This is a genomic window from Paraburkholderia sp. HP33-1 (assembly GCF_021390595.1).
GTDB lineage: Bacteria > Pseudomonadota > Gammaproteobacteria > Burkholderiales > Burkholderiaceae > Paraburkholderia.
The window spans coordinates 1-114958 of the sequence record NZ_JAJEJR010000001.1 but is presented as its reverse complement, the minus strand read 5'-3'; the positions used below and the strand labels follow the sequence as shown (position 1 = coordinate 114958).

Annotated in this window: 102 protein-coding genes, 2 tRNA genes and 1 pseudogene (1 of these 105 cut by a window edge); 50 read left to right on the top strand and 55 right to left on the bottom strand. The window is 62.4% G+C overall.

What is annotated here, in order from left to right; translation table 11 throughout:
* The 5 genes from L0U81_RS00520 to L0U81_RS00500 form a co-directional block, all read left to right on the top strand.
* Nucleotides 1-281 carry the final stretch of an efflux RND transporter permease subunit gene (locus tag L0U81_RS00520; protein ID WP_233799658.1) on the top strand. Its footprint begins 2902 nt before the window's first position, so only the last 281 of its 3183 coding nucleotides appear in the window; its start codon lies beyond the left edge, outside the window; it ends in the stop codon at nt 279-281.
* A 67-nt stretch (nt 282-348) separates the two neighbouring features.
* On the top strand, nt 349-1623 hold the full coding sequence (locus L0U81_RS00515) for an efflux RND transporter periplasmic adaptor subunit (protein ID WP_233799657.1): 1275 nt from the start codon (nt 349-351) through the stop codon (nt 1621-1623).
* 8 nt (nt 1624-1631) lie between these two features.
* A complete protein-coding gene (locus L0U81_RS00510; RefSeq protein ID WP_233804158.1) occupies nt 1632-3137 on the top strand; it encodes an efflux transporter outer membrane subunit in 1506 nt (501 codons plus the stop codon).
* Between the two features lie 39 nt (nt 3138-3176).
* Nucleotides 3177-4448 carry an MFS transporter gene (locus tag L0U81_RS00505; protein WP_442793374.1) on the top strand — a complete coding sequence of 424 codons (1272 nt, stop codon included), beginning with the start codon at nt 3177-3179 and terminating at the stop codon, nt 4446-4448.
* Nucleotides 4449-4773: 325 nt separating this feature from the next.
* Nucleotides 4774-4956: a hypothetical protein gene (locus tag L0U81_RS00500; protein ID WP_008923386.1), complete on the top strand. Its 183-nt coding sequence runs from the start codon at nt 4774-4776 to the stop codon at nt 4954-4956.
* A 79-nt stretch (nt 4957-5035) separates the two neighbouring features.
* Here L0U81_RS00500 and mgrA read toward each other — a convergent pair whose 3' ends face one another.
* Nucleotides 5036-6079 (bottom strand): L-glyceraldehyde 3-phosphate reductase, encoded by a 1044-nt coding sequence (gene mgrA, locus L0U81_RS00495; protein ID WP_233799655.1) that lies wholly within the window; start codon nt 6077-6079, stop codon nt 5036-5038.
* Between the two features lie 216 nt (nt 6080-6295).
* On the opposite strand from mgrA, the gene L0U81_RS00490 reads away from it, so the two are divergent.
* A complete protein-coding gene (locus tag L0U81_RS00490) occupies nt 6296-6502 on the top strand; it encodes a DUF3185 family protein (protein ID WP_233799654.1) in 207 nt (68 codons plus the stop codon).
* Between the two features lie 31 nt (nt 6503-6533).
* Here L0U81_RS00490 and L0U81_RS00485 read toward each other — a convergent pair whose 3' ends face one another.
* Nucleotides 6534-7295: a phytanoyl-CoA dioxygenase family protein gene (locus L0U81_RS00485; protein WP_233799653.1), complete on the bottom strand. Its 762-nt coding sequence runs from the start codon at nt 7293-7295 to the stop codon at nt 6534-6536.
* A 537-nt stretch (nt 7296-7832) separates the two neighbouring features.
* On the opposite strand from L0U81_RS00485, the gene L0U81_RS00480 reads away from it, so the two are divergent.
* On the top strand, nt 7833-8195 hold the full coding sequence (locus L0U81_RS00480; RefSeq protein ID WP_233799652.1) for a hypothetical protein: 363 nt from the start codon (nt 7833-7835) through the stop codon (nt 8193-8195).
* 207 nt (nt 8196-8402) lie between these two features.
* On the opposite strand, the gene metK is transcribed toward L0U81_RS00480, so the two are convergent.
* On the bottom strand, nt 8403-9593 hold the full coding sequence (metK, locus tag L0U81_RS00475) for a methionine adenosyltransferase (protein WP_233799651.1): 1191 nt from the start codon (nt 9591-9593) through the stop codon (nt 8403-8405).
* Nucleotides 9594-9878: 285 nt separating this feature from the next.
* Between metK and L0U81_RS00470 the strand changes: the two genes are divergently transcribed.
* The 9 genes from L0U81_RS00470 (at nt 9879) to hslU (ending at nt 19470) form a co-directional block, all read left to right on the top strand.
* Nucleotides 9879-10763, top strand: a complete 885-nt coding sequence (locus L0U81_RS00470) for a lipid A biosynthesis lauroyl acyltransferase (RefSeq protein WP_233799650.1) — start codon at nt 9879-9881, stop codon at nt 10761-10763.
* A 145-nt stretch (nt 10764-10908) separates the two neighbouring features.
* On the top strand, nt 10909-11832 hold the full coding sequence (gene dapF / locus L0U81_RS00465; RefSeq protein WP_233799649.1) for a diaminopimelate epimerase: 924 nt from the start codon (nt 10909-10911) through the stop codon (nt 11830-11832).
* A 57-nt stretch (nt 11833-11889) separates the two neighbouring features.
* Complete coding sequence (locus L0U81_RS00460; RefSeq protein ID WP_233799648.1) at nt 11890-12636, top strand: DUF484 family protein; 747 nt, start codon at nt 11890-11892, stop codon at nt 12634-12636.
* 28 nt (nt 12637-12664) lie between these two features.
* Complete coding sequence (gene xerC, locus L0U81_RS00455) at nt 12665-13588, top strand: tyrosine recombinase XerC (RefSeq protein ID WP_233799647.1); 924 nt, start codon at nt 12665-12667, stop codon at nt 13586-13588.
* A gap of 61 nt (nt 13589-13649) precedes the next feature.
* Nucleotides 13650-14852, top strand: a complete 1203-nt coding sequence (locus L0U81_RS00450) for a class I SAM-dependent rRNA methyltransferase (protein WP_233799646.1) — start codon at nt 13650-13652, stop codon at nt 14850-14852.
* 212 nt (nt 14853-15064) lie between these two features.
* Complete coding sequence (locus L0U81_RS00445; RefSeq protein ID WP_233799645.1) at nt 15065-16174, top strand: CobW family GTP-binding protein; 1110 nt, start codon at nt 15065-15067, stop codon at nt 16172-16174.
* 644 nt (nt 16175-16818) lie between these two features.
* Nucleotides 16819-17238: an RNA polymerase-binding protein DksA gene (dksA, locus tag L0U81_RS00440; protein WP_008923580.1), complete on the top strand. Its 420-nt coding sequence runs from the start codon at nt 16819-16821 to the stop codon at nt 17236-17238.
* Nucleotides 17239-17576: 338 nt separating this feature from the next.
* Nucleotides 17577-18113: an ATP-dependent protease subunit HslV gene (hslV, locus tag L0U81_RS00435; RefSeq protein ID WP_233799644.1), complete on the top strand. Its 537-nt coding sequence runs from the start codon at nt 17577-17579 to the stop codon at nt 18111-18113.
* 10 nt (nt 18114-18123) lie between these two features.
* On the top strand, nt 18124-19470 hold the full coding sequence (hslU, locus tag L0U81_RS00430) for an ATP-dependent protease ATPase subunit HslU (RefSeq protein WP_233799643.1): 1347 nt from the start codon (nt 18124-18126) through the stop codon (nt 19468-19470).
* Between the two features lie 125 nt (nt 19471-19595).
* Here the strand turns inward: hslU and L0U81_RS00425 are convergent, their stop codons facing one another.
* Both L0U81_RS00425 and L0U81_RS00420 read right to left on the bottom strand, forming a co-directional pair.
* On the bottom strand, nt 19596-20138 hold the full coding sequence (locus L0U81_RS00425; RefSeq protein WP_008923577.1) for a response regulator transcription factor: 543 nt from the start codon (nt 20136-20138) through the stop codon (nt 19596-19598).
* The gene (locus L0U81_RS00420) at nt 20135-21445 is read right to left on the bottom strand and encodes an ATP-binding protein (protein ID WP_233799642.1); all 1311 of its coding nucleotides are present in this window, start codon (nt 21443-21445) and stop codon (nt 20135-20137) included. The genes L0U81_RS00425 and L0U81_RS00420 overlap by 4 nt, the downstream gene beginning before the upstream one ends.
* A 143-nt stretch (nt 21446-21588) precedes the next feature.
* On the opposite strand from L0U81_RS00420, the gene L0U81_RS00415 reads away from it, so the two are divergent.
* Nucleotides 21589-21789 (top strand): hypothetical protein, encoded by a 201-nt coding sequence (locus L0U81_RS00415; protein ID WP_233799641.1) that lies wholly within the window; start codon nt 21589-21591, stop codon nt 21787-21789.
* A 35-nt stretch (nt 21790-21824) separates the two neighbouring features.
* Here the strand turns inward: L0U81_RS00415 and L0U81_RS00410 are convergent, their stop codons facing one another.
* Nucleotides 21825-22049, bottom strand: a complete 225-nt coding sequence (locus tag L0U81_RS00410) for a cysteine-rich CWC family protein (RefSeq protein WP_233799640.1) — start codon at nt 22047-22049, stop codon at nt 21825-21827.
* Between the two features lie 266 nt (nt 22050-22315).
* Here L0U81_RS00410 and argB point away from each other — a divergent pair, with 266 nt between their 5' ends.
* The 7 genes from argB (at nt 22316) to L0U81_RS00375 (ending at nt 29535) form a co-directional block, all read left to right on the top strand.
* On the top strand, nt 22316-23215 hold the full coding sequence (gene argB / locus L0U81_RS00405) for an acetylglutamate kinase (protein WP_008923575.1): 900 nt from the start codon (nt 22316-22318) through the stop codon (nt 23213-23215).
* A 65-nt stretch (nt 23216-23280) separates the two neighbouring features.
* Nucleotides 23281-24048 (top strand): pyrimidine 5'-nucleotidase, encoded by a 768-nt coding sequence (locus tag L0U81_RS00400; protein WP_233799639.1) that lies wholly within the window; start codon nt 23281-23283, stop codon nt 24046-24048.
* 41 nt (nt 24049-24089) lie between these two features.
* Nucleotides 24090-24800 carry a nucleoid occlusion factor SlmA gene (gene slmA, locus L0U81_RS00395; RefSeq protein ID WP_233799638.1) on the top strand — a complete coding sequence of 237 codons (711 nt, stop codon included), beginning with the start codon at nt 24090-24092 and terminating at the stop codon, nt 24798-24800.
* A gap of 319 nt (nt 24801-25119) precedes the next feature.
* Entirely contained in the window at nt 25120-26265 is a 1146-nt protein-coding gene (gene metX / locus L0U81_RS00390; RefSeq protein WP_233799637.1) for a homoserine O-succinyltransferase MetX, read from the top strand.
* Nucleotides 26262-26870, top strand: a complete 609-nt coding sequence (gene metW / locus L0U81_RS00385) for a methionine biosynthesis protein MetW (protein WP_233799636.1) — start codon at nt 26262-26264, stop codon at nt 26868-26870. The genes metX and metW overlap by 4 nt, the downstream gene beginning before the upstream one ends.
* A 14-nt stretch (nt 26871-26884) precedes the next feature.
* Complete coding sequence (locus tag L0U81_RS00380) at nt 26885-28279, top strand: AmpG family muropeptide MFS transporter (protein WP_233799635.1); 1395 nt, start codon at nt 26885-26887, stop codon at nt 28277-28279.
* Nucleotides 28261-29535 (top strand): M48 family metallopeptidase, encoded by a 1275-nt coding sequence (locus L0U81_RS00375; RefSeq protein ID WP_442793373.1) that lies wholly within the window; start codon nt 28261-28263, stop codon nt 29533-29535. Before L0U81_RS00380 ends, L0U81_RS00375 begins: the two co-directional genes overlap by 19 nt.
* A 59-nt stretch (nt 29536-29594) precedes the next feature.
* Here L0U81_RS00375 and L0U81_RS00370 read toward each other — a convergent pair whose 3' ends face one another.
* From L0U81_RS00370 to gatC, 5 genes are all read right to left on the bottom strand, one after another.
* Nucleotides 29595-30374, bottom strand: a complete 780-nt coding sequence (locus L0U81_RS00370) for an exodeoxyribonuclease III (protein WP_233799633.1) — start codon at nt 30372-30374, stop codon at nt 29595-29597.
* A gap of 52 nt (nt 30375-30426) precedes the next feature.
* Nucleotides 30427-31266 carry a PPK2 family polyphosphate kinase gene (locus L0U81_RS00365; protein WP_233799632.1) on the bottom strand — a complete coding sequence of 280 codons (840 nt, stop codon included), beginning with the start codon at nt 31264-31266 and terminating at the stop codon, nt 30427-30429.
* 143 nt (nt 31267-31409) lie between these two features.
* The gene (gene gatB, locus L0U81_RS00360) at nt 31410-32885 is read right to left on the bottom strand and encodes an Asp-tRNA(Asn)/Glu-tRNA(Gln) amidotransferase subunit GatB (RefSeq protein WP_233799631.1); all 1476 of its coding nucleotides are present in this window, start codon (nt 32883-32885) and stop codon (nt 31410-31412) included.
* A 5-nt stretch (nt 32886-32890) separates the two neighbouring features.
* Complete coding sequence (gene gatA / locus L0U81_RS00355; RefSeq protein ID WP_233799630.1) at nt 32891-34378, bottom strand: Asp-tRNA(Asn)/Glu-tRNA(Gln) amidotransferase subunit GatA; 1488 nt, start codon at nt 34376-34378, stop codon at nt 32891-32893.
* Nucleotides 34379-34536: 158 nt separating this feature from the next.
* Nucleotides 34537-34836: an Asp-tRNA(Asn)/Glu-tRNA(Gln) amidotransferase subunit GatC gene (gene gatC / locus L0U81_RS00350; protein WP_233799629.1), complete on the bottom strand. Its 300-nt coding sequence runs from the start codon at nt 34834-34836 to the stop codon at nt 34537-34539.
* Between the two features lie 374 nt (nt 34837-35210).
* Between gatC and L0U81_RS00345 the strand changes: the two genes are divergently transcribed.
* From L0U81_RS00345 to rodA, 5 genes are all read left to right on the top strand, one after another.
* Nucleotides 35211-36254 carry a rod shape-determining protein gene (locus tag L0U81_RS00345; protein ID WP_004189550.1) on the top strand — a complete coding sequence of 348 codons (1044 nt, stop codon included), beginning with the start codon at nt 35211-35213 and terminating at the stop codon, nt 36252-36254.
* Between the two features lie 154 nt (nt 36255-36408).
* On the top strand, nt 36409-37530 hold the full coding sequence (gene mreC / locus L0U81_RS00340; protein ID WP_233799628.1) for a rod shape-determining protein MreC: 1122 nt from the start codon (nt 36409-36411) through the stop codon (nt 37528-37530).
* Complete coding sequence (mreD, locus tag L0U81_RS00335; RefSeq protein ID WP_233799627.1) at nt 37527-38039, top strand: rod shape-determining protein MreD; 513 nt, start codon at nt 37527-37529, stop codon at nt 38037-38039. Before mreC ends, mreD begins: the two co-directional genes overlap by 4 nt.
* Before the next feature lie 81 nt (nt 38040-38120).
* Entirely contained in the window at nt 38121-40502 is a 2382-nt protein-coding gene (gene mrdA, locus L0U81_RS00330; RefSeq protein ID WP_233799626.1) for a penicillin-binding protein 2, read from the top strand.
* Nucleotides 40503-40512: 10 nt separating this feature from the next.
* The gene (rodA, locus tag L0U81_RS00325) at nt 40513-41661 is read left to right on the top strand and encodes a rod shape-determining protein RodA (protein WP_233799625.1); all 1149 of its coding nucleotides are present in this window, start codon (nt 40513-40515) and stop codon (nt 41659-41661) included.
* 66 nt (nt 41662-41727) lie between these two features.
* Here the strand turns inward: rodA and L0U81_RS00320 are convergent, their stop codons facing one another.
* The 14 genes from L0U81_RS00320 to def all read right to left on the bottom strand — a co-directional run bounded on the left by L0U81_RS00320 (nt 41728) and on the right by def (nt 54386).
* Entirely contained in the window at nt 41728-42462 is a 735-nt protein-coding gene (locus tag L0U81_RS00320) for a tetratricopeptide repeat protein (protein ID WP_233799624.1), read from the bottom strand.
* Nucleotides 42459-43241, bottom strand: coding sequence for an HpcH/HpaI aldolase family protein (locus L0U81_RS00315; protein ID WP_233799623.1), 783 nt, complete (start codon nt 43239-43241; stop codon nt 42459-42461). The genes L0U81_RS00320 and L0U81_RS00315 overlap by 4 nt, the downstream gene beginning before the upstream one ends.
* A gap of 203 nt (nt 43242-43444) precedes the next feature.
* On the bottom strand, nt 43445-43891 hold the full coding sequence (gene queD / locus L0U81_RS00310; RefSeq protein ID WP_233799622.1) for a 6-carboxytetrahydropterin synthase QueD: 447 nt from the start codon (nt 43889-43891) through the stop codon (nt 43445-43447).
* Between the two features lie 6 nt (nt 43892-43897).
* Nucleotides 43898-44530 carry a 7-carboxy-7-deazaguanine synthase gene (queE, locus tag L0U81_RS00305; protein WP_233799621.1) on the bottom strand — a complete coding sequence of 211 codons (633 nt, stop codon included), beginning with the start codon at nt 44528-44530 and terminating at the stop codon, nt 43898-43900.
* A gap of 54 nt (nt 44531-44584) precedes the next feature.
* Entirely contained in the window at nt 44585-45316 is a 732-nt protein-coding gene (gene queC / locus L0U81_RS00300) for a 7-cyano-7-deazaguanine synthase QueC (protein ID WP_233799620.1), read from the bottom strand.
* Nucleotides 45317-45713: 397 nt separating this feature from the next.
* Nucleotides 45714-45789, bottom strand: a tRNA-Phe gene (locus tag L0U81_RS00295).
* Nucleotides 45790-45883: 94 nt separating this feature from the next.
* Nucleotides 45884-46573 carry a response regulator transcription factor EsaR gene (gene esaR / locus L0U81_RS00290; protein ID WP_233799619.1) on the bottom strand — a complete coding sequence of 230 codons (690 nt, stop codon included), beginning with the start codon at nt 46571-46573 and terminating at the stop codon, nt 45884-45886.
* Nucleotides 46574-48973 (bottom strand): sensor histidine kinase, encoded by a 2400-nt coding sequence (locus L0U81_RS00285; RefSeq protein ID WP_233799618.1) that lies wholly within the window; start codon nt 48971-48973, stop codon nt 46574-46576.
* On the bottom strand, nt 48963-49562 hold the full coding sequence (locus L0U81_RS00280) for a DUF4390 domain-containing protein (protein WP_233799617.1): 600 nt from the start codon (nt 49560-49562) through the stop codon (nt 48963-48965). The genes L0U81_RS00285 and L0U81_RS00280 overlap by 11 nt, the downstream gene beginning before the upstream one ends.
* Nucleotides 49559-50998, bottom strand: coding sequence for a 16S rRNA (cytosine(967)-C(5))-methyltransferase RsmB (rsmB, locus tag L0U81_RS00275; RefSeq protein ID WP_233799616.1), 1440 nt, complete (start codon nt 50996-50998; stop codon nt 49559-49561). Before rsmB ends, L0U81_RS00280 begins: the two co-directional genes overlap by 4 nt.
* Before the next feature lie 197 nt (nt 50999-51195).
* Entirely contained in the window at nt 51196-52053 is an 858-nt protein-coding gene (gene htpX, locus L0U81_RS00270) for a zinc metalloprotease HtpX (RefSeq protein ID WP_233799615.1), read from the bottom strand.
* A gap of 105 nt (nt 52054-52158) precedes the next feature.
* The gene (locus L0U81_RS00265) at nt 52159-52800 is read right to left on the bottom strand and encodes a LysE family translocator (protein ID WP_233799614.1); all 642 of its coding nucleotides are present in this window, start codon (nt 52798-52800) and stop codon (nt 52159-52161) included.
* A gap of 56 nt (nt 52801-52856) precedes the next feature.
* On the bottom strand, nt 52857-53852 hold the full coding sequence (gene fmt / locus L0U81_RS00260; RefSeq protein WP_233799613.1) for a methionyl-tRNA formyltransferase: 996 nt from the start codon (nt 53850-53852) through the stop codon (nt 52857-52859).
* 30 nt (nt 53853-53882) lie between these two features.
* Nucleotides 53883-54386 (bottom strand): peptide deformylase, encoded by a 504-nt coding sequence (def, locus tag L0U81_RS00255; RefSeq protein WP_233799612.1) that lies wholly within the window; start codon nt 54384-54386, stop codon nt 53883-53885.
* A gap of 263 nt (nt 54387-54649) precedes the next feature.
* Here def and dprA point away from each other — a divergent pair, with 263 nt between their 5' ends.
* The 3 genes from dprA (at nt 54650) to L0U81_RS00240 (ending at nt 59345) form a co-directional block, all read left to right on the top strand.
* Nucleotides 54650-55879: a DNA-processing protein DprA gene (gene dprA / locus L0U81_RS00250; protein WP_233799611.1), complete on the top strand. Its 1230-nt coding sequence runs from the start codon at nt 54650-54652 to the stop codon at nt 55877-55879.
* 101 nt (nt 55880-55980) lie between these two features.
* The gene (locus tag L0U81_RS00245) at nt 55981-56358 is read left to right on the top strand and encodes a thioredoxin family protein (RefSeq protein ID WP_013088044.1); all 378 of its coding nucleotides are present in this window, start codon (nt 55981-55983) and stop codon (nt 56356-56358) included.
* A 311-nt stretch (nt 56359-56669) separates the two neighbouring features.
* On the top strand, nt 56670-59345 hold the full coding sequence (locus L0U81_RS00240; protein WP_233799610.1) for a DNA topoisomerase III: 2676 nt from the start codon (nt 56670-56672) through the stop codon (nt 59343-59345).
* 187 nt (nt 59346-59532) lie between these two features.
* Here L0U81_RS00240 and L0U81_RS00235 read toward each other — a convergent pair whose 3' ends face one another.
* Complete coding sequence (locus L0U81_RS00235) at nt 59533-60636, bottom strand: LysR family transcriptional regulator (RefSeq protein ID WP_233799609.1); 1104 nt, start codon at nt 60634-60636, stop codon at nt 59533-59535.
* A gap of 341 nt (nt 60637-60977) precedes the next feature.
* Nucleotides 60978-62834, bottom strand: a complete 1857-nt coding sequence (locus L0U81_RS00230) for a phosphoenolpyruvate carboxykinase (GTP) (protein WP_233799608.1) — start codon at nt 62832-62834, stop codon at nt 60978-60980.
* Between the two features lie 384 nt (nt 62835-63218).
* On the opposite strand from L0U81_RS00230, the gene L0U81_RS00225 reads away from it, so the two are divergent.
* Nucleotides 63219-64232 carry a D-2-hydroxyacid dehydrogenase family protein gene (locus tag L0U81_RS00225; RefSeq protein WP_233799607.1) on the top strand — a complete coding sequence of 338 codons (1014 nt, stop codon included), beginning with the start codon at nt 63219-63221 and terminating at the stop codon, nt 64230-64232.
* A gap of 52 nt (nt 64233-64284) precedes the next feature.
* On the opposite strand, the gene L0U81_RS00220 is transcribed toward L0U81_RS00225, so the two are convergent.
* Nucleotides 64285-65163 carry a patatin-like phospholipase family protein gene (locus L0U81_RS00220; RefSeq protein WP_233799606.1) on the bottom strand — a complete coding sequence of 293 codons (879 nt, stop codon included), beginning with the start codon at nt 65161-65163 and terminating at the stop codon, nt 64285-64287.
* Between the two features lie 75 nt (nt 65164-65238).
* A pseudogene (locus tag L0U81_RS00215) lies at nt 65239-65625 on the bottom strand (PaaI family thioesterase).
* A gap of 204 nt (nt 65626-65829) precedes the next feature.
* On the opposite strand from L0U81_RS00215, the gene L0U81_RS00210 reads away from it, so the two are divergent.
* Nucleotides 65830-65905, top strand: a tRNA-Lys gene (locus L0U81_RS00210).
* 25 nt (nt 65906-65930) lie between these two features.
* Here the strand turns inward: L0U81_RS00210 and L0U81_RS00205 are convergent.
* The 4 genes from L0U81_RS00205 to L0U81_RS00190 all read right to left on the bottom strand — a co-directional run bounded on the left by L0U81_RS00205 (nt 65931) and on the right by L0U81_RS00190 (nt 69605).
* Nucleotides 65931-66998, bottom strand: coding sequence for a tyrosine-type recombinase/integrase (locus tag L0U81_RS00205; protein WP_233799605.1), 1068 nt, complete (start codon nt 66996-66998; stop codon nt 65931-65933).
* 198 nt (nt 66999-67196) lie between these two features.
* Nucleotides 67197-67991: a hypothetical protein gene (locus L0U81_RS00200; protein ID WP_233799604.1), complete on the bottom strand. Its 795-nt coding sequence runs from the start codon at nt 67989-67991 to the stop codon at nt 67197-67199.
* Between the two features lie 5 nt (nt 67992-67996).
* Nucleotides 67997-69004 (bottom strand): hypothetical protein, encoded by a 1008-nt coding sequence (locus L0U81_RS00195; protein WP_233799603.1) that lies wholly within the window; start codon nt 69002-69004, stop codon nt 67997-67999.
* A gap of 331 nt (nt 69005-69335) precedes the next feature.
* Entirely contained in the window at nt 69336-69605 is a 270-nt protein-coding gene (locus tag L0U81_RS00190) for a hypothetical protein (RefSeq protein ID WP_233799602.1), read from the bottom strand.
* 91 nt (nt 69606-69696) lie between these two features.
* On the opposite strand from L0U81_RS00190, the gene L0U81_RS00185 reads away from it, so the two are divergent.
* From L0U81_RS00185 to L0U81_RS00175, 3 genes are all read left to right on the top strand, one after another.
* Entirely contained in the window at nt 69697-70830 is a 1134-nt protein-coding gene (locus tag L0U81_RS00185) for a hypothetical protein (protein ID WP_233799601.1), read from the top strand.
* A 16-nt stretch (nt 70831-70846) separates the two neighbouring features.
* On the top strand, nt 70847-71143 hold the full coding sequence (locus L0U81_RS00180) for a hypothetical protein (RefSeq protein ID WP_233799600.1): 297 nt from the start codon (nt 70847-70849) through the stop codon (nt 71141-71143).
* Nucleotides 71144-71564: 421 nt separating this feature from the next.
* Entirely contained in the window at nt 71565-72362 is a 798-nt protein-coding gene (locus tag L0U81_RS00175; protein ID WP_233799599.1) for a hypothetical protein, read from the top strand.
* Between the two features lie 23 nt (nt 72363-72385).
* Here the strand turns inward: L0U81_RS00175 and L0U81_RS00170 are convergent, their stop codons facing one another.
* Nucleotides 72386-72523, bottom strand: a complete 138-nt coding sequence (locus tag L0U81_RS00170) for a hypothetical protein (protein ID WP_233799598.1) — start codon at nt 72521-72523, stop codon at nt 72386-72388.
* A gap of 119 nt (nt 72524-72642) precedes the next feature.
* Here L0U81_RS00170 and L0U81_RS00165 point away from each other — a divergent pair, with 119 nt between their 5' ends.
* Nucleotides 72643-73005, top strand: coding sequence for a DUF7673 family protein (locus L0U81_RS00165; protein WP_233799597.1), 363 nt, complete (start codon nt 72643-72645; stop codon nt 73003-73005).
* Between the two features lie 59 nt (nt 73006-73064).
* Here L0U81_RS00165 and L0U81_RS00160 read toward each other — a convergent pair whose 3' ends face one another.
* Nucleotides 73065-73304: a type II toxin-antitoxin system CcdA family antitoxin gene (locus tag L0U81_RS00160; RefSeq protein WP_233799596.1), complete on the bottom strand. Its 240-nt coding sequence runs from the start codon at nt 73302-73304 to the stop codon at nt 73065-73067.
* 124 nt (nt 73305-73428) lie between these two features.
* Entirely contained in the window at nt 73429-74199 is a 771-nt protein-coding gene (locus L0U81_RS00155) for a hypothetical protein (RefSeq protein WP_233799595.1), read from the bottom strand.
* A 381-nt stretch (nt 74200-74580) separates the two neighbouring features.
* Between L0U81_RS00155 and L0U81_RS00150 the strand changes: the two genes are divergently transcribed.
* The 5 genes from L0U81_RS00150 to L0U81_RS00135 all read left to right on the top strand — a co-directional run bounded on the left by L0U81_RS00150 (nt 74581) and on the right by L0U81_RS00135 (nt 77565).
* Nucleotides 74581-75048 (top strand): hypothetical protein, encoded by a 468-nt coding sequence (locus tag L0U81_RS00150; protein WP_233799594.1) that lies wholly within the window; start codon nt 74581-74583, stop codon nt 75046-75048.
* Nucleotides 75049-75105: 57 nt separating this feature from the next.
* A complete protein-coding gene (locus L0U81_RS00145; RefSeq protein WP_233799593.1) occupies nt 75106-75285 on the top strand; it encodes a hypothetical protein in 180 nt (59 codons plus the stop codon).
* Between the two features lie 59 nt (nt 75286-75344).
* On the top strand, nt 75345-75470 hold the full coding sequence (locus L0U81_RS33470; protein ID WP_267956367.1) for a hypothetical protein: 126 nt from the start codon (nt 75345-75347) through the stop codon (nt 75468-75470).
* Between the two features lie 198 nt (nt 75471-75668).
* Complete coding sequence (locus tag L0U81_RS00140) at nt 75669-75980, top strand: helix-turn-helix domain-containing protein (protein WP_233799592.1); 312 nt, start codon at nt 75669-75671, stop codon at nt 75978-75980.
* A gap of 1204 nt (nt 75981-77184) precedes the next feature.
* The gene (locus tag L0U81_RS00135) at nt 77185-77565 is read left to right on the top strand and encodes a hypothetical protein (RefSeq protein ID WP_233799591.1); all 381 of its coding nucleotides are present in this window, start codon (nt 77185-77187) and stop codon (nt 77563-77565) included.
* A gap of 130 nt (nt 77566-77695) precedes the next feature.
* On the opposite strand, the gene L0U81_RS00130 is transcribed toward L0U81_RS00135, so the two are convergent.
* From L0U81_RS00130 to L0U81_RS00120, 3 genes are all read right to left on the bottom strand, one after another.
* Nucleotides 77696-80395, bottom strand: coding sequence for a S8 family peptidase (locus L0U81_RS00130; RefSeq protein WP_233799590.1), 2700 nt, complete (start codon nt 80393-80395; stop codon nt 77696-77698).
* Nucleotides 80396-80398: 3 nt separating this feature from the next.
* Nucleotides 80399-81406, bottom strand: a complete 1008-nt coding sequence (locus tag L0U81_RS00125) for an AAA family ATPase (protein WP_233799589.1) — start codon at nt 81404-81406, stop codon at nt 80399-80401.
* A 121-nt stretch (nt 81407-81527) separates the two neighbouring features.
* Nucleotides 81528-81842 (bottom strand): helix-turn-helix domain-containing protein, encoded by a 315-nt coding sequence (locus L0U81_RS00120; protein WP_233799588.1) that lies wholly within the window; start codon nt 81840-81842, stop codon nt 81528-81530.
* Nucleotides 81843-82171: 329 nt separating this feature from the next.
* Here L0U81_RS00120 and L0U81_RS00115 point away from each other — a divergent pair, with 329 nt between their 5' ends.
* From L0U81_RS00115 to L0U81_RS00100, 4 genes are all read left to right on the top strand, one after another.
* The gene (locus tag L0U81_RS00115; protein WP_233799587.1) at nt 82172-84961 is read left to right on the top strand and encodes a class I SAM-dependent DNA methyltransferase; all 2790 of its coding nucleotides are present in this window, start codon (nt 82172-82174) and stop codon (nt 84959-84961) included.
* Nucleotides 84958-87072, top strand: a complete 2115-nt coding sequence (locus L0U81_RS00110; protein ID WP_233799586.1) for a DEAD/DEAH box helicase — start codon at nt 84958-84960, stop codon at nt 87070-87072. The genes L0U81_RS00115 and L0U81_RS00110 overlap by 4 nt, the downstream gene beginning before the upstream one ends.
* 25 nt (nt 87073-87097) lie before the next feature.
* A complete protein-coding gene (locus L0U81_RS00105; protein ID WP_267956863.1) occupies nt 87098-88297 on the top strand; it encodes a GIY-YIG nuclease family protein in 1200 nt (399 codons plus the stop codon).
* 103 nt (nt 88298-88400) lie between these two features.
* Nucleotides 88401-88907, top strand: coding sequence for a hypothetical protein (locus tag L0U81_RS00100; protein WP_233799584.1), 507 nt, complete (start codon nt 88401-88403; stop codon nt 88905-88907).
* A 969-nt stretch (nt 88908-89876) separates the two neighbouring features.
* On the opposite strand, the gene L0U81_RS00095 is transcribed toward L0U81_RS00100, so the two are convergent.
* The 4 genes from L0U81_RS00095 to L0U81_RS00080 form a co-directional block, all read right to left on the bottom strand.
* Complete coding sequence (locus L0U81_RS00095; protein ID WP_233799583.1) at nt 89877-90263, bottom strand: DUF2917 domain-containing protein; 387 nt, start codon at nt 90261-90263, stop codon at nt 89877-89879.
* Nucleotides 90264-90776: 513 nt separating this feature from the next.
* Nucleotides 90777-91898, bottom strand: a complete 1122-nt coding sequence (locus L0U81_RS00090; protein WP_233799582.1) for a Ca2+-dependent phosphoinositide-specific phospholipase C — start codon at nt 91896-91898, stop codon at nt 90777-90779.
* A gap of 4 nt (nt 91899-91902) precedes the next feature.
* Entirely contained in the window at nt 91903-93858 is a 1956-nt protein-coding gene (locus L0U81_RS00085; protein WP_233799581.1) for an acid phosphatase, read from the bottom strand.
* A 162-nt stretch (nt 93859-94020) separates the two neighbouring features.
* Nucleotides 94021-95538 carry a sensor domain-containing diguanylate cyclase gene (locus L0U81_RS00080; protein WP_233799580.1) on the bottom strand — a complete coding sequence of 506 codons (1518 nt, stop codon included), beginning with the start codon at nt 95536-95538 and terminating at the stop codon, nt 94021-94023.
* Between the two features lie 652 nt (nt 95539-96190).
* Here L0U81_RS00080 and L0U81_RS00075 point away from each other — a divergent pair.
* Nucleotides 96191-96778, top strand: coding sequence for a LysE family translocator (locus L0U81_RS00075; protein WP_233799579.1), 588 nt, complete (start codon nt 96191-96193; stop codon nt 96776-96778).
* A gap of 12 nt (nt 96779-96790) precedes the next feature.
* On the opposite strand, the gene L0U81_RS00070 is transcribed toward L0U81_RS00075, so the two are convergent.
* The 6 genes from L0U81_RS00070 to cadR form a co-directional block, all read right to left on the bottom strand.
* Entirely contained in the window at nt 96791-97660 is an 870-nt protein-coding gene (locus tag L0U81_RS00070) for a helix-turn-helix transcriptional regulator (protein ID WP_233799578.1), read from the bottom strand.
* Between the two features lie 125 nt (nt 97661-97785).
* Complete coding sequence (locus tag L0U81_RS00065; RefSeq protein ID WP_233799577.1) at nt 97786-98580, bottom strand: ABC transporter substrate-binding protein; 795 nt, start codon at nt 98578-98580, stop codon at nt 97786-97788.
* 65 nt (nt 98581-98645) lie between these two features.
* Nucleotides 98646-99800, bottom strand: coding sequence for a pyridoxal phosphate-dependent aminotransferase (locus L0U81_RS00060; protein ID WP_233799576.1), 1155 nt, complete (start codon nt 99798-99800; stop codon nt 98646-98648).
* A 340-nt stretch (nt 99801-100140) separates the two neighbouring features.
* Nucleotides 100141-101544 (bottom strand): ATP-dependent RNA helicase DbpA, encoded by a 1404-nt coding sequence (gene dbpA / locus L0U81_RS00055; protein WP_233799575.1) that lies wholly within the window; start codon nt 101542-101544, stop codon nt 100141-100143.
* A gap of 23 nt (nt 101545-101567) precedes the next feature.
* Entirely contained in the window at nt 101568-101768 is a 201-nt protein-coding gene (locus L0U81_RS00050) for a hypothetical protein (RefSeq protein ID WP_008918000.1), read from the bottom strand.
* Between the two features lie 122 nt (nt 101769-101890).
* Nucleotides 101891-102322 (bottom strand): Cd(II)/Pb(II)-responsive transcriptional regulator, encoded by a 432-nt coding sequence (cadR, locus tag L0U81_RS00045; protein ID WP_090802273.1) that lies wholly within the window; start codon nt 102320-102322, stop codon nt 101891-101893.
* An 81-nt stretch (nt 102323-102403) separates the two neighbouring features.
* Here cadR and L0U81_RS00040 point away from each other — a divergent pair, with 81 nt between their 5' ends.
* Nucleotides 102404-104794: a heavy metal translocating P-type ATPase gene (locus L0U81_RS00040; RefSeq protein ID WP_233799574.1), complete on the top strand. Its 2391-nt coding sequence runs from the start codon at nt 102404-102406 to the stop codon at nt 104792-104794.
* Nucleotides 104795-104817: 23 nt separating this feature from the next.
* Here the strand turns inward: L0U81_RS00040 and eutC are convergent, their stop codons facing one another.
* On the bottom strand, nt 104818-105609 hold the full coding sequence (gene eutC / locus L0U81_RS00035) for an ethanolamine ammonia-lyase subunit EutC (RefSeq protein ID WP_233799573.1): 792 nt from the start codon (nt 105607-105609) through the stop codon (nt 104818-104820).
* Entirely contained in the window at nt 105606-107000 is a 1395-nt protein-coding gene (locus L0U81_RS00030; RefSeq protein WP_233799572.1) for an ethanolamine ammonia-lyase subunit EutB, read from the bottom strand. Before L0U81_RS00030 ends, eutC begins: the two co-directional genes overlap by 4 nt.
* Before the next feature lie 260 nt (nt 107001-107260).
* Here L0U81_RS00030 and L0U81_RS00025 point away from each other — a divergent pair, with 260 nt between their 5' ends.
* Nucleotides 107261-108142, top strand: a complete 882-nt coding sequence (locus tag L0U81_RS00025) for an AraC family transcriptional regulator (protein ID WP_233799571.1) — start codon at nt 107261-107263, stop codon at nt 108140-108142.
* Between the two features lie 427 nt (nt 108143-108569).
* Here the strand turns inward: L0U81_RS00025 and L0U81_RS00020 are convergent, their stop codons facing one another.
* The 4 genes from L0U81_RS00020 to dnaA all read right to left on the bottom strand — a co-directional run.
* A complete protein-coding gene (locus tag L0U81_RS00020; RefSeq protein WP_233799570.1) occupies nt 108570-109820 on the bottom strand; it encodes an IS256 family transposase in 1251 nt (416 codons plus the stop codon).
* Between the two features lie 237 nt (nt 109821-110057).
* Entirely contained in the window at nt 110058-112529 is a 2472-nt protein-coding gene (gene gyrB / locus L0U81_RS00015) for a DNA topoisomerase (ATP-hydrolyzing) subunit B (protein WP_233799569.1), read from the bottom strand.
* 114 nt (nt 112530-112643) lie between these two features.
* Entirely contained in the window at nt 112644-113747 is a 1104-nt protein-coding gene (gene dnaN / locus L0U81_RS00010; RefSeq protein ID WP_233799568.1) for a DNA polymerase III subunit beta, read from the bottom strand.
* A 275-nt stretch (nt 113748-114022) separates the two neighbouring features.
* Nucleotides 114023-114958 (bottom strand): chromosomal replication initiator protein DnaA (gene dnaA / locus L0U81_RS00005; RefSeq protein WP_233799567.1); only part of this gene is annotated, 936 nt, incomplete at its 5' end.

The window sequence follows — 114958 nt, the reverse complement described above, 5'->3', positions numbered from 1 at the left end:
TGCACGGCGATGCGACGCGCGCGGCGATCGAAGCGGGCTTCACGCGTTTCCGCCCGGTGCTGATGACCGCGCTCGCGATGGTGATCGGCATGGTGCCGATGGCGGTCGGTCTCGGCGAAGGCGGCGAACAGAATGCGCCACTCGGGCGCGCGGTGATCGGCGGACTCGCGCTCGGCACGGTGGCCACGCTGATCTTCGTGCCGGTCGTGTTCTCGATGATCTATCGACGGCTGGCGGCGCGGCATCAGCACGCCGCGGAACATGTGGTGCAGAAGCCATGAACATGAAGCACGCGACGACCATGAAAGCCGGCACCCGCACACCGCGATGCCACAGAGGGGAAGTTTGATGGAAGCACAACGTCCAGACGGCTCGGGTGGCCATACCGCGCATGACGCGAAGAAAGCCCGGCGCGCGCGCCTGATCATGAGCGTTGCCGCCGGCGCGGCGCTCGGGCTCGCAGCGCAGGGCATCTGGTCGCGCCACGATGCACATGCGGCGCTCGAGCGCGACGCCGAGCACGCGAGCCAGATGAGCGTCGAAGTCGTCCAGCCGCAGAAGTCGTCGGCTGGGCTCGATCTCGTCTTGCCGGGCAACGTACAGGCTTTTCTCGACACGCCAATCTACGCGCGCACCAACGGCTATCTGAAGAAGTGGTACGCCGATATCGGCGCGCGCGTGAAGAGCGGTCAGTTGCTCGCGGAAATCGACACGCCCGAAGTCGACGACCAGTTGCGCGCCGCCCGCGCCGATCTCGCGAACGCCGAAGCGAATTACGCGCTCGCAAAGAGCACCGCCGATCGCTGGACCGAGATGCTCAGGAGCAGGTCGGTGTCGAAGCAGGAGACCGACGAAAAAGTCGGCGACATGCTCGCGAAGAAAGCCACGCTTGACGCCGCGCGCTTCAACGTCGCGCGCCTCGAAAAAACGCAGTCGTTCCAGAAGGTCTATGCGCCGTTCGACGGCACCGTGACCGCGCGCAACGTCGACGTCGGCGCGCTGATCGACGCGGGCAGCTCGGGCGGCCCCGCGAAGGAACTGTTTCATCTCGTGCAGGCGGACCGGCTGCGCGTCTACGTGAACGTGCCGCAGGCGTATGCGCAGCAGGTTCGCGCGCAGCAGAGCGCGTATCTGACGCTGACCGAGACGCCGTCGCGGCACTATCCGGGCACGGTCGCGCGCACCGCGGGCGCGGTCGATGCGCAGCAGCGCACGATGCTGGTCGAGGTCGACGTCGACAATCGCAGTGGTGAGCTGTTGCCGGGCGCGTACGCGCAAGTGCATTTCGCGCTCGGCGCGGGCACGGCGTCGTTCACGCTGCCGGGCAACACGCTGCTGTTCCGCCCCGACGGCGTCAAGGTTGCGACCGTCGATACGCAGCACAAGGTGAAGCTGCTGCCGGTGTCGCTCGGTACGGACTTCGGCACGCGCGTCGCGATCGTGTCGGGTTTGCAGGGCAACGAGCAGGTGATTCTGAATCCGCAGGATTCGATCGTCGATGGCGCGCCGGTGCGGATCGTGCCGCGTCAGGCGGAAAGCGGTGGAGGTTCGGAAGGCGCGACCGGTGCGGCGGCTGGCGCGCCGGCGGCGGAAGGCGGCGGGCGGCCGGCCGCGAGGACGTGATCATGAAGATGCCGATTTTGCGTCGCGTGGTGGCGTCCGCGGCTCTGTTTGCGCCTGCGTCAGCGTGTGTTTGCGTTCGTGCATCGGCAGTCGCGCTGGCCGTCGCCGGCGCGCTCGCTGCCTGCACCGTCGGCCCCGACTACGTGAAGCCCGCCGCCGTCACGCCCGCGACCTGGCGCGAACTCGAAGGCACCGGCTGGAAGCCCGCCCAACCGGCCGACATGCTCACGCGCGGCGCGTGGTGGCGCATCTACGGCGACCCGTCGCTCGATGCGCTCGAACAGCAGGTCGCGAGCGCAAACCAGGACGTGCAGGCCGCCGAAGCGCGCTTTCGCGCGGCGCGCGCGAGCGTCGCGCAATATCGCTCGGAATTCTTCCCGGTGGTCAGCGCGGGCGCCCAGTACACGCGCACGCGGACCTCGGAGAACGTGCTGCATAAATCGACCGCCGGTCTCACGCTGAACGACTATCTGGTGCAGGTCGACGCGTCGTGGGAGCCGGATCTGTGGGGCCGCGTGTCGCGCAGCGTCGAAGGTGCGAAGGCCAGCGCGCAGGCGAGCGCCGCCGACGTCGACGCCGCGCTGCTGTCGATGCAGGCGGAACTCGCCACCGACTACTTCGAGCTGCGCGGACTCGATCAGGAACGCCAACTACTCGACGACACGATCAAGGCCTACCAGGAAGCGCTCGAACTGACGCAACATCGCTACGCGGGCGGCATCGCGACCGATGCCGATGTCGCGCAGGCGCAGACGCAGCTCAAGACCACCCAGGCGCAGGCGCTCGATCTCGGCGTACAGCGCGCGCAGCTCGAGCATGCGATCGCGATCCTGATCGGCCAGCCGCCCTCGACCTTCACGCTGCCGGTCGCGCCGCTCGTCGCGGTGCCGGTGGTCGCGGCGACCGGCGTGCCGTCGGGATTGCTTGAACGGCGTCCCGATATCGCGGCGGCGGAGCGGCACGTCGCCGCGATGAACGCGCAGATCGGTGTGGCCACCGCGGCGTTTTTCCCGAACCTCGTGCTAGCCGTGACGGGCGGGCTCGAAGCGACCAACTACAGCCAGTGGCTGCTCGCACCGAGCCGCTTGTGGTCGCTCGGGCCGACACTCGCGGGCACGCTGCTCGACTTCGGCGGCCGCGCGGCCGTCAAGGAACAGGCGCGCGCGCACTACGACGAAAGCGTCGCGCAATATCGGCAGACCGTGCTGAACGCGTTCGGCCAGGTCGAGGACAATCTCGCCGCGCTGCGCGTGCTCGAGCAGGAAGCCGCCGCGCAGGACGACGCGGTCGCGGCCGCGCGGCGCGCGCTCGCGGTCGTGTCGGACCGCTACAGGAACGGCGCGATCACCTATCTGGACGTGGTCGTCGCGCAGACGACCACGCTCACCAACGAGCGCAACGCGGTCTCGATTGCGCGCCGCCGGATGGCCGCGAGCGTCGCGCTCGTGAAGGCACTCGGCGGCGGCTGGGACACGGCGACGGCGGCCTCAACCCAATTTTCAGCGTATCCTTAACTCCTTTGCGCGTTTCCGTTTGACCCAAGGAGTTCTGTTTTGACCCTGCCGCCGCAATCCCAGCGGACTGCATCTGCCGTTCCCTCCCCTTGCGCAGCCCCGGCTGCTCCCGCCACCGTCGTGTCGGACATCCCTTATCTCGAACGCGGCTCGCGCGCGTACTGGCGCGCAAGCCTTGCGCTGCTATTCGCCGGCTACGCGACGTTCTCGCTGCTCTACTGCGTGCAGCCGCTGCTGCCGTCGTTTTCCGAAGCGTTCAACGTGACGCCGGCGCAAAGCAGTCTGTCGCTGTCGCTATCGACCGCGGCGCTCGCACTCGCGATTTTCGTCGCCGGTTTCGTTTCCGAGGGCTGGAGCCGGCACAAGCTGATGACGCTGTCGCTGACGGTGTCGGCAGTGCTGACGTTGGGCGTAGCGGTCGCGCCGCACTGGCATCAGCTGCTCGTGCTGCGCACGCTCGAAGGACTCGCGCTCGGTGGGGTGCCGGCCGTCGCGATGGCCTATCTCGCCGAGGAAGTGCATCCCGACGGTCTCGGCCTCGCGATGGGCCTGTACGTCGGCGGCACGGCGATCGGCGGCATGGCCGGGCGGGTGATCACCGGCGTGGTCGCGGACCTGTTTTCATGGCGCGTCGCGATCGGCACGATCGGCGTGCTCGGCCTGCTGTCGATGCTCGCGTTCCGCTCGCTGCTGCCGCCTTCGCGCCATTTCGTACCGCGCCGCGGGCTCGGCTTCGCGCATCACCGCACGCTGCTGCTGCGGCAGTTCACGCGACCGGGCCTGCCGCTGCTGTTCCTGCTCGGCTTCGTGCTGATGGGCAGCTTCGTCACGCTGTACAACTACATCGGCTACCGGCTGCTCGCGCCGCCGTATCGGCTGAATCAGACTGAGATCGGCGCGATCTTCATCGTCTATCTGACCGGCGTGGTCGCATCGCCGTGGTCCGGGCGCATGGCCGATACGTTCGGCCGCGCGCGCGTGCTGAGCGCGAGCCTGCTGCTGATGGTGTTCGGCCTAGCGCTGACGATGCTGCATCCGCTCGCGGCGATCGCAACGGGCATCGCCTGCGTGACGTTCGGATTCTTCGCCGGCCATTCGGTCGCGAGCGGCTGGGTGGGTCGTCTGGCGAAAGACGCGAAGGGCCAGGCCGCGGCGCTGTATCTGCTTGCGTACTACATCGGCTCGAGTCTGGTCGGCTCGTATGGCGGCCATGTATGGGCCAGTCATGGATGGAACGGGGTCGTCGGGCTGATCGGCGCGTTGCTCTTGATCGGATTGATCGCGGCGACACGGATGCGCGGACGCGAGTAGCCTGGCGGATCGGTCGCGCTGCGCGGTTCAAGGACCGCGAGCCGCACGCAATCACCCACCCCGCATGGATCGGCGGTAAAACGAAAGACGCGCGTAAGCGAGCGTTTGATCTTTTTCGCCGCGAATGTTGCGCCGCGCCAATCGTCGAATGCCCTGCCGTGCCGGGGTTCAGCAGCTTGCGAATGAGCGCCGGCGCACAATGTCGTGCCCCCGCGCCGCTCGATCTGTCTCCTATACTCGATTCGTGCGCGGGCGCTGCGTGATTTCGCAGCCGCGGCCCGTGCCGAAACGACACAGCACCCATCCTGAATGGGAGGAGACGAAGATGACCTACTTTACGATCGGCGATTTCATCCTGGTCATTCCGATGGCGTTGGCGGGCGCGCTATTTGTCGGCGCACTACCCTGCAAGACCGAGTTGCGACACAACGCGCTGCGTGTGCTGGGCGCGCTGATCGGGGTGATGTGCGCGGTGGCGCTGGTCGAAGGTCTGCCCGCGCTCGTGTAGCGGCGCTGCGAAGGACCATAAAAAAGCCGCACGCTGAGCGTGCGGCTTCGTCTTTCCTGCTTCTCTCCGCTCAGCGCGATCAGATCTCCTGATCCGTCGACGGCTTTTCCCACAGGTTGATCCCGCCTTCGGTCGCATAGCGATCGATTTCGGCGAGTTCGTCTGCCGAGAAAGCGAGGTTCTTCAGCGCGCCGACGTTCTCGCGCACCTGTTCCGCACGGCTCGCGCCGATCAGCACCGACGTCACGCGCTGATCGCGCAACGCCCACGCGAGCGCCATCTGCGCGAGGCTCTGACCGCGTCGCTGCGCGATGTCGTTGAGCTTCCTCACGTGCTCGATGTTCTGCGGGCTCAGGTGCTCGTCTTTCAACGAACCGCCGCCCGGCTTGTTGACGCGCGCATCGGCCGGCACGCCGTTCAGGTACTTGCCGGTCAACAGCCCCTGCGCGAGCGGCGTGAACGCGATTGCACCAGCGCCGACCTCGCCAAGCGTATCGAGCAGGTCGTGTTCGATCCAGCGGTTCAGCATGTTGTACGACGGCTGATGGATCAGCAGCGGCACCTTGTATTCGGCAAGCAGCTTCGTCATTTCGAGCGTCTTTGCGGACGAGTACGACGAGATGCCGATATACAGCGCCTTGCCCTGCTGCACCGCGCTGGCCAATGCGCCCGCGGTTTCCTCGAGCGGCGTATGCGCGTCGAAGCGATGCGAATAGAAGATGTCGACGTATTCGAGGCCCATGCGCTTCAGGCTCTGATCAAGACTCGCGAGCACGTATTTACGCGAGCCGCCGCCCTGGCCGTACGGACCCGGCCACATGTCCCAACCGGCCTTCGACGAAATCAGCAGCTCGTCGCGATACGGTTTGAAATCGTCCTTGAACAGACGCCCGAAATTGGTTTCCGCGCTGCCGTACGGCGGGCCGTAGTTGTTCGCGAGATCGAAGTGCGTGATGCCGAGGTCGAAGGCCGTGCGCAGGATGTCGCGCTGCGTCGAGATCGGCGTGGTGTCGCCGAAGTTATGCCACAGGCCGAGCGACAGCGCCGGCAGTTTGAGACCCGACTTGCCGCAGACGCGGTATTGCATATCCGAATAGCGCTCTGAAGCTGCTTCGTAAGCCATTGCTAGTGTCCTTGTCGATGAGATCGCCCGGTGAATGCGGACGAGAGGATTCGCGCGGTGCGGGAGGCGTGCTGCTCAGGAGATTTGTTGTTGTGGTGCGGCCAGACCGCTATGTTAGCCAATCGACGCGGCGCTTGCAGGCATCCACTATGCGGGATGGACGAGCGCGCACGGCTCACCTACACTCTGGCCGGATCAGATTGATGGGAGGGACGGATGACGAAAGCGATTTCGATCGCGCTGATTGTCGGCGGTATCGTGCTGCTGTATTTCGGCGGGCAGGCGTTCAATTCGGTGAGCAGCGACGTGTCGCGCTTCTTGACCGGTTCGCCGACCAACAAGGCCATCGTGCTGATCGTCGCGGGCGTGGTGGCAACGCTCGCCGGGCTGACGGGAGTCGCGTTGTCGGGGCGCAAGCGCTAAGCATTCGCGCAAGGCCCGCGACGAAACGAACCTAGAACGCGATTTCGGGCTTCGCGGCCGAGCGCGTACCGGGCAGCGGCACATTACTCACGCCGTGATAGGTGAACACCAGCGAGAACTTCACTTCGTCGCTGAGATTCTTGCCGGCCGAGTGCAGCGTGTTGCAGTGGAAGAACACCACGTCGCCGGTCTTCAGCTCGGGCGACACCGCGGTACGGATCGCGGCCTGGTTCTCCGCGACATCCGTGCGGAAAAATTTCGCTTCATCGAAACGGTCGGACGTGAATGCCGCGCCGTGCGATTGCGGCAGGAACCACAACGCGCCGTTATCGACGGTTTCCGGGCCGACCGCGAGCCACACCGACACCAGATCGTCGCGCTCGAACGACCAGTAGCGCACGTCACGATGCCAGCCGGTCAGGCTGCCGTACGCGGGGTGCTTGGTCATCATGCAGTTGTGATGCGCGCGCGACAGACGCGGCTCCTCGCCGAAATACAACTCCATCCAGCCGCGGATTTCCGGCGCGGTCGCCCATTGCGCGAATGCCGGGTGACGGCCGTACGCGTCGAGCAGGCGCCGCACCGTATGTCCGCCCGGCGCATCTTTCGATGACGGCGCCCCCGGATACTGCAGATCCGCTTCGAATTCGATTGGCGCCGCCGCTTCCTGCAGTTGCCGCTCCGCGATCCGCTTCAGCTCGTCGCAACGCTCGGGCGACACGAGTCCTGGTACGACGACAAAACCCTGCTCCCGCAACGCCTGGATCTGCTCTTTCTTCGAATGGAGTGACATGGTGTTCCGTTACCGTCGACTAACTGATGTTCGATTGTAAAACGGGCGCGATCGGGGCGCCTTGTTTCACGGCAAGTGGCCCGTGCGTGTTGCGCCGCGGCGATGCACCGGCCTCAGGCGTGCGACGCGCCCACACCGCACATTCGCTGGGCAAACACGCACGGAAATCGCCCGTAAAGGGTGGGATCACGCTGGCCTCTGCGACCATTCCGTCCATGGAAAATCCGGCCTCGCAGGGTAATAACCGACTTTCTGACGTCACGTTTCCCATGTAGCCTGCACACATGTTGATCGTCGCTTACGCACTTTTCTGCTGTTCGCGGGCCGTGAGAGCCCATACCGCCGGTTTCTCCACGTTGCATCTTCGTTACGCTGTGCGCCATTTTTCGCGTCGCGGTCTGCCGCGCCTCGATCCGCACCTAACTTCCGGCTTTCAGGCCGTTCATCGCAACCCCGTCATTGGCACATATGGTGCTGTTTGTCCGTGCACACCCGGTGCACGCGCCGACGTGCGGTACATTGCCTAATTGTGAAGCCATGCATACTCTCTTGAGCACCCGTCTTACCCGTGCCGCGCTGAAAGCGGCGCGGCCCGCGCGCCGTCATATGATGCGGGCACTGCGTCACCATGCCGCGCGCACCCGCGCGCTCGGCGAGCAGTGGCGTGACGCGAAGGCCGTCGACGGCATCCGCACCTGGTTCAATACGTTCTTCTCGGCACTGCGTCAGCAGAGCGGCACGCGCCGTCTGTCGCTGCGTACGCTGCTGCGCAAACCGACGCCGTTGCGCCTCACGGTCGCGAAACGCGAACCGGTGGTGCGCACGCCTGCGAGCCGTCGGCCGCGTCGGCTGTCGACGAGCAGCAGCGGGTGGTTCGCGTTTGCATTTGCGAGCCGATGAAATGGCTGAACCAACGAGCGACGCGTTGAGCGGCTAGACCGCTGACCGGCTGCTTATTCACCGCAAAACTTCGAGCGCGGAGATAAGCATCACATCAGGCGTCTTGATAACCGCGCACCGACATCGTTGCGCTTTCGACAGACAAAGAAAAACCCCGCCCGGCTCACGCCGGCGGGGTTTTTCGCTATCAGACAGCGATCGGCTCGCTTATTCGGCCAGCGCCGCGACCGGCTCGGTGCCTGCTGCTTCGGCGAGTGCGAGCGCCTTGTCGGTGGCTTCCCACGTGAATTCCGGCTCTTCGCGGCCGAAGTGACCGTAGGCCGCGCTCTTCTCGTAGATCGGGCGCAACAGGTCGAGCATCTGGATGATGCCCTTCGGACGCAGGTCGAAATGCTGACGCACCAGTTCCGTGATCGTTGCATCCGACACGCGGCCCGTGCCGAACGTGTTGACCATCACCGAAGTCGGCTGGGCGACGCCGATCGCGTACGACACCTGGATCAGGCAGCGCGAAGCAAGGCCCGCGGCCACGATGTTCTTCGCGACGTAACGGCCAGCGTAAGCTGCCGAGCGGTCGACCTTCGACGGATCCTTGCCCGAGAATGCGCCGCCGCCGTGCGGCGCCGCGCCGCCATACGTATCGACGATGATCTTGCGGCCCGTCAGACCGCAATCGCCCTGCGGACCGCCGATCACGAAGCGACCGGTCGGGTTCACGAGGAACTTGATGTCGCCCTTGATCAGCTCGGCCGGCAGCGTCGGCTTGATCACTTCCTCGATCACCGCTTCGCGCAGCGTAGCGAGATCGATGTCCGGCGAATGCTGGGTGGACAGCACGACCGTGTCGATCGAATGCGGCTTGCCGTCGACGTAGCGCACGGTGACCTGCGACTTCGCATCGGGACGCAGCCAGGGCAGACGGCCGTCGCGGCGCAGATTCGCCTGACGCTCGACGAGACGGTGTGACAGGTGGATCGGCAGCGGCATCAGTTCCGGCGTTTCTTCGCACGCGTAACCGAACATCAGGCCCTGGTCGCCCGCGCCTTGATCGAGGTTGTTGTCGTGTGCGCGGTCCACGCCCTGGGCGATGTCCGGCGACTGCTTGTCGTACGCGACGAGCACCGCGCAGCCGCGGTAGTCGATGCCGTAGTCGGTGTTGTCGTAGCCGATGCGCTTGATCGTATTGCGCGCGATCTGGATGTAGTCAACGTTTGCGGTCGTGGTAATTTCACCGGCCAGCACGACGAGACCCGTGTTGCACAGCGTTTCGGCCGCGACACGTGAGTACTTGTCTTGCGCGAGGATGGCGTCGAGGATCGCGTCCGAGATCTGGTCCGCGACTTTGTCGGGATGGCCTTCGGAAACGGATTCGGAAGTGAAGAGATAGTCGTTTGCCACGTTGCAGACTCCTTTTAGTGGTTACGGTTGCGTTCCACGTAGCCGACTTCGGGAGTCTGAAGCGGCGACGCTTTAGCGGATTACATTACCGATGGACGCAAAACCCATGGCAAACCATGGACCGCACCCGCCGGCTTCGCCCCGCAAGTTGTCTATTAACTCGGCGAAGCCTTTATTATAGCGACTTCCCTTGAATGTCACAGAGTGTCCACGCGTGCGGTATCACGTCAATTTTTCCGCTCCCGCCAATTCCACCCCATGCAGCGCCGCGAGCCCGGAGGCCGCATGCTGAGCCGCTACGGCGCGAAGCTCGCGATCGGGCTGCTCAAACTCTTTGCCTTGTTGCCCTATGGTTTCGTCGCCCGTCTCGGTGATGGCCTCGGCTGGCTGCTCTACCAGATCCCGAGCCGCCGCAAGCGCATCGTTCACACGAATCTGAAGCTGTGCTTCCCCGACTGGAGCGACGAGCGCCGCGAGGACGTCGCGCAGAAGCATTTCCGTCACGCGATCCGCAGCTATCTCGAGCGCAGCGTCCAGTGGTTCGGCTCGGCAAAGAAGCTCGAAAAGCTGATCCAGCTCGACAGCGCGATCGACCTGACGGACCCGAACCTGCCGCCCACATTGTTTCTCGGCTTGCATTTCGTGGGCATCGAGGCCGGGTCGATCTTTCTGAACTATTCACTCAAGCGCCAGTGCGGCTCGCTCTATCAGCCCATGTCGAATCAGGAACTCGAGGCGGTCGCGAAAGCGGCGCGCGCGCGTTTCGGCGCGGACATGGCGAGCCGCGCGGACAGCGCGCGCGTCGTGCTGCGCTGGCTGCGCGACCGCAAACCGGTGATGCTCGGCGCGGACATGGACTACGGCGCACGCAATTCGACGTTCGTGCCGTTCTTCGGCGTGCCGACCTGCACGCTGACCGCGGTCGGCCGTCTCGCGAAGGTCGGGCATGCGCAGGTCGTGCCGTTCATCGGCGAAGTGCTGCCGAATTACAAGGGCTACCGGCTCAAGGTCTTCAAGCCCTGGGACCACTACCCGACCGGCGACGATGACTCCGACGCACGACGCATGAATGAGTTTCTCGAAGAGCAGATTCCGCTGATGCCCGAGCAGTATTACTGGGTGCACAAGCGTTTCAAGACACGGCCGCCCGGTGTGCCGGGGGTGTATTGACGATCAGGCCGATGTGCCAACGTGTATCATCTCCAATTGGCCCAGAGAGGCTCGAACGGGTGACTAACCCGACGGCCAGCGATGCCGGGATTCCGGCTTCGCCCGCACTCGCGAAGCCCTACGCAGCAACGGATACTCGGAAAACGTGAAGCTCAAGTTCACCAAAATGCACGGCGCGGGCAACGACTTCATCGTGCTCGACGGCTATACCCAACCGGTCAATCTGACCACGGCGCAGGTGCGCGCGCTCGCGAACCGTCATTTCGGCGTCGGCGCCGACCAGTTGCTGCTGGTCGAAAAGCCGACCGTCGAAGGCGTCGATTTCAGATATCGCATCTTCAATTGCGACGGCGGCGAGGTCGAGCACTGCGGCAACGGCGCGCGCTGCTTCGTCAAGTTCGTGCGCGAGCGCGGTCTCACCGACCAGCGCAGCGTACGCGTGCAGGTACAGAAAGGCACGATCACGCTGACCATGCAAGACAACGGCGAAGTGATCGTCGACATGGGCACGCCGGTGTTCGACCCCGAGCTTGTGCCGTTCGCGACCAAGGGCCTGCAAGGCCGCCGCGAAGGCGCGGACACGCTCTGGCCGCTCGACGTGAATGGCACGACGCGCTGGATGTCGGTGGTGTCGATGGGCAATCCGCATGCGGTGCAGGTCGTCGACGATGCCGAGGCATTCCCGGTGCTCGTCGAAGGTCCGGCGATCGAGCGGCACACGCGCTTCCCGCAGCGGGTCAACGCAGGCTTCATGCAGATCGTCAGCCGCAACGAAATCAGGCTGCGCGTCTACGAACGCGGCGCGGGCGAAACGCTCGCATGCGGCACCGGCGCGTGCGCCGCGGTCGCGGCCGGCATCCGGCGCGGACTGCTCGATGCGCCGGTGCTCGTGCACACGCATGGCGGCGATCTGACGATCACGTGGGACATCGCGCAGCCAGGCACGCCGCTGCTGATGGCCGGCCCCGCGGCCACCGTTTTCGAAGGTGAGATCGAGTTGGCCGATCAAGCGTCAAACGTCTCCCAGCACAATCCGTCCAACCCGGTCGCCGTTGCGCCCTCCGTCTAACTCACTGGCCGACACGCTGCCGCAAGACGGCCATCCCGTAGTCCTCTAGCCGAAACTATGAACGATCGCGAAGTCGCCGAATACCTCCTCGCCAATCCCGAATTCTTCGTCGAACACGCGGAAACGCTCGCGACGATCCGGCTCGCGAACCCGCACGGCAAAGCCGCGGTGTCGCTGCAGGAGCGGCAGATGGAGATGCTGCGCGACAAGAACAAGCAACTCGAGCGGCGCCTCGCCGAGCTGCTGCGCTACGGTCACGAGAACGACAGCATCGCGTCGAAATTCAACCGCTGGACCATCCGCGTGATCGGCGAGCGCGATCCATACGCGCTGCCACGCACGATCGCCGGCGGTCTGCGCGACATCTTCGACGTGCCGCAAGCGGCGTTGCGCGTGTGGGACCTCGCCGAGCCGTATGCGCAAGCCGACTTCGCGCGTCACGTCGGCGAAGAAGTGCGTATTTTCGCGGGCAGCCTGAGCACGCCGTACTGTGGGGCGAACACCGGTTTCGAGGCCGCGCAGTGGCTCGCGCAAGCGGCAGGCGCGTCCAACGCCACGACGACTGTGGCAACAGGTGCGGCCGACGACCACGGCACTGCGTCGAGCGAGACGGTGCAGACCACCGAATCGATCGCGCTGCTGGCGCTGCGCGACCCGGAAGGCGCCGCAGACGCGCCCACGTTCGGCCTGCTCGTGATGGGCTCGTCCGACCCGCGACGCTTCCACGAAGGCATGGCCACCGATTTCCTCACGCAGATCGGCGCGCTCGCGAGCGCCGCGCTGAGCCGGCTGCTGCCGCGCTGAGCCGCGCCGCGTAACGCCACCGCTCACCGTGACCGCCGCCGACCCGATCGCCGCCTATCTGTCGCATCTCGAACACGAGCGGCGGCTCTCGGCGCATACGCTGCGCGGCTACACGCATGAGCTGGACGAACTGAAGCAGCTCGCCAAAGGTCGACCGCTCGAAAGCCTCACCGCCGTCGACATCCGCGGCGCCGTCGCCCGCGCACATGCGGGCGGCCTCACCGCGCGGTCGATCGGCCATCGGTTGTCGGCATGGCGCGCGTTTTATCGCTGGCTCGCCGGCCGCGTCGAGCTGCCGGCCAATCCGGTCGCCGCGGTGCGTGCGCCGAAGCAGGCGAAAACGCTGCCGAAGGCGCTCTCCGTCGACGACGCCGCGCGCCTGATGGACAATCCGGCCACCGACTCCCCCGAAGGCCTGCGCGACCACGCGATGCTCGAGCTGTTCTATTCGTCGGGCCTGCGGCTCGCCGAGCTGGTCGGCCTCGACGTGCGTTTCGCCGACGCCGACGGCTACCGCTCCGCCGGCTGGCTCAAGCTCGATGCCGGCGAAGTCGAAGTGCTCGGCAAAGGCAACCGGCGTCGCGTCGTGCCGGTGGGCAGCAAGGCGGTCGCGGCGCTGAACGCGTGGCTCGCGGTGCGCGACCGGATGGTCCGCCACGATCCGCATCCGCTCTTCCTGTCGACGCGCGGCAACCGGCTGTCGCCGAACGTCGTGCGCGAGCGCGTCAAGCGCGCGGCGCTCGCCGCCGGTATTCCGGCCAACGTGCATCCGCACGTGCTGCGCCATTCATTCGCGACGCACGTGCTGCAGTCGAGCGGCGATCTGCGCGCCGTGCAGGAGCTGCTCGGCCACGCGAGCATCACCGCGACGCAGGTTTATACGGGGCTTGATTTCCAGCACCTCGCCCACGTCTACGACAGCGCGCATCCGCGCGCGAAAAAACGCAACTGATCACGCGACCGACGCCGCGCGCCGCGGCGCGCCGTCTTCGCTCGCACTTTACCGATACCTGATGAATACCGTTACGCTCAAACCGTCGAAAGAAAAATCGCTGCTGCGCCGCCATCCGTGGGTCTATGCAAATGCGATCGAGCACGTCGACGGCCGCCCCGCGCCCGGCGCGACCGTGCTCGTGCGCGCGCACGACGGCCGCTTTCTCGCGCGCGCCGCCTACAGCCCGCACTCGCAGATCCGCGCGCGCGTATGGAGCTTCGACGAAGCCGAACCGATCGATCACGCGTTCTTCAAGCGGCGCGTGCAGCGCGCGTACGCGCATCGTCAGGCGATGGTGCGCGACACCGGCGCGGTGCGGCTGATCTTCGGCGAGGCGGACGGTCTGCCCGGCCTGATCGTCGATCACTACGTCGCCGAGGACGCGGGCCAGCGCAGCCAGCTCGTCTGCCAGTTCATGGCGGCCGGCGTCGAAGCGTGGAAGGATGCGATCGTCGCGGCGCTGGTCGGCGCGACCGGTTGCCCGAACGTCTACGAGCGCTCGGACGTGTCGATCCGTCAGAAGGAAGGGCTCGAGCAGATCACCGGTGTGCTCGCGGGCGAGCCGCCGTCGGAGCAGCTGATCGCGAGCGAAAACGGCGTGCGCTATCACGTCGACGTGCGCAACGGCCACAAGACCGGCTTTTATGTCGACCAGCGCGATAACCGCCTGCTCGTGCAGCAGTTCTCGCAGGATCGCGACGTGCTGAACTGCTTCTGCTATACCGGCGGCTTTTCGCTCGCGGCGCTCAAGGGCGGCGCGAAGCGCGTGGTGTCGGTCGATTCGTCGGGTGAAGCGCTCGCGCTCGCGCAGCAGAACGTCGCGGCCAACGGCTTCGATGCCGAGCGCGCGACCTGGCTCGACGCCGACGCGTTCAGGACGCTGCGGCGCCTCTACGACGAAGGCGAGCGCTTCGACCTGATCGTGCTCGATCCGCCGAAATTCGCGCCGTCGCGCGAGCACGTGGATCGCGCGTCGCGGGCGTACAAGGACATCAACCTGACGGGCCTGAAGCTGCTGCGTCCGGGCGGTTTGCTGTTCACCTACTCGTGCTCGGGCGCGATCGATCCCGAGCTGTTCCAGAAGATCGTGTCCGGCGCGGCCGCCGACGCGCGCGTCGACGCACGCATCCTGAAGCGCCTTGGCGCGGGCGTCGATCACCCGCTGCTCACTGCGTTCCCCGAAGGCGAGTATCTGAAGGGACTGCTGTTGCAAATCGCCTGATCGCCCCTACTTTGGGGGTGATTGCGCGTGCCGGCGGCGGCCGCGGCCGGCCTCGGCGCACGCGGCCGCCCCAGCACCCGCCTGGCAAATATGTTTCAATGACCGGCTAGACGAGGCCGCGCCATCCGGCTGCGGCGGCCGGCCCAACGCATCTTGCTAGCCTTGCGCTAGCGTTCGATCACGCACCGTTTCACGACTTACAGGCGACCCATATGATTCCAGTCACCATCCTGACCGGCTTTCTCGGCAGCGGCAAAACCACCCTGCTCAAGCGCATCCTGAACGAAAAGCACGGCATGAAGATCGCCGTCATCGAGAACGAGTTCGGCGAAGAGAACATCGACAACGAGATCCTCGTTCAGGACACGACCGAGCAGATCATCCAGATGAGCAACGGCTGCATCTGCTGCACGATTCGCGGCGACCTGTCGCGCGTGCTCGGCGATCTGGCCGCGAAGAAGCAGGCGGGCGAAGTGGACTTCGACCGCGTCGTGATCGAAACCACCGGCCTCGCCAATCCGGGCCCGGTCGCGCAGACCTTCTTCATGGACGACCAGATCGCGAGCGAATTCCTGCTCGACGCGATCATCACGCTGGTCGACGCGAAGCACGCGAACCGTCAGCTCGACGAGCATGAAGTGGTGCAGCGCCAGGTCGGTTTCGCGGACCGCCTGTTCATCACGAAGGCCGATCTCGTCGACGAGCCGCACGTGGCGGATCTGCGCCACCGTCTGCTGCACATGAACCCGAAGGCGGCGATCAAGGTCGTCAATTTCGGCGAAGCGAACATCAAGGAAATCTTCGATCTGCGCGGCTTCAACCTGAACTCGAAGCTCGAAATCGATCCGGACTTCCTCGCCGAAGACGAACACGCGCACAGCCATGCGCATGCGCACGACGAGCACGGCCATGCGCACGGCGACCATGACCATGATCACGAGAACTGCGATCACGAGCATGGCCATTGCAACCACGACGGCCACGATCATGGGCATCACCACCATGCGCATCACGATGACAAGATCAAGTCGTTCGTGTATCGCAGCGATCGTCCGTTTGATCCGAACAAGCTCGAAGACTTCCTCGGCGGCATTCTGCAGATCTACGGCGAGCATCTGCTGCGCTACAAGGGCGTGCTGTATATGAAGGGCGTCGATCGCAAGGTCGTGTTCCAGGGCGTGCATCAGATGATGGGCAGCGACCTCGCCGCGAAATGGCAACCGGCCGAGAAGAAGACCAACAAGATGGTGTTCATCGGCATCGAACTGCCGCGCGACCTGATCACCGACGGTCTCGACGCCTGCCTCGCCTGCCTCGCCTGAGTCGGCATGCGGCGCGCATCGCGGCATGCGCCATGCTACTGCTAGCGCGCCGTGACGCCCGCCGCCGATGGCGCGGGCGTGAATCATCTGCTGAAACTTCGACGCCGCGGCCGACAGGCCGTCTGAAAGCAGACTATATGAAAAGCGCGTGAAAACCCTGCTGTATTAAAGCGTGCACGACCATCGCTTTTTAGCTTTGTGCGCGTTATATTTTCGGGATATCGCTGCGCCGCAGGCAGATTTTCAGCAGTTCCTGTGCCGGATTGTGATTCAGTTACAATACGTGCCCACTGGAGAATGACAACGAATTGCCCGGTCGCGCGTATCCTGCGACGGGCCTGAAACGGCGCCGGAAAATCTTGTCCGGAGACACGCCGAAAATGCCGGCGGCCATGGCCTGAAAGGGCACGCGCTTGCCGGCAAGCGATGCCTCAGGAGCATTTGAGAATCGGTTTCCAGAGGAGTTCGGCCCCGCAGCGGCGTAGCCAGCAACGCCCGGCGTGTGGGCGCCAGGCGCTTCGGCGTCACGACAGCCTAACGTTCGTGGCCACCCTGCGCTGCGCGTCCGCGCGACGCGTTTGCGGGCAATACGAAAGTGCGGGCACTATGTAAGAGTTTTGCCTCACATTGAAGAAGTAAGCCAGATGACGACGAAACGACTCTTGACCGAAGCCGAAATCCTGAAGATGAGCGACAAGGATTACATGAATGAGGATCAGCTCGCCTTCTTCAAGAACAGGCTCGAACAGTTGCAGGCGGACATTCTCCGCAATGCCGGCCAGACGACCGAGAACCTGCGCGAAACGGTCATCGTGCCGGACCCGGCCGATCGCGCCACGATCGAGGAAGAGCATGCGCTCGAACTGCGCACGCGCGACCGCGAGCGCAAGCTGCTGAAGAAGGTGCAGCAATCGATCGCGCGAATCGAGGCGGGCGACTACGGCTGGTGCGAGGAAACCGGCGAGCCGATCGGCATTCCGCGACTGCTCGCGCGGCCCACGGCCACGCTGTCGCTCGAAGCCCAGGAGCGCCGCGAACTGCGCCAGAAGCTGTTCGGCGACTGATGACCTGCGGCGCGGCTTCGGCTTAGCGCCCTAAAACGCTGCTTCGTCGAGAGGCGCACGGTGAACCGTGCGCCTTTTCTTTTTGCGCGACATCCGCGCAAGCTCCGCCGTTCCTCCCGCCCCGCCTTCCCTTCCCGTCTATTTTCTCGGACTTCCTGAGCGGATTTTCAGTTTTTCGTCCTATGCCTTCTGGCGGATCTTGATATGACCGCGCGCGCCCTAAAATAGATCGGACATGCGCTCACGAGCGCGCCAGCCGGCGCGCCGTCCGCTGACAGGATTCATGCGGTAGCGCGCAGCGCTGCCGCGTCCTACCCGTTTTGCAAAGAGGAACGCATATGGAGCAATTTCACGGCACGACGATCGTTTCCGTGCGACGCGGTGACAAGGTCGCACTCGGCGGCGACGGCCAGGTGACGCTCGGCAACATCGTCATGAAAGGCGGCGCAAAGAAGGTCCGGCGCATCTACAACGGCAAGGTGCTGGTCGGCTTCGCCGGCGGCACGGCGGATGCCTTCTCGCTGCTCGACCGCTTCGAGGCGAAGCTTGAAAAACATCAGGGCAATCTGACGCGCGCGGCCGTGGAACTCGCGAAAGACTGGCGCACCGACCGCATGCTGCGTCGTCTCGAAGCGATGCTGATCGCCGCGGACGCGACCACCACGCTCGTCATTACCGGCAACGGCGACGTGCTCGATCCCGAAGGCGGCATCTGCGCGATCGGCTCGGGTGGCGCGTATGCGCAGGCGGCCGCGAAGGCGCTCGCCGACAACACCGAGCTGTCGCCGCGCGACATCGTGGAGAAGTCGCTGGAAATCGCCGGCGACATGTGCATCTACACGAACCACAACCGCGTCATTGAGACGATCGAGTAAGGACCCATCGATGAGCACCATGACCCCCGCCGAGATCGTCTCCGAACTCGACAAACACATCATCGGCCAAGGCCGCGCGAAGAAAGCCGTGGCCGTCGCATTGCGCAACCGGTGGCGTCGTCAGCAGGTCGATGAACCGCTGCGCCAGGAAATCACGCCGAAGAACATCCTGATGATCGGACCGACCGGCGTCGGCAAGACCGAAATCGCGCGGCGTCTCGCGAAGCTCGCGGACGCGCCGTTCATCAAGATCGAAGCGACCAAGTTCACCGAAGTCGGCTACGTGGGCCGCGACGTCGACAGCATCGTGCGTGATCTGATGGAAATTTCGGTCAAGCAGACCCGCGAAACGGAAATGCGCAAAGTGCGGACCAAGGCCGGCGATCAGGCCGAAGACCGCATCCTCGACATCCTGCTGCCGAGCGCACGGCCGGTCGGCTTCGGTTCGAGCTCGAGCTTGACCGATACCGCCGATGAAGGCAGCACGACCCGTCAGACGTTCCGCAAGCGCCTGCGCGAAGGCCAGCTCGACGACAAGGAAATCGAGCTCGACGTCGAGCAGCCGCAGGTCGGCATGGACATCATGGGGCCGCCGGGCATGGAAGACATGACCGAGCAGATCCGCTCGATGTTCGCCAACATCGGCGGCGGCAAGAAGACGCGCCGCAAGATGAAGGTGAAGGAAGCGCTGAAGGTGCTCACCGACGAAGAAGCCGGCAAGATGCTGAACGACGAGGAGGTGAAGACCAAGGCGGTGCAGAACGTCGAGCAGAACGGCATCGTGTTCCTCGACGAAATCGACAAGATCGCGTCGCGCAACGAAGCGGGCGGTGGCGAGGTGTCCCGTCAGGGCGTGCAGCGCGATCTGCTGCCGCTCGTCGAAGGCACGACGATCAACACCAAGTACGGCATGGTGAAGACCGATCACATTCTGTTCATTGCGAGCGGCGCGTTTCATCTCGCGAAGCCGAGCGATCTGATTCCTGAGCTGCAGGGGCGCTTCCCGATTCGCGTCGAGCTCGATTCGCTGTCGGTCAACGACTTCGAATCGATCCTCGTGTCGACGGACGCGAGCCTCGTCAAGCAGTATCAGGCCTTGCTCGCTACCGAAGACGTGCACCTCGAGTTCGCCGACGACGGTATCCGTCGTCTCGCCGAGATCGCCTACTCGGTCAATGAGAAGACCGAGAACATCGGCGCGCGGCGTCTTTATACGGTCATCGAAAAGCTGCTCGAAGAAGTGTCCTTCTCGGCCGGCAACCATTCGGGCCACGCTGTGCAGATCGACGCGGCGTATGTCGATCGCGCGTTGAACGAAGTCGCGCAAGACGAGGATCTGTCGCGCTACGTGCTGTGATATCTCGAAGAGCCGACGCCTGAAAAAACGGGCTGCCTTTGTATAGGCGGCCCGTTTTGTTTTGTACCGCCCAACACGCGGCGGCGTTGCCTCGCACAGCCGACGCCGCGCTGGACGATCGCGGCCTACTGCTTCACCGGCCGCTTCGCCAACTTGCGCTGCAAGGTGCGCCGATGCATGTTCAACGCGCGCGCAGTCGCCGAGATATTGCCGCCGTGTTCAGCGAGCACACGCTGGATATGTTCCCACTCGAGCCGCGCCACCGACAGCGGCTGCGGATGCTCGATCGCCTCCTCGGCCTGCAGCGCGCTTGCCTCGCTTTGCAACGCCGACAGGATCGACTCGACATTGGCGGGCTTCGCGAGATAGTTGTCGGCCCCGTCTTTGACCGCCTGCACCGCGGTGGCAATGCTCGCGTAGCCGGTCAACACGAGCATGCGCGCGTCGGGCTGCAGATCGCGTAGCGGTGCGACGAGCGTGAGGCCGGAGTCGTTGCCCAGATGCAGGTCCACGGTGATCTCGCTGAACTTCTGCTGATTCGCGAGCCGGATCGCCTCGTCCGCGTTGTGCGCTTCGCTCACCGTGTAGCCGCGCCGCGTCAAGCCGCGCGCGAGGATGCCGGAGAACACTTCGTCGTCGTCGATCACCAGAAAATTCTTTTCGCTCATGCCTGTTTCTCCGTGTTGGATGGCGCGGCGCCTTGCGGGCTCGCTCCAGAAATCTTGCGCGCGATGACCGGCAGCCGCAGCACCGCACGCGTGCCACGCGGCCGCCCGCCGTTGACGTCGGCCAGCTCGATCGATCCGTTCAGACGCGCCGCCGCCGAAAACGCCAGATACAGGCCGACGCCGTGGCCGCCCTGCGTGCTGTTCACCGGCATCGCGCCGAGCGAGCCACGCAGCGAGGCTGGAATGCCCGGACCGTGGTCGCACACTTCGAATACGATCTGGTCGCCGCGTGGCGCGAGCGCACAGGAAAGCGTCACGTGATCCCGGCTCGCGCGCGCGGCGTTATCGAGCAGGATCGTGAGTATCTGGCCGACGGCCACCGTGTCGTTGAGACTGACATCGGCGGGCGGCGTGCCGATCCGCTCGAACGTCACGTGCGGATGGCGCAAGCGCCATTGCTCGGCAAACGATTCGAGCCATTCGTCGACCGGCTGGCGGTTCGTCGTGGTCGTCGCGCGGCTGCGCAACCGCGCGAGCGCCGACGTACACAGCATCATCTGCTGCTCGAGCAGTTCGAGATCGGCGCGGTAGGGCGCGAGTCCCGCGTCGGTGCGCGCCGCGTCGCGCAATTCTTCGGACAACATCGCGATTGTAGACAGAGGTGTGCCGATCTCGTGAGCGACGGTGGCTGCCTGCACGCCGAGCGCGACCGCCCGTTCGTCGTGAAGCAAGCGCTGCTGCGCTTCTCCAAGCGCTGCGTCACGTAGCCGCAGTGCCCGCGACATGCGCGCGACGAACCACGCGATCAGCCCCACACTGACCATGAAGTTGACCCACATCCCCGAGCGGTAGTAGTCGAACAGGTTCGCGGGATTCTCGATATTGAGCGGGACGGAATTGAAACTGAGCACGGCGTAGCAGGCAACGGCGAACGCCGCGAGCCAGGCCATCAGATACCACGGCAGCACGGCCGCCGCGATCGCGAGCGATGGCAGGTACAACGATACGAACGGATTGGTGGTGCCGCCGGACAGGAACAGCAGCGCGGACAACGCCCCGAGATCGACCCAGATCTGTCCGAACAGCTCGATGTTGGACTCGGGACGCTGTTGCGACACGCGCCACCATGTGAGCGCGTTGAACAGTACTTCGAGCGCGATCACGAGCAGCATCGCGGGCAACGGCAGTTTCGCGCCGAGGAAGATCTGCACGAACGCGATCGTCAGCAGCTGTCCGATGATCGCGAGGCTGCGCAGCCAGAACAGATGACCAAGATTGACCCGGCCGGTGTTGGTTATACGGTGCATGACCCTAGTCTACCCGTTCGGCCCCGCCCGACTGACCAGGCCGCCGAGCCAACGGCGCCGAGGCCGACGAAGCCCGTTGCTTCGCCGCCGCGGCCGAACTGCATCCGCTCGACGGTGCCTCGCTCGACACGCTCATCGGCGCGTTGCTCACGCAGCAGCGCCGCGCGGAGGCGATCGAGCTCGCAGCCATTATTACCCAACTCGATCCCGGGAGCGCGGCCGCGCACTTCCGCAGCGGCTACACGTTGCAGATGGCGAACCGGCACGCCGACGCGATCGTCCCGTATCGTCGCGCGCTCGCGCTGAATCTGCGGGCGTTGACGACGCAGCATCGCGGCGCGTGAGCGGTTTCAGATCGGCCCCAGGCGAACCGCAAAAATCACGGCCGCTCATCCCCGCTCGCCTCTCGTGTCGCCCGTGCGATCTCTGCGGCGAGACACTCCGGACACAGACACCGGCCGCCCGGCTCCAGCCGCTCGGCCGGCAGCGGCGGCAGCGCGCGGCACCAGCAGTTCGACGGTTCGGCCTGCATGCCGCAGTCGAAGGGATTGCCGCAGCGCGGACAGCGCGCGCTGCGCCCGGAGCGGGCGGAAGACGGTTTCATCGCGGGTGGGCGCAGAGGGCCGGGGACATCGGTCAGACCATGATGACACGATTGATACGCTCAGGCGCAGTCGTCCGTTCGGCCAATGCACAGCCGTCACGCAGGCGCGTTAAGCTTGCGGTTCGACACGTCCCGCAGGCTCGCGTTGGTGCGGTACGCCAAGCCCGCCCGCCGGTCGCTCGAGCCGCTGCTGAAAACCCTGTTGCAGCGCGCCAGTCCTGTACAATTCGCGCTGTTTTAACTGTTCCGTGCCCGAGCCTGCCGCCATGTCCGAGCTTCCCGACCTCTCGCAGATTGCGCCCACCCTGAAGGCCGAAATTCTGGCCGAGGCGCTGCCTTACATCCGCCAGTATCACGGCAAGACCGTGGTCATCAAGTACGGCGGCAACGCCATGACCGAAGAGCGCCTGAAGCAGGGCTTCGCGCGCGACGTGATTCTGCTGAAGCTGGTCGGCATCAACCCGGTCATCGTGCACGGCGGCGGTCCGCAAATCGACCAGGCGCTTAAGAAAATCGGCAAACAGGGCACGTTCATCCAGGGCATGCGCGTTACCGACGAAGAGACGATGGAAGTCGTCGAATGGGTGCTCGGCGGCGAGGTGCAGCAGGACATCGTGATGCTGATCAACCACTTCGGCGGCCATGCGGTCGGCCTGACCGGCAAGGACGGTGGCCTGATCCACGCACGCAAGATGCTGATGCCGGATCGCGACAATCCGGGCCAGTACGTCGACATCGGCCAGGTCGGCGAAGTCGAGTCGATCAACCCTGCGGTCGTGAAGGCGCTGCAGGACGACGCGTTCATTCCGGTGATCTCGCCGATCGGCTGCGGCGAAGACGGCCTGTCGTACAACATCAACGCGGACCTCGTCGCTGGCAAGCTCGCGGTCGTGCTGAACGCCGAAAAGCTCGTGATGATGACCAACATCCCCGGCGTGATGGACAAGGAAGGCAATCTGCTGACCGACCTGTCGGCGCGCGAAATCGACGGCCTGTTCGAAGACGGCACGATCTCCGGCGGCATGCTGCCGAAAATCTCGTCCGCGCTCGATGCGGCGAAGAGCGGCGTGCGTTCGGTGCACATCATCGACGGCCGCATCGAGCACTCGGTGCTGCTCGAGATCCTGACCGAGCAACCGTTCGGCACGATGATCCGCTCGCACTGATTGTTGCGGGCCCTCCCAGTTACAGGCGTCGCGCCTCCGCGACGCGGCGCCTGAAGAGCTCCATCATGCGCACCCCCACTTCGCGGCGCCGCCGTCCTGACATCGCGGGCGGCAAGCCGGTTTGGCTGTTCGATCTCGACAACACGCTGCACCGCGCGTCGCATGCCATTTTCCCGGCGATCAATCGCGGGATGACGCAGTACATCATCGACGCACTGCACGTCGATACCGACGAAGCCAACCGTCTGCGCATCGGCTACACGCTGCGCTACGGCGCGGCGCTGCTCGGCCTCACGCGCCACCATCCGCTCGACGCGCACGACTTCCTGAAGGTCGTTCACACGTTCCCCGACCTCTGCTCGATGATTCGTCACGAGCGCGGTGTCGCGCGTCTGCTCGCGGCTCTGCCGGGCCGCAAGATCGTGCTGACCAACGCGCCCGAAACCTACGCGCGCGCAGTGCTCGCCGAATTGCGCATCGAGCGGCTGTTCGAGCGCGTGATCGCGATCGAGCACATGCGCGATCGCCGCCAATGGCGCGCGAAGCCGGATCACACGATGCTGCGCCGCGCGATGCGCGACGCGCACGTGTCGCTGAAAGACGCGATCCTCGTCGAGGACACGCGCTCGCACCTGAAGAACTATCGGCGGCTTGGCATCCGCACCGTATGGTTCACCGGTCATCTGCCGCGCAAGCCGCACGCGGACGGCGTGCCGACGCGTCTGCCCGGCACCGGCCGGCCGCATTATGTCGACCGCAGCATTCGTTCGCTAAAATCGTTACGACTGGGCATGCGCTCGGTTCGTTGGAAGGAACCCAAGCAAGGACAGTAGGGACGGAAGCAGCCAACGACATCAGCCGGGGGATGACAGCCATGCAGCCGATCGACAAGCCTGACGAAGCCTCAGCCGAAGCCTCCCCCGCAGCGCCCGCTGCCGCACGGCCGCTGCGTCCGAAGCCAGGCGAGCGTCGCGTGCACATCCTGCAGACGCTTGCGGGCATGCTCGAGGCACCAAAGACCGAAAAAATCACCACGGCCGCCCTCGCCGCCCGGCTCGGCGTATCCGAAGCCGCGCTGTACCGCCATTTCGCGAGCAAGGCACAGATGTTCGAAGGTCTGATCGAGTTCATCGAGAAGACGCTGTTCGGGCTCATCAACCAGATCACCAGCCACGAAAGCAACGGCGTGCTGCAGGCGCGCGCGATCGCGCTGATGCTGCTCAACTTTCCGGCTAAAAATCCCGGCATGACGCGCGTGCTGACCTGCGAGGCGCTGGTCGGTGAGCACGAGCGGTTGACCGAGCGCGTGAACCAGATGCTCGAGCGTATCGAGGCATCGCTGAAGCAATGCTTGAGGCTCGCGCAGACCGAAGCGCTCGCCCATGCGGATAACGACGCCACGAACGACGCCGACCCGCAGTCCGTGCCGCAAACCACCGCGCTGCCCGCCGACTACGATCCGGCGATTCGCGCGAGCCTGCTGCTGAGCTACGTGATCGGCCGCTGGCACCGCTACGTACGCAGCGGTTTCACGCGCCCGCCCGCCGAACACGCGGATGCGCAACTGCTGCTGATTCTTCAGTAGTCCGCGAGGCTCGGACCCTTCGTGCGGCACCGTCCGCGCCGCTGTCGCGCAGAATTTTCCGCTATACTTTCCGCCTGATGCCGCTGTCGCCCTCCGATGCACAACGGGCCGCGCCAAGGCATCCCGAACACGTTGCACGCGGTTTCACACCCTTTAACGCGCCGATTTGCTGACTCGATTGCGGGCGCGCGAACCTCAAGGCCCAAGGCCCGCGGTTCACTACAAATGCGGCTAAAGAGGTCGTCAGCTGCGCACACAGCCCTCTCTTCGTGCTTCGCCGACGCCGTTTAGCCGCCCTGTTGACTCAATGGCGGAATGAATGGAATCCATCGGCATCGTCGCTCCCCAAAAAATGCATTTCACCGAGCCGCTGCCCTTGCGCAACGGCAGCTCGCTCGCGGGCTACGACCTGATGGTCGAGACCTACGGCACGCTCAATGCCGCGCGCAGCAATGCGGTGCTCGTGTGCCACGCGCTGAACGCATCGCATCACGTGGCGGGCGCGTACGCCGACAATCCGAAAGACATCGGCTGGTGGGACAACATGGTCGGCCCGGGCAAGCCGCTCGATACCGACAGATTCTTCGTGATCGGCGTGAACAACCTGGGCTCGTGCTTCGGCTCGACCGGGCCGATGAGCCTCGACCCCGCCACCGGTAAGCCGTACGGCGCGACGTTTCCGGTCGTCACCGTCGAAGACTGGGTCAACGCGCAGGCGCGCGTCGCCGACGCGTTCGGCATCAGCCGCTTCGCCGCCGTGATGGGCGGCAGTCTCGGCGGCATGCAGGCGCTCGCGTGGAGCATGATGTATCCGGAGCGCGTCGCGCATTGCATCGTGATCGCGTCGACGCCGAAACTCTCCGCGCAGAACATCGCGTTCAACGAGGTCGCGCGCTCGGCGATCCTGTCGGACCCGGATTTCCACGGCGGCAACTACTACGCGCACGGCGTGAAGCCGAAGCGCGGCCTGCGCGTCGCACGGATGATCGGACACATCACGTATCTGTCGGACGACGACATGGCCGAGAAATTCGGCCGCTCGCTGCGTCGCGCGGAAGGCGCACTCGATGACTACAACTTCAGCTTCGACGTCGAGTTCGAAGTGGAATCGTATCTGCGCTATCAGGGCGACAAATTCGCCGACTACTTCGACGCGAACACCTACCTGCTGATCACGCGCGCGCTCGACTACTTCGATCCGGCCAAGGCCTTCGACGGCGATCTGACCGCCGCGCTCGCGCACACCACCGCGAAGTATCTGATCGCGAGCTTCTCGACCGACTGGCGTTTCGCGCCGGCACGCTCGCGCGAGCTGGTGAAGGCGCTGCTCGACCACAAGCGCACGGTCACCTACGCGGAAATCGACGCGCCGCACGGCCACGATGCCTTCCTGCTCGACGACGCGCGCTATCACAACCTGCTGCGCGCCTACTACGAACGCATTGCGAACGAGGTCAACGCATGAACCAGCGAGCACTTGATTACCTGGCATCGCGCCCGGACTTCCGCGCGATCGCCCGCTGGGTCGAACCGCGCTCGACCGTGCTCGATCTCGGCTGCGGCGACGGCTCGCTGCTGTCGCTGCTGAGCGAGGAACTGGAGGTGCAGGGTTACGGCATCGAGATCAACGACGCCGGCGTGCTCGCCGCGACGCAGAACGGCGTCAACGTGATCCAGCAGAATCTCGAAGACGGCCTGCGGCTGTTCGAAGACGGCAGCTTTGATTTCGCGGTGCTGTCGCAGACCTTGCAGACCATTCATCAGACCGCGGCGATCCTGCGCGAGACGGTGCGCGTCGGCAAGGAATGCATCGTCTCGTTTCCGAATTTCGGCTACTGGACGCATCGGCTGTCGGTGTTGAACGGACGCATGCCGGTGTCGAAGTCGCTGCCTTACCAATGGCACAACACGCCGAACGTGCGCGTGCTGACGATCAGGGATTTCGAGGCACTCGCACCTGAAGTCGGCATCGAAATTCTCGATCGCGTCGTGCTGCACGACGGACAGGTGGTGCGTTGGGGCGTGAATTGGCGTGGTAGTCTTGCGGTCTATCGCGTCAAGAAAAGCTAACGTCACTTATCCACATGTCGAACCCGCCGCACGAGGCGCCTGCACTTACCGCTCACGAAGAACATCCCGGCTGGCGCGCGTTTTTGAATACGCGCATGCTGATTTGCGTCTTTCTCGGCTTTACGTCGGGATTGCCGCTGTTTACGCTCGTCTACCTCGTGCAGGCGTGGCTGCGCTCGGAAGGCGTCAATCTGAAGGAAATCGGCCTGTTCGCGCTGATCCAGTTTCCGTACACATGGAAATTCGTCTGGGCTCCGCTGATGGACCGCTACGTGCCGCGCCTGCCCGGCTGGCGGCCCGGCAGACGGCGCGGCTGGATGCTACTCACGCAGTTGCTGGTGGCGGGGGCGATGGCGACGCTCGGCTTCGTGTCGCCGCGCGAGTCGATCTGGACCGTCGCCGCGCTGACCGCTTTGGTCGCGTTCTTCGGCGCGAGCTCCGACATCGTGATCGACGCGTACCGGCGTGAATTGCTCAGCGACACGCAACAGGGCCTCGGCAACGCGGTGCACGTGAACGCGTACAAGATCGCGGCGCTCGTGCCCGGTTCGCTCGCGCTGATTTTGTCCGACCATCTGCCCTGGAGCACCGTGTTCATCGTGACGGCCGCGTTCATGCTGCCGGGGGTTCTGATGACGCTGGTCGTTAGCGAACCCGAGGTGCACGGCAAGCCGCCGAAGAATCTGCGCGAAGCGATCGTCGAGCCGTTCAGGGAATTCATTCAGCGCGACGGCTGGCGCGGTGCCCTCTTCGTGCTCGGCTTCATCTTTCTGTACAAGCTCGGCGATACGATGGCGACCACGCTGTCCACGTCGTTCTTCCTCGACATCGGCTTTTCGCGCACGCAGATCGGTGTGATCGCGAAGACCACGGCGTTTGGCGCGAGTCTCGCGGGCGGGATCATCGGCGGGATCTGGCTGATGAAGATCGGCATCGGCCGCGGCTTGTGGATTTTCGGTTTGCTGCAGATGGTGTCGACGCTCGGCTTCGCGTGGCTCGCCCATCTCGGCCCGGATTCGCCCGGACTTGCCGCGATCTACGACATCGCCGTCGCGCTCAGCCAGGGAACAACGAAGCTGCTGTCGTTCGTCGGCATCGACTGGAGTGTGCAGCTCGACCCGCGCTCGGTCGCGCTCGCGCTCGTCTACGGCTTCGAGACCTTCGCCACCGGCCTGACGATGGCCGCGTTCACCGCATACATTGCGAGCACCACCGATCCGCGCTACACCGCGACGCAGTTCGCGCTGTTCACGAGCCTCGCGTCCGTGCCGCGCACGCTCGCGTCGGCGGCGAGCGGTTACGTGGTCGCGCGGATCGGCTGGTTCGACTACTTCCTCCTGTGTACCGCGCTCGCAGTGCCCGGCATGCTGCTGCTGTTGCGTATCGCGCCGTGGAGGGAGCGGTCGTGAAGGTACGGTTTTCGACAAGCGCGCACCGCACGGCGCTCAGCGCCGCATGGTTGCTCGGCTGCGCGAGCGTCGCGCTGGCCATGCCGTTGGGCGCCTATGCGGCAGGCGCGGCGGCGACCGGCGCCAGCGCGCTCAGCAACGCGCAAGCTCCTGCGGCGGCTGTCGCCGTGACAAGTGGTGCAACGCCCAACCCTGCTCCGCCGCCCGCGGCCAGATCGGCGACCGGCGGAGCCAGCGCGGAAAACGCGACATCCGCCGCGCCCGGTGCCAACCCAGGCGCGAATAACGGCAACGCCGGTGCCCCGAGCACAACCGGCGCTAGCGTCAGCGCTCCGAGCGCCGCCACACCCGGCTCCGCCGCGCAGCAGTCCGCGCAACCGGCCGCCGCCGCCAAAGCTCCCGCTGCGGCAGCGGCCCCGGCGGCCGTGCCGCCGCCGTACTACGTCAGCCCGCAAGTGCGTTACGGCGGCTACATGGTGTTCCGCAACCTGATCCCGTCGCCGATGCTCGAGGCCCAGGCCGCCGAGGAGTTCAGCCAGATCGTCTACGGCGCGAACCACGCGAAACGTCTGTACGGCGACACCGACGCGCGCGTGACGCGCGTGCGTTCGATTATCGACCGGATGATTCCGTACTCGTTGAAATGGAACGAGCGAGCCAAGGGCTGGAAGTGGGAAGTCGCGGTGGTGCGCTCCAACGACATCCGCATGTACTGCCTGCCGGGCGGCAAGATCGTCGTCTATAGCGGGATACTCGATCGCGTGCGCCTGAACGACAACGAGCTCGGCATGCTGATCGGCCACGAAATCGCGCACGCGTTGCGCGAGCACGCGCGCATGCGGCTGGGTCAGCTGCAGGCGAGCCAGCTCGACTCGACCGGCACCATCCCGCAACTGTTCGGCCTCGCCGATCTGGGCATGGCGCCGCTCGGCATCGGTTCGCGTCTGCTGGAAATGAAGTACGAGGACACCGACGAAACCGAAGCCGACGTGATCGGCAGCGATATCGCGTCGCGCGCCGGCTTCGATCCGCGCGCGGCGGTCACGCTGTGGGACAGGCTCGCGCAGGCGACGCGCGGCAATGGCGAGCGCGGCTTCATCTACGTACACCCGTACTCGCCGGAGCGCCGCGAAGACATCATCAAGCGGCTGCCAGACATGCTGCCGCTCTACGCGAAGGCGATCGGCAAGAGCGTCGACGTGCTGCCCGACTACGCGGGCATCGGCCGGCCGACCCGTAAGCCGGTGCGCGACTGATACCCGCTTCTACCCACTGCTAGCGGGCCACGGCGCTCCACGCGCCGCGACGGGTCGGCTTACTTCTTCACCTTGTGGTCGTAATCGACGGTCAGCGGCGCATGGTCGCTGAACTTGATATCGCGGAACACGTCGGTGCGCTTTGCCTTGCTCGCGATGCCGGGCGTGGCGATCTGATAATCGATCCGCCACCCGACGTTCTTCGCATACGCCTGACCGCGATTGCTCCACCACGTGTACTGCTCGGGTCGCGGGTCGAGCGTGCGGAACACGTCCACATAGCCGACTTCGTCGAACAGTTTGTCGAGCCACGCGCGCTCTTCCGGCAGGCAACCCGAATTCTTCTGGTTGCCCTTCCAGTTCTTGATGTCGATTTCCTTGTGCACGATGTTCACGTCGCCGCACACGATCACCTCGCGCTCCTTCGCCAGCTCGGCGAGATGCGGCATGAACTCGTCCATGAAACGGAACTTGGCCTGCTGGCGCTCGTCGCCGCTCGATCCCGACGGCACATACACCGAGATCACCGACAGCTTGCCGAAGCGGAGCTCGACATAGCGCCCTTCCGGGTCGAACTCCTCGCTGCCGAAGCCGATCACCACTTCGTCCGGCTCATGACGCGTATAGACGCCCGCGCCGCTATAGCCCTTTTTCACCGCGTGCTGGAAATAGCCGGTGAAATCGTGCGGCGCCATAAACTCCGGCGTCATGTCGTCCTGCGAGCATTTGATTTCCTGCACGCACAGCACGTCGGCGCCCTGCTCGCCGAACCAGTCGAAAAAGCCCTTCTTCGCCGCCGAGCGGATGCCGTTGAGGTTGGCGGTAATCACACGCAACATGTCGTTCCTTTTTTGTTCGATTCGTTTCTGAAGCCGAGGGGCGAGGCCGTGTTCACTCGACCTTGACGCCCTTCAGCGATTCCTTGGCAGGCGGATATTCGAGCTTCAGCGCGTTGAGCGTGCGCAGCAGCAGTTCGGCGACCATCACGTTGCGATGCGTCTTCGAGTCGGCCGGAATCACGTACCACGGAGCGTATTCGGTCGACGTCGCGGCCAGCGCGTCGCGATACGCGGACTGATACGCCTCCCACTGCTTGCGCGCTTCGAGATCCGATACGTCGAATTTCCAGTGCTTGAGCGGATCGTCGATGCGCGCCTGCAATCGCGCACGCTGCTCGTCCTTCGAAATGTGCAGCATGCACTTGAGTATCGTCGCGCCGCTGGACACCAGCATCTCCTCGAACTGGCGGATCTGGCGGCAGCGCTGCTCGAAGGCGGCGGCATCGAGCTCGCCCTGCACGGTCGGCACGAGCAGGTCTTCGTAGTGACTGCGGTTGAAGATCGTCAGCTCGCCGGCCGCGGGTGTATGCAAATGCACGCGCCACAGGAAGTCGTGCGCGAGCTCGATGGGCGTCGGGGCCTTGAATGGCACGATGCGCAAGCCGAGCGGATCGACTTCATGAAACACCGCGCGAATCGTGCCGTCCTTGCCGCTCGTGTCCATGCCTTGCAGCACCAGCAGCACACGGCGCTTGCGCTGTGCGTGCAGCCGTTCCTGCAGATTGTCGAGCAGCAGACCTATCTCCGACAGACGCTCGCGGTCGGCGTCTTTCGAGCCGCCCGAAAACGGCTTCGCCTTCGGATCGAAATCGTCGAGCGAGAAGTGATTTTTCTTCTTGCCATCGTCGAAATACGGGACGAGGAAATCGTCGAGATCGGGTTGCTTTGCCATGCACACACTCCGTGGTCTACGCTTCGCTACGCCTATCCGCCTGAAGCGGGTCCGCAAAATAAAACGGGCCGTTGCCCCGCTTCCGATCCGGCAACAGCCCGTGGTGGCGCAGGCGTGACCACGCCCGGCCGCGGCACATCAACTCAGGACAATTTCTTCTTGAGCAATTCGTTGACCTGAGCGGGGTTGGCCTTACCCTTGGTCGCTTTCATCGCCTGACCGATCAGCGCGTTGAATGCTTTTTCCTTGCCGGCGCGGTATTCGTCGACCGATTTCTGGTTCGCGGCGAGCACTTCGTCAATGATCGCTTCGAGCGCGCCGGTGTCCGAAATCTGCTTCAAGCCCTTCGCCTCGATGATGCGATCGGCGGCGGCTTCGTCGGTGGCCTTTTCTTCCCAGATCGCGAGGAAAATTTCCTTCGCGATCTTGTTCGAGATCGTGCCGTCGGCAATGCGTTGCAGCAGCAGCGCGAGCTGCGCGGCCGAGACCGGGCACGCAGCAACGTCGAGACCTTCGCGATTGAGCTGCGACGACACTTCGCCCATCACCCAGTTCGCCGCGACCTTCGCGTTAGCCGGGCCGGCCTTCGCGACTACCGCCTCGAAGTAAGCGGCGTTCGCCTTGCTCGAGGTCAGCACGTTCGCGTCGTACGGCGTGAGGCCGTACTGCGATACGAAGCGCCGCTGGATCGCTTCCGGCAGCTCAGGCATCTCGCTCTTCACGCGCTCGACCCACGCGGCGTCGATCACGAGAGGCATCAGGTCGGGGTCGGGGAAATAGCGGTAGTCGTGCGCGTCTTCCTTGCTGCGCATCGAACGCGTTTCGCGCTTGTCCGGATCGTACAGACGCGTTTCCTGCACCACCGTGCCACCGTCTTCGATCAGCTCGATCTGGCGGCGCACTTCATACTGGATCGCCTCTTCGAGGAAACGGAACGAGTTCAGGTTCTTGATCTCGGCGCGCGTGCCGAATTCCTTCTGACCGAGCGGACGCACCGACACGTTCGCGTCGCAACGGAACGAGCCTTCCTGCATGTTGCCGTCGCAGATGCCGAGCCATACGACGAGCGTATGCAGCGACTTCGCGTAGGCAACCGCTTCAGCCGCGCTGCGCATTTCCGGCTCGGTGACGATTTCGAGCAGCGGCGTGCCGGCACGATTCAGGTCGATGCCGGTCATGCCCGCGAAGTCTTCGTGCAGCGACTTGCCCGCGTCTTCCTCGAGGTGGGCGCGAGTCAGGTTGATGGTTTTCTCGTACGCTTCCTTGCCCGCCTTTTCATTGGCCGGTACCTGGATGGTCACCTGACCGCCCTGCACGACGGGGATTTCGTACTGGCTGATCTGATAGCCCTTCGGCAGATCGGGGTAGAAATAATTCTTGCGCGCGAAGATGCTGCGCGGCGCGACCGTTGCGCCAATCGCGAGGCCGAATTGAATGGCGCGCTCGACCGCGCCGCGGTTCATCACCGGCAGCGTGCCCGGCAAAGCCAGATCGACCGGGCTCGCCTGCGTGTTCGGCGCGGCGCCGAATTGCGTCGCGGTGCCCGAGAAGATTTTCGAATGCGTCGACAACTGCGCGTGGGTCTCCAGACCGATCACGACTTCCCATTGTTTGGTCATGGTGCTCACACTCCTGCCGGTGTCTGACGGTGCCAGTCGGTCGCGCGCTGGAACGCATCGGCCACCTGCAGCATCCGGGCTTCGTTGAAATAGTTGCCGATGATCTGCAGACCGACCGGACGCTGCGCATTTGCGCCCGCGCCGAAGCCGCACGGCACGCTCATGCCCGGCAGGCCAGCGAGGCTCACCGACAGCGTGTAGATGTCGGCAAGATACATCTGCACCGGATCGTCGCCCTTCGCGCCGATGTCCCATGCCACCGACGGTGCGACCGGTCCCATGATCACGTCACACTGCTTGAACGCTTCCTGGAAGTCCTGCGCGATGATGCGACGGATCTTCTGCGCCTGCAGGTAGTACGCGTCGTAATAGCCATGCGACAGCACGTAGGTGCCGACCAGAATGCGGCGCTTCACTTCCGGGCCGAAACCTTCGGCGCGCGACTTCTTGTACATGTCGAGCAGATCGCGGTACTCGGCCGCGCGATGGCCGAAGCGCACGCCGTCGAAACGCGACAGGTTCGACGATGCTTCCGCCGGCGCGATCACGTAGTAGACCGGGATCGACAGTTCGGTTTTCGGCAGCGACACCTCGACGAGCGTCGCGCCGAGCGCTTCGTACTGCTTCAACGCCGCGTCGATGGACGCGCGCACGTCGTCGGCGAGACCAGCGCCGAAGTACTCCTTCGGCAGGCCGATGCGCAGACCGGCGAGCGGCTTGTCCGCGCCACCGTCTTGCCAAGACTTGCCGAGGTAGCGCGTGTAGTCCTCGTGCTCGTGCGAGAGGCTTGTCGAGTCGCGCTCGTCGAAGCCGGCCATTGCGTTGAGCAGCGTCGCGCAGTCCGCGGCGCTTTGCGCCATCGGGCCGCCCTGGTCGAGCGACGACGCGAACGCGATCATGCCGTAGCGCGACACGCGGCCGTACGTCGGCTTGATGCCAGTGATGCCCGAAAACGACGCCGGCTGGCGGATCGAGCCGCCGGTGTCGGTGCCGGTCGCGGCGGGCGCGAGACGCGCGGCCACGGCGGCCGCGGAGCCGCCCGACGAACCGCCCGGCACGGCCTTGCGGTCCCAAGGATTCTGCACGGCGCCGAAGTACGAATTCTCGTTGGACGAGCCCATCGCGAACTCATCCATGTTGGTCTTGCCCACGCACACCATGCCGGCGTTCTGCAGACGTGCGACCACGGTCGCGTCGAATGGACTTTCGTAGTTCGCGAGCATCTTCGAGCCCGCCGTGGAGCGCCAGCCTTTCGTGACGAACACGTCCTTGTGCGCGACCGGCAGGCCGACGAGCGGACCGGCGTGGCCCGTGTGCAGCAGCGCGTCGGCTGCTTTCGCCTGCGCGAGCGTCAGCTCGGGATCGACCTGGATGAACGCGTTCAGGCTATTGGCCGCGTCGATCCGCTTCAGGTACATCTGTGCCAGTTCGACTGCGGAGCATTCCTTGGCCGCGAGCGCGGCGCGCAGTTCGGTCAGACTTTTTTCATGCATTGCGTTTTATCCTGGAAAGCGCGGCAGCGCGGTCACGCTGCCGTGGAGGCGTTCGGTTGCCCGTCGGCAGACCGGTCCGGCAAGGTTCGCGGCGAAGCCGCGCGGCTACGGCGCAGAGGATCGCGCCGGGGCCGGACCCTGGGTCTGCCCGGCGGGTCTTATTCGATCACCTTCGGCACGAGGTACAGGCCGTCCTGCACGGCCGGCGCGGCGCGCTGGAAAGCCTCGCGCTCGACCGCCTCGGTGACGGCGTCGTCACGCAGACGCAGCGCGACGTCTTCGATCTGCTCGATCGGGTGAGCAAGCGGCGCGATGCCGGTGGTATCGACCGCCTGCATCTGTTCGACGAGGCCGAAAAAATCATTGAGCTGGGCACGCGTGTGCTCGGCGTCGGCATCGGCCAGTTCGAGCCGCGCGAGATGCGCGATGCGTTTTACATCGATCAGGGTCAGAGCCATGCAGTCACCGGAAAGGGTGGAATGTCGCAACACTTTAAAAAATCGCGTTGTAACAGCGGGTTACGACAAGATAGGACAAGATTGGAAAAGGAACGGCAGGGGTAAAAAGTGCCTTCCGTTTCCTGCAAAACATCCAAAATTATAAGGTATCATTACGCGTTCGACCCAAACCCGGACCGACTTACCAAGGCCTTACTGGACAATTCCAACAACGTCCGACGCTTTCGGCCCTGGCTTTGCAACGGCCTCCGGTAGATTCCCCCGCAGCTTCAAGTTCCTGTGGCGCCGCTTCGCCCGGTTGAAGCTGTTATTTATTCCGCTGCCGCCCTACGCATACTGTGCGAGGCCCGGCCCCCAGCGAGACAGGATTTTGAATGTTCGGTTTTTTGCGCAGCTACTTCTCCAACGATCTGGCGATTGACCTCGGCACCGCCAACACGCTTATCTACATGCGCGGCAAGGGCATCGTTCTCGACGAACCGTCGGTCGTGTCGATCCGCCAGGAAGGCGGCCCCAACGGCAAGAAGACCATTCAGGCAGTCGGTAAGGAAGCCAAGCAGATGCTCGGCAAGGTGCCGGGCAACATCGAAGCGATCCGCCCGATGAAAGACGGCGTGATCGCCGACTTCACCGTCACCGAGCAGATGATCAAGCAGTTCATCAAGACTGCTCACGAATCGCGCATGTTCTCGCCGTCGCCGCGCATCATCATCTGCGTGCCGTGCGGCTCGACCCAGGTCGAGCGTCGCGCGATCAAGGAAGCCGCACACGGCGCAGGCGCCTCGCAGGTGTACCTGATCGAGGAACCGATGGCCGCTGCGATCGGCGCGGGCCTGCCGGTGTCGGAGGCAACGGGTTCGATGGTCGTCGACATCGGCGGCGGCACGACCGAAGTCGGCGTGATCTCGCTCGGTGGTATCGTGTACAAGGGCTCGGTACGCGTCGGCGGCGACAAGTTCGACGAAGCGATCGTCAACTACATCCGCCGCAACTACGGCATGCTGATCGGCGAACAGACCGCCGAAGCCATCAAGAAAGAAATTGGCTCCGCGTTCCCGGGCTCGGAAGTCAAGGAAATGGAAGTGAAAGGCCGCAATCTGTCAGAAGGCATTCCGCGCAGCTTCACGATCTCCAGCAACGAAATCCTCGAAGCGCTGACGGATCCGCTGAACCAGATCGTGTCGTCGGTGAAGATCGCGCTCGAACAGACACCGCCGGAACTCGGCGCGGACATCGCCGAACGCGGCATGATGCTTACCGGCGGTGGTGCGCTGCTGCGCGACCTCGATCGTCTGCTCGCCGAGGAGACCGGCCTTCCGGTGCTTGTCGCCGAAGACCCGCTGACCTGCGTCGTGCGCGGCTCGGGCATGGCGCTCGAACGCATGGACAAGCTCGGCAGCATCTTCTCGTACGAGTAAGCGAGCTCTTCTCCCATGTCAGTAGCGCGGATCTGGCACACGGCCCCTTGTGGGCCGCTTTGTCGTTGGCTGGACCGACCAGCCGCCGCGCGCTGACCGCGCGCACCTTGCGCGCCACCGCCTCACCCAACCGCTCACGCCCCCGGCGCCGACCATGGAATACAGTCCGCCGCCCCTGTTCAAGCAAGGCCCATCCGCTCTCGCCCGACTGGTGTTCTTCGTCGTGCTGGCGCTCGTCCTGCTGATCTCCGATGCCCGCTTCCAGACGCTCGAAATCGTCCGCGGCGTGCTCGGCGCGGGTCTTTATCCGTTGCAGCGCGCAGCGCTCGTGCCGCGCGACATGTTCCTGGGCGCCGCCGACATCGCCGTGACGAGCGCCACATTGCGCCACGAAAACGAGAAGCTGCGCACGAAGGATCTGCAAGTGTCGCAGCAGGCCAACATGGCTGCGTCGCTCGCGGCCGAAAATGGCCATCTGCGCGCGCTGCTGCAACTGTCGCAGCGCCTGACCACGCAATCGCTGCCCGCTGAAATCCAGTACGACACGCGCGATCCGTTCACGCAGAAGGTCGTGATCGGACGCGGCGCGCAACAAGGCATCCAGAACGGCTCGCCGGTCGTCGACGAAGACGGCGTGATTGGCCAGGTCACCCGGGTGTTCCCGCTGCAGGCGGAAGTCACACTGCTGACGGACAAGGACCAGGCTGTGCCGGTCGAAATCCTGCGCACCGGCTTGCGCAGCGTGATCTACGGCACGCCGAAGGGCGACACGCTCGATCTGCGCTTCGTGCCGATCAGCGCCGATGTGCAGACTGGCGACGAGCTCGTTACGAGCGGCCTCGACGGCGTGTATCCGCCGGGGCTGCCGGTCGCGAAGGTCGTGCGCGTCGATAAGCAGGCCGACACCGCGTTTGCGCGCGTGATCAGTCTGCCCATCGCGGCGGTGCGCGGCGCACGTCAGGTGCTCGTGCTGCACGTCCAGAACGACGCGCCGCCGCGCCCGGCTGCCGAACCCGACGCGGCAACCGTCGCGAAAGACGCGAAAGCGAAAAAGGGCGGTAAGGGCGTGGCGGACAAATCCGCCGCCAAGCAGGGCGACGACAGCACCGCCAACAAGGCTACGGCCGAAAAGCCCACTTCCAAATCCACGGAAAAAGCGCCGGCCAAAGCCGCCGCCGACAAGAAGTCCGAGAAGTCCGCAGCCGACAGGAAAGCCGAAAAGCCAGCTGCCGCGAAGAACGCGAAGCCGCAGGCCACGCCGGGGGCTCAGCCATGAACCGCCCGCAATACATCCTGCAGCCGGTCAACCCGTACTTCATCACGTTCAGCCTCGCCGCCGCGTTCCTGCTGAACCTGATGCCCTGGGGGCGTCTCGCCGGCGTACCCGATTTCGTCGCGCTCGTGCTGCTGTTCTGGAATGTGCATCAGCCGCGCAAGGTCGGCATGGGCATCGCGTTTCTGCTCGGCCTGCTAATGGACGTGCACAACGCGAGCCTGCTCGGCGAGCACGCGCTCGCGTACACGCTGCTGTCGTACGGCGCGATCACGATTCACCGCCGCGTGCTGTGGATGTCGCTGGGCGTACAAACGTTCGCGGTGATGCCGCTGCTCGTCGTCGCGCAAGTGGTGCCGTTCGTGATCCGGCTGTTGGCCGGCGCGGCATTTCCGGGCTGGAGTTATCTGATCGACGGTTTCGTCGAAGCCGCGCTGTGGCCGGTCGCGAGCATTTTGCTGCTGATGCCGCAGCGCCGGCCCGCCGACCCGGACGACACGCGGCCCATTTGATCCCGCGTTGCGCCCACCGGCCGCGGCCGGTTTGGGCGCACACTCTCTTGATGGCCGCAGGCCGGCCTTTTGCAGAATCGCATGACCGAATTCAAGGACACTCAACAGCAGCTCACGAAATTCCGCCTGCGCGTCGCGGCGGCGGGCCTGTTCGTGTTCGTCTGCTTCGGGCTGATCGGCTTCCGCTTCCTGTTCCTGCAGGTCTGGCACTACAGCAAGTACTCGCTGCAGGCCGATGAAAACCGCATCTCCGTCGCGCCGATCGTGCCGAACCGCGGCATCATCACCGACCGCAACGGCGTCGTGCTCGCAAAGAACTACTCGGCTTACACGCTCGAAATCACCCCGTCGAAGTTGAACGACACGCTCGAGAACGTGATCGACAACCTCGCCACAGTGGTCTCGATCGACGCGCGCGACCGCCGCCGCTTCAAGAAGCTGCAGGAAGACTCGAAGAACTTCGAAAGTCTGCCGATCCGCACGCGCCTGACCGATGACGAAGTCGCGCGCTTCACGGCGCAGCGCTTCCGCTTCCCCGGCGTCGAAGTGCGCGCGCGACTGTTCCGCCAGTACCCGCTCGGGCCGACCGCTGCCCACGTGATCGGCTACATCGGACGGATTTCGCAGCGTGATCAGGACCGCATCGACGACACGAGCGATCAGAACAACAGCGATCCAGACCACTACGATCCGCGTCTGGACGCGAACAACTACAAGGGCACCGATTACATCGGCAAGATCGGCGTCGAGCAGAGTTACGAAACCGAGCTGCACGGCCAGACCGGTTTCGAGGAAGTCGAGGTGACGGCGGGCGGCCGTCCCGTGCGCACGCTATCGCGCACCCAGGCGACGCCGGGCAACAACCTCGTGCTCTCGCTCGACATCGGCCTGCAGCAGGTCGCCGAGCAGGCGTTCGCCGGACGCCGCGGCGCGCTCGTCGCGATCGAGCCATCGACCGGCGATGTGCTCGCATTCGTGTCGGCGCCGAGCTTTGATCCGAACTCGTTCGTCGACGGCATCGACCAGCAGACCTGGGACGAGCTGAACAACTCGCCCGACCATCCGCTGCTGAACCGGCCGCTGCACGGCACCTATCCGCCGGGCTCGACCTACAAGCCGTTCATGGCGCTCGCCGCGCTGTCACTGCACAAGCGCACGCCCAGTTGGGGCTTCCAGGATCCCGGCTACTACACGTTCGGCGGCCACACGTTCCGTAACGACGTGCGCTCGGGCCAGGGCTGGATCGACATGAACCGCGCGATCGTCGTGTCGAACGACACGTACTTCTACATGCTCGCGCACGATCTCGGCGTCAACAACATCGCGAACTTCATGAAGCCGTGGGGCTTCGGGCAGATCACCGGCATCGACATCGCGGGCGAGGCGAAGGGCATCCTGCCGTCGACCGACTGGAAGCGTCGCGCGTACCGCCGCCCCGAACAGCAGAAGTGGTACGAAGGCGAGACGGTCAGCCTCGGCATCGGCCAGGGCTACAACTCGTTCACGATCCTGCAGCTCGCACATGCCACCGCAACGCTCGCGAACAACGGCGTCGTGATGAAACCGCACCTCGTGCGCGACATCGAAAATCCGATCTCGAAGGAAACACGGCCGGTCGTGCGCGATCCGAGCGACAAGATCGATGTCAAGCAGCAGGACATCGACATCATCAAGCGCGCGATGGAAGGCGTCGTGACGAGCGGCACGGCGGCCAAGGTGTTCGCGGGCGCGCCGTACCAAGCGGCCGGCAAGACCGGTACCGCGCAGGTGTACTCGCTGCAGGGCGCGAACTACAAGGGTCACGCGATCCCCGAAAATCTGCGCGATCACGCGCTGTTCATCGCGTTCGCACCGGCCGAACAACCGAAGATCGCGCTCGCGCTGATCGTCGAAAACGGCGGCTGGGGCGCGGAGGCGGCCGGTCCGATCGCGCGTAAAGTGCTCGACTACTACCTGATCGGCAAGAACAAGCCCGGCGCGCAGGAAGCGGCCGTCGCGGCAGCGGCATCGACCACGCTCGAAGCATCCGCGCCTCAGGTCGGCGATATGCCGGCACCGCATGAAAGCGCTCAGCCGCTCAGGATTGCAGCGGGCTTCACGGCACTGCCGGTGCCGGGGGCGTCGGAGGCGGCGGCTGCCGCGGCCTCGGGTGCGTCGGCGGCTGTTGCGGCTTCGGGCGCAAGTGGCGCGTCTGCGCCAGTGGCGGCGTCGGCTGGCGCAGCGGCAACAGCGCCGGCCAGTGCGCCGGCCACCGCTTCGGCTACCGCAGCCCGCGCGGCGTCGGCGGCGAGGCCCGCTTCGGCTTCGGCCGCTGCGAAGAAATCCGCGTCGCGCTCGTCCGGCGCGCCGCATAACCCCCGTCCGGCGAGCGAGCCGACGCCGAGCGTCGCGGCGCCGCCGCGCGAGGACAGCGTCCAGGACGCGTCGCCGCGCCAGCCGGCCGCCGGCGGCATCGACGAATAAGGAGAGAGGCATGCAATTCGACAAGCGCGCCTGGCTCGACCGCATCAAACGGATGTTCGTGGGCTTCGACCGTCCGCTCGCACTGATCGTTTTTCTGCTGCTGTGCGTGGGCATCGTCACGCTGTACAGCGCGACTCTCGACATGCCGGGCCGCGTCGAAGACCAGATGCGCAACATCCTGCTGACCTTCGTGCTGATGTGGGCGCTCGCCAATGTGCCGCCCAATACGCTGATGCGCTTTGCGGTTCCGCTTTACACGTTCGGGATCGCGTTACTGGTCGCGGTCGCCATGTTCGGCCTTACGAAAAAGGGTGCGAAGCGCTGGATCAACGTCGGCGTGGTGATCCAGCCGTCGGAAATCCTGAAGATCGCAACGCCGCTGATGCTCGCCTGGTACTTCCATCGCCGCGAAGGTGTGATGCGCTGGTACGACTACCTGGTCGGCTTCGCGATCCTCATCGTGCCGGTCGGCCTGATCGCGAAGCAGCCTGACCTCGGCACGGCCGTGCTCGTGTTCGCGGCCGGCTTGTTCGTGATTTATTTCGCGGGATTGAGCTTCAAGCTGATCGTGCCGGTACTGATCGCAGCCGTGATCGCGGTTGGGTCGATTGCAGCGTTTCAGGACAAGATCTGTCAGCCCGAAGTGCAGTGGCCGCTGATGCACGACTACCAGAAGCACCGTATCTGCACGTTGCTCGATCCGACTTCGGACCCGCTCGGCAAAGGCTTCCACACGATTCAGGCAGTGATCGCGATCGGCTCGGGCGGCCCGCTCGGCAAGGGCTGGCTGAAGGGCACGCAGGCGCATCTGGAGTTCATCCCCGAAAAGCACACCGACTTCATCTTCGCGGTGTTTTCGGAAGAGTTCGGTTTGGCGGGCGGGATCGTGCTGCTCACGCTGTACATGCTATTGATCGCGCGCGGACTTTACATCGCGGCCAATGGTGCGACATTGTTCGGGCGATTATTGGCCGGCTCGTTGACGATGGCGTTCTTCACGTACGCGTTCGTCAATATCGGCATGGTGAGCGGGATTCTGCCGGTGGTCGGCGTGCCGTTGCCGTTCATGAGTTACGGCGGCACTGCGCTGACTACGTTGGGCATCGCGATCGGGCTGATCATGAGCGTCGCCCGACAGAAGCGCTTGATGCAGAGCTAACCGCAGCTAGCCGTACACAGCAATCGAATATGCACAAAGGGCGCTCCTTGCGAGCGCCCTTTTTCGTTACTGCGGTTTCACTTCCTTCTGATCGCGCAACTGCGCACTTAATTGCTGATACTTCAGGCGTGCCGCCGGATCGCCCTGCGCCGCCGCGGCCGCGTAGTATGCGCGCGCTACATTCAGATTCCTGTCGACACCATCGCCGCCGCGCTCGTAGAACGAGCCGGTCACGTACTGCGCGGTCATGTCGCCGCCCTGCGCCGCCTTCTTGTACCAGACGAACGCCTGCCTGTTGTCGCGTTCGGTGCCGCGTCCGTCGAGGAACTGATTCGCGAGCGCCAGCTCCGCCTGCACGTGCCCCTGCGCGGCCGCCTTCATGAACCAGCGATGCGCCTCCACCGGATCGCGCTCGACGAACTCGCCATCGTCGTACATCTTGCCGTACACGTATTGCGCGTGTGACATGTTCGCCTCGGCGGCCTTGCGTAGCCACTTCTTGCCTTCGTCGACGTTGACCGGGGTGCCCTCGCCGTTGAGCAGCATCATCGCGTAGTTGAATTGGGCAAGCCGGCTGCCGCGCTCGGCGGCCTGGCGGAATTCGGTCAGCGCCGCGCCGAGGTTGCCGGCGTTGTAGTCGGCCACTGCGGATTGGGTCTGCGGATCATCCGCCTTCGCGACGCGATCCTGCGCGCATGCAGCTTCCCACGCGCCACTCGCGAGCAGCGCCGCCGCGACGGTCACGTGCGCGGTCACCCGCGCGATTGCGCGCCCGGCGACGCCCTGCACTCTGCCGTTCATGACCGCACCTCCTGCAATGCCTGACGCGTCGCGCGCAACATCCAGATCACGTCGGCGGCCAGCGCGACGAAGCGAAAACCGGCATCGCGATACTGCCGCGCACTCGCCACGTCCATTGCGAAAATGCCGGCGGCAATGCCGGCCTTGTCCGCCGCGCTGACGATGCGCGCCATGGCCGCCTGCACCTCCGTGTGCTTCGCGTCGCCGAGATGACCGAGACTCGCGGCCAGATCGGCCGGCCCGACAAATAGGCAATCGACGCCCGGCGTCGCCGCGATTCGCTCGACCTCCTGCAAGCCGCCCGCCGATTCGATCTGAACAATCGTCGCGATCTGCGCGTTGGCCGTCTGCACGTAGTCGCGGCGCATGCCGTAACCGGCCGCGCGCACGACGCCCGCGACGCCGCGCAGGCCGTCGAGCGCCTCGGCGGTCGGATATTGCGTGAGCCGCACGGCGCGTGCCGCGTCTTCAGCAGATTCGATGTTCGGGAACATCAGCGTGCGCGCTCCGGCGTCAAGCACGCGCTTGACGAGCCACGGTTCGCTCGCGGGCACGCGCACCACCGGCTCGCTCGGCAGATGCGCGGCGGCGATCGCGCGCAATTGCGACTCGACGCCGCCGCTGTCGTTGGGCGCGTGCTCCATGTCGATCAGCAGCCAGTCGAAGCCGGCGTGCGCGAGCGCTTCGGCCGCGGCCTCGCTGCCAAGCGACAGCCACAGCCCGAACAGCGCCGCGTTGTCCTTCAGACGTTGTTTGAGGGAATTGGTGAAGGTGCTCATCGGCTGGCCTCGCGCAGGTTTGCAGTGCGAAGCGGGGCCAGATAGCGAATCAGGCAGGCACCGAGGCAATGACGGCCTCGATGCCTGCTGCGACGCAATGCGGTGACTGGCATGTCTCGCTCCGCGTGGTTGTCGGAACGATCATACCGTGACAATAACGCGAAGGTTCGCTCGCGCGGCGAGGTGTGGCTTGAGGTGGGAGGCTAGCCGCGGACGACGTCGGCCCAGCAATTCGGCGTCTCGTACAGACGCACTTTGTGCAGGCGCAGGTTCACGCCGTAGTGCGCGTCGTACACGTTCGCGAGTATGTCGAACGCAATCGCGGCGAGGTTTTCGACCGTGGGAATGCGATCGATCACGACCGTCTTGTGACCCGCCATGCTGTCGAGAAAGCCACGCACCTGCGTGTCGCCTTCATAGACCAGAAACGCGTGGTCCCACTTGTCGACCAGATGCTCGACCGCGAGCGACTTCACGTCGGCGAAATCCATCACCATACCGCGATCGGGCGCGCCTTCGGTGTCGACCAGATCGCCTTGCAGCGTGATTTCGAGCACGTAGCGATGACCATGCAGATTACGGCACTGGCTGCGGTGATCGGGAATGCGGTGGCCCGCGTCGAATTCGAGTTTTCGGGTAATCGTCAGCACGGCAAATCAGGGAATGTTCAGATACTTGTGAGTCTGCATCGACAGGCGCCACTGCGGATGACGCTTGCACCAATCGATCGCGAGCTTCGTGTTGAGCTCGCGCGACGGTCCATCCATCGGCTGGACGAGGAAATATTCGAAGTCGAGCTTCGCGTAGTCGGCGAGACGCTGGTTGTCTTGCGGAACCACGACCTTCAGTTCGTTGCCCTTCGTCACCACTAGCGGCGCGTCGGCCTTCGGGCTCACGCAGATCCAGTCGATCGTGTCGAGCACCGGCAGCGAGCCGTTGGTCTCGATCGCGACCTCGAAGCCGGCCGCGTGCAGCGCGTCGACGAGCGGCTGATCGAGCTGCAGCATCGGCTCGCCGCCGGTGCACACGACGAAGCGTTGGCCCTCGCCTTGCGGCCATTGCGACGCGATCATCGCGACCAGTTCTTCGGGGGTGCGGTACTTGCCGCCGTTCTCGCCGTCGGTGCCGACAAAATCGGTATCACAGAAACGGCAGACGGCTTCCGCGCGATCCTCTTCGCGACCCGACCACAGATTGCAGCCCGCGAAGCGGCAGAACACGGCCGGCCGCCCGGCATTCGCGCCCTCGCCCTGCAACGTGTAGAAGATTTCCTTCACCGCGTACGTCATGCTGCTTTCTGTCCTGTGTTCCTGAATCAATGATGGGCGTTGCCGCGCGAACCGTCAGACCGGCTCGGTGACTTTCTCACCGGCGAGGTAAGCCTCATAGCCACGCTTGCGCAACCGGCACGCCGGGCATTCACCGCAGCCGAAGCCCCAAGCGTGCAACTCGGCGCGTTCGCCGAGGTAGCAGGTATGCGTCTCGACGCGTACCAGTTCGACCAGCTCGTCGCCGCCTAGCTCGTGCGCGAGACGCCACGTGTCGGCCTTGTCGAGCCACATCAGCGGCGTCTCCAGCGCGAAGCGCTTGTCCATGCCGAGATTCAGCGCGACCTGCAGCGCCTTCATCGTGTCGTCGCGGCAATCGGGGTAGCCCGAGAAGTCCGTTTCGCACATCCCGCCGACCAGCACCTGCAAGCCTCGCCGATATGCGATGGCCGCGGCGATCGTCATGAACATCAGATTGCGGCCCGGCACGAACGTGTTCGGCAAACCATTGGCCGTCGCCTCAATCTCGATCTCGCGCGTCATGGCGGTGTCGCTGATCGCGCCGAGCAGCGACAGGTCGATCATGTGATCGTCGCCGAGACGACCGGCCCACGCCGGAAACGCGCGCACGATGGCCTGACGGAACCCCTCGCGGCACTCGAGCTCGACGCGATGCCGCTGACCATAATCGAAGCCGAGCGTTTCGACCGTGTCGTAGCGATCGAGCGCCCACGCAAGACACGTGGCGGAATCCTGGCCGCCGGAAAACAGCACGAGCGCGCTACGCTTGGCGTCTTTGCGGATCACCGTGATACTCCATGAATGAGAGTGCCACGTCGCGCTGCGCGAGGTGCGCCACGCAAGCAACGCGGCGCGACGTGTGCCAGCACTGTGCCGGCCCAAAGCAGTATAGGTCGCGCGTTGCGCGTGAACGTGGCTGGGCGCTTATACCGCCGATCGTCGGGCGAAGGATTGGGTGCTTCGGTGTTGCGATGCGTTCGGCACCGCATTCGCGCGTTGCACGACCGCGCGCGACGCCTGCATGCAAGTCCTTGAACTGGCGCGATTTTATCACGCGACACCCAATGTCACCGACACCAGCGGCCCCACGCGCGCGGCTCGAACTGCATGGCAAGCCGAAGCAACGACTTGCCCGCCAAACGGAAAAGCCCCAGGAATCTTGCGATTTCCTGGGGCTGAATCCTGGTGGCCTGGGGCGGAATCGAACCACCGACACGCGGATTTTCAATCCGCTGCTCTACCAACTGAGCTACCGGGCCAACGAAGAACGAAACTATATCAAGCGAGCCGCAGTTCAGCAAGCCCTTTCATAAAAAATTTTGCCGGACCGCGGTCGCATGCAACAGGTGGCGCTCACTCCCCCTTGTTCTTGCCGAGATCGACGCCGAGTTGCTTCAGCTTGCGATAAAGATGCGTGCGCTCGAGCCCGGTCTTCTCCGCGACGCGCGTCATGCTGCCGTTCTCGCGCGCGAGGTGATATTCGAAGTACGCGCGCTCGAACGCGTCGCGCGCATCGCGCAGCGGAATATCGAACGAGATCGATGCGGTTTGCGCGGCGAGCGCGCCGCCGCCGAGGCCATCAGCCGACAGTACGGGCAACGCGGCCGCCGACGCGACTGACGATGCGCTGACCGGCACCGCCGGCTTCGCAGCCACGCCGCCAGGCACCGCCGCCGCGTTACCGCGCGCGAGTCCCTGCTCGACCGCCTTCAGCAGCTTCTGCAACGCGATCGGCTTTTCGAGGAAGTTGAGCGCGCCGATCTTGGTGGCTTCGACTGCGGTGTCGATCGTCGCGTGGCCGGACATCATGATGACGGGCATCGTCAATTGACCTTGCGCAGCCCATTCCTTGAGCAAGGTCACGCCGTCGGTGTCCGGCATCCAGATGTCGAGCAGCACCAGGTCCGGCACCTGACGCAGACGGAACTCGCGCGCTTCCTGCGCATTCTCAGCGGCCTCCACGACGTGTCCCTCGTCGCTCAGGATCTCCGAGAGCAATTCCCGGATGCCCATTTCATCATCTACCACCAGGATGGTTGCCATTTACGCTGCCCTTGTCTGCACTGTTGCTTTTGTCGTTCCCTGCGACGCACCGTTGTGCGCCGAATGCGCGGGATCTTCCGCCAGTTGAAGGAAGAGGATCGAAATCTGCGCGCCTTCGATTACGTCGCCAGCCTTCATGCGATTGCGAATGTCGATGCGCGCGCCGTGTTCGTCGACGATCTTCTTGACCATCGCAAGTCCCAGACCCGTACCTTTGGCCTTGGTCGTCACGTAGGGCTCGAACGCGCGCGTGAGGATACGCGCGGGGAAGCCTGGTCCGTTGTCCGACACGGTCAGACGTACCGCGACGCGGGCCTTGCCTTGCGCGTCGGGGTCTCCGTATTCTACTGTCCTCGTCTCGAGCAAAACACGCGGATGCGCCACCTCGGCTACCGCGTCCTGCGCGTTCTGCAGCAGGTTGTGGATCACCTGACGCAACTGCGTCGCGTCGCCGCGTATCGCGGGCAATGCCGCAAGCTCGACCTGGATCGCGCCCTTGCCTTCCTCTATACCGTACAGCGTGAGCACTTCGCTGACCAGATCATTCAACTGCAGATGCGCGAGTACCGCGGGTGGCGTGCGCGCGTAGTCGCGGAAATTGTCGACCATCTGCTTCATCGCGGCGACCTGATTGACGATCGTCGTCGCGCCGCGCTTCAACACGTCCGCGTCCGACGGCGCGAGCTTGTCGGCGAGTTTCATCTGCAAGCGCTCGGCCGAGAGTTGAATCGGCGTGAGCGGATTCTTGATCTCGTGCGCGAGCCGCCGCGCGACTTCGCCCCATGCGATCGAACGCTGCGCGGAGATCACGTCGGAGATGTCGTCGAACACGATAACGTAGCCCGAGGTCTGCAAGTCTTCGGCATCGCGCTCGTTCGCCGCGACGAGGCGCGCGCCGCGCACGAGCAACGTGAGCGGCTCGGCTTCGCCAGCCACCGGCACCGAAAACTGCTGCTGCCAGTGGCCGTTGTCGGCGTGGCCATCTTCGCTCGCCGCTTCGCGATCGGCAAACGCCTTGCGCACCATCGCACCGAAATCGCCGAGCACGCCGATCTGATCGAGCGACGATCCGAGCACCGTCTGGAACGGTTGACGGAAAATTCGCTCGGCGCCGCGATTCGCGGTGGTGAGCCGGAACTGCCGGTCGAACACGAACACGCCCGCGGTCAGGTTCGCGAGGATGCTCTCGAGATACGCCTTCGAATGCTCCAGCGCGATACGATTTTTCTCGACCGCCCCGCGCGCTTCCGAGAGCTGCCGCGTCATCGCGTTGAACGACTGCGTGAGGAAGCCGAGCTCGTCACGTGACTTGATTTCGCGCTTCGGCGTGTAGTCGCCCTCGGTAATTTCCTTCGTGCCCTGCGCGAGCAGGAACAGCGGCCGCGCGAGCTGGTTGCCGAGCGCGAGCGCGAGCATCATCGCGATGAAGGTCGCGAGGAACAGTGACAACGTCAGCGTGCCGATGTACATCTTGCGCAGACCGGTGCGCCCGAGTGCCTTCTCCTGATACTCGCGATACGCGCGCTGCACCGAATCGGCATTACGTGCGAGCGTTTTCGAGACCGGCTGCGTCAGCTGCAGGAAGCGCTCGGCGGGCTGCAATAGCGACGCGTTCGAATCGGGAATACGCTGCACGACGCGCAGACGCAGCGCGCCCTTGCCGTCGTGTGCCTGCGGGTCGCCGTCCACTTCGCCTTCGATGGCTGCATAGCCGTGGCCGCGCGCCTGCTCGATCATCAGCGGTGTCGGCAGATCGTTCGGCACGAGCATCGCGTAGTTGCCCGACGCCTGCGCGACCACGTGCATGTCCGGCGTCGCGCCCGACATACTGCGGGTCGGCTCGACGATAGTCGCGTCCTGCACGCCGAACTGATCGCGCAGACGCAGCAGAGTCAGCGTGGTACCGGCGGCATCCGCGCTCGCGAGCTGCTCGGACATCAGACGCGCCTTCGTCTGCAGATCGGACAGCGACGCGTCGAGCATGCCGCGCCCGAGATTGAGGCCGGACGCAAGCGCGGTTTCGACGTTCACATCGAACCACGACTCGATACTGCGCGATACGAACTGATACGACACGATGTAGATGATGCCACCCGGCACCACGCCGACCAGCGCCATGAAGAACGCGAGCTTCGCAAGCAGTCGCGTGCCGAATTTGCCCGTGCGTAATCGCACGATGATGATGATGACGAGCGTCGTCACCACCAGCAGGAAGACCAGCGCGACCGCGACGTTGGCCGCATACAGCCATTGGTAATAGCGGTCGAAGAATTCGGTGTTCGCGCTCGCGGCGGCCAGCAGCACGAGCAGCAGCACGGCCGTCACCGCGACCGTCGACACCAGCACGCGCACGACGATGCTGCTGACACTGGTGGAAGATGAGCGAACTCTATTTAGCATGTTCGGCCGCCGTGAAAGTGAAGCGCTTCCAATCGGAGGCGAGGTTCCAGTCGCGGTTGTTCACCGCATCGATCTGGAACGGCTTGGGCATCAGCCCGATATCGAGCTGCATGCGCACCGACGCGTTATAGGTTTCGCCGACGCGCACCTGATTGCGGTCGATCACGTGCCACGACGTCACGTGCTTGATGACCGCGAGTGCATCCTTGAGAGTGGAAAAGCCGAGCTGCAAGCCGCCCGACTGTACGCTCGAGACGCGGTATTCGCGCGTCAGCGGCTGGAACGACAGCCGCAAACTTTGCGACACGCTGACCGGCTGCTCGTCGAACCAGTACCAGCGCGGTCGGCTCAGTTCGAAATCGGTCGTGAAATAAAGCGGAATGCCCTTGTTGACCGCGTCTTCGAGATTGCTGTTCAGATCGAATTCGAAATGCGCGTCGAGACTCCAGCCGCCGTTGTCAGCCTGCAGCGACGCCCGCTGCACCGCGATCGAGTCAGCGTGTGCCGCGCCCGGCGCTGTAAGCCAGACGGCCAGCGCGATCCAGAGCACGGCAGCGAGCCGAAGCGGGAAGAAGCGTTTGATGGTCACCGTTTCTGAAAGCGCGCGTAGAAAAATCCGTCGTGGTCTGAGTTCGCGCCGGCGCCGAATTCAGCGTGCTGTCCGGCATGAGAACCGGCCGATGGGTCGGCGGGCGCGCGGGCAACTGAGGGTAACAACTGCCCCGGCGCGTCCAATCGTACCGCATCCTGATGCTGGTTTCCAAACCACTGTGCCTGCAACTCACCCTCTTCGGGGAAGATCGAACACGTAACGTAAAGCAACTCGCCGCCCGGTTTCACGAGCGGCCACAACGCCTCGAGAATTCGGCGCTGTTCGGCGACGAGTGCGGCGATATCGGACTGGCGACGCAGCCAGCGGATATCCGGATGACGCCGCACGATGCCCGACGCCGAGCACGGCACGTCGGCGAGGATGCGGTCGAACGGCTGGTCGAGGTTGTCGTGCCATTGCGCGGGCGCGCCCGCGTCGCCGATACGCACTTCCGCTTCGAGCTTCAGACGCCGCAGGTTTTCGCCGATGCGGCGCGCGCGCGACGCGTCGCTTTCGAGCGCAACGAGTCGAATGTTGGCGAGTTCGAGCAGATGGCCGGTTTTGCCGCCGGGGGCCGCGCACGCGTCGAGCACGCGCATGCCGTCGCGCACGCCGAGCAATTGCGCGGCGAGCTGCGCGCCTGCGTCCTGCACGGACACGATGCCTTCGCTGAAGCCCGGAATGCGCTCGACCGGCATCGGCGTAGCAAGCGTGACCGCGTGCTCGCCAGCCTTGGTCGCGGCGATCTGCTGGCGTTGCAGCACTTGCAGATAGGCGTCGACCGTCGAATGGCGCGCGTTCACGCGCAACGTCAACGGACCTTGCGTGTTGCCGGCTTCCAGCACCGATTGCCACGCCTCAGGCCACGCACGCTTCACCGCGTCGATCCACCAGGCCGGATAGTTCCAGCGCGCCACTTCGTCGGCCTGGACGGCGGCGAGATGCGTGTCGCGCTCGCGCAAGAAGTTGCGCAGCACCGCGTTGACGAGCCCCTTCGCGAACGCAAACTCGCGGCGCGCGCCGATCGCCATGACCGCCTGGTCGACGACCGTGAACGGCGTGTAGGCCGCGCTCGCTTCGTCGTCGACGAGCAGCGCAAGCGCGCACGCGAGCACATGCGCGACGTGCGGCGAAGGTGCTTTCTTGACGAGCTTCGCGATCAGCCACTCGACGGTCGCAAGACGGCGCATCGTGCGATACGCGATGTCCTGCACCGCGCCGCGCGCCGCTGCGGCGTTACCCTCCGGCACCGCCACGAAGACGCTTTGCAGCGCAGCGGGCAAGGCCGCGCCGTGACGCACGGCGCCGACGGCTTGGGCGGCGCAGTCGAGCGCGAACCCGAGCGATTCGGGCGACAGATGCAGCGTCGACAAACGGGATTCGCGCGAACGCGCCGACGAAGAAGGAGAACGCGAAGAAGGCTTTGAAGTCATGAAGGGAGTAAAGGCCAGCCGCACGGTGTGCGGCGCAATCAGCGCACATTGTAGCGTGGCGCTGATGGGGCGCCGCCGCGCGTGGGTGGTGCCCGTGGATGTCGTCGCTCAGTGTTGACGAAAGGCACGAAAAAAAGCGGACCTCGCGGGCCCGCTTTTCAGCTTGTCACGCTTGACGCGCAGAGCGACGCCGCGCCTTAGTCGAAGCGCCCGGTACGCGCCATTTCCATCAGACGCGCAATCCGCTCCTCGGTCGCAGGGTGCGTCGAAAACAGATTCGCGATACCGCCCCCCGACAGCGGATTCATGATCATCATCTGCGCGGTGGCCGGATGTGCCTCGGCGGTCGGGAACGGAATGCCGCTCGCATAGCGATGAATCTTGTCGAGCGCCGATGCAAGTGCCTGCGGATCACCCGAAATCTGCGCGCCACCACGGTCGGCTTCGAATTCGCGCGCACGCGAAATCGCCATCTGGATCATCGCGCCCGCGATCGGCGCGAGCAGCGCAACCGCGATGCTCGCGATCGGATTCGCGCGACGGCCGCTTTCGTCGCGGCCGCCGAAGAACATCGCGAAGTTCGCCAACGCGGAGATCGCGCCGGCCATCGTCGCCGAAATCGTCGAGATCAGAATGTCGCGGTGTTTCACGTGCGAGAGTTCGTGCGCCATCACGCCGCGCATTTCGCGCTCGGACAGCACGCGCAGAATGCCGGTGGTCGCCGCGACGGCCGCGTGCTCCGGATTGCGGCCAGTGGCGAACGCGTTCGGTGCGTCTTCGTTGATCAGGTAGACGCGCGGCATCGGCAGGTTCGCGCGGGTGGCAAGTTCGCGCACCATCCGATAGAACTGCGGCGCACTGTTTTCGTCGACTTCCTGCGCGTTGTACATGCGCAGGACCATCTTGTCGGAGAACCAGTATGAGAAGAAATTCATCCCCAAGGCGATCACGAGCGCGAGCATCATGCCGCGCGACCCGCCGATCATCCCGCCGATCACGACGAAAAGGGCCGTGATCGCGGCCATCAACATCGCGGTTTTAACCCAGTTAAACATGTCTGCAACTCCTTGCCCCGAGCGTGGCCTTCGTCTCCGTGCCGCGCGATTGCGGCGCCAGATTGTAAGCGAAATGTTAGATAAGGGGGATTCAGGGAAATTCAATTAGCGCGAGGCGGTCGCGAGTTTGATGCCCAAGCCGACGAACGCGCTGCCAACACCGCGATCGAGCCAGCGCTTGACTGCCGGTTTGCCCGAGAAACGCTGCGTGACGCTGCCCGCGATCCACGCGACGAAGCTGTTCCAGACCATGCTCATCAGCACGAACACCGCGCCGAGCGTGAGAAAGGCGAAGGTCTTATGTTCGCTGCCCGTCGTGACGAATTGCGGGAAGAACGACACGAAGAACAGCACGACCTTCGGGTTCAGCACGTTGGTCCAGAAGCCTTGCAGGAAAAGCTGCCGCAGCGACTTCGGCGCGGACGGAGCGCGCGCGTCGCCGGCGGGCGCATTCGCGGTCGGCTTCGAGAAGATGAGGCGCACGCCCAGATACATCAGGTAAATCGCGCCGACGAATTTAACGATGGTGAACGCCGTGGCCGAGGCTGCCAGCAGCGCGGTCAGGCCGAACGCGCAAGCAAGCGAGTGAATGCAGCAGCCCGCCGAAATACCGAGCGCAGACATCAGCCCGGCGCCGCGGCCCTGTGCGACGCTGCGCCCGACGATATACGCGGTATCCGGCCCTGGCGTGATGTTCAGGAGAAAAACCGCGACGATGAAAAACTCGAAATGGACGATGCCGAACATGTGATGAACCCTCGGAACCTAGTCTGCTGCATGGAGGATTCTAACGCGCGGGGCGCTTATTCTGCCGCGGGAAGCTGGAAGCGCTGCCCTTCGGCAAGCGTCGAGCCAGCGAGGAATTCGCGCACCGGCAGGCGCTTGCCGCCGGGCTTCTGCAGTTGCGTCAAACGCAGCGCGCCTTCGCCGCAAGCGACCAGCACGCCGTCAGGCGAAACCTCGGTGATGGTGCCGGGCGCCTTGTGGTTGCCTGAGGCCGGCGCGGCCACCGCGGTGGCGGCCCAGATCTTGACGAGGCTGCCGTCTTCGAGCGTGCCGGCGCCGCCCGGGAATGGGTCGAACGCGCGCACCTGACGCGCAAGCGCCTCGGCCGCGCGGCGCCAGTCGAGCGCCGCTTCGTGCTTGGCGATTTTTTCGGCGTAGTTCACGCCGTCGGCCGGCTGCGGGGTCGACGCCAGCTTGCCGCTGCGCTCGAGTTCGATCAGCGCGTCGACGATCAGCTGCGCGCCGTCCTCGGCGAGACGGTCGTGCAGCGTGGCGGTGGTGTCGTCGGCGGAAATGGGGGTGCGTACTTCGGAAATCATCGCGCCGGTGTCGAGGCCGGCGTCCATCTGCATCAGCGTGATGCCGGTTTGCGCGTCACCCGCCTCGATCGCACGATGAATCGGCGCCGCGCCGCGCCAGCGCGGCAGCAGCGACGCGTGAATGTTGATGCAACCAAAGCGCGGAATGTCGAGCACTTCCTGCGGCAGGATCAGCCCGTAGGCGGCGACCACCATCACGTCGTGCGGCGTCGTGCGCAGTTGCTCGATTCCGGCGGCGGCTTCCTGCGGATATTTGCCGGCGCGGCGCAGCGACGTGGGCTGCGCGAGTGCGAGGCCATGCTCCTGCGCGTAGCGCTTGACCGGGCTCGCCTGCAGCTTCATACCGCGTCCCGCGGGCCGGTCCGGCTGCGTCAGCACGAGCGGAACAGGAAACCCGGCGCGATGAATCGCGGCCAGCGCGGCCGCGGCGAATTCCGGCGTACCGGCAAAGATGACGCGCAACGAATGACTCATGAATGGGAAGCAGGCAAGTTTGAGAGCGCGTTACATCGCGTGGGCGAGCTTCTTCATCTTGCTCTTGATGCGCGTTTGCTTCAGCGGCGACAGATATTCGACGAACACGCGGCCCATCAGGTGATCCATCTCGTGCTGGACGCACACGGCGAGGAGCCCCTCGCAATCGAGCTCGAACGTCTCGCCCTTCTCGTTCAGCGCGCGCACGCGCACTTTTTCGGCGCGCTCGACGTTGTCGTAGATGCCGGGCACCGACAGACAGCCCTCTTCCGACAGCTTCCTCTCATCGCTCGACCAGACGATTTCCGGGTTGATGAGCGCGAGCAGCTCGTCGTGCGTTTCCGATACATCGATCACGATCACGCGCTCATGCACGTCCACCTGGGTGGCAGCGAGGCCGACGCCGGGCGCCGCGTACATCGTTTCGGCCATGTCCGCGACGAGACGGCGGATACGGTCGTTGACCTCCGTGACCGGCTTCGCCACTTTGTGCAGCCGTTTGTCCGGGTAATTGAGGATGTTCAGTAAAGCCATGATTTTGAGTGTGATTTCGGACGCCGCTAACCGTTGGGAGGCTCGCGTTGGCCATTCGGCCAGGTTGTGAGCCCGTCGTAATGCGCAGAGGATAGATGGTGTCGAACCGGTTCGATTCAACGCGCCTCGTGCGCCCGACGACCAACCCGCGCTGGTAAGTGCGGCGCCGCGGTGGTTCGCGGTTCATCGTAGTTTATTTCGGATGATGAAAATTTTAGCATGGCGCCCGCCTGCCCGCAGGCCCCGCCAAAGGAGCGACCCGCATGCAGACCTTGCCCGCAACCCGTATCGAACTGGCCGCCTGGCTGCGGTTGTCGCTTGCGCCGGGGCTCAAGCCCGCGGCGTTGCGCCTGTTGCTGGGCGCATTCGGGCTGCCGGAAGCGATTTTCGCGCAGTCGCAGGAGGTGCTGGCCGACATTGCCGGCGAAGCCGCGGCTCGCGCGGTGCTGGCGCCACCGGGTCCGGCGTTCGACGGCCAGCTCGATGCGGTGCTCGCGTGGCGTGAGCTGCCGGGCAACCAGATCGTCACGCTCGACGACCCCGCCTACCCGCCCGCATTACTGACGATGCCCGATCCGCCGCCCCTGCTATATGTAAAAGGCCGGCTCGAACTGCTGCATACGCGAGCCGTTGCCCTGGTGGGGAGCCGAAGCGCGACGCCGCAGGGTATCGATGATGCGCGGCGGTTCGCGCGCGATCTGTCGGCGGCGGGCGTGACGGTCGTGTCGGGGCTAGCGCTCGGCATCGACAGCGCCGCGCATCGGGGCGGGCTGGAAGGCACCGGAGGGACAGTCGCGGTAATTGGCACCGGCGCGGACCTCGTGTATCCGGCCGTGAATCATGCGCTGGCGCGGCAGATCTCGGCGCAAGGCGCGATTCTGTCGGAGTGGCCACTCGGCACGCCGGCGCGCGCCGCCAATTTCCCGCAGCGCAACCGGCTGATCGCGGGGCTGGTCAGCGGGGTCGTGATCGTCGAGGCGGCGATGCGCTCCGGCTCGCTGATTACCGCGCGGCTTGCCAATGAGATGGGGCGCGACGTGTTCGCGTTGCCCGGCTCGATTCACGCGCCGTTGTCGCGCGGCTGTCATCGGATGATCAAGCAGGGGGCGCGGCTCGTGGAAACGCCCGACGAGGTGCTGGAGGAGCTGGGTTTCGCCAGGCGGCCGATGAGCAACACTGGACGAGCGGCGAAGCGGGCCGTGCCGTTGAAGCACGCTGGCTTGTGCATGTCGTCGGGTGCCAAAGCTTCGCAAGCTGCGACCGCCGCCTTCACCGACCCGCCACCGTGCGAACCAATCCTCCAGCCGGCGCTCGCCTCCGACACCGAGCGCCTGCTCGCCGCGCTCGGCCATTCGCCGACTACGCTTGAAATTCTCGCCGCCCGCACCGAAATGCAAGACACCGCCCTGCACGCCACCTTACTACGGCTCGAACTCGCCGGCGAGGTCACGCTGCTGCCCGGCGGCCGCTTCATGCGAGCCCATCATGACTGAGCCGAGACTGACCGGCGTCAACGGAGATTGGCCACTCTTCGCGACCGGCCATGCTACATTCGCGCCAAAGCACCCGACAAAGTACACAAGGAAACCACTTCATGCCCGCGCTGAACCTCGACACCGATCAGGACCGGATCGCCGAGCGCGTCAACGAACCCGACACGCTGTTCGTTGCATGCCTGTGCGCGGAGTGGTGCGGGACGTGTCGCGAGTACCGGGACGCTTTCAACCAGTTGGCCGAGCGGCACCCGGAAGTCTGTTTCGCATGGATCGACATCGAAACCCATGCGGATCGCTTCGACGACCTGGACGTCGAAAATTTCCCGACCGTCCTGATCGAAGACTCTGTGACGACACGATTCTTCGGTACGGTTTTGCCACAGGTGTCGATCGTCGAGCGAATGCTGTCGGATCTGACCGCACTGCCCGGCGTGACCGGCGCACCGAAACTGCGGCCGGCGCTGGCGGTCGCCTGAAGGCGGCCTCGCGCGCCGCCCCGCCGGCAACACGAAAAGACTCGTGGCACGGCTTGTGACACGGCCTTTCGTTGACCATTTTGGGACAACACCGCGGCCGGGATCGCTGTCCGCTCGCGGCACTTGCCGCAGTTGATCGATCGCCAAACGCGCAATTATGATGGCGCGCTTTTATCGCACTTGACACGACCAGTTCGCGCCTTGTGCTATAAAGCGGTCGTTATTGGGTCGAAAACGGTCTGAAGCGAGCGTCGCGCGCGATTCTCGCGCTCAAGGCCACCAACCCCGATCTACCAACCTCACATCGAGTCATGTCCAAAGCACTGATCATCGCCGAAAAGCCTTCTGTCGCGAACGACATCGCGCGCGCTTTGGGCGGCTTTACCAAGCATGACGAGTACTACGAAAGCGACGACTACGTCCTTTCCTCGGCAGTGGGCCACCTGCTGGAAATCGCCGCGCCCGACGAATACGAAGTCAAGCGCGGCAAGTGGAGCTTTGCCAACCTGCCCGTCATTCCTCCGCATTTCGATCTGAATCCGATCGCGAAGAGCGAATCGCGCCTGAAGGTGCTGACCAAGCTGATGAAGCGAAAGGACGTCGACCGTCTGATCAACGCATGCGACGCGGGGCGCGAGGGCGAGCTGATTTTCCGCCTGATCGCGCAGCACGCGAAAGCCAAACAGCCAGTGCAACGGCTGTGGCTGCAGTCGATGACGGCCGGCTCGATCCGCGACGGTTTCGCGCGTCTGCGCAGCGACGAAGAGATGCAGCCGCTCGCCGATGCGGCGCGCTGCCGCTCGGAGGCGGACTGGCTCGTCGGCATCAACGGCACGCGCGCGATGACGGCGTTCAACAGCAAGGGCGGCGGCTTCTTCCTGACCACGGTCGGGCGCGTGCAGACGCCGACGTTGTCGATCGTCGTCGAGCGCGAAGAGAAAATTCGACGCTTCGTTCCGCGCGACTACTGGGAAGTGAAGGCGGAATTCGTCTGCGCGGGCGGCTTCTACGAAGGCCGTTGGTTCGACCCGAAATTCAAGCGCGACGAATTCGACCCGGAGAAGCGTGATTCGCGCCTCTGGTCGCTGCCCGCGGCAGAGACGATCGTCGCGGCTTGCCGCGGCCAGCTCGGCACGGTGACCGAGGAGTCGAAACCGTCGACGCAGCTGTCACCCGCCCTGTTCGACCTGACCAGCCTGCAGCGTGAAGCCAACGGCCGCTTCGGCTTTTCCGCGAAGAACACACTGGGTCTGGCTCAGGCACTGTACGAAAAGCACAAGGTGCTGACCTATCCGCGAACCGACGCGCGCGCGCTGCCGGAAGACTATCTGGACACGGTCAAGCAGACGCTCGGCATGCTCAAGGAGAGCAACAACTACCTGCCGTTCGCGAAGCAGGTGCTCGACAAGGGCTGGGTGAAGCCGAACAAGCGCATCTTCGACAATTCGAAGATCAGCGACCACTTCGCAATCATCCCGACGCTGCAGGCGCCGAAGATTCTGTCCGAGCCGGAACAAAAGCTTTACGACCTCGTCGTGAAGCGCTTCCTCGCTGTGTTCTTTCCGGCCGCCGAATACCGTGTGACGACACGCATCACCGAGGTGGTCGGCCATCAGTTCAAGACCGAGGGCAAGGTGCTGGTCGAGCCGGGCTGGCTGCAGATCTATGGCCGCGAAACTAGCGGTGATGACGCGAACCTCGTGCCGGTCCAGAAGGACGAAAAGGTCAAGACCGACAAAATCGCCGCGCAGCAACTGGTCACGAAGCCGCCCGCACGCTACAACGAAGCGACGCTGCTGTCGGCAATGGAAGGCGCGGGCAAGCTGGTCGAAGACGACGAGTTGCGCGAAGCGATGGCGGCCAAGGGGCTCGGCACGCCGGCGACGCGCGCGGCGATCATCGAAGGTCTGCTCACCGAAAAGTACCTGATCCGCGAAGGCCGCGATCTGATTCCGGCCGCCAAGGCCTTCCAGCTGATGACGCTCTTGCGCGGCCTCGGCGTGAAAGAGCTGACCGCGCCGGAACTGACCGGTGAGTGGGAATACAAGCTGTCGCAGATGGAGCGCGGCAACCTTCCGCGCGACGCGTTCATGCAGGAAATCGCGCGCATGACGCAGACCATCGTGAAGCGCGCGAAGGAATACGATTCCGACACGATCCCGGGCGATTACGCGACGTTGCAGACACCTTGCCCGAATTGCGGCGGCCAGGTGAAGGAAAACTACCGGCGTTTCGCGTGCTCGAAGTGCGACTTCTCGATCTCGAAGATTCCAGGCGGCCGTCAGTTCGAGATCGCCGAAGTCGAGGAACTGCTGCAGAACAAGACGATCGGGCCGCTGTCGGGTTTCCGCAGCAAGATGGGCCGGCCGTTCTCGGCAATCCTGAAACTGTCGCTCGACGACGAGATCAAGAACTACAAGCTCGAGTTCGACTTCGGCCAGGATGCGGGCGGCGAAGACGGCGAACCGCCCGACTTCTCCGATCAGCAGCCAGTCGGCGCGTGCCCGAAGTGTCAGGGCCGCGTGTTCGAGCACGGCATGAGCTACGTCTGCGAGAACTCCGTCGCCAATCCGAAGACGTGCGACTTCCGCTCCGGCAAGGTCATCCTGCAGCAGGAAATCGCCCGCGAGCAGATGGCCAAGCTGCTTGAGGAGGGGCGTACCGATCTGCTGACGAACTTCAAGTCATCGCGTACGGGCCGTAACTTCAAGGCGTTCCTCGTCAAGCAGAACGACGGCAAGATCGGCTTCGAATTCGAGAAGAAGGAGCCGGCGGCGGCGAAAACCGCGGCGGCGAAGACTTCGGCCGCTCGCTCGGCGGCGAAGGCGAAGGCCATGCCGGAATCGGACGAAGGCGATACCGCGGTGGCCGTGAAGGCCGAGCCGGCGGAAAAGAAGGTGGCGGCGAAGAGAGCGCCCGCCGCCAAGACCGCAGCAGCCAAGAAGGCACCGGCGAAGAAAACCGCGACGCGTAAAACCGGCTCGTAAGGCGGCCCTCGGATCGGCGGCTCGCGGGTGTTAGCGGCGGTGACCGCGTGAGCCGCCACTCGGTGATCCGTGCATCGGAGGTCGCTGCTTCGTCCGCCTCTGCCCATGAAAAAAGGCGCAGTCACTTCAGGTGACTGCGCCTTTTTATTGTCCGCCCGCAGAGCTGCGGGCTTCGGCATTGAGAGATTTACAGCGGCGACAACGCCGTGGGCCGTGTGCGATTCGTCGACTTCGTCGGCGGCTTTGGCACGACCGGTGACAGCTCGCTATCGAGCAGCCGCGACAGCGGTTCGGCGCCATCGAATGCTTCTGGCGCGCGCAACTCGGCAGACTCGAAGGCGGCCGACGTTGCCGGCCGCTCCAGACCGTCCTTGATCCATTGCTCGCCAAGCACACCGTTCGGCGTCTGGTTGAAATACTCAACCAGATGGTCGATGAACGTGCGCACCTTGGCCGGCAGGTGACGGCGGCTCGGATACGCAATGTTGATCTCGACCTGCGGCAAACGATAATCTCCGAGCAGACGCACGAGCCGGCCGCGCGTCATGTCGCGACCGATCAGGTAGCTCGGCAGGATGGCGATGCCCATGCCGAGCAGCGCAAACTGCCGCAACATTTCCGTATTGTTCGCGACGATCACGTTCGACGGCCTCACACGCACTTCGCCTTCCGGCCCAGTGAACACGCGCTCATCGCCCCAGTATTCCGACGGCAGGCTCAGGCACGGATGCTCAAGCAGATGTTCGGGACGTGTCGGTGTGCCATGCTTTTCCAGATACGCCGGCGTCGCGCAGACGGTCATGCAGCCGGTGGTCAGACGCCGTGTGACGATGCTCGCGCTGCGCATTTGCCGCGCGATCACGACGCCGACGTCGAAGCCTTCCTCGACGAGATCGACCTGACGATCGACCAGTGTGACGTCGGGAATGACTTTCGGATAGCGCTCCGCGTACGTCTGCAGCACGGGCGCGAGGTTATGCAGCCCGAACACGACGGGCGCGACGATGCGCAGCGTGCCGACCGGTTCGTGATTGCGCGCCACCACCATTTGTTCGACGTCTTCCAGTTCGTCGAGAATCTGACGGGCGCGCTCGAGATAGACCTGACCGGATTCGGTCAGCGACAAGCTGCGGGTCGTGCGATTGAGCAGCCGCGTACCAAGACGGCCTTCGAGGTCGGCAACGTGCCGGGTGGCGACCGCATTGGAAATATCCATCGCGCTCGCGGCGCGGGCAAAACTGCCGAGATCCGACACCTTGACGAAAACTCGCATCGACTGCAAATGATCCATAGGACAACTCCCTGCCTTGTTACTGCTTCCTGACAATTGGTGAAAACCAGTGAAGCGAACTTGGAATTCTCCTACGACTCGCAAAATCGTGCAGAAGTTGCCTCCGCAATAGGAAATATCGCAATTTTGGTACGACTGTGTCGATAAAAGCGGGGCCTGACCGCAGATTATTCCCAAAAGAAAAACAATCTGCTGCACTGCAGCTTGCTCTGCCTCTTTTGTCCGAACAGACGTAAAGGTCGTACGGCCGTTACGGGATAGGAAAAAATCGAGACGAACCTGGTGCCCAAAGAAAAAGCCGCCCAAGGGCGGCTCTTCGTGCTGAGTGAGTACTCACATGATCAGGCTGTGAGCTTTTCCTCCAGCGCGCGCTTCGCTTCGGTCAGTGCCGGCGGCAGACCATGTTGCAGCGTGTCAAACAGCTCCGAGTGCAGCACAAGTTCGTTGCGCCATGCGGCGGCGTCGACGGAAATCACCTGCTCGAACTGCTCGCGGGTGAAGTTGAGGCCGCTCCAGTCGATGTCCTCGTAGTGCGGAGAAACGCCGAAAGCATGCTCTTCACCCTTCGCGGCGCCCTCGACGCGGCCGACCATCCAGCTCAGCACGCGCATGTTCTCCCCGAAGCCCGGCCACACGAACTTGCCGTCCGCGCCCTTGCGGAACCAGTTCACGCAGAAAATTTTCGGCAGCTTCGCGCTCAGCTGTTGCAGACGCTCGCCGGTTTTCAGCCAGTGGCTGAAATAGTCGCTCATGTTGTAGCCACAGAACGGCAGCATCGCGAACGGGTCGCGGCGCACCACGCCCTGCTGGCCAGCAGCCGCGGCGGTGGTTTCCGAGCCCATCGTCGCCGCCATGTAGACGCCCTCGACCCAGTTGCGCGCTTCGGTGACGAGCGGCACGGTGGTAGAGCGGCGGCCACCGAAGATGAATGCATCGATCGCGACGCCGGCCGGGTTTTCCCACTCCGCATCGATCGACGGGCACTGCGAAGCCGGCGCCGTGAAGCGCGCGTTCGGATGCGCCGCCTTGCGGCCGCTTTCCTTCGCGTCGGCCGGCGTCCAGTCCTTGCCTTGCCAGTCGATCAGGTGCGCCGGCGGCTCGTCGGTCATGCCTTCCCACCAGACGTCGCCGTCGTCGGTCAGCGCGACGTTCGTGAAGATCACGTTTTCCTTCAGCGTGGCGAGCGCGTTGTAGTTGGTCTTTTCGCTCGTGCCCGGCGCGACGCCGAAGTAGCCGGCTTCCGGATTGATCGCGTACAGCCGGCCGTCCTTGCCCGGCTTGATCCACGCGATGTCGTCGCCGATCGTCGAAATTTTCCAGCCGTGCAGGCCGGCCGGCGGGATCAGCATCGCGAAGTTGGTCTTGCCGCACGCCGACGGGAATGCCGCCGCCACGTGATGCTTGCGCCCTTGGGGTGACGTAACGCCGAGAATCAGCATGTGTTCGGCAAGCCAGCCTTCGTCGCGGCCCATCGTCGATGCGATGCGCAGCGCAAAGCACTTCTTGCCGAGCAGCGCATTGCCGCCATATCCCGAGCCAAAGCTCCAGATTTCGCGCGATTCGGGGAAATGCACGATGTACTTGGTCTTGTTGCAAGGCCACGACACGTCCTGCTCGCCGGCCGCAAGCGGCGCGCCGACCGAATGCACGCATGGCACGAACTCGCCATCCTCGCCCAGCACGTCGTACACTTTGCGGCCCATGCGCGTCATGATGCGCATATTGGTCACGACGTACGGGCTGTCGCTCAGCTCGACGCCGATGTGCGCGATCGGCGAGCCGAGCGGGCCCATCGAGAACGGCACCACGTACATCGTGCGGCCGCGCATCGCGCCGTCGAACAGGCCGTCGAGCGTCGAGCGCATTTCGTCTGGAGCGATCCAGTTGTTGGTGGGGCCGGCATCTTCTGCGCGCTGCGAGCAGATGAAAGTACGATCCTCGACGCGCGCGACGTCGGACGGATCGGAGCAGGCGAGATAGGAATTGGGACGCTTGGCGGGGTTGAGCTTCTTCAGGGTACCGGCTTCGACCATCTGCGCGCACAGGCGGTCATACTCCTCCTGCGAACCGTCGCACCAGACCACTTTTTCGGGCTTGGTCAGCGCGGCGACGCGCTGGACCCAGTCGATCAGCTTGCGGTGTTTGACCCATGTGGGCGCCTGAATAGTGGGCTGCCCTTCGAACGAGGGAAGATTCATCGACTTGTCTCCGTTAAAAGCAATAGAAAAACGGTACAAGCCCTCGGACGCTGCATGCGAGAGGCATTATATTCATCGCGCCGACGTGTCGATTCGACCGCCGACGCACGATTGCGCAGATCGTCCTGGGCCACACAGCTTGCCAGGCGGAGACCCGCTCCAGACAAGGCTTCTGCAACCTTGTGTAAAGCGACTTGCCTCAACACGCAACAAACTGCTAAAAACGTTCTCAATTCGCCTTCACCCAGCGCTGTCGTTCTTTTGTGTGCGACAGCTTCTACGGTAGGGCATTCAGCCAGACCAGCGTGTGACCTAAGTCACACGCTGGGACAGTGAGCATAACATTCCGTTCGCACCAACGAGGTGCGCCGCAAATTACATACCATGAAGATTGCCATCCTCGACGATTACCAGGACGCCGTTCGCAAGCTCGACTGCTTTCAATTGCTGGCCGACCATGAAGTCAAAGTTTTCAACAATACCGTGCGCGGTCTCGGACAACTGGCAAGCCGGTTGGCCGAAGTCGACGCCCTCGTCCTGATTCGCGAACGTACCCGCATCACCTCGCAACTGCTCGACAAGTTGCCGCGTTTGCGCATGATCAGTCAAACCGGCAAAGTGTCGAACCACATCGATCTGGCAGCCTGTACCGAGCGCGGCATCGCCGTGCTCGAGGGCACCGGCTCGCCGGTCGCGCCGGCCGAGCTGACGTGGGCACTCATCATGGCCGCCCAACGGCGCATTCCGCAATACGTGGCAAACCTTAAACAGGGCGCCTGGCAGCAGTCGGGGCTAAAGACGTCGGCACTGCCCCCGAACTTCGGCCTGGGTCAGGTGCTGCGCGGACAGACGCTCGGGATCTGGGGCTACGGCAAGATCGGCCGCCTGCTGGCCGGCTACGGCAAGGCGTTTGGCATGAACGTGCTGGTGTGGGGCCGCGAGCATTCGCGCGAAGCCGCTCGCGCCGACGGCTACGGCGTCGCGGCGACTCGTGAGGAGCTGTTCGAGAACAGCGATGTGTTGTCGCTGCATCTGCGTCTGCATGACGACACGCGTGGCATCGTCAAGCAGGACGATCTGATGCGCATGAAGCCGACCGCACTACTCGTGAACACTAGCCGCGCCGAGCTGCTCGAAGAGAACGCGCTGGTGAGCGCGCTGTCGCACAACCGTCCGGGGATGGTCGCGATCGACGTATACGAAAGCGAGCCGATCCTGCAGGGCTACAGCCTGCTGCGCATGGAAAACGTGATCTGCACGCCGCACATCGGCTATGTGGAGCGCGAGAGCTATGAGCTGTATTTCTCCGCGGCGTTCAGGAACATTCTCGCGTTCGATGCCGGCGATACCGCCAGTATCGCGAATCCGGAGGCGCTGCAAGGCGGGCGTCGGCGGTGATTGGCGGGTGAGGCGGCTGGCGGGTCGGGTTTGGCCCGCCGGGCTGCGTCGCTCACCGCGCTTCGTGCGCTGCCGCCTCCATCAGCGCAGGCACGCGTTCAAGGAAGACCTCGCCATCAGCGCGGCCGAGGTTATAAGCGTGGACCATCTGCGACGGACTCGTGTAGTCCCAGCTTGAAATTGGCACCTTGCGCGACGGCTGCACGTAGAGCCGCTGCTGCACGCCGTGCGGTACGACGAACATCTGCGGCCGCGGATAAAGACGCGTGACCATCACGAGCACGTTACCCGGTACATCGGCGTCGAGCGCGCTAACCGGGACGTTATCCACCATCCCACCGTCCAGCACCGGCCGGCCGTTGCGCCGCAGAACCGGCGTGAACGGCGGCGTACTAGACGATTGCAGGATCAGGTCCGCAAGCTCGTCGACGCTCGCGCAATCCTGCGCGCGCACGAATTCCGGATGAAAACCGAGCGTCTGACCGAGCGTCGGATGCAACGACTTGCGCACGTATTTTTCGATGTTGTACGCGACCAGCCCCGCTGCTACCGCGCTTCTTGCGCCGAGCCAGCGCGGCAGATGAGATACGCCGATGCGGATTTCCGGCGCCTGCGCGAGCTTCGAAAACTTGTCGCCGTAGATGTCGAGCAGCGCCTGCCGGTAGATCCGGTAATGCGGAAATACCGACTCGCCGCGCAGCAGGTTGCCCCAATAGGCATTGCGCGTGTTGTGACGCAGAGCGTCTTCGTAATAGCGCATGACCCAGTCGGAATCGCCGCGCGTGTAAATCATGCACGCAGTCGCGGCGCCGGCCGAAATGCCGGTGATCACGCGCGGACGGATGTCGAGCTGCGGCTGCACGACGTCCCAGAAACCCGCCTGCCACCAGCAGCGGTTACCGCCGCCGGCGAATACGACCTGATCGAACATGCTGCTTTTCCTTGCTTTCCTTGGCTCTTGCTATGGGTACTTTGTGCCACCTGCCCGCTCGGATCGAGCGGGCATTCACCCGAGCAGTGCGTAAGTCGTGGTGGCTTGAACGGCCATGGTGCCGCCTTCGTCGAACACGAGATTGCGGCCCATGCGCGGCACTCGCGCCTCGATCAGCACGTCGCCCTTGCGGACCGCGCGCATGAAGTTGATGTTCAGCGACACCGTGCTCATAGGCTTGAAGCCGCCGAGCGCGGCGGTAATCGCGACGACCATCGCCGTATCGGCGGCTGCCATGAACACCTGGCCGCCAATCATGCCGCCCGAGTGACGCCACTCGCGGGAAAACGGCAGACGAAGCGTCGAGCTTTCCTCGTCGACCTTGATCGGTGTCAGCGTGAGCGACCGGGCTCATGGCGCGAGGACCCGGTCGGGCAACTCGGTAATCGCATTGTCATCCATGAATATCCCCCGGTCGAACGTCGCGTTGCGCCGCGTGCGTCGAGGTGTCCGCGACATCATACCGGCAGCGCCGGATGCGTCGACGTTTTCGGAATGGCGGTTTCATCGACGGAGGACTCGAGCTCCAGCGACGTGCTTTTTTTAATGAAACTGCTAAAAGGGCTTGGCAATCTCGAGAAGATCCTGCATAATCTCGTTTCTGTTGGGGCGTTAGCTCAGTTGGTAGAGCAGCGGACTCTTAATCCGTAGGTCGAGTGTTCGAGTCACTCACGCCCCACCAAAGAATTTCCTTAAGAATCAAGAAACTATGCCGCTCTAGCCAGCGGCATTTTTTCTTTCTGCTCCCCGGTGCTTGACCAAAACTTGACCGTGTCCGCGTGGGCGGCCAAGTGGCTAGGGGCGAGGTGGGCGTACTTCTGCACCATCTCGATCGTTTCCCATCCTCCCAGCTCCTTCAGCACCATCAGCGGCGTGCCACGCTGGACGTGCCAGCTTGCCCAAGTATGGCGCAGGTCATGCCAGTGGAAATCCTCGATGCCGACCGCCCGACAGGCCCGCTCGAAATCCCGCGTGTCGATTTGCTGGATGCGAGCGTCCAGCCCCTCTCCACGCGTAAAAGCCAGGCGTTCCGCCGACTTCAACCGGCGAGTCAGCACGCCGACCGCGTCACCATTCAAGGGTACCGCGCGGGCACGCTTGGATTTAGCCCCCTCATGCGTGACCCATGCATTGCTCTGGGCCAGATCGACCTGGGACGGCGTGAGTCCAAACAGCTCGGACTGACGCATGCCCGTGGCTACGGCAACAACAGCAGCGTCGCGCATCCAGGGCAACCGTAGCGCGTTGATAAGCGCAGTAATTACCTCGGGTGACTCCCAGCGAACACGCACCTCCGGCTCGATGTACCGGGGAAACCTGGGCACCCGGTCGATCCACTCCCACGCCACGCACAGATTCAGCAGGCGCTTGATGGTGGCGATATACCGGTTGCGCGTGCTACCGGTTAGCAACTCCACGGGCTTGCCCTTGACAACCCGGTGCGTGGGCAACGAGTCGGTGATTTCGTCAGAGGTTAAAGAACGAACCAGACGGCCGGGAAACTGCTCGCGCCAGTACGCGATATGCCGAAGCTTCGTCGCGTAATCGCGCTGGCCCTCACATTCCCGCAAGAACCGCACGGCGGCCTCCTCAAATGTTCTGTCAGGGGCCTCGCCAAGCTTGTCCTGCCGCCACAGATCGGCTTTCAGCCGGTCGTGGTATTCCTGCGCTTCCTTTTTGTCCGCAGTGTCAGCAGAGCGTCTAATTCTCTGACCGCCTGGCGTGCGGATGTCGAGGTGCCAGATACCGGATTTTTTATCTTTGCGGATTGCCATGCATTTTCTCCAGCGACCCGCATCGATAGCCGGGTTCCATTGTTCTTGGTTTCACTCAGTTCGGCAAGTCTGGAAGGCAGCACTCGCCAAACGCGCGATCCTGGCAACCGAAACCCGATATGCTCTCGCATGGAGAAAACCGTGCTGTACGAAAGTTGCAGCCGATCGGCGACTTGTCGCAGAGTTAGGGCAACGTCATCACTCACTTTCGCTGTCCCCCTTGCCCTTCTCGTATTTCTGGACTTTTTCGTCGATCGCACGTTTTTTTGCCGCCAACTGCTTGCGCTGCGTTTGGGCTTTCTGCGATTTTTTCGCGGCAGCGCTCCCCTTCGCAGAAGCGGCCATGCCAAGGAATTCCATCACCTGCGCCAGGTACCCTGCCCCGATCCCATTGAGTCCACAATTCTTGCCGGAAGAAGCAAGCAGAGGCCACCCATTGCGGGTTGCATCCGGAGGCGGCAAGGCATCACGAGCCTGCTCTGCCGTGAGGCGGCCGTCCCGCTCCGCCTGCTCCAAGGCCTGCCGGCGACGATCCGGATCAGCACCAAACGAGATGCGCCAAATCACCGGCTGATCCGTTGCGACCGCCCGCTCGATAATGCGGACGTAGGCTGCCTTGAAGGCCATTCGGGCTGCCACGTTCCCCCGGCCATCAAAGAGCGGCTTTGCGTTCGACCACGCTTCGGCAATCTGATCCGTCCAGATCACCGTTTCGTTTTCATCGACTGCCACTGAGGCAAGCGCCCAAGCCTCGTCAGCCTCCAGATGATCTTGACGACGCTTTGGGAGATACTTGAGGATCGCCGCCGGCGTCGGCGCAAAGTCGCTTACGTCGAGGTGCCTCGAAAGTGCAGAAGCCACCATTTCCAACGGGTACGGCTCAAGCTTGCCCCACCAAACACCCAATACCTCAGGATCAGGCAGCGGCTGGCGAACCGTACGGAACGTCCGAGAAAGCATCTTCAGGAAAACCTGTTTTTCGTTGGGCTTCATGCCGCTCACTCCATGTCAAGGATGTTGGGATCTGCTTCGCCACCAAGAAATGCCGCAGCATTCGCCGCACTAACGGCTGCAAGATTGTTTTTGGGTTGAGCCTCGGGCGGATTCAAATCGTTCGCAATGAAGCGGTCGATCTGGTCTGCGTCGCGCAAAATGAGAGCGAGGCCGGTGTAGCGCTGGCCCTTCTCGTTCTTCCCCATGTTGTAGGGAGTTTGGCTACAACCACGTATGGCCAAGCACAGGTCGCGCGGCGAATAGCCCATCGTGAGCGCGCCCTGGATGGCCTTCCGCCGGCTGCCGTCAAGCTTCGAGCGCGATGAATTCATAGTTTTTCTCCAGTAATCGAAAATTTCCTCGACGACATCGCGCCCGTCTGCCTGCTCCTGTTCCTGTTCCTGTTCCTGTTCCTGTTCCTGTTCCTGTTCCTGTTCCTGTTCCTGTTCCTGTTCCTGTTCCTGTTCCTGTTTCGCCGATACCTTTTCCCGAGACTTCCTGGATGCCTTTGGCGCCAGTCCGAAAGTCTCATCAAAAGCCTTTCCGAAAGCCTCCCCGATAACATGAACGTTGATCCGAAGCGATGCCATTGCCTCGCACTTCAAGTCACACTCGGGGATCAACTCCCATTCCTTCCCCCAAGACTTCACGACATTCGGGGATTGAGGCGGGTTGCACTTCAGGGCATTGGGAACCCAAACCACGCGGGCAGCCCAGTCCGCTTTTGCCATGCCCTTCTTCGAGATTTCTGCGAAGGCCTTGTCGAATTCGTCGAGCGTCCAGCCCAGTTCTTCTGCCATCGCCGCGCGCCCCGTGCGAAAAATTCCGGGAATGTGGCGAGTGTGATGACCGGTGAGCAGGTAAATCCAAAGGCCCTGTCCACAGACCTGGATCGGCGTCAGCTGGCGAAACTTCTCGTCGCCCCACATACGCACTTCGATACGGCGATAAATCGCCTTGGAGGCCTGAAAATCCTCCGTGAAGGCATGAGGCACGGTACGGGGATCAACCATCGATACCCCTCTTGCCGAAAATCGGCACATGCAGTACCCCAGGCACGCAGTTGCTGAACATACTTTCTCCCATTCGCCCCCCAATTTGGTTAGCAGAAGGCGAACGCCACCCTCAGCCATTAACTGATTTATTTAGCAAACCGAAATTAATGGATGAGATCATCCTTCAGCCTGCCCGATGAAAAACTAACGATAGGAGACTTGACGTATGCGTGGGAAAAAACGGATACTGCGATTTCCAGTCAGCAGCATTCTTCTTTCTCAGCGCAACGCTCCCAGGCAAATCCGCGCTACATGTCAAACCTCCTTTTGGTTATTGGCCTGTCTCTGGCTACAAATCGCCAGGCATTGCCACTGCCATCGATGCGACACTCACCCGAGTCAGCCATTCCACAATGTCGGTGGTCAATGCAAACCACCCTTTGCGGCCCTCCAATTCGAAAACCCTGACCGGCAGTTTTCCCTGCCTGACTGCCCGGCGAAACGTCACGGCAGACCTGAACCCCAATGCCTGACGCAGATCTGCACCGCCGATCAACGGACCAAATTGGCACATCAGTTTTTCCTCAAGCTCCAAGTCGTTTTTACCTCCCATGGTCATTTGCGATCGTTCACAGTATTTGAGCGTATTTTGCCGATCTGGTACGAATCGTGGTCGCCTTTAATTAGTGAATTATTTGTTCCATCCAGCCATGAAAACCCTGCACGCCAAAGTCGATCCTGAGAATAAATTCCTGGCCCGAGCACAAGCTATCCTGGACGAGGAAAGGACTCACTCACAAATGCTGGTAGATGAGGAGAAGGCTCTTGAACAGGATCTGAAGGCTTTACTCAAGCAAGGGCAAAGAGCGTGGATCAAATCCGAACCCAAGCCACCGCAGCCCGGACGCCCGCCTAAATCGCCCATCGAAAAGCTGCAGGTTTGGACGTGGTACTACAAGGTCAAATCGATCTGCCCGCCGGACTGGAGTGATGAACGACGCGATCGGGAATTCGCGGGTACCAGCAGAACTGATCGCGGAAAAATTTTTGCGCGCGTGCTGAGTGATGGCTGGCATCCAAGAAAAGTGTCTGTCGAACGTAAAGTCGGCTCGTCAACCAAGACTTCGATGTACCTGACCGAAGCAGTTGATAAGACGAGGCACCGAGATGGGACACAACCCTTCGAAGGGACAAAGGCGTTAATTGAATCGCCGTTCTGGACAATATTTGGGAAGGAAGCCCCGAATTTGAAGATGGTTCGGCAGGAGCTGAACGCATTGCTCGATCATCATGGGCTCGTGCGTCTTGAGAAGGACCTCTCAAAAATTGTCGACCCTTACGTCCACAAGATCGCCGCTGACTCGCAGGGAACCATCACCGAACTATCATTTGCCGGCGTTTATACCCAGTGGTTGAATTTATCCTTATCCCGCGTCCCGGACAGACTGGATCGACTCACAATCGTAGGACTTCTCCTGCGTGAATCGCTACTGCTTTCTTATATTGATATGGCCATTATCCTGGACCGGATTGTCTGGGATCAGGTCGTGCAATTCGCCAGTCAATCCTGGATGGAACCTCTGAAAGAAAAATTCGTGACGGTAGTCAGTGAGTACATTCGTCGCGGTCACGTTGATCCACTAGATGAGTCTGGCCTGTACGGTAGCGCCTCATTCCGAGCAGTTTCCGGATACGTCATCGCACGGGACAGTAGTTTTTTGAGCGGATCGGTCAATCCAGCTGAAAGGGATCAATGGGTCGAAGGTCTGAATACGACGTGCGAAGAAATGTCACACGTGGCGACCAACCTTCATGGTCCGTGGGATACCACCCCGCAATCGTAGTGATGGCTATAGCGCGATGCCGAACTCACACTGCCACGCAGACGAACTGAAGTATCCGCTCAAGCTCGTCAAAGTACGCGTCAGCCGCTTCGGGATGTTGTACGCGGATATGCGCATTCACCTCTACCAGGCAGAAGGTGCGCTCGTGCATCGGGACTCGAAGGCCATCACGCTTTCCTACAATGCGCGGTTGATGCGTTGGGTCTACGGCAGCGTCGGGGTCAGCCATGTCAATCACATGACGAGCATTGCCTATCAGCCGAATACCAGGTCGGCGCTTAACTTGTTGGGTAATCTGAACATCTTTTTCTGACTGACCTGAGACGGGTTAGCGCGGCCGATACCTCGCTGAATAAAGCTAAAAATTTCGCGATTTTTGTACAATTCCCAATGGAATTTCCGTCGCACCCTGATACGTAAACGAAAAATCGGAACCTCTATTAATCATGTCGCCTTCGGCGACTCATTTTTACGCCCGCACACCCTCTAAATATAAATGCCGTCTCTTTATGCCGTCCCCGCGGACGCCCACTAGGCCAGTGTTTCATCCGGTCTATGTGCACTACACACTGCACACTGCACACTGCACATATCGCAGTGTGCAGTGCACATATCGCATTGCACATTCGATCAGAAAATCGCGGGTTCACCTGGCATCGCAGATCATCCATAACACGTATTGATAATTGTAAAAGTAGATTTATATTCCATTTAATTAGCTTTGCTAATTTATAATGATGAAAATCATCCTCGGCGTATGCGCCATGCTCCATCCCGACAAAATCCGCTACATGCAGCGCCTCCAGCAGGCTGCGACCCATCAGCACTTCTTCTATACGTCGGGACGAACGGACCTCGCGGGCTTCGACCGACTTGCAAAAAAATTCGCTGAAGCCTATGGCACGGAGCTCAGTCGCCAGACCAAGCACAAACGCCGAATGGCCGGTGAGGCCAGCACCTGCCTGCATGCCGTACGATTGACTGCGCGGGGCGCAAACGGACAACGGGTTGTCGACTGGGTATTACTGGCAAGCGAAGGCCGTGGCCTCGTAACCCAACGCGAGCAGCTTCAGGATCTGCGCGATCCGCATTCGCGGCTGAAATCATCCGATCAGCAACACGAACTGGTCCACGACGGCAAATCCTGGTCGTGGCGATTAACCCATCGCAGCTACAACCTGTGCCTCGATCGCATTCATCGGATCGCTTCATTGTCCCCGGATCGGCGCCGGCAGATCGAAATCGACGGTGCCTTGCGGGACGCCGATGCCGAGATCCTGCTCGACCGGCTGTACGCTGAGCCGGGTTTTCGTCTCGTGCGCCGACAGGTCGGCAAGCTTGTCGCCGAACTGCGGCGCGACTGGAAACGCCTGCGGCCGGCCAGTGGGCCGCAATTGTCCGAACGTTCTTTCCTTGCTTACGTCCGTTTCCTGCCGGATCGGCCCGTGATTAATGGGCTGACACATGCGGAAAGACGCGAGGCCTTTCTGTGCGCATTTCCCGAACAGGCCGAAAACACGGTCGTTTCCTGACGTTACTGATCAGACGTAACGCTTCAGCGCCCCCAAATCAACATGGCCATGGTGACCAGGGTCGCGATCGATCCGATCGCGCCGGAAATCACCGCCGACAATGCAACGACTGCTTCCCGGCCCTGTGCGCGAGGAAACAGGCGACGCGCGATCGCAATCATCCTTCCGTCCATTATCGGGTCCTCCACTCTCTACGTTAGGTCAAGCCCGGTATCCGAACACGCATATACGCACGTGTTCGACATAACGATGTGCCACGACAACCAACCGGAGCCATCACATGTCGACTCGCGACCCCTTCCAGGAATTTCTCAACCAGATCCTGCACAATAACCAGCCCAACCAGGACCTCGTCGACGATGGGGTTCCTGCCCTGCGCCGGCTGTTCGCCATCGCCCACGAGGACTCAGGAGCGAGCTATGTCGTTGCCCTGTTCCTGCTCGGCCTGTACAACTCGAAGCGTTTCCCGTTTCAGCTCACCGACCTGCGCATGCTCGACCGGGAATGCTTCGACGACGTACTTCGTGTTCTTAAAATGGACACCCTGGCCTGCTCGCACAGTATCGATCAATATTTTTGCCTTGGTGCAAAACGCTTCGAGCAACTGGCGATCGACTGGGGGCTCGTTGACTCATCCGACTAATTGACGCAGTTCCCCGTGGCAATGCCACGGGGAGAAAGCCGAGGCACGGAATCGTTCTATCAGAACTTCCGGTAGTTTTCGAGCGGTAGACCATTTTTCTCGATGTAGTCGTTGTAGTACGCGATCGCTTCCGCGTTTTCCTTCAGCCATAGCTCGGCACGCCTGTCGGACGTGGCGCGGGCAAGTTCCGCTTCTGTCACGTTCGAGACATCAACGCCCAGATTTTTTGCCTCAGAAAGAAGGTTTTCAGTCGGCGAGGCATTCGCCCTTCTTTCCGGGATACCGGTATAGGTCGCCATCGTCAATCTCCACACTGATCATCGGTCAGCACAACGTCAACACATGGTGTATCCGCTTCCCTGATTCTAGAACGCAAAATACGGCCCGGTTCTGCCCGGCGTCGAGGCATTGTCGATGGCGGCCTTAGCGCGCAGCTGGTGTGTCAGCCCCCAGGCGCTTCAGACCATCCACGAAGCCGCCGACGTAATCCGGGCTGAATTCGAACGTCAAACCCTTGCGGACCTCGTACGCGACCGTCACCGGCTTGTAGCCGTCGCTCGTCGACTCATATTTTGTCAGCGTCTTGCCCGCGAAAATCCGGACAGGCTGATTCTGACGATACGCATCCTCAAGCACGCTGGCCGGCAGGTCGATCATCTGGGTCCACGAGGCCCCGCTACCGGTACTGTTGAAGCATTCGAGGTTTTTGATCATCTCGCCATTCAAGTCGGCGACGTGGCCGAGCGGCACATAGGTACCGTCGCTCTTCACCAGCCAGAACTCGATGCCCTGACCCGCATGGAAGCCGTGATAGCCATGCACGACCTCGTTATCGCTCGGGCAGCGCTCTTCCGGATGATTCCTGCGCCACGCATCGACAAAGCCACCGTTCACGATCACGCCAGCGACGATCCGGTATGCCTGCGCATGATTGATCGTGTTGTAGTTCGTCGAGGCCAGTTGCAGATTCAGATCGAGCCAGCCATGGAAATCCGGATCGTTGACGAACTGCTGCCGGTAAAGCTGCGGTGCGGCATACGTCCTGACCATATTGCAACTGTCGCAGCCGGGATACCCGGTCCTTAGCGCGACCTTCGCTGCGACCTGGTCCCGCGTGAGCGGTGCGGTGCTGACTGCGCAGCCAGACAGCGCAATGGCACCCGCGAGCGATGTGGCAAACAGAAACTTCTTCATTGTTGATCCCCGAATAGAAAACGACGCGCAGCAGTGGACAGCATCCTGCCCACGGCATGGATGACAACCAGATGGATTGGCAGCTGGAACCTGAAAACGATTCAGGTCAGGCAGGCGCGTGCGCGGTGCATCACGGCGAGGTAATTCGACTTTGACTTCGCAATTTCTGTGGCCTCGAGGTGCTGTCTTGTTCTTCCAGCGCAAATTTCCACCGGAAAGCTGCGTTATTTGTAGCTGTTACCTGAATAGGTTGCTACGATAATCGTAGTATGTCAACTGATAGCCTGATCATGCCAGGGAGCCATCCAGACGGGTCGATGTCATGTGGAGCATCCGCTTCCCGCGGAGTAGCCCGGAGACTCGCAACAGAAGGGGAACAAGATGAAGTCGCTGATACTGGCCTATCGCCGATTGGCCCGGGCACCGTTCATGATTCGGGCACTGGTGGGTCTGCTGACGTTTGCAACGGCGGTCCTGATCGAAGTTTTGCTGGATGCTGTCTGGACGCATTTCCACATCGACCTGTATACCGCCGACCGCTTCGTGCATGTGGTCGCCTCGCCCATCGTCGGTCTGCTGGTTGCACCCATGCTGTCTTCTCTCGCTCCCCTGTTTCATGGAACGCCGTCGGGCAGAACACAGCGATTTGACTGCGACGATCCATTCGATCGAGGAAATGAAGTGACTGCTCATGCCCTGCGTCACGATGACTTCGATTTCCCCAACCTTCACGACGACGACTCACGGGATTGGCCGGGACGTCTCGACTCGGGAGCAGACTGGCACACTGATCCCAGCTATTCATGGTTTTCGGGAAACATTTTCTACGACGATCCACATCGGTCGTGAAACCATGCGGGCTGACTATTCCCCGCGGGTTTCGCGCGTCTCGAAGGAGTATCTCCAATGAATGCTTTCATGCGCGAATTCATCAAGGCGGCCAGGGAGGCCCCACGGCTATTCTTCCTGCCACTCACCGGTGCAATTGAAGCGGTTCGCCGGGAGGTGGGCGACAGCCGATGCGGTCGGGACCCGAAAGAGCCTGCCAATGCCCGCTCCCATCGTGGCGTCCACGATTCGCGCTGACCGGGAATCACCGGGCACGGACCGAGTCCTATACCGATTTCCCTGATCTGATACGAGTCATGGCGCTGACCCTATACATTCTTGCCGTCGGCATCCCGATCGTGATCGGCGCATTCTGGCTGGCAGCGAAGCAACTCGAAGCCGAGAAGGCGAAGAAAGCTCGCGACGAGAAGCGGCAGGCGTAGGCAGGCGCCTGAGGCACCACTCTCGATCGACGCCGATGGAACGCTCCTGACATCGACAGGCTCACTTGCACCGGTTTCGCAACCAGAGACAGGCTTGTCACCCTCAGGATTACCACACTCAGATACTACGATATTCGTAGTATCTGGAAAATCCATTAACTACGACATTCGTAACCTTGGAAAATACAGGGTTACGCAATGTCGGCAGCAGGAAATACGGTTTTTGGAAGTCGGCTGAAAGAAGCCCGGCTTCGCGCCGGCCTGTCGCAAAAATCGCTTGGCATCGCGGCCGGTCTTGATCCGTTCGTCGCCAGCACGCGCATCAATCGCTATGAACTGGATATCCACAAGGTGGATTACCCGTTCGCCTGCCGGCTGGCGGCTGAGCTTTCGGTGCCCGTGGCGTACTTCTATACAGACGACGACGAACTGGCGGAATTGATCCTGCTGTACGGACAGGCATCGAAGCGGGCGCGAAGCCGGTTGCTTGCCGCTGCCCGCGAAATGTAATCGCACGCGGTCCCGGCGCAGACCGGCCTGTATCGGTATACCCACTGACCGGCAACAGAAAGGAAAACTGCCGGGTGGAACTACCCCGGCAGCGGTTGTGCGCCACATCATGTGACGACTTTGGCCATGCGGCCGTTGGTCTGATGTTTTTACTACGTCGTTTCTCCGTGAAAATGAGCAGGGCGGCCAGGCCCTGCCATGGTTCAGAACACACTCGTACACTTCAAAATACCGCTCCGGCCTTTCGCTCCGCCCGGACAACCGTCAGGTCTGCCCTCGCATCGCGGCTAATCAGCCAGTCTCCCTCACCTTTACCTTGCCCGGTGCCACCCGGGCTCAATCGGTATGCAGGTGATTCCCACGTTAGCCATGTACGTCGACATGACACGCCGCCGCGCTCCGCTACCAGCAATTAGCCCTGCGGGCCTACCCCGCCTTGTGGCGGGTTTCAGGGGGTCGAGGTTCCAGAGCACCTCCCCTACTTTGCCGGCGCATCACCGCGCCCTGACTAGCTGATCCACCTCCCGGTGAATCAACCAGCGGCTTGTCACGACTTACCCGGATGCATCCTCTGCGGATGCAACGTACGGCTTGAGCTATCCAGCGATCTCATCAGCTTGCGCCAACAAGTACCAGACGATCCAGATTTCTCCTCACGTCCCTGCGCCATTCCTGACGCCTCAGCAGCCCACCGCCCGGGACACCGTCCGACCCTCTCGGGCCGCCCGTTGTCGGGATTTCCACCCATTCGCACGTGGCAGGGTTACCTCAGTCACCTGAGGCCCCGTGTCCGTGTCGCCCAACTTCCCGCTCCGCAAAACTGGATTGGGTCGAAGGGGGCATTGCAGCCCCCAGCGCCCTGCGTAACGTGGCGAGCCCGATTATGGGCACCACGCTTCAGCGGTCAATTTCAATCGATTGGCAGTCGACTGAAACCGAAGTGCACGAACGTGTCTGGGGTTGGCAGCCCCAGCACATTCAGGAGAGTGTGTGGACTACCGACCCTTTCACAGATCGAATAGTTATCCTAACAGTAATTCAAGAAATCACCATACGCGCGCCTGTTATAGGGATATTCGTCGATTGGCAGGGTAACGGGTACGCATACTCGGCCGATCCCGTTTTATCAATTCGCGCTCGCCATCACCTGCTGTCAGGCCAAACACCAATCCCATCGTGGCCCGGCGCAACAGGAGAATGAGCAATGGAAAACATCCCCCAATCCGCAAAGCACGTCGCGTGCGATTTCTTTCTTGATGTCGAATTGCTTTGTATCGTGCGCGATGAGGCGGTGTTCGATTTCGGTGAAGAAGTTCGCGTTATCCGGCTGGAGAACAGTGCAGCGCAGGTCGGCGAAGTCGGGCGCCTGGTGGTATTTCACACCGGGCACGGCGCACAATGGCAGTTTCGCCCCTACCGATCCGGCGATTGGCGCAGAGTGCCCGATCTGGACACCGCATCCTGCTGGGCCTGGCGCTGCATAAAGACCGGCGAATTCACCACCACCGCCATCGGCACCCTGCCGAGCCATACGCCAACCTCTCAACTTCCACCGAAAGATGAGCGCGACGGGTTGCCGTTTTAATGAAGGACACAGGAGGGCAAATTGCCCTCCTGTTTTGACTTGAGGCGCGCGACGACTACAACAAAGGTATCTACGCCGAGAAGGTGCAAAGCGGTATGACGGCCAAAGCGACCGTGTGGTTGCCTGCGCATCATTCGGTCGCTTCGATTTCCACTTCTACTTCGTCGGCCTCGATCTCGGCCTCGGTATGAGCCTGCAGTTCGGCGATCGCCGCACGCAGCGGTTCGTAGATCGTGATTTCGCCTCCCAAGATTTCAAAGGTCACGGCGAGCACATAGCGCGCAGTCGAGTCCGGGTCGTGGCTCCAGCCTTGATGGCCGACCACAGCAATGCAGAAGTGGTCGGGCAAGCTGTTCGAACTAACGACAGCCCAGTCCTTCTGCACCGTCCCGCTGTTGCGCTTGAAGTCCCTAATTAGGCCGTCCTGCGGTTTGTCGTGCAGCACCCAGGGCAGCGTCGAGCCAGGCAGGGGTGCCTCGCCGTTTTTCGCGTCCTTCATGGCACGCACCCGGAAGTCGTGCAGCCCCTCGCCAAGCTTGCTGGCCTTCCAATCGACCCATGTCGAGAGATAGCGGCGCAGATTGCGCCTCGTGCGCCGCGGCTGCGCGACGTAGGACAGCGTCACATCGATGCGGATGTCGAATTCGTCGGCCTGCTGGCGCAACTCGGCCGGAATTGGCACCTGATAAATGTTGCATTCACCAGCGTGAATCTCGGTGTCGCTGCTCGTGATGAGCGTCGTTCGATGATCAGTGTTCGTGGTAGCCCGCGCTTCGTCCGGTATGCCAAAGCCTAGGCATCGGAAGGCGCTTGATACTGCGGCGAACAAGGCCTGCTTTTCCGCCTGGGGCATGTTTGGCGGTGGATTGCGCAGACGCGACAAGAGGTCTTCAGCCCAAACCGGCCATTGTGCCGATTGCACGACGAGGGCGCGATACAGCAGCGCAGGCTCCGCGGGCAATACGCGCTGGATCTGTGCAGCAATGCGCGCCACCTTGGGCGTAGCGTAGGACGTACCAGCGGCGTCGCGGTCCGCTGCAGGCCCGGGCCCGTGCAGCGTTGACCGGACGAGGTTGGGACAAGCCGTGGGAATGCGGCCGCCGGCCTGGATGTCTGGCGGTGCGTTGTTCGTCCGAACGGCGTCGCCGCCGTACTCGACAACTTCGGGCTTGATGACGTTCCAGATGCCTGGACCAGACCGCGAAAACGCCGAAGGGCCTGCGGGCTGCGTGGCGAAAGTCCGCCATGCGCCCAGTTCAGCAGCGTCGTAGGCGATTGATCCGACGGTCAGAGCCTGCAGGCTCTGACCGGGATTGGCAATGCGGGCCGCATTTTCTTCGAGATACCCGGGATAGTTCCGGCCTGCACTCAGGTGATCGGCGATCCCCAGAAAGGGAGACGTGCCCTGCAGCGGCAGATTGCCGGCGCTTTGCACGATGAGAATGTCTCGCTCGTTGCACAACTGGTCAATCTCTGCGGCCCAGGAAGACATATAGCGCGTGCGGCAGTAGCCACGCGCATTGATCGAGTGGTTGAAGATTCGGGGCCGGCGCGGGCCGTCGTTGAAGCGCTCTACGGCCTTGCGCAGCGCCTCCGGAGGGAACAACTCGACGGGCATCGCGTTCTGTGCGTCCAGCACGCGGGCGTTTTGAATCCAGAACGGCAACTGAGGCGCACCTTCGGCTGGCACGTCCTCGCCGTACAGCACCGCGCCCGCGATGCGTGTGCCATGTCCGCCCGGCGCGACCTCATCCGCGACGGCCGTCGGGGCTTCGCCCGGCAGAAAGCAATGGGAAGTGGCCTGGTCGATACCGGGCTGAAGCAGGACGTGAGCTTCTTGAATGCCGCTGTCGATGACGCAGACGGTGGGCGCGTCCGCATCGGGTGCAATCGGCGTCACTGCCGGTGCCGCTTGTTCGCCCTGCTGACCTTGGTCCTGGGGAAGAGCGATGTCTTCTGGCTCGATGACCTCGAAGATGTAGGGGTAGTTGAGAACGAAGTCCTTGAGCCCCTTCCCCGAGATCTTCAGCCGGACCGTGAAGCTGTCAGGGAGAACGCCTGCATCGAAGTCGGCGCTGTCGGTAAGATGCAGAATTTCTGCTTGGTAGAACTCGGTGAACTTCTGGATGGAAGTCTCGCGTTCGATCTTGATGTCGTCCCACTCGTTATAGGCGCTGGTACGCTTTTCCGACCACTCGAACTCTTTGGCCGCCCATTGCGCGTCCGTCGCGCGCTTGCCGCGGGTGGGGCGAGGCGGAATCTCTTGGGTGCCGGCGCAGGCGATGCCGATATCGACAATGTAGAGCTGGTCGTCGTTGATATTGCCCCATGACGCCATGAGATGTTCGGAGAGGATGCGGCCCAGCCGGTCCGTTTGGTCGGGATCGTCGAACAGCGTGTGGACCTCGGCGATGGTCGCCGAGCCGTGTACTGTGACGGCGAAGCCTTGGACCATGGCCCGGAACGCAGCAAGCTGAATGTCTTCAGACGCCACGATCACATAGCCCTCTTCTTGCTCCGCAACGATCTCAAATTCAAACTTGGCCCGCAGGACGTCGAGATCGAGGCCGGTGTCAATCTGAAGTAGGATGGGAATGCCTGCTGGGATGTCCGGCAGGGTCTGCCCGGCTGCCTGGCGTTGTGCCTTACGCGCCTCCCAATTCGCGCTTAGCGCCTGAGCCGCCGTGTCGAGCGCAACGCTGTGCGCCTGGCGCTGCACGCCTTTGTTGGCTAGTGTTTGTGGCGAAGGGTCGCCCCCCCCGCGCAGGCGCGCCCTACCTTGATAGCGAAGGAGCAGCGGGAGGTGTTCAAAGTTGTGTGCTCCCGGCATGGATTACGCCCTCTGCGCCGCGTCGTGCCGTTGTAGTTCTTCAACGGCCCTCAGGAGCTTGTCTTGCGACAAGGATTTACGGCCGGCCAGCACGGCGGCCTTCGCGGCGTCCTGCGCCGCCTTCACGACCATCGCGGCCGATGAACCTTCGAGCTTGGCGACCAACGGCTCCCAAGCGATGGAGGCGTCCAGCAACACACTGGATAACGTCAGCTTCAGGAGTTTTTCAATCTCGGCTGCGCCTGGCAACGGGATGGAGAATACATCGTCGAAACGCCTGAAAAGCGCAGGGTCCAAAGCTGACTCCAGATTAGTTGTCGCCACGAGCAAGCCAGGTGCGTCGTACTCCTCCATCAATTGCAACAGCGAGTTAACGATGCGTGAAACCTCGCCGATGTCCTTGGAGGCCGTGCGCGACCGTGCGATGAAGTCGCATTCGTCGAGCAGCAGCACGCATGGCTTCTCTCGGGCACTGCTGAAAATCGATCGCAGGTTCTGAGCCGACTCTCCGAAGAACGAAGAGATCAGAACGTCGAAGCGCACCTTCATCAGCGGCAAGCCCGTGTTCCAAGCGAGCCGCTTGGCCCCCAAGGATTTGCCGCACCCCGGAGGGCCGTAGAGCAATACGGTCTTACGAGGCCTGAGCCCATAGGTGCGAAGCCGATCGCGAGCAGCGTACTCCGCCTCAATGCGCGCGAAGCGTTGCTCGACCACTTCAGGCAGCACCATGTGATGTTCAAGCTGATCGTGTGGTATCAGTGTGGCCAGAGTCTCGCCATGGCGTCGGCTTAACGGAAGCTCTTTTAGCGTGCGGTCAATGTCGGGCGTCGACAGAGACGCGGCAGGCCGCTTGGGCCTAGGCTGCTTCAGGATAGCGTCAAGCTGTTCGGCAAGCCGGACGTGCCCGGTTTTGCGCTCCGCTTCGACGATCTTGCCGGCCAGCCGGTCTAGGTCCGTTTGCGAACCATCGGCGATGGCTCGCACCACTCTCTTCAGAATATCGGCGTTCATGTAATTTCACCCTTTCTTGCGGGCCGTCGGACAAGTGCTAACACATCAACAGGAGGGACTCGATGGCTACAGGCCGGATTGTACGTTTGCGCCCTGACCGGGTGTTGCCGGAGCACTGCCGTTACGCGATGACCTCCAGCCCGCGCTTCTGAACCAGATGCAGCAACTTGAGTGCTGTGCCCGCTGGCTTCTTTTGACCGATCTCCCACTTCTGAACTGTCGATAGACTTGTGTTGAGCAGGCGCGCGAAAACTGCTTGGCTGACATGCGCGCCTTCACGGATGCGCTTGATTTCGGCCGGCTCCAGGGGCTCTATCGGTGGCACCCAGAGCGGATCGAATTCGCGTAGCGTGATCTGATCGGGTGCACCTGCCTTGTGCAGGCCTTTGGCCGTTTCACGCGCAGCTTCGATAACGGGCGACCTTGTCTTGTGCATTGAGACCTCGCTTTATCCCCTTATCGGTACGCAGCCAAATAAAATTTGGTATTTTTTAATTATAGCACTCAGTGCTACTGGACAGAAAGCTCAGTTCCCAATGACCACACGATGCCAGATGCCCATCGCGTCGAGTTTCGTCAGTCCTTCGGTCATCTATCTCAGCATGGCGGGCAGGCGTTCGCGAAAAACGAGATCGGATGGAGCAATCGCGGTCATGCTCAAAAAAGGCGACGTGCAGTTAGGAGGTTCAACGCCTCTCTTAGCAGGGCCACGCTAGCGTTGGCATAATGCCAACCTGGCGAACGAATTCCCCATGAACCGCACACATGAACGCAGTCGAAATCGAAGTCGCCGTCTCCGAGCTGGCCGACGCCCCCTTTGACGTCACCGAATTCCCCTTCGCCTTCCTGGCAGCCTTCGGAAACAAGGACACCACGATCGCCCGCCTGCGTAAAGGCGACACGAACAAATCCGACCTGCCCGGTGGTGTACTGCAACGCAATAACATCCACCTAGCCGTGGCGAAGCCGGGTCACGTCGGCGCGACCTTGAGTGCCCTGCGCGCGAGTCCAGAAACCGCCAAGGGCAAGGTCAAGTTCGTCCTGGCCACCGACGGCGAGAGTTTGGAAGCCGAGGAAATCATTACGGGCGAAACGCTGGCCTGCGACTACCCGAAGTTCGCGAGCCACTTCGGCTTTTTTCTGCCGCTGGCCGGTATTTCGACGATCAAGGAAATCAAGGACAGCGCGATCGACATCCGTGCGACCGGCCGCCTGAACAAGCTCTACCTAGAACTGCTGCGCGAAAATCCGGAGTGGTCCAAGGAGGACCGCCGGCACGACATGAACCACTTCATGGCGCGGTTGATCTTCTGCTTCTTCGCCGAGGATACGGGCATCTTTGATGGTTCCGGTCTGTTCACGAGGACGGTCGACCAGATGAGCGAAACGACGTCGGCGAACACGCACGAGGTGATCCGCACCATATTCGAGGCAATGAACGTGCCGACCAAGGGCAACGCCCGCGTCGAAGCCAAGATCCCGGCGTGGGCCGACCGCTTCCCTTACGTCAACGGCGGCCTTTTCGGCGGAGGCATCGAGGTGCCCCGTTTCACGCGCATCGCCCGCACCTACCTGCTCCACGCCGGTCAACTCAAGTGGCACGAAATCAACCCAGACATCTTTGGCTCGATGATCCAGGCTGTCGCCGACGACGAGGAGCGTGGCGCCCTCGGCATGCACTACACCAGCGTGCCGAACATCCTCAAGGTGCTCAACCCGCTGTTCTTGGACGACCTGCGTGCCCAGCTGGAAGCGGCCGGCGACAATAGGGCCAAGCTACTGAACCTGCGTAAGCGCATGGCACGTATCCGGATGTTCGACCCAGCCTGCGGCTCGGGCAACTTCCTCGTCATCGCCTACAAGCAGATGCGTGAGATCGAGGCGGAAATAAACCGCCGCCGGGGCGAACCGCATCTGGGCAGCGAGATACCACTGACTAATTTCCGGGGCATCGAGCTGCGCGACTTCCCAGCAGAAATTGCACGACTGGCGCTCATCATTGCCGAGTTCCAGTGCGATGTTCTCTATCGCGGGCAAAAAGACGCGCTGGCGGAATTCCTGCCGCTGGATGCACAAAACTGGATCGTGTGCGGCAACGCGTTGCGGCTGGATTGGTTGAGCATCTGCCCGCTCTCGGGCACGGGCGTGAAGGTGGCTGCGGATGATTTGTTTGGCACACCGCTCAATCAGGCGGAAATCGACTTCGATAACGAGGGTGGCGAGACGTATATCGGCGGTAATCCGCCATACGTGGGAACAAAGTATCAGACGAAAGAGCAGAAGGACGATATAGCTGAGCTATTTAAGAACGAGGGCGTAAATTCTGGAAATTTGGATTACGTTGGCTGCTGGCTCCTAAAAGCAGCCCAGTATGTCAGCGGACTTGAGAAATGCGCCTTTTCATTTGTGACGACCTCCAGTCTATTTCAAGGTGAACAGGCTGAAATAGTTCTACACATTCTCTCTCGCCACTCACTAAAGATCTATTGGTGCCACGCCAGCTTCATGTGGTCGAACAATGCGGCCAATAATGCTGGTGTCACTTGCTGTATCGTCGGCTGTGCGCGCGATGGCGTTCGATCCGATCGGTACATATACGATGCTGAATCTCGGCGTAGTGTTGGGAACATTGGGCCTTACCTTGTTCCAATGCAGGATATTGTTGTTTCAAAACGCAAGACCCCGCTATCGACGCTTTCTGCCATGAACTACGGGAGCATGTCCAATGACAATGGTGAATTTACGTTCTCCGGCGAGGAATATCGGTCGAGTATTCGCATCAATCCGGACAACGAGCGCATTTTCCGAATAGCTGTAGGTGGTGCGGAATTCATCAGGGGAATTGTGCGAAGAAGCATGTACATTGATGAAGAGACCGAATTGTCCGACGCTCAACTGGCGGAATTTGGGGACGTCTTTCAGCGAGTCCGCGCTTACCGTGCTGCCAGCAACCGCGAAGCGACGCGTAAGCTAAGCGCCACCCCGATGTATTTCTCCGAGCGGAGGCACTTCAGGGCAAGAAAAATATTTGTGCCTCAAATACTCTCCGAGCGGCGAGAATATGTTACGGCGGGTTTGCTAGGCGAAGATGATCTCGTGATAGCGCCACATATGCAAATAGTTGGCGGGCTTGAGCACGAGCTGGCGATTATTAGTAGTAGATTGCATCATGTGTGGATTTCCACAGTATGTGGAAGGCTGAAAACGGATATTCGCTATTCAAACTTACTTGGCTGGAACACCTTTCCTATGCCGCTACTTACCGAGCAGAATAAGGTTGATCTGACCACCTGCGCCGAGGACATCCTGCTCGCCCGCGAAGCGCACTATCCGGCCACAATCGCAGACCTGTACGATCCGGACAATATGCCGGAGGATCTGCGTCGTGCCCACGAGCGCAACGACGAAGTGCTGGAGCGCATCTATATTGGCCGCCGGTTCCGCAACGACACCGAGCGCCTTGAAAAGTTGTTCGATCTGTATACGAAGATGACGGCGGCCGAAGTGAAGCCAGCCAAGAAAACGACCATGCGAGCACGGAAGGCCGCGCTATGAGCACCCCGGATACCACCCCCACGAACAACTACACTCTGCCCGCCGTCTCCATCAAAACGGCACGTACCGGTGTTTCGAGCAAATCCGATGCATTGGGAATGCGCCCGATGCAAGCACGGGCGTACGCCAAGCGCGGCGAGCAGTACCTGTTGATCAAATCGCCGCCGGCGTCCGGCAAGTCCCGTGCACTGATGTTCATCGCGCTCGACAAGCTGCACAACCAGAACATCAAACAGGCGCTGATCGTGGTGCCCGAGCGTTCGATCGGCGGAAGCTTTGCCGACGAGCCGCTGACCGAGTATGGGTTCTGGGCCGATTGGGTAGTCAAACCACAATGGAACCTGTGCAATGCGCCGGGGGCCGATGACGTCAAGGTCGCACACTCCAAGGTCAAGGCCGTGGGCGAGTTCCTGGCAAGCGACGATAAGGTCCTGGTTTGCACGCACGCCACCTTCCGTTTCGCTGTTCAGGACTTGGGTATCGCAGCCTTCGACGACCGCCTGATCGCGGTCGACGAGTTCCACCACATCAGCAGCAACAAGGAAAGCAACATCCTAGGTAGCCAGGTGGCCGACCTGATCGCGCACGACAACGCGCACTTGGTTGCAATGACCGGCTCCTACTTCCGTGGTGACGCGGAAGCGGTACTGTCGCCCGACGACGAAGCGCGGTTCGAGACGGTCACCTACACCTACTACGAGCAGCTCAACGGCTACGAGTATCTGAAGTCCCTGGAAATTGGCTATTTCTTCTACACCGGCCGTTATCTGGACGCGATCATGAAGGTGCTCGACCCGTCGCTCAAAACGATCGTGCACATCCCGAATGTCAATTCGCGCGAGAGCCTGAAAGACAAGCACAAGGAAGTAGAGGAGATCATGGCCAACCTCGGCCACTGGGAAGGCACCGACCCAGTGACCGGCTTCCACCGGATCAAACGGCCCGATGAGCGCATCATCAAGGTGGCGGACTTGGTGGACGACGGCGATCAGCGTTCGACCGTCCTGTCGGCGTTGAAGGACCCCGCTCAGAAGAACAACCGCGATCACGTCGACGTCATCATCGCGCTGGGAATGGCCAAGGAAGGTTTCGACTGGATCTGGTGCGAGCACGCTCTGACAGTTGGGTACCGGAACAGCTTGACGGAAATCGTGCAGATCATCGGCCGCGCCACCCGCGATGCGCCGGGCAAGGAAACTGCCCGCTTCACGAATCTGATTGCCGAACCCGACGCGTCCGAAGATATGGTCGCCGACGCCATCAACGATACGTTGAAGGCGATCGCCGCGAGCCTGTTGATGGAACAGGTATTGACGCCCCGCTTCGAGTTCACGCCCAAGAACAAGGGCAAGATCGATGGCTTCGACTACGGCCCCGACGGCTACCAGGAAGGCCAGCTCAACATCGGCGTGAACCCCGAAGACGGACGCGTACACGTCGAAATCAAGGGCCTGGTCGAACCCAGATCGGAAGAAGCGGCCCGCATCTGCAAGGAAGACATCAATGAGGTGCTGGCGGCCTTCGTCCAGGACCGCAAAACCTTGGAGCGTGGCCTGTTCGACAATGAAGGCACCATTCCCGAGGAGCTGACAATCATGCAGATGGGCAAGATCGTCCGCGAGCGCTATCCGCACCTCGAAGAGGACGACCAGGAGGCCGTCCGCCAATACGCGGTCGCCGCCTTGGCGTTCACCCAGCAGGCCAAGCAGGTCGAGCTGCCGGAAGGCGGCGAAGGCGGCGACGATACGCCGCGTGCCAACCTGGCGCTGATCCAAGGTATCAAGCAAATCGCCATGAACGTGCGCGACCTCGACATCGACCTGATCGACCGGATCAACCCATTTGACGCGGCCTATGCGATCCTGGCCAAGGCCATGGACGAGAAGACGCTGCGCCAGGTGCAGTCGGTCATCGCGGCCCGGAAGGTCAACATCCCAATCGAGGAAGCCCGTGAGCTTGCGAAGCGCGCGCTAGTCTTCAAGCAGGAGCGCGGCCGCCTGCCCGACATCAATTCGCCCGATCCATGGGAGAAGCGCATGGCCGAAGGCATTGCGGCACTCGCCAGTTTCAAGAAAGCCGAAATGAAGAAGGAAGCCAACGGCCGTGAGTAAGAAAGCCAAACCTGCATCGACCGACCTGTCGGACGACGACCTGCTCGAACAGTTGGGCGTCGAAGTCGAACTCGCAGTTGAGGGTGGCCGCACCGCACAGGAAGAACGGGTCATCGCCGGCTTCGAGGAAATCCAGCGCTTCGTCGAGCAGTGCGGTCACCCGCCGCGTCACGGCGAGGGTCTGGACATCTTCGAGCGCCTCTACGCCGTCCGCCTGGATCGCCTGCGTCTTGTTCCCGAAGCTCGGTCACTGCTGGTCGGTCTTGATACGCAGGGCTTGCTGGTTCAACCGGCAGGCGCGGTCTATGTCGATCCGGACAAGCTGGGCGACGACGACTTGCTCGCCGAACTCGGCATCGACGCCAACGAAGCACCGGCCGAGGACGACATCACGGTGCTCCGGCACGTAAAGTCCCGCGCCGAAAAGGCCGTTGCCGAGGACGTCGCCAACCGCACACCGTGCGAGGACTTCGACCGATACAAGCCGCTGTTCGACGAGGCCAAGGACGGGTTGAGGAACGGCAGCTGGGAGTCTCTGCCATTCGCCCGAGACTCCGAAATCAAGCTGGAAAACATTCAGCAGGGCAACTTCTTCATCATAAACGGGCAGATCGCCTACATCGCCCAGAAGGGCGATGAAATCAAGACGTCAGTAGCCGACCGCCAAGACGCGCGGTTGCGCGTTATCTACGACAACGCGACCGAAAACGATCTGCTAATGCGTTCGTTCCAAAAGGCGCTCTACCGCGACGACGCGCCACGCCGCCTGCGTAAGATCGAGGTCGGTTCGCTGTTCAGCGGCGAGTGGGAAGACCGCGATGCGCAGAGCGGCACGATCTACGTTCTGCGCAGCCTGTCCGACGAGCCGCTCATCGCCCAGCACCGTCAGGTCATTCACAAGATTGGCGTGACCGGCGGTAAGGTCGAGACCCGCATCGCCGACGCCGAGAACGACCCGACCTACCTATGTGCCCCAGTTGAGGTCGTGGCCACGTACAAGCTCGCCGGCGTGAATCGAGCGAAGGTCGAAGGCCTGCTCCACAAGATTTTTGCCAACGCCCAGTTCGATATGGCCCTGCCGCCGCGGTACGGCAAGCCGGTGCATCCGCAGGAATGGTTTCTGGTGCCACTGTCCGTCATCGACGAAGCGGTACGCGGCATCCTCGACGGCACGATCGTCGGCAAGGTGTACGACCGCGCGACCGGCAACCTAGTCGCGCGGTAAGGTCGATGCACCGTATGAACGCTCAAGCCAGCTCGACACGCGCCGCAGGCTCGAACACAGTCTTCGAATAGTCAATCAAAGATTACACAACAGAGAGTCAGCGATGAAGGTCATGCTGCGCAAGGAAGCCGACAGATACATATACGGGGTTGGGGCGTTGCTCGCTTTGCCGATCGTCAGCGTCTTTTCGTACAGCGTCGAGCTTCCTGACATGATGGCCTATTTCGCCGCAGCCACTGCCATTTTGGCAGCCTTGATCATGGGCCGTCCGGTCTTTCCGATTGAAATGCCAACAGGTCCTGATGCGAAGACTGTACTGGCAATTATCGTCGATCAGCAGACAAATTTCAGGATAGGCGCAAAGCTTCTGGTGCTTGCTGGGTTGGCTTTGTTACCGGTGCTGATAAAAAATTGGATCACCTTCCGTTACTCCATGGTTGTCATGCAGACATTTGCGGGAGGGTGGGCCATCACGGCGGGTATACGTGCGTACATCGAGGACGGAAAATTTCCTTTTTTGCGCCCCCTCATTTGGGGGGCGCTTCTCTTGATGGTCATCGTCGTCAACTCGACGCTTATTTCGTGGTCTCCGCTTCTCGGGCCGACCTAATTTGTTCTCGTGATGCCGTCGACCGGGACCTGCGGCGTTAATAGGCGAGCTACTCAGCCCGGATCAATGCCTCGGCGGCGCAATGCCCTCGACGTGCTCAAGAAGAAATCGGAGGGCAGCCTCGCGGGCGAATCGTTCGTCCACGCAATAGTGCGGAACATGCACACTACCGACCTGTAAATCAAGTCAGTACGGGCCACGGCTGTACCGGGTCGGCCTGTGATTAGTCTGCCGACGCAATCGGACCTTGACCGTGGTGTCAGCAACCTCGGAATCAACAGAAAACTCCTCGACTGTTTCGAAATCGGGCAGCATTAGCCATCTCCTACGTATGGTGGGAAGGCGCAACAAGGCACCTTGACCAAAACTTGACCAAAGTAGGCAAAAATTGCCCTAAATAGGGCGAGAAGCGCAGCCGGTTGAAGGGCGGCTACCGATGCAAGTCATTGATTTGACTGCGCTTTAATTTCTACCTATTTGCAGGAAGCGGGACTCTTAATCCGTAGGTCGAGTGTTCGAGTCACTCACGCCCCACCAAAGACATCAAGCACTTAGCCCGGTCATTGCGACCGGGCTTTTTGCTTTTGGGCGTCATGTAATCACCGTGTAACCGGATTCGGTCAACGGAAAGACCGTCTGAATCGCGGACGATGCCGGTGAGTGCGCGTGGGCCTAAATCGCCGATGCCCCAAAACAGAAACGCGCAGAATGCCGCGACGACCATGCCAATGGCGGCGTCTTTAGTTTCCTGTTCCTTTTTCTGTTCGTCCGTCAGGCAACTTTTCAGGGGTTCCGTGTCGGCTCCTCGATTGAAGATATCCGTCTTGCGAAACAGTCTGCCGAATTTTCCCCGGACACGTCGAACACCCCGGACTCGCCCTTATTCAATAAGGACTCTGGCTGTCCAGGGTGCGTATCCCACGTCCACACATTCCTTCCATGTTGGGCAGACAGAAAAACGTCTTTACATCATTCCGTGCGAATCGCACTTGCACCGAATATGAGTACTTTCAGGCGAACGATCCATCGATAGACGATGTCACGACGCACTGCGTATTCGGTCGTTATCGATACCTCGGTAGGCATATCGCCATCCGCGCTGATCCAGATGCGCTCGCCATGCTTCAGGCGAAGTATGTCCCCGGGCTGCATCCAGTAATCGTAGGGCGACCCAACTCGGGTCAGCCAAATGCGCGATTCACATACTCTTACTTCCGAATCGGCACGTGCTCGCCATGTAATAGTCGTTCCGACCGGCACGGCCAGATGAATCGCTATTCGCGGAAGCCCAATCGGTTCGTACGACTTTCTTTTGGACAACTGGGGACTAACAAACTGCTGGCTTGCTTCATCCATTTTTATCTCCGTCAAATGAACCGGCTGACGGAGGTGCCACCAAAAGAAAAAGGCCCCATCCGTTTCCGGCGAGGCCTTGTGACTTGCGTTCTTGCGAATTTCTAACGCACACATGCCCCCAGTGACGCACCCGTATGGGCGTTCATTGGGTTATTAATCGCAATTGCGACAAAAGTGGACGTGTTCATGCGTTCAAGTGTCTACGGCATGGAACTGCATGTCAATAAAAATTTCTCGGGACTCGTTGGGCACATTGAACACTGCGATATCCGGCGATTCGCCCCGGTCCAGAATGCACAGAGTTCTTGTCACTTACACGTTCGCGAAAGCAGGCGACAACGCTTGAGGAACAACCAAATAGCACTTTTAAAGAGCTTCCTTTGCCCGGGAAAATGGCGACTCGGTATGGCATGGGCGGCACGCCACCATTGCCAATGGACGAAGCATGGCAAAACAATGTCACCCCGTTCAAGCAGGCTCAAATACGAGAGGCCTTCCGCAAGATGACGCGGCTCAAGGGCGGTCAAACGCGAACGGAATGTCCGTGGTTTCCTGGTCGGTGTCGATGACGTTCGCACGATACTGCTGGCTGAGTAAGCGCAAGCGAGTCCGGCCTGCCGCCACGTCGACCGGCGACCCACCGGGAGTCGAATCGCTGACACAGATGAGGAAGTTGTTCTGCGCCATCCAACTTGTCACGCTTGCGGGTACGCTGCCCGCATCTGACACGCCCGACTGCATGTCGAACAACACGTCCCATGCGCGGCTGGCTGCATCGCTGCCGCTGTAATACGAAATGCGCGGGTCCGCTGAGCCAGTATTCGCGTTGGCGAAGACAGCCGGAAACACGATCTGCGCCTGCCCGCTACGAAGGGCGGCAGCGTAAGTCCGCGGACCGCTGTCGAGCACCGTGCCGGGCACCATCATGAACATGAATTTGCCGCGCAGCGACTCCAGCGTAGGCCAGTTGGCGGCAAGCGCAGCATCTTCGGGGTTGGCATAGTGGCTCGTGCAGGCCGGTGGGTTGAAGCACATCAGGTCGGACGGCTTGAAAATCCACGAGGCGGGAATGCGCGCGCCGGCGCCGCCGCCCGAAATGTCGCTGATGAGATCGTCCAGGCTGGCCGCCGAGTTGAGCAGGCCCGCCTTGAATTCCATCTTGACGATCACGAGTTCGTGTTGCGGATGGCTGTCGTGCCAGGTGCGTAGGCTGTCGATGCACGAGCGCAGGTCCTGATTGCGGTCGGCGCCAGATTGACCGCTCTTCGGGCAATTATTGTTGTTGCCCAGCGGATCGCTGTGCGACACGTACCACTTGCCTGCCGCAGCCCATACGTCGAGTTCGATGACCTGTACCTTGTCCAGTGCATCGAAGATGTACTCGAAATCGCTTTTCTTGTCGTAGGTATTGTGTGACCCGGCCAGCGTCACGTTGTTGAGCTTGCTGGTCGACGTGTATTCGATATCCAGCGCGTAGGCGGGGCTTGCAAAGACAAGTCCACAGATAACGACGCAGCATGTGCTACGCAGGCGGTTCAGCCATTCAAGAAAGCTCATCCGGGTTCTCCGTCTGTGAAGTCGCTGCGTGGGATACGTGATGGCGTCCCGGACCTTCAGGTCCGGGCCTTGCTTCATAGCGTTACGACGCCGACAGTTTTATTGAAACGCCGGTCGAGGAATAAACCGGCGTGGCCTTGAAACCATCCACCGTGACCGTCGCGAACTTCACCGATGCGCCGCTGCCGTCGATCACGTCGATCGTGTCGCCGGCCTTGGGCGCGTAGCCGTTCACGAACTTCACGTGCAGCGTGCCGCCCGCCACGGTGAGCTGGCCACCCACGCGCAGGCGTCCGCCGCCGTTGCCGTCGATATCGAGTTCGAGCGTCGTGCCGTCGAGCTGCGTGTACTTGCCCGTGATCGTCAACGGTGCGCTCGTCGCTACGGTCAAACCGCCGCCCGAGCCAACGTAGACGTCGCCGTTACCGAAGGCCGTGGCCGACGAAGCGGCAAGCACGCCGCCGCTCACCTGCGAGCCGCCCGTGTAGCTGTTGTTGCCCGCGAGCGTGAGCGTGCCGCTGCCTTGCAGCGTGAGCTTGCCCGAACCGGCAATGTCGTTGCGCCAGGCATCAGCGGCGTTGAATCCGCCCTGCGTCGCGTCCATCGAAACGATCACGTTGCCGTTGAAAGCGCCATAACCATCGGCTGCGCTAAACATGTTCAGGCGGCCCCAACCTTCGGCATCGTCCATGACCGGATAGCCCGAAGCGACTTCCGTCGTCTTGAGCACGACGCGGCGCTGATCGGCGCTCAGGTAGGGGAAACGCGTTTCGAGCAGCACCTCGGCACCCTTGGGCACGACGGGCGGCGCTTCGGTCGATTCAATCTGGCCGAACCCGAACGTCATGCGGCGCGCGAATTCCGACTTGTTGGTCGAGTAGTCGGCGAAGCGGTCGGTCGTGGTCGTCGCCGAATGCGCGTAGGCCGCGAAGGTTGTCGCGTCCGTGCCGGTGGCCTGCTCGAGCGCGTTGTGCGCCTGCGCGTAGGCTGCGCTCTTGAGCGTGGCGTTCGCGGGGTCATAGAGATTCGCGGCCGTCGCAGCGAGGGCGAACAGGCGTCCGCCAATCACGTCGAGCGGCGAATGCATGCCCGCGAGGATGCGGTTCTCGCCAAGTTCGAGGCCGCGGCTCGCCATTTCCTGGTAACGCTCGGGAACGAGGTAGGCCATCGTCATCGCGTCGCGCATGGCTTCGGCTTCGTGACCGCTAATGAAGCCGCCATCGGTCGCAGGCGTCGTGCTGATGGCCGGCACGAGCGTGGGATCGACCACGACGCTCGTGCTCCAGCGGAACGGCCGCGCGTATTTGTAAAAGCGCTTGGCGGGCTCGGTGGAGGCGTTGTTGCCCATCGTGTTGAGCAGGTCGACCACCTTGCCGAAGGTCGCGTTGCTCGTGCTTCCCACGCCGGTGTTGTTGCCCGAGTCGCTGTAGAGCGTCGTGGTCGCGTTCGCGGGAATCGACGTGATGCTCGTGATTTGCTGCGCTGCCGAGCGCCACGCCGTGGTGAGCGGCCCCATGCCGTCGGTGACGCTGTAGCCCTTGCCGCGGCGGTCGTCATAGTAGGCCGCGTCGGCCTGCGCCTGGGTACGCTGGGTGGTTGCGGTCACGACGTACTGGATGTTCGCGTTGAGCACGGTGCTGTTCAGGATCGTGCCATTGGGCGTGCCGTCGGTGGGCACCCCCGTCCACGTCGACTGCGCGACCGCGGGGAACGTACCGTTTGCAGGCGCGGAAACGCCGGCGTCCACGAGCATCGTAAGCGGCTGCCAGAGGTCGAGGAAACGCGCCACCACGCGCACGCCGGCATTCGTTTCGAGCGTGGCGTAGCGGGCGTCGCCGCGCTGGTTGGTCGCGATGTTGTCGATGAAGGCGGGCACGTCGGGAATCGGCGCGTTGTCGACAAAGCCGGGGTCGGCGGGGGGCGCCGGAATGGCCGCGCTCGTATTGCTATCGATATTCCCGCCTCCGCAGGCGGCCAGTACGGCAACGCTCGAAAGCACCGCGAGGCGCAGCGGGAAACGGATGAGAGAAGCGGGCATGCAGGCAACTCCGTCGTCGTGGTTAGTGGCGACAGATTGTCGTTACAATTTGTTACTCGAGAATTACGAATATATTTCGCGATCGTTAAAAATAGCTTCGTGTAAATTGCGTCGCCTGCTCCATCAGTGCGCCATCCAGCGCAGGCAATCAGGAGCGAACGCTCACCCCACCCCCATCTGCACGACCATATTTCTTCCCCCCGCCTTCGCCGTATACAACGCCTCGTCCGCAGCCCGGATCACCACGCTCACATCCGTCTCCAGATCCGGCCACCACGTAGTCGCGCCGATGCTGGCCGTCACGCGACCAAACTCGCAGCCCGCATGCGCAATGCCCAGCTCGCCGATCGCCGCGCGGATCTTCTCGCCGACGACCCCGGCACCGGCCACATCGGTATCCGGCAGCACCACGACGAACTCCTCACCGCCGTATCGGCCGACGCAATCGCCCGGCCGCAGGATGACCCTGCGGATGCAGCGCGCGACCTCGGTCAGCGCGACATCGCCGGCCTGGTGGCCATACGTATCGTTGTAAACCTTGAAGTGATCGATATCGACGAACAGCAGCGACAACACGCTGCCGGTGCGGCGCGCGCGCAGCCATTCGCGGTCTAGCGTTTCGCACAGCGCGCGGCGATTGGGCAGGCCGGTGAGTCCGTCCGTGCCGGCAAGCCGTTCGAGTTCGTGCTCCACCCGCCGCCGTCGCCTCAACTCGGCGCCGAGCCGTGCCGCCAGCACGATCATGCCGATCCCGAAGATCAGCATCAGCGAGCCGATCGTGAGCGCGCGGTTCCACCAGCCTGCATAGATATCGGCGGTCGACTCGGCGACCAGCACGATCAGCGGCAATTTCGAAATCCGTCTGAACGAGTAAAGCCGCTCGTCGTCATCGAGCGGCGAAGACGCGATAAAGCTGCCCTCGTCTTTCGCGAGCAGGTGCTGGAAGAACTCCGTCTTGCTAATGTCGCGCCCGGTATCGTGTCGATCATCGGGCCGGCGCAAGATGATCGTGCCGTCCGTTCTGATGATCGACACCGAGCCATGCTGCCCGAGCCGCAGATCCGCGAACAGGCTCGCAAAGTACTCCTGATCGATACCGAGCGCGACGATCCCCGCAAATGATCCGTCCGGCCGCGACAGTCGCCGGCTCAGCGCAATGCTGCGCGAACCGGGTCTGAGCCTCGAACTGTACGGCGCGCTGACATCGAGCCCGAAGTCCGGGTTCTCGCGATGAATCTTGAAGTACGGGCGATCCGAGAAGTTTCCTGCGCGCGGCACGCCGTTTTCCGAATTCATCACGACGTTGCCCAGCGCGTCGATCACCACGATCGCGCCGGCGTATTGGCCGGTGGCCGCGCGATCGAACAGGATCTCGCGCCGCAATTGCGGCGAATCGAGCACGCCCGGACGCCCGAGGCCGTCGGCGACGGCCTGCAGCGACGCCGCGTACAGCTCGAAATTGCGCGCGATGTCGCGCTCAGTGATCGTCGCGACATCGCGCGATGAATCGAGCGCGCGCGCTATCGCATCCTCGCGGCTCTGATACAGCGAATAGCCGCACAGCGCGAGCATCGCCAGCACCACGCCGCATCCCGCGTAGATGACGCCATCGCGCCGCATCCGCCATCTGCGCGCCCATGCGATCGGCACGCGAAGCCGGCCCGTTCTTTTGTGGATCATGTGCTCTGCGTTTCCAACGGCGGGAGTTAGTTTGTCGAAGTGCGCACTACGCTTCCGGTCTGTTGAGACAGAAGAAGCGGAATCACGCATTTGCACTTGCACCAGCCGTCGAATAACGCGAGACACAGCTCGTTCAATTCGTCCGCAATCTTCTGCCTGCTCACACGGGGACCCACATGCACTCCCTTTAATCCATTCGACCGATCGTTTCCAGAAGAGACGGACCGGTCTATTGATACTGATGCCAAGCATTCATTGCGCGCTGAATGCATTCGCTTTTTCGCGCGTAAGTCGTCGAGTCTTGTATCGCGGGTTTATCCGAGGGCACTGCACGACAAGAACGTCACGGGCGGCTGGCCCCCTCGGTGGCGGTCCGTTAGCGGCGTCCCCGCACTGTTTATCGGGCGGAATAACGACCCGCCTCATAGGGACATATCATACTTTTCAATAAGCGTAATTTACCTGACAATTCAAATATTGGTTTTCCTCGGTAACGTTTGCGCGTATTTATTTTTTAAATTCAAACGCGCGTTTGTTATCGCTTCATCGCGTCTGCCTTTCGGCTGGGCAATTTCCTTCAATACATGCTGTCGCCGTCTCGTTACCGTTGAGCGCCGCAATCCATTCGCACACTCACGTTTCGAGGCATCCGATGACTGCATTACTCTCGATGGCCGCGTTCGCGCTCGCCAGTTCCATTTCTCCCGGCCCGGTCAACGTCGTCGCGCTCAGCGCCGGAGCGCAGCACGGGCTCGCCGCGAGTTTGCGGCACGTCACTGGCGCGACAATCGGTTTCACCTTGCTGCTGCTTCTGATCGGCCTCGGCCTGCACGAATTGCTCGCGCGCTTTCCTGATCTGATCGAGATCGTGAAATGGGCAGGCGTGGGCTTCCTGCTCTACATGGCCTACAAACTCGCCATCGACAACGGCCAACTCGGCGCGGACAGGCCGGCGCGCGGGCCGTCGTTCGCGCGCGGCGCGGCGATGCAATGGCTCAATCCGAAGGCGTGGCTCGCGTCGCTGGCCGGCATGGGCGCGTATGCGGCTGGCGGCGATGGCCGGCTCGTCTGGCAATTCACCGCGCTGTACTTCGTGATCTGTTATCTGTCGATCGCGAGTTGGGCCTATGCCGGCACGTTTCTGCGCAGGCATCTGCGTGAAGCGAAGCGGGTCAGGGTGTTCAATCGCGTGATGGCGGCGCTGCTCGCGCTCAGTGCGCTGTATCTGCTTGCCGAGTGATGCGGCTCGCGCTCACCTGCGGTACTGCCCCGGCGTCGCTGCCACCAGCCGTTTGAAGGTGCGCTGCAAATGCGCCTGATCGGCGAAACCGGCGTCGAGCGCGACATCCGCAATCAGCGCCCCGCGCCTTAGTTGCGCGCGACTGTACTGGATGCGCCGGTTGATCAGATACGCGTGCGGCGTCATGCCGTAGCGCTGCTTGAACGCTCGTATCAGATGCGACGCGGACAGCCCGGCCGCCTGGCACACGTCGTCGAGTCTCAGCGCTCGCGTGCAGTTTTCGGCGATGTACTCCGCGGCGCGCGCGAGCTGGCTGCTCGCGTCACGCACGGGCAAGCTCGCTGGATTGAGCGTTTGCTGCACATTGGAGAAAAAGGTGATGGCCGCGCTTTCCTTACGCAGCGTGTCTGCGTCGAGATCGTTGTCGTTGGTGAGAATCGCGCACAGCCGGTTCAGGCCGTCGAACAACGCGGCGTCGAGCGTCATGATCTGCGAGAACGCGCGAAACGCGTGATTCTCGTTCAAGCCGAGCTCGTGCTGCAGTTTCGTGAACCACGCGACGTCGACGTGCAGCATCCGATACGACCAGCGCTCACCGGCAACCGGATTGCACGCGTGCACATCGTCGGGGTTCATCATCACGACGGCGCCCGCGCCTATCCATTCCCGCGCATGCCGATTCAGATACACGCTGCGGCCGCCCGTCACCGCGCCGATCGAAAAGGTTTCGTGCGAATGCTTGGCGTAGCAGACCTTGCGGCCATCGTCGATGGAGCGCGCCTCGATGAACGGCAGCGCGTCGCTGCGCCAGAAGCGCGGCGCGGACGCGCCCGTTGCGCGCGCGTTGGTCACTGCGCTTGCCGCTTCGGTCGTCTCGCTCATGCGCGTTCTCCGGTTGATCCGTCGACTTCGCTATCGTCTCCGACTTCGCGAAGCCTACGTATCGTAGCCATCAAACGCACGCGCAACAAGCCAACGCGCGGCGCCGCCTGCCCGACGCTACGCGACTACTTCGCGCTCACGTCGATATTGCCGAGGTATTTCGCGGCCAACGTCTTCACGGTGCCATCGGCTTGCACCTTTGCGATCGCGGCGTTCAACTGATCGCGCAGCGCAGTGTCGCCCTTGCGAATACCGTATGCGATGCCGCTGCCGAGAATCTTGTCGTCGCGCACCGGTTGGCCGACGAAAGCGTAGTCCTTGCCGTCGGGCTTCGACAGAAACCCCGTTTGTCCGGCGGGCGCGAGCACCAGCGTGCCATCGAGACGGCCCGCGCCCAGATCGGCGTAGACCTGGTTCTGATCCTGATACGACAGCACGATCACGCCGAGCGGTTCCCAATGCACCTTTGCGAAGGTCTCCTGGATCGACCCTTGCAGCACGCCGACGCGCTTGCCCTTCAGCGACGCGGGCGTCGGCAGCAGACCGCTGTCGCGCCGCGCGATCAGCTGCGACGGCACGCGATAGACGACCGTCGTGAAGTCGATCGCCTGGCGACGCTGTTCGGTCGCGTTCATCGCCGAATTGATCGCATCGAATTTGCGCCCTTGCAGTGCGGGGATCAGGCCGTCGAACGAGGTTTCGACCCACTTGCACGTCATATGCGCGGCCGCGCAGACCGCATTGCCCACGTCGATATCGAGCCCCTGCAGTTCGCCGTTCGGCCCTTTAGACTCGAACGGCGGATACTGCGCTTCGAGGCCGAAACGCAGCGTCGTGGTATCGGCGGCGCTTGCGGCGGACGCTGTTGCGAGCGACGCGCCTGCGCAGGCCAGCGCCAACAGGCAGTTGAGCAACTTCATAACATCTCCCTTCTTTCTTCGAATACTTTCATGACTTCGGCGACTTCGCGTGTGCGGTCGCGCACTCAGATCTCGCACAAACGCCGCGCGCCTTCGATGAGCGTCGCGTCGTCCTTCGAGAAACTCAGGCGAATCAGCCCGGAATCCGTGCCGTCGGTATAGAACGCCGACAACGGAATCGTCGCGACGCGCGCATCGCGGATCAGGCGCAGCACGAAATCACTGTCGCTTTCATCGGAAAAGCCGCGGAACCGCGCGAGCATAAAGAAGCTGCCTTCGCTCGGCAACAGCTCGAAGCGCGATTCGCGCAGCGCATACGCGAGCAGATCGCGCTTCTTCTGATAGAAGTCCGACAGGCCGAGATAGCTGTCGCGATTGGCCAATGCGTCGACGAACGCGTGCTGCATCGGCGTATCGGCGGAGAACACCATGAACTGGTGAACCTTGCGGATCTCGTCCATCAGCGCGGCGGGCGCGAGGCAATAGCCGACACGCCAGCCGGTCACGTGATACGACTTGCCGAACGATGAGACGATCACACTGCGCTCCGCGAGCTCGCGATGGCACGCCATGCTCTGATGCTTCGCGCCGTCGAACACGACGTGCTCGTAGACCTCGTCGGACAGAATCACGATGTCGGTGTTGCGCGTGATCGCTTTGAGCCGCTCGATATCGGCGTCGCCAAAAATCGTCGCGGTCGGATTGTGCGGCGTGTTGACGATGATCATGCGCGTCTTCGGCGTGATCGCGGCGGCAACTTCGTCCCAGTTCACGCGGAAGTGATCGAGCGACAGCTTGATCGCGACCGGCGTCGCGCCCTGCAAGCGCACGATCGGGCCGTAGCTGTCGAACGACGGTTCGAAATAGATCACTTCGTCGCCTGGATGCACGAGCGCGCTGATCGTCGAATAGAGCCCCTCGCTCGCGCTCGCGAGCACGGTCACTTCGCTGGCCGGATCGTAGCGCACGCCGTACAGCGTTTCGACCTTGTCGGCGAGCGCTTCGCGCAGCGCGCCGATGCCGGCCATCGGCGCGTACTGGTTATGACCTGCGCGCATCGCCTGCGCGACGCCTTCGACGAGCTTCGGGTCCGGCGCGAAATTCGGCGCGCCCTGCGACAGGTTCAAGGCATCGTGTTGCGCGGCCAACTGGCCGATCACGGTAAAAATGGTGGTGCCGACGTCCGGCAGTTTCGAGCGGGCTTGCGTGGCGCTCTGCATAAGACTTTCTCCCTTTCTTCAGCCGCCAGCGGCCGCGCGAACGGCGGCGGCGGGGCGTTCCTTCCGGTGCGGTGATTAGGCATCAGCCAAAGAACGCTCACAATCGAAACTTTGTCATACGCCGCATGCGTTTTCGTCATGGCTCGCGCGAGGGCGCTCCACATCTGGCAAAGCTGGCGGGATCATGGTTTGCGGGGAGTTCGGGGAATGCGGGAAACCGCGTAGGTATGAAGAAATGTGATGCTAAGCGGCCCGCTTGCGGAAACGGCCGCGGATGCGGCCGTTTCGCGAGTCAGTGCTCTTCGAATTCGGAGCACAAAAAGCCGCAGCCTCGGGTGAATCAGGCTTCGTCCATCAAACGGACCTTGACCTTGCGGCCCTTCAGCTTGCCCGCGCTGAGCCGGCGTACAGCCTCGCGCGCGATGCTGCGCTCCACCGCGACATAGGTCGACATGTCGGTCACGTTGATCTTGCCGATCTGCGAGCCCGCGAAACCGGCGTCGCCGGTCAGCGCGCCGAGCACGTCGCCGGGACGGATCTTGTCCTTGCGACCGCCGAGAATCTGCAGCGTTTCCATCGGTGGCAGCAGCGGGTCGTTACTGGCCGCCTTCAGCTCGGCCAGCTTGTGCCATTCGACGTCGCGCTTGTGCGCCTGCTCGATGCCGCCGACGCGCCCCATCTCATCCATGCTCGCGAGACTCAGCGCCCAGCCTTCCTGATCGGCACGGCCCGTGCGGCCGATGCGGTGCGTGTGCACTTCCGGGTCCGGTGTCACGTCGACGTTGATCACGGCTTCGAGTTGAGCGATGTCGAGACCGCGCGCGGCGACGTCGGTCGCGACGAGCACCGAGCAACTGCGGTTCGCGAACTGGATCAGCACCTGATCGCGCTCGCGCTGATCGAGCTCGCCATGCAGCGCCAGCGCATGAAAGCCCTGCGCGCGCAGCACGTCGAGCAGATCGCGGCACTGCTGCTTGGTGTTACAGAACGCGATCGTGCTGACCGGACGATAGTGATTCAGCAGCAGACCGACCGCGTGCAGACGCTCGTCTTCGGCCACTTCGTAGAAGCGCTGACGGATCTTGCTGTCGTCGTGCCGCTCGGCGAGCTTGATTTCCTTCGGATTGCGCAGGAACTGCTGGCTCAGCTTCACGATGCCTTCAGGATACGTCGCCGAAAACAGCAGCGTTTGGCGCTCTTTCGGGCATTGCCTTGCGACTTTCGCGATGTCGTCGAAGAAACCCATGTCCAGCATGCGGTCGGCTTCGTCGAGCACGAGCGTGTTCAGCGATTGCAGCGCGAGGCTGCCGCGTTCGAGGTGATCCATGATGCGGCCTGGCGTGCCGACCACGACGTGCGCGCCGTGTTCGAGGCTCGCCGTTTGCGGACGCATCGGCGTGCCGCCGCACAAGGTCAGCACCTTGATGTTTTCTTCCGCGCGCGCGAGGCGGCGGATTTCCTGGGTGACCTGATCGGCGAGTTCGCGCGTCGGACACAGGACCATTGCCTGGGTGTCGAACTTGCGCGCGTCAAGGCGTGCGAGCAGCGCCAGCGAAAACGCCGCGGTCTTGCCGCTGCCGGTTTTCGCCTGGGCGATCAGATCTTGACCGGCAAGCGCAATCGGCAGGCTCGCGGCCTGGATCGGTGTCATCTCGACGTAGCCGAGCTGCGTCAGGTTCGCGAGTGTCGCGGGCGGCAGCGGCAGCTCGCTAAATGCGGCGCCGGCGGAGGTGGGACTGTTCATAGGGTCGTCTGCAGGAATCGCGGTTACTCGGCCATCGGGCCCTGATCGGGGCGGCCCGGCAGTTGCTCGTACAGCACCTCGCCGTCGTCGCCGTCGAAACGCTCGACGTAATTGCGCGCGCCGCATAGCGGGCAGCGGAACAGGAGCCCCTGCCCTTCGTTCTTGATGACGACGTCGGATTGCTCCCACTGCGCGCCGCAGGACTGGTTTCTACAGGTGAACACGTTGATTCTCCAACTGGATTCGATGATCGATCGGCAAGGTCGCGCGTGCGGCCTTGCCGTGTATGAGGTTGCCGCGCCAGCGCCGCGTCGTGACGCGATGGCGCACGACGGCCGGCCCGGCGTCAGCCGAGATGCGTATGCCGCGGACGCGGCACGGCCACATCCATGTCGGTCAGGCCGTGCACGATGCCGCAGTCTTCGACCGGATGCTCGCCGTGGCATTGGTCGCGCAGCGTCGTCAGCTGCGCTTTCAGCTGCTGCAGCTCTTCGATCCGCGTGTCGACGTGCGCGATGTGCTCGTCGACCAGCGTATGCATGCCGCCGCAGCCGTTCGCCGGCGCGTCGGTCAGACGCAGCAACGCGCGGATTTCGTCGTGGGTCATGTCGAGCGCGCGGCAATTGCGGATGAAACGCAAGCGTTCGACGTGCTTCGCCGTGTAACTGCGGTAATTGGCTTCGGTGCGCTCCGCCTCGGGCAGCAGGCGCTCTTTTTCGTAGAAACGGATGGTTTCCGTCGTGCAATGGGCGATTTTCGCCAGTTCGCCGATTTTCATGGACCTTTCCTCCACGCGGCCTTGACCTTGTAGTGGCTTCAAGGTGTTTACTAGACCACAAATTGCACGAGGAAGCCACCAATGCCTGAAACCAGCCGTTTTGCCGCCGATCGTCCAGAACTGGAAGAAGCCCGTACGCAAGGGGCTTGCGGGGAGGTTGATGCGCGGCACGACCATGATCACGGCAGGGGTACGGGTGGGGCGTGCGGGCATTCGCATGGCCATGAAGGGCACGATCATCACGGCGGCCACGAGCATGACCACGATCGCGGCCATGCCCGCGATCACGCCGACGGCGCCTGTTGCGCCCCCGCCGCGTTCGCGCCGCCCCCGCTGCGCCTGCCGGCCTCCGAGGCCGTAGGCGACGATTTGCGCACCGCGATCCGCATCCTGCAGATGGACTGCCCGACCGAGGAAGCGCTGATCCGCAAGAAACTCGGTCACATACCTGCCGTACGCAGCATGGATTTCAACCTGATGCAGCGCGTGCTGACCGTCGTCCACGCGCCCGATGCGCTCGAAACGGTCCTCGCCGCACTGCGCTCGCTCGACTTCACGCCCGAACTGGCAAGCGATGCCAGCGATGCCACGACCATCGCGGCCGTTGCCGCCGTACACAAGCCCTGGTGGCCCCTGATCGTCGCCGGCGTCATCGCCGCGGCCTCAGAGGCCGCTGGCTGGCTCGGCGCGCCCGGCTGGGTGGTGGCGGGTCTTGCAATCGTCGCGATCGCCTCCTGTGGCCTTACGACCTATCGCAAGGGCTGGGTCGCGCTGCGCAACGGCAACCTGAACATCAACGCGCTGATGAGCATCGCCGTGACCGGTGCGGCGCTGCTCGGCCAGTGGCCCGAAGCCGCGATGGTGATGGTGCTGTTCACGATCGCCGAACTGATCGAGGCGCGCTCGCTCGACCGCGCGCGCAACGCGATCGAAGGACTCATGCGGCTCACCCCCGCCGAGGCTAGCGTGCAGCAACCCGACGGCGCATGGCGGCCGGTGCACGTCGACGCGATCGCGCCCGGCGCGCTGGTGCGCGTAAAGCCCGGCGAGCGGATCGCACTCGACGGCGAGATCGTCGCGGGCCGCTCGAGCGTCGATCAGGCGCCGATCACCGGCGAGAGCCTACCCGTCGACAAAGCGACCGGCGACGCCGTGTTCGCCGGCACGATCAACCAGGCGGGCTCGTTCGACTATCGCGTAACGGCCGCGGCTGGCAACACGACGCTCGCGCGCATCATCCACGCGGTCGAGGAGGCGCAAGGCACGAAGGCGCCGACGCAGCGCTTCGTCGATGAATTCGCACGCGTTTACACGCCGATCGTGTTTGCGATCGCGCTCGCCGTCGCTCTGGTTCCACCGCTGCTGTTCGGTGGAGCGTGGCACGCGTGGGTGTACAAGGCGCTGGTGCTGCTCGTGATCGCGTGTCCGTGCGCACTCGTCATTTCGACGCCGGTGACGATCGTCAGTGGGCTCGCGGCCGCGGCGCGTAAGGGGATTCTGATCAAGGGCGGTGTTTACCTCGAACAGGGTCGCAAGCTGAGCCGGCTCGCGCTTGATAAGACTGGGACGATTACGCATGGCAAGCCGGTGCAGACGGAGTTTGAGGTGGTCGGTGACGAGGCCGACGCCCTTGGCTACCGCACGCTCGCCGCGAGCCTCGCGGGCCGCTCCGATCATCCTGTTTCGATGGCGATTGCCGCTGCCGCAAATGACGACGGCGTCGAGCACCTGCACGTCGACGCGTTCGAAGCGATCACCGGACGCGGCGTGCGCGGCGACATTGATGGCATCGCGTACTGGCTCGGCAATCATCGCTTGATCGAAGAGCTGGGCCGCTGCTCGCCGCAACTCGAAGCGCGCCTCGATGCGCTCGAAGAGCAGGGCAAAACCGTCGTCATGCTCGCCAACGCGCAGCGCGTGCTCGCGCTGTTCGCGGTCGCCGATACCGTGAAGGAGACGAGCCGAGCCGCCGTCGCCGAACTGCGGCGGCTCGGCGTCGGCACCGCGATGCTGACCGGCGACAACCGCCACACCGCCGAGGCGATCGCACATCAGGTCGGCGTCGATGAAGCGCGCGGCGATCAGTTGCCCGAGGACAAGCTCGATGCGGTCGCGCAATGGTCGGCCGATGGCGCGACCGTCGGCATGGTCGGCGACGGCATCAACGACGCGCCCGCGCTCGCACGCGCCGACATCGGCTTCGCGATGGGCGCGATGGGCACCGACACCGCGATCGAAACCGCCGACGTCGCATTGATGGATGACGATCTGCGCAAGATTCCGGCGTTTATCCGCTTGTCGAAAGCGACGTACGCGGTGCTGGTGCAGAACATCGCGCTGGCGCTCGGCATCAAGAGCGTGTTTCTCGTGCTGACATTGATGGGCTTCGGCACGATGTGGATGGCGGTGTTTGCCGACGTCGGCGCAAGTCTGCTGGTGGTGGGCAATGGGTTGAGGTTGCTGCGGAAATGAGCGTGATGTTTCCGCGTTGCGCCCTACGCTGAATCATCACTTACGGCAGGGTTTATCGGTGCGCTCGCCAGCAGCTCATCGCTATCGTCTTTCAAACCCACACCTGTCAGTCTCAGCTTCCTCGCCTGCATGAGCAGGTAGTGCAGCTTGTGTGCGGCCTGCTCATAGTCGAGTCCTTCGGGCCGCACGTTCGAAATGCAGTTGCGCTGTGCGTCGCTGCAACCGGTTTTCGGCGCATACGTGATGTAGATGCCGAGGCTATCCGGCGAACTCAAACCTGGCCGCTCTCCGATGAGCATCACGACGATCTTCGCGTCGAGCAATTCGCCAATCTCGTCGCCGAGTGCGACGCGGGCCTGACGCGCGATCACTACTGGGCCGATGGTCCAGTCCGCGAGCTTCGGATGCATGGCCTGCAACAGTGGTACGGCCTGCTTCGATGCGGCGAACGCCGATAGACCATCGCCGATCACGAACAGCACATCGCTTGATTGTGTCGGCAGTTGCGCAAGCGCCGCGCGACTCTCTTCCGACAGCCGCCGCCCAAGATCGGGACGCCTCAAATAATGCTCGCGATCCGGCGCGGCGCTATGCACGTCGAGCGTGTTGAAACCTTGCGCGTGCAATTGTGCGTGAAGCGCGTCGGCATCGAGCGGATGATGCACGGCGTCGCGCGCCTGCGCATGCGCGAGATTGAACGCGAGCAACGGTGCGGTCGGCAAGCTGTTGCCCGCGCGGCCCAACGCGATGCGCGCCTGCGTAAACCGGCGCAGTACGTTCCACGGATCCTTGTCGAGTGCGTCGTTCTCGCTCATACGATACCCATCCAGTCGCGCGCGCTTTCGAGCAGCGGTTGCCGTGCTGTCGCACCGATCAATGCGCCGCGTGCGTCGATGATCTGCATCGACTCCAGCCATGCCTCGAATTCAGGCGCACGCCGTAAACCGAGCACGTCGCGCACGTACAGTGCGTCGTGAAACGACGTGCTCTGGTAGTTGAGCATCACGTCGTCCGCGCCCGGCACGCCCATGATGAAGTTGATGCCCGCGACGCCGAGCAGCGTCAGCAGATTGTCCATGTCGTCCTGATCCGCTTCGGCGTGGTTCGTGTAGCAGATGTCGCAACCCATCGGCACGCCAAGCAGCTTGCCGCAGAAGTGATCTTCGAGACCCGCGCGTGTGATCTGCTTGCCGTCGTACAGATACTCTGGGCCGATGAAACCGACCACCGTGTTCACCAGAAACGGCTTGAACTTGCGCGCGACCGCATACGCGCGCGCCTCGCAGGTCTGTTGATCGACGCCGAAATGCGCATCCGCCGACAACGCGCTGCCCTGCCCCGTTTCGAAGTACATCAGATTGCTACCGACGGTGCCACGTTGCAGCGACAGCCCCGCCTCGTACGCTTCCTGCAGCAGCGCGAGCGAAATGCCGAAGCTCGCGTTCGCTTTCTCGGTGCCCGCTATCGACTGGAACACGAGATCGACCGGCGCGCCTTTTTCGATCGCGGCGATCGTGCTCGTCACGTGCGTGAGCACGCACGATTGCGTCGGCACGTCATAGCGCTGACGGAATTCGTCGATCATCAGCAGCAGCTTCGTGATCGCGGCGAGATTGTCGCTCGCGGGATTGATGCCGATAAGGGCGTCGCCGCACCCGTACATCAGGCCGTCGAGCATCGAGGCGGCGATGCCTTTGACGTCGTCGGTTGGGTGGTTTGGTTGCAGACGTACGGACATGCGGCCAGGTAAACCGACCGTGTTACGAAAGCGTGTGATGACCGGGCGTTTACGCGCGGTGGCGATCAAATCCTGGTTGCGCATCAGCTTTGAGACTGCGGCGACCATTTCTGGTGTGAGACCCTCGGTGATGCGGGTGAGTGCGTCGGTGTCGGTTGTGGTGCTGAGCAGCCAGTTGCGGAAGTCGCCTACCGTCAGATGGGAGATTTCGGCGAAGGCTTCCGGCGAGTGATCGTCGACGATCAGGCGCGTGACTTCGTCGGTTTCGTACGGGATCAGCGGTTCGCTCAGAAATGTGCGCAGTGGCACCTGTGCCAGCGCCATTTTGGCGGCGACCCGCTCTTCTTCGCTCGCTGCCGCGATGCCCGCGAGCTGGTCGCCCGAGCGTTGCGGGCTCGCTTTCGCGAGCAGGGTCTTCAGGTCGGCGAAGCGGTACGTGCGACTGCCGATCGACTCGGTGTAACTCATATTTGCGGCTCCATCGCTTCACTTCGCGCGAACGCGGGTAGGAATGGGAACGGCGGCTTACAAGCTGCTTGCTGCTGGATGTGTACATCACACGATAGCGCCAAACGGCGGAGGCGTCACTTCGCGGGGGTTGGGGCTGTTTACCTGTGCTGCTGGCGGGCAATGTCTGTCGCAATTCCGCAGGATTTGGTAAACGGCCGGCACACTCCGACGTGATACTTTGCTCGCATTCTGTCGCGCCAATTTTCAGCGGTCCAGTCATGAACGAATCAGACCATCGCGCTCGATACGAAATACGGCTCGCGCGCGTGCTCGACCATATCTACGATCACCTCGACGAACCGCTCGATATCGGACGGCTCGCGGAAATTGCGTGTCTGTCGCCGTATCACTGGCACCGGATCTATCAGGCGATGTACGGCGAGACGGTCGCGACGACGGTGCGGCGTTTACGGCTGCATCGCGCAGCGGGTTTTCTCGCGAACAGTTCGATGCCGATTGCCGAGATCGCCGAGCGCTCGGGCTATAGCAGTTTGCAGTCTTTCTCGCGGACGTTTCGTGCGGTGTTTGGTGTGCCGCCGGCGCAGTATCGCAGGCAAGGCACGCATTGCCGGTTCCGGCCGGCGCTTTCAGGAGACGGGCAGATGGCTTCGGTGCGTGAGGTGGAGATTCGTTATGTGGAGCCGATGGAGATTTTGTCGGTCGATCATGTCGGGCCTTATATGCAGATCGGCAAGGCTTTTGATGCTTTGTTTACCTGGCTCGGGAAACACAATCTGCTGGCGGGACAACTGCGGATGATTGGGGTTTACTTCGATGATCCGGGGGTGGTTGAGGAGCAGGATTTGCGGTCGAAGGCGGGGGTGTTGTTGCCGGGGCCTGTGATGGCTGAAGTGGCTTCGGCTGTTGCGATGGGTGGGGAGGTTTCTGTCACGCGTATACGCGGTGGTGAATATGCGGTGTTGCGGCATGTTGGGCCATATAGCGATATGCGGGCGGCTTATGAGTGGTTGTATGGGACCTGGCTCGTGCAGTCCGGGAGAGAGGCGGCCGATGCGCCGGTGTTTGAGGAGTATTTGAATAGTCCTAAGGAGACTGCGCCTGCGGAGCTGGTTACGGAGATCTGTTTGCCGTTGGGGTGAGGTGCGACTTGCTCGGTCGGTGCTTGCTGGCTCTGCTTGCTGCGATGTTGCTGTTGTTGTGCGCGTATACGTTGCGCGGGTTTGGGCCTGCTTCTCTGGTTTTTATAGTCTTTGTGTATGTATACGTAGTAATAGTTAACAAGTGACGCGTTCGGCTGTGGATAACTTGGAAGTTCGTTTACGGATCAACGCGCTGCGGAATCGATAACCCTTGGGAGCGCAGGCGGACAGGTTAACGGAGCCAGGGAGAATTTTTAGTCGACCTGTAAACGCTGCGGTCTTATCAAGGTTTCGCCCACAAGGTGTTCTGGGGCTTTTACAAAAGTTGTCCAGAGGAGGATGTGGATAAGTGGCCTCGCTGGAGAGACGATTTGGACCCCTCGGCGGGGGGGTGTCAGAATTTCCGTGTTCAAGGCGGGGTTGAGATTCACACGGATGGCCGAACGAATCGATCGGCGTAAAGGATAGCGAATTGGTTCATGGCTGTCTTCCAGTCCTGAGCGGCACGGCCCCAATCGGCGGTGATGTTGCGCAGCGCCAGCCAGATGAGTTTCGTTGCCGCATCGTCGCTCGGGAAGTGTCCCCGGGTCTTGATGATCTTGCGTAACTGGGAGTTGATGTTCTCGATGGCGTTCGTTGTGTAAATCACCTTGCGTACGGCCGGTGGAAACGCAAAGAACGGAATTACGCGATCCCAGGCGTTGCGCCACGCGGCACTGACAGGCGGAAATTTCTGACCCCATGGCCCTTGGGCAAATGCATCCAGTTCGGCCTGAGCCGCTTCCGCGCTTGGAGCGGTATAGATCGGGCGAATCGCGGCGGCCAGCGATTTGCGGTCTTTCCAGCTTGCGTAATCCAGGCTGTTGCGGATCAGATGGACGATGCAGGTTTGCAGCGTCGTGGCCGGAAACACGGCTGCCAGCGCTTCGGGCATGCCCTTAAGGCCGTCGGTCACGGCGATCAGGATGTCGTTGACGCCGCGAGTCTTGAGATCGTTGAACACCTTCATCCAGAACTTGGCGCCCTCGGTGTTCTCGATCCACAGACCCAGGATGTCGCGTGTGCCGTCGGGCAGAATGCCCAGCGCCAGATAGACGGCCTTGTTGCGCACGACGGCGTCTTCACGGATCTTGACGCGCAACGCATCGAAGAACACGACCGGGTACATCGGGTCAAGCGGCCGGGCCTGCCAGGCGGTGACTTCGCTCATCACCTCGTCGGTCACCGAGCTGATGAACTCGGGCGACACCTCGGTGCCGTATTGTTCCAGCACGAAGCCCTGAATCTCGCGTACGGTCATGCCCCGCGCATACATGGCGATGATCTTGTCGTCGAAGCCCGTAAAGCGTCGTTCGTGTTTGGGAATCAACAGCGGTTCGAAGCTGCCGTGGCGATCGCGAGGCACCTCGATGCGGATCGGGCCGTCTTCAGTCAGGACCGTTTTGGCACCCGTGCCGTTGCGCTGGTTGGTGACGGCGGCAGGCCTGGCAGCGCCAGACGGATAGCCCAGATGGTGGTTCAACTCGGCGCCCAGCGCCCGCTCGATCAAGGCCTTCTTGAGGGCCAGCGTCGCGGTATTGATGGCATCGGCCGTCATCGGGCCATTGCCGAACTGCTCAAGCAGTTCGGCGGGAATCGTCGGCAGGTCTGCCGGCGGGGCTTTCGGTTTGCGAGGCATATATTCTCCTGGGGAGCATCATATGCCTTGAACACGAAATTACTGACAGCCCCCTCGGCGGCGACAATCTAAACAGTCGCGGCCGCGCATCTCCGACTACAGACCTCCAAGTCGAGACTCGCAAATCGCCCACAAAAATGCGGACAGGTTCATCTGGGCCATCAATAAAAAAGACCCATAAGCTTCTCAACTTATGGGTCTCAATTTCTGCGGTTACGAGGCTATTTACATGCACCCTCAAACATCAATATTCCCCGCCCTCAACGCATTAGACTCAATGAAAGCCCTCCGCGGCTCCACATCATCCCCCATGAGCGTAGTGAAGATACCATCAGCAGCAATAGCATCCTCAATCTGCACGCGAAGAAGACGCCGCACTGCAGGATCCATAGTCGTCTCCCAAAGCTGCCCAGGATTCATCTCACCGAGGCCTTTATAGCGCTGCTTGGAAACATTGCGTTCAGCATCCGCCAACAGCCACCTCATCGCACTCTTGAAGTCACTAACCGCCATACTCCGCTCTCCACGCTTGATGAGAGCGCCAGAGCCAATCAACCCCTTAAACGTATTAGCGGTATTCACGAGCTGCTGATAATCCGCGGTCAGCTGAAACTCTTCATCGATAACAGAGATCTTCTGATTCCCATGATGCGTCCGCGCGACGCGCAGCGAGCGCAACTCCCGCACAGGGTCATACATCGTAGTAACGGTCACTTCAGGCTTCAGCGCATCATCCCGCAGCTTCGCTTCGAGCGCGCGAGCCGAAGCCTCGGCCGCCTGCTCGCTGGAGAGATCGATAGCGACACCATCCATCACCGCCTCGAGCGCACCAGCGTCATACAACCGGCTCAAACGATCAACCACCGCCTGCGCCAACAGATAAGCGCGCGCCAATTCACCCAACGCATCCCCAGTAATCGGAGTCGCACCTTCAGACGCCACCAACTCCGACCCCTGCAACGCGAGCCGAAGAATATGAGCGTTCACCTCCGACTCATCCTTCAGATACCGCTCGTCCTTGCCCGCCTTGATCTTGTAAAGAGGCGGCTGCGCGATATAGATATACCCGCGCTCGATCATCTCCGGCATCTGTCGATAGAAGAACGTCAACAACAATGTCCGGATGTGCGCGCCGTCGACGTCAGCATCGGTCATGATGATGATGCGGTGATAGCGCAGCTTCTCGAGGTTGTAGTCTTCCTTGCCGATCCCGCAGCCAAGTGCGGTAATCAGCGTAACGATCTGCTCGGAAGAAAGCAGCTTGTCGTAGCGCGCCTTCTCGACGTTCAGCACCTTGCCGCGCAGCGGCAAAATAGCCTGAAACTTCCGGTCACGCCCCTGCTTCGCCGACCCACCCGCCGAGTCACCCTCGACGATATAAATCTCCGACTTCGCCGGATCCTTTTCCTGACAATCCGCGAGCTTCCCAGGCAAGCCGACGCCATCGAGCACGCCCTTGCGCCGCGTCATCTCGCGCGCCTTGCGCGCCGCATCGCGCGCACGCGCTGCATCGACGATCTTGCCGCAGATGATCTTCGCGTCGCCCGGCGTTTCGAGCAGGAATTCCTCGAGCGCCTTCGCGACCACCTCTTCCACCGGCGCGCGCACTTCCGACGACACCAGCTTGTCCTTCGTCTGCGAGCTGAACTTCGGCTCCGGCACCTTCACCGACAGCACGCACGACAGCCCTTCACGCATGTCGTCGCCCGACGTTTCGACCTTCGCCTTCTTCGCGACCTCGTGATCGGCAATGTACTTGTTCAGCACGCGCGTCATAGCCGCACGCAAACCGGTAAGGTGCGTGCCGCCATCGCGCTGCGGAATGTTGTTCGTGAAGCACAGCACGTTTTCGTTGTAGCTGTCGTTCCACTGCATCGCCACTTCGACGCCCACACCCTCCTTCTCGCCCATGATGTGGAAGATGTTCGGGTGCAGCACGGACTTGTTCTTGTTGATGTACTCCACAAAGCCCTTTACGCCGCCGACGAACGCAAAATCCTCTTCCTTGCCCGAGCGCTGATCCAGCAAACGAATCCGCACGCCGTTATTGAGGAACGACAGTTCGCGAATCCGCTTCGCGAGGATGTCGTAGTGATATTCGACGTTGCCGAAAATCGTTTCGTCGGCCATGAAATGCACTTCGGTGCCGCGGTTTTCGGTGTCGCCGACCACCAGCATCGGCGACGTGGTCACGCCGTCGATCTGTTCGAGCACGCGGTTCTGCGGCACGCCACGATGGAATTCCATGAAGTGCTTTTTGCCGTCGCGGCGCACGGTGAGGCGCAGCCACGCGGACAGCGCGTTCACGCACGACACACCAACGCCGTGCAGGCCGCCCGATACCTTGTAGCTGTTCTGGTCGAACTTGCCGCCGGCGTGCAGCTCGGTCATCACGATTTCGGCAGCGCTGCGCTTCGGATCGTGCTTGTCGTCCATCTTCAGGCCGGTGGGCACGCCGCGGCCGTTGTCGGTGATCGAGATCGAGTTGTCCGCGTGGATGATCACCTGGATGTCGTTGCAATGCCCGGCGAGCGCTTCGTCGATCGAGTTGTCGAGCACTTCGAACACGAGGTGGTGCAAACCGGTGCCATCCGATGTATCCCCGATGTACATCCCAGGCCGCTTGCGCACGGCTTCCAGACCTTCGAGGATCTGGATGGACGAGGCGCCGTAGCTGTTATCGGGCTGCGTATTGTTCGTTTCAGTCATGGATTTTTTCCGGTTCTGCGTTACTGCAAGGTTGCTGCTCTGGACTTTTCAAAACGCCATAAAAACGCCAAAGGGGCGCTGCGCCCCTTGGTGTTCTTCTTGATGTTGGCCGCGTCAGATGCGCATCGGCATCACCACGTATTTGAATTCCTCGTTTTCGGGAATCGTGATCAACGCGCTGGAGCTGGCGTCACCCAGACTCACTTGCAGCATGTCGACCTTCAGGTTCGCGAGCACGTCGAGCAGATACGTGACGTTGAACCCGATATCGACGCTGTCGCCGTCGTATGCGATTTCCAGTTCTTCCTGCGCCTCTTCCTGATCGGCGTTGGTCGACATGATCTTCAACTGGCCCGGCTCGACGATGCAGCGCACGCCCTTGAATTTGTCCGACGTCAGAATCGCCGCGCGTTGCAGCGAGCGCTGCAGTTCTTCGCGGCCAATCTGGAATTTGTTCTTGTGCGACTTCGGAATCACTCGCTGGAAATCGGGGAACTTGCCTTCCACGAGCTTCGACACGAGTTCGACCTGCCCGAACGTGAACTTGACCTGCGTCTGCGCGATGTCGATATTGACCGTGTCGTCGATGTCTTCGAGCAGGCGCTGCAGTTCGAGAATCGTCTTGCGCGGGATGATCACTTCCTGGCGCGCGAACGAGCCCTCGATCTTCATAGACGAGAACGCGAGACGGTGGCCGTCCGTCGCGACCGCCATCAGCTGGTCGCCGTCCACCACCAGCAGCATGCCGTTCAGGTAGTAGCGGATGTCCTGCTGGGCCATCGAGAAATGGACCATGCCGAGCAGCTGGCGGAACGTCTTTTGCGGAACCACGAGGCTCGCGCCGTAGTCTTTAGCCTGAGCGACGGTCGGAAATTCGTCGGCGGCGAGCGTTTGCAGTGCAAAGCGGCTCTTGCCGGATTGCACGGTCAGGCGCTTGTCGTTCAGCGTCAGCGTGACCTGACCTTCGGGCATCGCGCGCAGAATGTCGAGGAGCTTGCGCGCCGCCACCGTGGTCGCGACCGAATCGCCGCCCACGCCGAAATCGGCGCGCGTGGTGATCTGCAACTCGAGGTCGGTCGACAGGAACGATACGTCCGGACCGTTCTTGGTGATCAGCAAATTGGCGAGGATCGGCAACGTATGGCGGCGTTCGACGATGCCGCTCACAGTTTGCAGCGGCCTAAGGAGGTTATCGCGTTCGGTCTTGACCAGTTGCATAGGGTTCCTTCGTTGATATAACGGCCTGCACGCCTTACGGGACAAGCTTTCCAGCGTGCAGCCACGGCTCCCCGCCGGCGCCACGAAAAGCGCCCGACACGGCGTGAAATCCGCCCGCGGCCGCCGGGCGGTTAAACCTGTATTGTGCCTGAAAACGGGACCGCCTCACTAAAATGGGGGCGAGTTCGGGAATAAACAGGTCGATTTTGCGGAGCATGCTCCGGGTTGCCGCCGGGTCGCTTGTTCCCTGCCCGTTTTCCTGCTTCCCTGCGCGCCTAACCCTTCAGCGTCTGTTCCAGCACGTGCAGTTCGTGGTTCAGCTGCGCGTCCTTGCTGCGCTCGTCGGCGATCTTGCGCACCGCGTGCAGCACCGTCGTGTGGTCGCGCCCGCCGAACAGCTCGCCGATTTCCGGCAAGCTCTTCTGCGTCAGCTCCTTGGCCAGATACATCGCGATCTGCCGCGGCCGCGCGATATTCGCCGGACGCTTTTTCGAATACATGTCCGCGACCTTGATGCTGTAGAAGTCGGCGACCGTTTTCTGGATGTTTTCCACCGAGATCTGGCGGTTCTGCACCGTCAGCAGGTCTTTCAGCGCTTCCTTCGTCAGCTCGATCGTGATTTCGCGGCCGTGGAACTTCGAATACGCGAGGATCTTGCGCAGCGCGCCTTCGAGTTCGCGCACGTTCGAACGCAGATGCTTCGCGACGAAGAAGGCGACGTCCTCGTTCAGGCTCACGAATTCCGATTGCGCCTTGCGCATCAGAATCGCGACGCGCATTTCGAGTTCGGGCGGCTCAATCGCCACCGTCAGACCGGAGTCGAAGCGCGAGATCAGGCGGTCGTCGATACCCGAGATTTCCTTCGGATACGTGTCGCTCGTGATGATCACCTGCGCCTTGTTCGCGACCAGCGCCTCGAACGCGTAGAAGAATTCTTCCTGCGTGCGCGACTTGCCTGAAAAGAACTGAATATCGTCGATCAGCAGCAGGTCGAGCGAGTGGTAGTAGCGCTTGAAGTCGTCGAATGCCTTGCGCTGGTACGCCTTCACGACGTCGGACACATACTGTTCCGCGTGGATATAACGGATCCGCGCGCCGGGTTTGTCCATCAGCAACTGGTTGCCGATCGCGTGGATCAGGTGGGTCTTGCCGAGACCCACACCGCCATACAGGAACAGCGGGTTATACGAGATGCCGGGGTTGTCAGCGAC

What these genes read in the sequence shown, in the direction of transcription:
- L0U81_RS00515 (WP_233799657.1), top strand. Translation starts at nt 349, where the DNA reads ATGGAAGCACAACGTCCAGACGGCTCGGGTGGCCATACCGCGCATGAC.
- L0U81_RS00510 (WP_233804158.1), top strand. Translation starts at nt 1,632, where the DNA reads ATGCCGATTTTGCGTCGCGTGGTGGCGTCCGCGGCTCTGTTTGCGCCT.
- L0U81_RS00500 (WP_008923386.1), top strand. Translation starts at nt 4,774, where the DNA reads ATGACCTACTTTACGATCGGCGATTTCATCCTGGTCATTCCGATGGCG.
- mgrA (WP_233799655.1), bottom strand. Translation starts at nt 6,079, where the DNA reads ATGGCTTACGAAGCAGCTTCAGAGCGCTATTCGGATATGCAATACCGC.
- L0U81_RS00490 (WP_233799654.1), top strand. Translation starts at nt 6,296, where the DNA reads ATGACGAAAGCGATTTCGATCGCGCTGATTGTCGGCGGTATCGTGCTG.
- L0U81_RS00485 (WP_233799653.1), bottom strand. Translation starts at nt 7,295, where the DNA reads ATGTCACTCCATTCGAAGAAAGAGCAGATCCAGGCGTTGCGGGAGCAG.
- L0U81_RS00480 (WP_233799652.1), top strand. Translation starts at nt 7,833, where the DNA reads ATGCATACTCTCTTGAGCACCCGTCTTACCCGTGCCGCGCTGAAAGCG.
- L0U81_RS00470 (WP_233799650.1), top strand. Translation starts at nt 9,879, where the DNA reads ATGCTGAGCCGCTACGGCGCGAAGCTCGCGATCGGGCTGCTCAAACTC.
- L0U81_RS00460 (WP_233799648.1), top strand. Translation starts at nt 11,890, where the DNA reads ATGAACGATCGCGAAGTCGCCGAATACCTCCTCGCCAATCCCGAATTC.
- L0U81_RS00450 (WP_233799646.1), top strand. Translation starts at nt 13,650, where the DNA reads ATGAATACCGTTACGCTCAAACCGTCGAAAGAAAAATCGCTGCTGCGC.
- L0U81_RS00445 (WP_233799645.1), top strand. Translation starts at nt 15,065, where the DNA reads ATGATTCCAGTCACCATCCTGACCGGCTTTCTCGGCAGCGGCAAAACC.
- dksA (WP_008923580.1), top strand. Translation starts at nt 16,819, where the DNA reads ATGACGACGAAACGACTCTTGACCGAAGCCGAAATCCTGAAGATGAGC.
- hslV (WP_233799644.1), top strand. Translation starts at nt 17,577, where the DNA reads ATGGAGCAATTTCACGGCACGACGATCGTTTCCGTGCGACGCGGTGAC.
- hslU (WP_233799643.1), top strand. Translation starts at nt 18,124, where the DNA reads ATGAGCACCATGACCCCCGCCGAGATCGTCTCCGAACTCGACAAACAC.
- L0U81_RS00425 (WP_008923577.1), bottom strand. Translation starts at nt 20,138, where the DNA reads ATGAGCGAAAAGAATTTTCTGGTGATCGACGACGACGAAGTGTTCTCC.
- L0U81_RS00420 (WP_233799642.1), bottom strand. Translation starts at nt 21,445, where the DNA reads ATGCACCGTATAACCAACACCGGCCGGGTCAATCTTGGTCATCTGTTC.
- L0U81_RS00410 (WP_233799640.1), bottom strand. Translation starts at nt 22,049, where the DNA reads ATGAAACCGTCTTCCGCCCGCTCCGGGCGCAGCGCGCGCTGTCCGCGC.
- argB (WP_008923575.1), top strand. Translation starts at nt 22,316, where the DNA reads ATGTCCGAGCTTCCCGACCTCTCGCAGATTGCGCCCACCCTGAAGGCC.
- L0U81_RS00400 (WP_233799639.1), top strand. Translation starts at nt 23,281, where the DNA reads ATGCGCACCCCCACTTCGCGGCGCCGCCGTCCTGACATCGCGGGCGGC.
- slmA (WP_233799638.1), top strand. Translation starts at nt 24,090, where the DNA reads ATGCAGCCGATCGACAAGCCTGACGAAGCCTCAGCCGAAGCCTCCCCC.
- metX (WP_233799637.1), top strand. Translation starts at nt 25,120, where the DNA reads ATGGAATCCATCGGCATCGTCGCTCCCCAAAAAATGCATTTCACCGAG.
- metW (WP_233799636.1), top strand. Translation starts at nt 26,262, where the DNA reads ATGAACCAGCGAGCACTTGATTACCTGGCATCGCGCCCGGACTTCCGC.
- L0U81_RS00380 (WP_233799635.1), top strand. Translation starts at nt 26,885, where the DNA reads ATGTCGAACCCGCCGCACGAGGCGCCTGCACTTACCGCTCACGAAGAA.
- L0U81_RS00370 (WP_233799633.1), bottom strand. Translation starts at nt 30,374, where the DNA reads ATGTTGCGTGTGATTACCGCCAACCTCAACGGCATCCGCTCGGCGGCG.
- L0U81_RS00365 (WP_233799632.1), bottom strand. Translation starts at nt 31,266, where the DNA reads ATGGCAAAGCAACCCGATCTCGACGATTTCCTCGTCCCGTATTTCGAC.
- gatB (WP_233799631.1), bottom strand. Translation starts at nt 32,885, where the DNA reads ATGACCAAACAATGGGAAGTCGTGATCGGTCTGGAGACCCACGCGCAG.
- gatA (WP_233799630.1), bottom strand. Translation starts at nt 34,378, where the DNA reads ATGCATGAAAAAAGTCTGACCGAACTGCGCGCCGCGCTCGCGGCCAAG.
- gatC (WP_233799629.1), bottom strand. Translation starts at nt 34,836, where the DNA reads ATGGCTCTGACCCTGATCGATGTAAAACGCATCGCGCATCTCGCGCGG.
- L0U81_RS00345 (WP_004189550.1), top strand. Translation starts at nt 35,211, where the DNA reads ATGTTCGGTTTTTTGCGCAGCTACTTCTCCAACGATCTGGCGATTGAC.
- mreC (WP_233799628.1), top strand. Translation starts at nt 36,409, where the DNA reads ATGGAATACAGTCCGCCGCCCCTGTTCAAGCAAGGCCCATCCGCTCTC.
- mreD (WP_233799627.1), top strand. Translation starts at nt 37,527, where the DNA reads ATGAACCGCCCGCAATACATCCTGCAGCCGGTCAACCCGTACTTCATC.
- mrdA (WP_233799626.1), top strand. Translation starts at nt 38,121, where the DNA reads ATGACCGAATTCAAGGACACTCAACAGCAGCTCACGAAATTCCGCCTG.
- rodA (WP_233799625.1), top strand. Translation starts at nt 40,513, where the DNA reads ATGCAATTCGACAAGCGCGCCTGGCTCGACCGCATCAAACGGATGTTC.
- L0U81_RS00320 (WP_233799624.1), bottom strand. Translation starts at nt 42,462, where the DNA reads ATGAACGGCAGAGTGCAGGGCGTCGCCGGGCGCGCAATCGCGCGGGTG.
- L0U81_RS00315 (WP_233799623.1), bottom strand. Translation starts at nt 43,241, where the DNA reads ATGAGCACCTTCACCAATTCCCTCAAACAACGTCTGAAGGACAACGCG.
- queE (WP_233799621.1), bottom strand. Translation starts at nt 44,530, where the DNA reads ATGACGTACGCGGTGAAGGAAATCTTCTACACGTTGCAGGGCGAGGGC.
- esaR (WP_233799619.1), bottom strand. Translation starts at nt 46,573, where the DNA reads ATGGCAACCATCCTGGTGGTAGATGATGAAATGGGCATCCGGGAATTG.
- L0U81_RS00285 (WP_233799618.1), bottom strand. Translation starts at nt 48,973, where the DNA reads ATGCTAAATAGAGTTCGCTCATCTTCCACCAGTGTCAGCAGCATCGTC.
- rsmB (WP_233799616.1), bottom strand. Translation starts at nt 50,998, where the DNA reads ATGACTTCAAAGCCTTCTTCGCGTTCTCCTTCTTCGTCGGCGCGTTCG.
- htpX (WP_233799615.1), bottom strand. Translation starts at nt 52,053, where the DNA reads ATGTTTAACTGGGTTAAAACCGCGATGTTGATGGCCGCGATCACGGCC.
- L0U81_RS00265 (WP_233799614.1), bottom strand. Translation starts at nt 52,800, where the DNA reads ATGTTCGGCATCGTCCATTTCGAGTTTTTCATCGTCGCGGTTTTTCTC.
- fmt (WP_233799613.1), bottom strand. Translation starts at nt 53,852, where the DNA reads ATGAGTCATTCGTTGCGCGTCATCTTTGCCGGTACGCCGGAATTCGCC.
- def (WP_233799612.1), bottom strand. Translation starts at nt 54,386, where the DNA reads ATGGCTTTACTGAACATCCTCAATTACCCGGACAAACGGCTGCACAAA.
- dprA (WP_233799611.1), top strand. Translation starts at nt 54,650, where the DNA reads ATGCAGACCTTGCCCGCAACCCGTATCGAACTGGCCGCCTGGCTGCGG.
- L0U81_RS00245 (WP_013088044.1), top strand. Translation starts at nt 55,981, where the DNA reads ATGCCCGCGCTGAACCTCGACACCGATCAGGACCGGATCGCCGAGCGC.
- L0U81_RS00240 (WP_233799610.1), top strand. Translation starts at nt 56,670, where the DNA reads ATGTCCAAAGCACTGATCATCGCCGAAAAGCCTTCTGTCGCGAACGAC.
- L0U81_RS00235 (WP_233799609.1), bottom strand. Translation starts at nt 60,636, where the DNA reads ATGGATCATTTGCAGTCGATGCGAGTTTTCGTCAAGGTGTCGGATCTC.
- L0U81_RS00230 (WP_233799608.1), bottom strand. Translation starts at nt 62,834, where the DNA reads ATGAATCTTCCCTCGTTCGAAGGGCAGCCCACTATTCAGGCGCCCACA.
- L0U81_RS00225 (WP_233799607.1), top strand. Translation starts at nt 63,219, where the DNA reads ATGAAGATTGCCATCCTCGACGATTACCAGGACGCCGTTCGCAAGCTC.
- L0U81_RS00220 (WP_233799606.1), bottom strand. Translation starts at nt 65,163, where the DNA reads ATGTTCGATCAGGTCGTATTCGCCGGCGGCGGTAACCGCTGCTGGTGG.
- L0U81_RS00205 (WP_233799605.1), bottom strand. Translation starts at nt 66,998, where the DNA reads ATGGCAATCCGCAAAGATAAAAAATCCGGTATCTGGCACCTCGACATC.
- L0U81_RS00200 (WP_233799604.1), bottom strand. Translation starts at nt 67,991, where the DNA reads ATGAAGCCCAACGAAAAACAGGTTTTCCTGAAGATGCTTTCTCGGACG.
- L0U81_RS00195 (WP_233799603.1), bottom strand. Translation starts at nt 69,004, where the DNA reads ATGGTTGATCCCCGTACCGTGCCTCATGCCTTCACGGAGGATTTTCAG.
- L0U81_RS00190 (WP_233799602.1), bottom strand. Translation starts at nt 69,605, where the DNA reads ATGACCATGGGAGGTAAAAACGACTTGGAGCTTGAGGAAAAACTGATG.
- L0U81_RS00185 (WP_233799601.1), top strand. Translation starts at nt 69,697, where the DNA reads ATGAAAACCCTGCACGCCAAAGTCGATCCTGAGAATAAATTCCTGGCC.
- L0U81_RS00180 (WP_233799600.1), top strand. Translation starts at nt 70,847, where the DNA reads ATGCCGAACTCACACTGCCACGCAGACGAACTGAAGTATCCGCTCAAG.
- L0U81_RS00175 (WP_233799599.1), top strand. Translation starts at nt 71,565, where the DNA reads ATGATGAAAATCATCCTCGGCGTATGCGCCATGCTCCATCCCGACAAA.
- L0U81_RS00170 (WP_233799598.1), bottom strand. Translation starts at nt 72,523, where the DNA reads ATGATTGCGATCGCGCGTCGCCTGTTTCCTCGCGCACAGGGCCGGGAA.
- L0U81_RS00165 (WP_233799597.1), top strand. Translation starts at nt 72,643, where the DNA reads ATGTCGACTCGCGACCCCTTCCAGGAATTTCTCAACCAGATCCTGCAC.
- L0U81_RS00160 (WP_233799596.1), bottom strand. Translation starts at nt 73,304, where the DNA reads ATGGCGACCTATACCGGTATCCCGGAAAGAAGGGCGAATGCCTCGCCG.
- L0U81_RS00155 (WP_233799595.1), bottom strand. Translation starts at nt 74,199, where the DNA reads ATGAAGAAGTTTCTGTTTGCCACATCGCTCGCGGGTGCCATTGCGCTG.
- L0U81_RS00150 (WP_233799594.1), top strand. Translation starts at nt 74,581, where the DNA reads ATGAAGTCGCTGATACTGGCCTATCGCCGATTGGCCCGGGCACCGTTC.
- L0U81_RS00145 (WP_233799593.1), top strand. Translation starts at nt 75,106, where the DNA reads ATGAATGCTTTCATGCGCGAATTCATCAAGGCGGCCAGGGAGGCCCCA.
- L0U81_RS33470 (WP_267956367.1), top strand. Translation starts at nt 75,345, where the DNA reads ATGGCGCTGACCCTATACATTCTTGCCGTCGGCATCCCGATCGTGATC.
- L0U81_RS00140 (WP_233799592.1), top strand. Translation starts at nt 75,669, where the DNA reads ATGTCGGCAGCAGGAAATACGGTTTTTGGAAGTCGGCTGAAAGAAGCC.
- L0U81_RS00135 (WP_233799591.1), top strand. Translation starts at nt 77,185, where the DNA reads ATGGAAAACATCCCCCAATCCGCAAAGCACGTCGCGTGCGATTTCTTT.
- L0U81_RS00130 (WP_233799590.1), bottom strand. Translation starts at nt 80,395, where the DNA reads ATGCCGGGAGCACACAACTTTGAACACCTCCCGCTGCTCCTTCGCTAT.
- L0U81_RS00125 (WP_233799589.1), bottom strand. Translation starts at nt 81,406, where the DNA reads ATGAACGCCGATATTCTGAAGAGAGTGGTGCGAGCCATCGCCGATGGT.
- L0U81_RS00120 (WP_233799588.1), bottom strand. Translation starts at nt 81,842, where the DNA reads ATGCACAAGACAAGGTCGCCCGTTATCGAAGCTGCGCGTGAAACGGCC.
- L0U81_RS00115 (WP_233799587.1), top strand. Translation starts at nt 82,172, where the DNA reads ATGAACGCAGTCGAAATCGAAGTCGCCGTCTCCGAGCTGGCCGACGCC.
- L0U81_RS00110 (WP_233799586.1), top strand. Translation starts at nt 84,958, where the DNA reads ATGAGCACCCCGGATACCACCCCCACGAACAACTACACTCTGCCCGCC.
- L0U81_RS00100 (WP_233799584.1), top strand. Translation starts at nt 88,401, where the DNA reads ATGAAGGTCATGCTGCGCAAGGAAGCCGACAGATACATATACGGGGTT.
- L0U81_RS00095 (WP_233799583.1), bottom strand. Translation starts at nt 90,263, where the DNA reads ATGGATGAAGCAAGCCAGCAGTTTGTTAGTCCCCAGTTGTCCAAAAGA.
- L0U81_RS00090 (WP_233799582.1), bottom strand. Translation starts at nt 91,898, where the DNA reads ATGAAGCAAGGCCCGGACCTGAAGGTCCGGGACGCCATCACGTATCCC.
- L0U81_RS00085 (WP_233799581.1), bottom strand. Translation starts at nt 93,858, where the DNA reads ATGCCCGCTTCTCTCATCCGTTTCCCGCTGCGCCTCGCGGTGCTTTCG.
- L0U81_RS00080 (WP_233799580.1), bottom strand. Translation starts at nt 95,538, where the DNA reads ATGATCCACAAAAGAACGGGCCGGCTTCGCGTGCCGATCGCATGGGCG.
- L0U81_RS00075 (WP_233799579.1), top strand. Translation starts at nt 96,191, where the DNA reads ATGACTGCATTACTCTCGATGGCCGCGTTCGCGCTCGCCAGTTCCATT.
- L0U81_RS00070 (WP_233799578.1), bottom strand. Translation starts at nt 97,660, where the DNA reads ATGAGCGAGACGACCGAAGCGGCAAGCGCAGTGACCAACGCGCGCGCA.
- L0U81_RS00065 (WP_233799577.1), bottom strand. Translation starts at nt 98,580, where the DNA reads ATGAAGTTGCTCAACTGCCTGTTGGCGCTGGCCTGCGCAGGCGCGTCG.
- L0U81_RS00060 (WP_233799576.1), bottom strand. Translation starts at nt 99,800, where the DNA reads ATGCAGAGCGCCACGCAAGCCCGCTCGAAACTGCCGGACGTCGGCACC.
- dbpA (WP_233799575.1), bottom strand. Translation starts at nt 101,544, where the DNA reads ATGAACAGTCCCACCTCCGCCGGCGCCGCATTTAGCGAGCTGCCGCTG.
- cadR (WP_090802273.1), bottom strand. Translation starts at nt 102,322, where the DNA reads ATGAAAATCGGCGAACTGGCGAAAATCGCCCATTGCACGACGGAAACC.
- L0U81_RS00040 (WP_233799574.1), top strand. Translation starts at nt 102,404, where the DNA reads ATGCCTGAAACCAGCCGTTTTGCCGCCGATCGTCCAGAACTGGAAGAA.
- eutC (WP_233799573.1), bottom strand. Translation starts at nt 105,609, where the DNA reads ATGAGCGAGAACGACGCACTCGACAAGGATCCGTGGAACGTACTGCGC.
- L0U81_RS00030 (WP_233799572.1), bottom strand. Translation starts at nt 107,000, where the DNA reads ATGAGTTACACCGAGTCGATCGGCAGTCGCACGTACCGCTTCGCCGAC.
- L0U81_RS00025 (WP_233799571.1), top strand. Translation starts at nt 107,261, where the DNA reads ATGAACGAATCAGACCATCGCGCTCGATACGAAATACGGCTCGCGCGC.
- L0U81_RS00020 (WP_233799570.1), bottom strand. Translation starts at nt 109,820, where the DNA reads ATGCCTCGCAAACCGAAAGCCCCGCCGGCAGACCTGCCGACGATTCCC.
- gyrB (WP_233799569.1), bottom strand. Translation starts at nt 112,529, where the DNA reads ATGACTGAAACGAACAATACGCAGCCCGATAACAGCTACGGCGCCTCG.
- dnaN (WP_233799568.1), bottom strand. Translation starts at nt 113,747, where the DNA reads ATGCAACTGGTCAAGACCGAACGCGATAACCTCCTTAGGCCGCTGCAA.